We start from the raw sequence: 113,462 nt of genomic DNA, 5'->3' as shown, positions 1-113,462 counted from the left end.
CGATCCAGAGTGTACTGGCGAGCGGTATGCCAGCAGAACTCAGCAGCACCCAGCGCACCCCAGGAGATGCCATAGCGTGCGGAGTTGAGGCAGGTGAACGGACCTTTCAGACCGCGCACATCCGGGAAAATGTTTTCTTCAGGGACAAACACGTTGTCCATGACGATCTCGCCGGTGATGGATGCACGCAAGCCGACCTTGCCGTGAATCGCCGGAGCGCTCAGGCCTTTCCAGCCCTTCTCCAGAACGAAGCCACGAATGTCACCCGCATCGTCCTTGCCCCATACGACGAACACATCGGCGATCGGGCTGTTGGTGATCCACATCTTGCTGCCGGTCAGGCTGTAGCCGCCTTCCACTTTGCGTGCACGAGTAATCATCGCACCTGGGTCGGAGCCGTGGTCAGGTTCGGTCAGACCAAAGCAACCGATCCATTCACCCGAGGCCAGTTTCGGCAGGTATTTCTGTTTCTGGGCTTCGGTGCCGAATTCATTGATCGGCACCATGACCAGCGAGGACTGCACACTCATCATCGAGCGATAGCCGGAGTCGACGCGCTCGACTTCACGGGCGATCAGGCCGTAGCTGACGTAGTTCAGACCGCTTCCACCATACTGCTCAGGGATAGTCGCGCCCAACAGACCTATTTCGCCCATCTCGCGAAAGATCGCCGGGTCGGTCTTTTCATGGCGGAAAGCTTCGAGAACACGCGGCGCGAGCTTCTGCTGAGCGAATTGCTTAGCGGTGTCGCGGATCATGCGTTCTTCTTCGGTGAGCTGTTGATCCAGCAGCAGGGGATCGATCCAGTTGAAGCTAGCTTTACCGCCCATGAGTGTGTCCTCTCGAATCGGGTCAAATAACGTGGGCTGATCCTAGGCCGGGTTCGGCGTTACGGCAAACGAGGATTCTGCATACTGTTGTGCTAATTTCTCACTCCGAAACATCGCAAAATAGCTTTTATGCGATGTATTAGTGAGGTTGACGTACATGCGCAGGAAAATCCCCAGCACAACGGCCCTGATCAGCTTTGAAGCGGCCGCTCGCCACGAAAGTTTTACCAAGGCCGCTCAGGAGCTTTCGCTCACTCAAGGCGCCATTTGCCGACAGATCGCCAGCCTTGAGGAGTTCCTCAGCGTAGAACTGTTCCGACGCTCGCGGCGCGGAGTCAAGCTGACGGAGGCCGGTCTTTCCTACAGCCGCCGGGTTGCCACCCAACTCGATGCCGTTGAACGGGACACCTTGTCAGTGATGGGCCAGCAAGGTGCCAACGTGATCGAGCTGGCGGTAGTTCCAACCTTCGGCACTCAATGGCTGTTGCCACGACTCAAGGATTTCCAGCAAAAACACCCGGAAGTGACGGTCAACCTCACCAACCGAACGCGGCCCTTCCTGTTTGCCGATACCGACTTCGATGCCGCGATCTATTTTGGCGACGCGGACTGGTCGGGTACCGAATCCCACAGGCTGATGGGCGAAAATCCGATGCCGGTGTGCAGCCCCAATCTCATGGGGAAAAAGACAACCCTGTCTCCCGGCGAAATCGCCGAATTGCCCCTGTTGCAGCAGACCACTCGCCCTTATGCCTGGCGCCAGTGGTTCAACTCTCAAAACCTAAATGTCCCGCGAGACATGACAGGGCCGCGCTACGAGCTATTCTCCATGCTTGCCCAAGCGGCCATGCACGATATGGGAATAGCGCTGATTCCGCCGTTCCTGATTCAACGCGAACTGGCCGAGAAGCGGCTGGTCATTGCCAACGCCCAAGCGTTATCAAGCATCAAGGCGTATTACTTGATGATTCCCGAGCGAAAGGTCGAATCGGCCTCTTTAAGGGCATTTCGCGATTGGCTGGTCAATCAGGCACAGAGCTACAGCCTAGAAGGATAAAGGCTTTGCGCTATTAGCTGACCACGTAGTCAACAATATCAAGGCACTACAGATATAAGTATTTGTCGCATATTCGAAGACTGTAACGACAAGCAGTACAAACGTCCCACAAGAGCCTGAAAACGTGGCCTTGAGCCTCTATTGCGGAGCAATAACGACTCATTCACCTGACCGATGCGTAAATTCTTCAATTTTTACAAGAATCCTTACAAGGCACGGCGTGCAAGGGATTGAACCGGTCAGTTGCGACATTCGGTCACGGGGTGACTTGTAGTTAATTTTCCGTCACCCGTCATAAACCCTTGAAGGGCACTAAGTTCGCCTGCAAAATGCCGCGCCCCGCCCTGATTTGGCGGGATCGTGCTGATCGGCCGCCCCCAGCCGCACCATCCGAAGTGCCTGGGTTTACTCAATAAGATCACGCAGGAGATTTGACGTGCACATTGGTGTTCCTCTCGAAACCCAGACCGGTGAAACACGGGTTGCTGCAACCCCGGAAACCATCAAGAAGCTGATCGGCCAGGGTCATAAGGTCACTGTGCAAAGCGGCGCCGGCATTAACGCCAGCGTTGTTGACAGTGCCTATGAAGCGGCAGGCGCAATTATTGGCAGCGCCAACGATGCGTTTGGTGCCGAGCTGATTCTCAAGGTGGTCGCCCCCAGCGACAGCGAACTGACGCTGATTAAAAGCGGCACCGTTGTGGTGGGCATGCTCAACCCGTTCAGCAATGAAACCATTGCCAAGCTGGCTGAGTGCGGCATTACCGCTTTCGCACTGGAGGCCGCGCCGCGCACCTCCCGCGCTCAGAGCCTGGATGTGCTGTCCTCTCAAGCCAACATCGCCGGGTATAAAGCCGTGTTGCTGGCCGCTCACCACTATCCACGCTTCATGCCGATGCTGATGACTGCTGCGGGTACCGTGAAAGCGGCGCGCGTGCTGATTCTCGGTGCTGGCGTGGCTGGTTTGCAGGCGATCGCTACGGCGAAACGTCTGGGTGCAGTGATCGAAGCGTCTGACGTACGTCCTGCGGTAAAAGAGCAGATCGAATCCCTCGGCGCCAAGTTCGTCGACGTGCCTTATGAGACCGATGAAGAGCGCGAATGCGCCGTTGGTGTCGGCGGTTACGCACGACCAATGCCCGCCAGCTGGATGCAACGTCAGGCCCTGGCCGTGCACGAACGCGCCAAGCAGGCTGACATCATCATCACCACCGCACTGATCCCGGGCCGCAAGGCACCGACGCTGTTGAGCGCGGAAACCGTGGCACAGATGAAGCCAGGCTCGGTGGTCATCGACCTCGCTGCAGCCCAGGGCGGTAACTGCCCGCTGACCGTGGCCGATCAGGTCGTCGTCGAGAATGGCGTGATCATTTGCGGCCCGACCAATCTGGCCGGCGCAGTCGCAGCAGACGCTTCGGCATTGTATGCGCGCAACCTGCTGGACTTCCTGAAGCTGGTCTTCAACAAAGAAGGCCAGTTCGAGATCAACCTCGAAGACGACATCGTCGCCGCGTGCCTGATGTGCCGCGACGGCCAAGTCATCCGCAAAAACGCCTAAGCAGGGATTCAGACGATGGAAGAGCTTATCTCCCCCGGTATCTACAACCTGATCATCTTCGTGCTGGCGATTTATGTCGGTTATCACGTGGTCTGGAACGTTACACCTGCACTGCACACGCCTTTGATGGCGGTGACCAACGCGATCTCGGCGATCGTGATCGTCGGTGCCATGCTGGCCGCGGCGTTGACCGTCACACCTCTGGGCAAAACCATGGGCACCCTGGCCGTAGCCCTGGCGGCGGTCAACGTGTTTGGTGGCTTCCTGGTTACCCGCAGGATGCTTGAGATGTTCAAGAAAAAAGCCCCGAAAGCAGTAAAAGAAGAGGCGCCTAAGTAATGAGCATGAATCTTGTAACGGCGCTCTACTTGATCGCGTCGATCTGTTTCATCCAGGCCCTGAAAGGCCTGTCGCACCCGACCACGTCGCGGCGCGGCAATGTGTACGGCATGCTCGGCATGGCATTGGCGATCCTCACCACCGTGGGCCTCGTCTATAAGCTGGGGGCTGAGCTCGCGACTGCCGGCATCGGCTACGTCATCGTAGGTCTGTTGGTCGGCGGTACCGCCGGGTCGATCATGGCCAAGCGCGTTGAAATGACAAAAATGCCGGAACTGGTCGCCTTCATGCACAGCATGATCGGTATGGCCGCGGTGTTCATTGCCATCGCTGCTGTCGTTGAACCGCAATCGCTGGGCATCGTCAAGCAACTGGGTGATGCGATTCCTGCTGGTAACCGTCTGGAGCTGTTCCTCGGCGCGGCCATCGGTGCAATCACCTTCTCCGGTTCGGTGATCGCGTTCGGCAAGCTGTCGGGCAAGTACAAGTTCCGCCTGTTCCAGGGCGCACCCGTACAGTTCGGCGGTCAGCACAAGCTGAACCTGCTGCTGGGCCTGGCCACGCTCGGCCTGGGCATCACCTTCATGATGACTGGCAACCTCGGTGCTTTCGCCCTCATGCTGGCCCTAGCCTTCGTGATGGGTGTGCTGATCATCATCCCGATCGGCGGCGCCGATATGCCGGTGGTGGTTTCGATGCTCAACAGCTACTCCGGTTGGGCAGCGGCAGGTATCGGCTTCTCGCTGAACAACTCGATGCTGATCATTGCCGGCTCCCTGGTGGGTTCATCCGGTGCGATCCTCTCGTACATCATGTGCAAGGCGATGAACCGTTCGTTCTTCAACGTATTGCTCGGCGGTTTCGGCAACACGGCAGAGGCAGCTGGCCCGGCAGGTTCGAAAGAGGCCCGTCCGGTGAAATCCGGTTCGGCTGACGATGCGACCTTCCTGCTGACCAACGCCGACACCGTGATCATCGTTCCGGGTTATGGCCTGGCGGTGGCACGCGCCCAACACTCACTGATGGAATTGGCGGAGAAGCTGACTCACCGGGGAGTCACCGTGAAGTTTGCGATCCACCCGGTGGCTGGTCGGATGCCAGGGCACATGAACGTCCTGCTGGCCGAGGCCGAAGTGCCATACGAGCAAGTGTTCGAGATGGATGACATTAACTCCGAGTTCGGTCAGACCGACGTGGTGCTGGTGCTCGGCGCCAACGACGTGGTCAACCCGGCCGCGAAGAACGATCCGAAATCGCCAATTGCCGGTATGCCGATTCTCGAGGCTTATAAAGCCAAGACCGTGATCGTCAACAAGCGCTCGATGGCCAGCGGCTATGCCGGTCTGGACAACGAGCTGTTCTACCTCGACAAAACCATGATGGTCTTCGGCGACGCCAAGAAAGTCATCGAAGACATGGTCAAAGCCGTCGAGTAAAACCTGCTCCAGCGCAATACCCAAAACCTCAGCCTTTAGTAGGCTGGGGTTTTTTATTGCCCGCTAAAAACCGACCAAAGGCTCTAAATCAGGGCTCTGCATTCGACCATGGTAGCGGGAGGAATTTTTTTGAAATCACTAAACTGCACACCTTGCTTTCGTTGCCCGAGATAACAATCCATGTACCGTGATCGTATTCGCTTGCCTTCGTTGTTGGATAAGGTGATGAGCGCCGCTGACGCTGCCGCTCTGATTGAGGACGGCATGACCGTCGGCATGAGTGGTTTCACTCGCGCCGGCGAAGCCAAGGCCGTGCCCCACGCATTGGCCGAACGCGCCAAAATCACCCCGCTGAAAATCACGCTGATGACCGGCGCCAGCCTGGGCAACGACCTCGATAAACAGCTCACCGAAGCCGGCGTATTGTCACGACGCATGCCCTTCCAGGTCGACAGCACCCTGCGCAAAGCCATTAACGCCGGCGAAGTGATGTTCATTGACCAGCATCTGTCGGAAACCGTGGAGTCGCTGCGCAATCAGCAACTCAAGCTGCCGGACATCGCGGTGATTGAGGCCGTAGCGATCACCGAGCAGGGCCATATCGTGCCAACCACGTCGGTGGGTAACTCGGCCAGCTTCGCGATTTTCGCCAAACAGGTGATCGTCGAGATCAACCTGGCGCACAACCCGAATCTCGAAGGCCTGCACGACATCTATATCCCGACCTATCGGCCGACCCGCACGCCGATCCCGCTGGTAAAGGTCGACGATCGCATTGGCAGCACTGCCATCCCGATCCCACCGGAAAAGATCGTCGCAATCGTGATCACCAATCAGTCCGACTCACCGTCCACCGTACTGCCGCCGGACGTTGATACCCAGGCCATTGCCGACCACCTGATCGACTTCTTCAAGCAGGAAGTGGCTGCCGGGCGCATGACCAACAAGCTCGGCCCGCTGCAAGCCGGGATTGGCAACATCGCCAACTCGGTGATGTGCGGCCTGATCGACTCGCCGTTTGAAGACCTGACGATGTATTCCGAAGTGCTTCAGGACTCGACCTTCGACCTGATCGATGCCGGCAAGCTGAGCTTTGCTTCGGGCAGTTCGATCACCTTGTCGAGCCGTCGCAATACCGATGTTTTCGGCAACCTTGAGCGCTACAAGGACAAACTGGTCCTGCGCCCGCAAGAAATCTCCAACCACCCGGAAGTGGTGCGCCGGCTCGGCATCATCGGCATCAACACGGCGCTTGAGTTCGACTTGTACGGCAACGTCAACTCCACCCACATCTGCGGCACGCGGATGATGAACGGCATCGGCGGCTCGGGCGACTTTGCGCGCAATGCGCATTTGGCGATCTTCGTAACCAAATCGATCGCCAAGGGCGGCGCGATCTCCAGCGTGGTGCCGATGGTCAGCCACGTTGATCACACTGAGCATGACGTCGACATCCTTGTCACCGAGATCGGTCTGGCGGACTTGCGGGGCCTGGCGCCGCGAGAGCGTGCTCGGGTCATCATCGATAACTGCGTGCACCCGGACTATCGCCAAGCCCTGGATGACTACTTCACAGCCGCGTGCGCACTCGGCGGGCACACGCCTCATATCCTGCGCGATGCCCTGAGCTGGCACATCAACCTGGAAGAAACCGGGCGAATGCTCACGGTGTAATTGGTACAGATAGCAGCTGACGCAAACACAGTTTCGTCAGCTTGCTGTTGCCAGACCAAATCCTGAATAAAACTGTACTGCTGTACTGGTCTTTTCCTACCGTAATTGCCTACCTTTCCAAGCCAATCAAGCAAAAACGCACTATATCAGTGCGGACAAGTACAGTTGCCTCAATTTAGACCAGTACACCACCCTTTAACAGTTAACTGGTCCCTCACAATACAGGTGAACTGTATCTAGAGAGACTGGCCAAACGAGAGGATCATTGGCATCAGTTAAACCACTACCTAATCCCGCCATAAGCGGAAGGATGTCAACCATGGAACGTACACTCAGTTCCGAGCTGTTTTTCGAAGACAACGCTGTAAAAACCCAGGCTTCCACGCCTCTTCGCGTTCTCGCCAACCTGATGCTGTGGCAGCGCCGCATCTCCAGCCGCCATCAACTGGCTCGTCTGGATTCGCGTCTGCTGGCTGACGCAGGGATTAGCGAAGCACAACGCTACGAAGAGCTGAGCAAGCCGTTCTGGCGCTAAGTTAGCGTCGCTGGCTCTGACCCACCGGGTCCACCGCCAGCACTCCAAATTGAAAAAACAAAGCCCGTCGTGGGAAACCACGACGGGCTTTGTCGTTTTGGACCCTCAACATGGGTCATACAGTAGAGCTATCGCTTAACATGTACAGTTTTACTATTTGCACAACTGAACCAGTACAATTTCAGTGCAGTGTGTCTGTTGCGGAAGAGAGGACGGGATCACCATGAAATCCCGAACTGCCAGCAAAAGGACCGCGCCATGAATCACTTACTGGATGTTTCCGCTTCCACACCTCAATCAACGCCTCGCTCCCACTGGGTTCGTAGATTGCTGAGGGGTCTCGCCAACAACCTGGAAAGGGCTCGAACCCGGCGTTTATTGGGCCAACTCAATGACCGGCAGCTCTCAGACCTGAACATCAGCCACGCGGATCGTCTCAACGAATTGGACAAACCGTTCTGGCGCTAGCTTCCTACTTGAACAGACGGGACTGTGCGAACCGATACTCATAGGCCTAATATCCAGATTGAAAGTGGCGAACGCCGCATGATTGGCGTCTGATTCAACAGACACTGCGCCACCTCTCAATCGGTTTTCCAAAGGAGTTTCACCATGTCCCGTCTTCGTCTGCTCAGCGCTGCAGCCCTGCTTGCCGTGGCTGCCAATTCCCACGCCACCAGCTTTATCGTGACCACCGATACCGTCGTCAATGCGCTCAAGGCCACGTCCGATGCGACCTCCGATGTCACTTCTTCCTTTCGCGATGACAAAATCGTGCGCGCCGCCCGTGACGACGCCGCCAGCTTCGTGGCCAGCGAAGGCGCCATTCGTGGCGTGAAACTGGAAAGCGCACTCGACCATATTCGCCACCAGGCACCTCAATTGAGCGCGACCGATGCACAACTGGCGCAAGCCATACTGACGATCTAAGCGACATCACTGACGTGGGACACGCCCGCCGTGTCCCAATGTTTCCGCGCTGGCTCTAGACCGGGCGTTGCGCTAGCCTTGCGACTCGCCTTCAGCTTTCGAGTCTCATGCGTTTCCTTTCAAATCTGTTAATCACTCCGGTTTTCGCCATTGCCTGCTGGGTGGGTTCGGCCCATGCCTTTGACGCCTTCAACCTGTCTACACAAGGCATCGTGGCTACCGGCTACGCCACAAGCATGGTGACCTCCGCCCCCTTCGACCGTAAGCTGCTAGTCGCGGCACAGGATGACGCTGCGGCGTTCATCGCCAGTGACGGCCAACTGCGAGGAGCACAACTGGAGTCCGCCCTTATTTATCTGCGCCGGACCCAGCCAAAACTTCATGTCAGCGACCTTGAACTGGCGCAGGCAATTCTCGTCCAATAGTTATCCTTGTTCTTACGGAGTCGTTCCATGCGTAGCCCCCTGATTGTTGCCGCCCTTGGCCTGCTGTTATTGGCCGATGTGACTCAGGCGCACACCCTGGTTGCCACCAGTAACATCCTCATCAACGCCACCCGGCGCACCCTTGATTTCACTTCCGATACCACGACGTCCATCCGTGACTCGAAGATCGTTCGTGAAGCCCACGACGATGCGGCCAGTTTCGTCGCCAGCGATGGCGAAATTCGTGGCGCGCACCTGGAAGCGGCCTTCAACACGCTGCGCACCCGCGTACCGGAAGCCCGCGACGCCAGTGATCAGGTTCTCGCCGAAGCCATCCTCGCACTGTGAGGTCGCCAGGCGCCTGGCTGTTGGCCGGGGTCATGTTGCTGCTCGGCAACACGGCCCAGGCTGACTTGCAATTAAGGCTTAAAACCGAAGGCCTCAGCCCCGCTCAACAACAGGCCAGCCAAGCGTTGCTCGATGAAGCCATGCAGGCGCTGCCGCCGCGGTTCATCGAGCAGCTCGACCGACGCATCGACGTTGGCTGGACCGCTGACATGCCGAGCAACGCTTACGGCCAGGCGTCGCTGGTGTCCGAGCTCGATCTCAACCGCAACCTGCTAGCCAGCCTCACTGATGGCAGCGCCGCGACCAAAAAGACTTATCGTCCCCATGGCACCGTGCGCCGCGAAATGCTTGCCACGGTGTTGCACGAACTCACCCACATCTATGATCGCTCGCGCCTGTGGCCAGACGCGGAGCGCACGCTGATTCAGCGTTGCACCCGGCGCAACAGCAGCTCAGGGCTGATTGGCATTCCCGATCAATGCCGCGGCCAGTCCGACCGACGCTTTACGCTCAGCGACGACCCGCATCTGCTCGACCTTGCCGGCTGGCCACAGTATGTCGGCCGTCGTGGCGAGCGCGAACAGCACAACCGGCAAATTGCCCGCAGCCCCGACATTTACGAGACGAGCAGCCCCAAGGAGTTCGTCGCGGTCAACATGGAGTATTTCCTTCTCGACCCGGCCTACGCCTGTCGCCGTCCTGCGCTGTACCGCTACTACAAAGAACATTTCGGTTGGTCGCCCGCCGCTAAAGACACCTGCGGCAAATCCTTCTCCTTCCTCAATGCCGGCAATGATTTCGCCAAAACGCCACTGGGCCAGGTTGATCCGGAACGGGTCTACGCCGTCGACTATTTGCTGGCAGAAGCCAACCAGAACTGGGTCAGCCGCTGGGGTCACAGCATGTTGCGGTTGGTGATCTGTGCACCCGGCCGCCCCCGTGGGCCGGATTGTCGGCTGGATCTGGATCAGCATCTGGTGCTGTCCTACCGCGCCTTCGTCGGTGACGTGCAGCTGTCGAGTTGGGACGGATTGGTGGGCAAATACCCGTCGCGCCTGTTTGTCCTGCCGCTGGCGCAGGTGATCGACGAATACACCAAGACCGAACTGCGCAGCCTGGCCTCGGTGCCGCTGAACCTGTCGCGCAACGAGATCGAAGACGTGGTGGAACACGCCGCCGAAATGCACTGGAGTTACGACGGCAACTACTTCTTCCTGTCCAACAACTGCGCTGTAGAGGGCCTGAAGCTACTACGTAGCAGCACCAACAATACAAAACTGGTCGGGTTGGACAGCATCATGCCCAACGGTTTGCTGGAAGTGCTCAAGGGTCGCGGACTGGCGGACACCAGCGTGCTGGATGATCCCCGCGAAGCGCTGCGCCTGGGCTACCGATTCGACTCCTTCCGCGATCGTTATCAAGCGATGTTCGAAGTGCTGAAGAAGCACTTGCCGATCAAGCAGGAAAAGGTTGAAGACTGGCTTGCATTGAAAGCTGAAGAGCGCCGGCAATGGATCGACCAAGCCGATTTGCGCACCAGCGCAGCCTTGCTGTTATTGGAGCAGGCAGCCTTCCGCCAACAATTGGTGCTGGCCCAGGACGAAGTAAAGCAGCGCTATCTGGGCGCTCGGGAATTGAAGAACGGCGGCATGGACAAGGCCAACGCAACTTTGCAGCAAATCCTTGCCAACAGCGGCTTCCTCAGCCGCCCGGCGGAGTTGCTTGGCACCGGTGGTTATGGATTGCCGCAGCCGAGTGAGTGGCAGCGTCTGGAATCGGAAAGCAGCCTGCGGCAGAAACAACTTCAGGCGCTGACAGGCGATCTGGACAAGGAAGTGAGAGCGCTGCTCGAACCGAGCCGTGCAGCCGAAATGGCCGCCAATGAAGCCAACCTGAAGCAAGTTGGCGAGCATCTGAGGAAGTTGCACAAGGCTGCGGGCGGCTTGGAGTTGCCGTAAACAACAGGCTTCGCGGCTAATCCGCGAAGCCTTCAACACCTACCTGCTATTCAAAGCACCCCTTCGAGAATTTCATAAACGATCCCGGTTCCTATGGCGATCAGCACAATGTCGCCACCCGCACGGCGCCATTCGTACCCTGGGTAATATGGCAGCCGGCCCAAGGCACGGTTATCCAGGCGTTCGCCGTAATAGCCGTGAGGCAGCGGTCGGCCACGCACCAGATGAATACCTGGAGGTGGCGGAGCACCGCGTACGAAATAGCCATGGTTATCGTGGATAGTCTGGCGCACCGGGCCGAAGTCCCGTGGCGGAGGGCCGCCGCGATGATTGTCCTGCGGGCCACGGTGATCGTCGCCATGATTGTCACCGCGGTTATCGTAATGGCCTTGCTGCGGGCCGCCGCGGTCGTGATCGTCGCGCTGATCAGCACTCGCATTCAGCAACGGGGTGGCACTGAGCATCAGCACACCCAGGCTGGCAATCAGACGTTTCGGCATTTTCATCGGGTCTTTCCTCACTGCACATACAGCAAAAAGGGCTTCAGAACGTAGTCCTGAAGCCCTCGGTCTTGCTGTTTAGTCTGTGCCGCGAGGCTCTAATTCCTCTGTATCAGGAACTTTACCTTCAGCTGACGCGGGCTTTACGCACGCCTTCGGCCAACGCCGAGCAAAGGCTCAACACGCCATCAACTGCCTGATCCGGTGTTGACGCATTGGCGATGTGATCGATCAACGCCGAACCCACCACCACACCATCAGCCAGACGCGCAATGGACGCCGCTTGCTCCGGTGTACGAATACCGAAACCGATGCTGATCGGCAGATCGGTATGGCGACGCAGACGCGCAACCGCTTCTTCAACATGCTCCAGCGTCGCAGCGCCCGCACCGGTCACACCGGCGACAGACACGTAATAGACGAAACCTGAGCTGCCGTTCAGGACAGTCGGCAGGCGCACATCATCGGTCGTCGGGGTGGTCAGACGGATGAAGTCCAGACCGGCAGCCTGGGCCGGATCGCACAGTTCGCCGTTATGCTCCGGCGGCAAGTCGACCACGATCAGACCGTCAACGCCGGCCTCTTTGGCGTCGGCAATGAAACGCGGCACGCCATACATGTGAATCGGGTTGAAGTAACCCATCAGCACCAGCGGCGTCTCGGTATTGCCTTCACGGAACTCGCGAACCATTTGCAGGGTTTTCGCCAGGTTCTGCTTGGCGCCGAGGGCGCGGATATTGGCCAACTGGATTGCCGGGCCATCGGCCATTGGATCGGTGAAGGGCATACCCAACTCGATCACGTCGGCACCAGCGCCTGGCAAGCCTTTGAGGATCGCCAGCGAGGTGTCATAGCTCGGGTCGCCAGCGGTCACGAAGGTCACCAGGGCGGCACGATTCTGTTCCTTGAGTTCGGCAAAACGCGTTTGCAGGCGGCTCATCAGTGTTTCTCCTGCTTGGATTGTTCCATGTGGTGCATCACGGTCTGCATGTCTTTGTCCCCGCGGCCGGACAGGTTGACCACCATCAGGTGATCTTTCGGCAGGGTCGGTGCGCGCTTGAACACTTCGGCCAGGGCATGGGCGCTTTCCAGTGCAGGAATAATCCCTTCCAGACGGCAGCATTTGTGGAACGCGTCGAGGGCTTCGTCGTCGGTTACCGAGGTGTATTGGACGCGGCCGATGTCATGCAACCATGCGTGTTCCGGGCCGATGCCTGGATAGTCGAGGCCGGCAGAGATCGAGTGAGCGTCGATGATCTGGCCATCGTCGTCCTGCAGCAGGAAGGTACGGTTGCCGTGCAGCACACCCGGTACGCCACCGTTCAGGCTGGCTGCGTGCTTGCCGGTTTCGATGCCGTAGCCGGCAGCTTCAACGCCGATGATCTCGACGCTTTTGTCGTCGAGGAACGGGTGAAACAGGCCCATGGCGTTGGAGCCGCCACCGATGCACGCCACCAGGCTGTCCGGCAGACGACCTTCCTGGTCTTGCAGTTGAGTACGGGTTTCTTTGCCGATAACGGCCTGGAAGTCGCGAACCATCGCAGGATAAGGGTGCGGACCGGCCACCGTGCCGATCAGGTAGAAGGTGCTGTCGACGTTGGTCACCCAGTCACGCAGGGCTTCGTTCATCGCGTCTTTCAGGGTGCCAGTACCGGCCACGACCGGGATCACTTCGGCGCCCAGCAGCTTCATGCGAAATACGTTGGCCTGCTGACGTTCGATGTCAGTGGTGCCCATGTAGATCACGCAATCGAGGCCAAAACGTGCAGCCACGGTGGCGGTCGCCACGCCGTGCATGCCAGCGCCGGTCTCGGCGATGATGCGTTTCTTGCCCATGCGCCGCGCCAGCAGGATCTGGCCGATGCAGTTGTTGATCTTGTGCGCGCCGGTGTGGTTCAGCTCTTCGCGCTTGAGGTAAATCTTCGCGCCGCCGCAGAACTCTGTCAGACGTTCGGCAAAGTACAGTGGGCTTGGACGACCCACGTAGTCGCGCTGGAAGTAGGCCAATTCTTCTTTGAATGCAGGATCATCCTTGGCCAATTCGTATTCACGGGCCAGATCGAGGATCAACGGCATCAGGGTTTCGGCGACGTAACGGCCGCCGAACGCGCCAAACAGGCCGTTGGCATCGGGGCCGTTGCGCAGATTAGTCTGGGTCATGGGTCGCTCCAGTTGAATGCGTGGGATGATGCTTTTGAAGAGAGAGTGGGCTAACTCTACCCCTGACGCCTTGAGCTGAAAACCGATAAGATCGCTGCATCCTGTCAGGAAAACTCACAGATACCATGAGCCATGACCTTCCTCCGCTGAACGCCCTTCGGGCCTTCGAAGCGACTGCCCGCCTGAATAGCGTCAGCAAGGCCGCCGAACAGCTGCACGTCACCCATGGTGCGGTCAGCCGGCAACTCAAGGTGCTTGAAGAACACCTGGGCGTGAGCCTGTTCATCAAGGATGGTCGCGGCCTTAAACTCACAGATGCGGGCATTCGTTTGCGCGATGCCAGCGGTGAGGCGTTCGAGCGTTTACGGACTGTTTGTGCAGAACTGACCCAAAGCACCGTCGATGCACCATTCGTACTGGGTTGCTCGGGCAGCTTGTTGGCACGCTGGTTTATTCCCAGGTTGGGACGGCTGAATACCGACCTGCCGGACCTGCGCCTGCACCTGTCGGCTGGCGAGGGGGATCTCGATCCACGCCGCCCGGGACTGGACGCCTTGCTGGTGTTTGCCGAGCCACCGTGGCCAGCGGACATGCAAGTCTATGAGTTGGCGAGCGAACGGATCGGCCCGGTCATGAGCCCGCGATTCGCCGGCTTCGAACGACTGCAAGACGCGCCGCCCGCAGCGCTGCTGAGCGAGCCATTGCTGCACACCACCTCACGCCCTCAGGCCTGGCCAAGCTGGGCACAGCAAAGCGACCTCGACGCCAAAGCGTTGAAGTACGGACAAGGTTTCGAGCATTTGTATTACTTGTTGGAGGCCGCAGTGGCCGGCCTGGGTGTGGCGATTGCGCCCGAGCCGCTGGTCGCTGAGGACTTGAAGGCCGGACGCCTGGTTGCGCCATGGGGCTTCAGTGAAACCCCGGCACAACTGGCGTTGTGGCTACCCAAGCGCGCCGCGGACGGGCGCGCTCGGCAACTGGCGCAGTGGCTCAAAAACGAGCTGCGCCAGACGGATTAATCACCGCGTTTGAACAGAAGATAAGCCGCGAGCAGCCCCAATGCACCGACAGCCACACCCGCTGTCGTCCAAGGGTGTTCCTGGGCGTAATCCCGCGTGGCAATCCCGGTTTCACGGGTTTTGACTTTGACGTCTTCGTACGCATCGCTGAGCAGATGGCGCGAATGCTTCAGCGCGTTCTCGGCGTTGCTTTTCAAGACTTTAAGGGTTTTACGCGACTCGTCCGAGGCGTCGTCCTTCAGGTTTTCCAAAGACTTCAGCAGACTCTCGATCTCGGCTTCCATGCTTTGCAATGAGGCTTTACGTAAAGAGGTGTTGGCCATGGTGGCTCTCCTGCATTGATTGAGTTGCGTGTGTTGGTTGGGACTTCAGGGGTTCGAGAAAGTGCAGTAAATCTGAACTTCCACTTCGGATTGGCCGACAGAAGTAATACGAAAAATCACTGCTAGGCTGTATTTCACACCCTGAGGAGAACGCCATGACTGACCATCACACCTACAAGAAAGTCGAACTCGTCGGTTCGTCCACCAGCAGCATCGAAGACGCCATCAACAACGCACTGGCCGAGGCCAGCAAAAGCCTCAAATATATGGAATGGTTTGAAGTGACCGAAACCCGCGGGCACATCAAGGACGGTAAGGCAGCGCACTTTCAGGTGACGCTCAAAGTCGGGTTCCGGATTGCCAGTAGCTGAGTTTGAGCTAATCTTCTGAGCCTGCGCGCTGGCCGAGCGCCATAGGGAATGGCAAAGCGCTACATATTTACATCCGGCTGATTGCTGGGTGACCCTATTGACCCGACCAGGGAATGCGACCCGATGAAGAATTTTATTTTAGCGGTAGGTTTGTTGATTTTTGCGGGAACAGCCCTTGCCCAGGGCAAGTCGTGCGAAGAGCTAAAAGCTGAAATCGCCGCGAAACTGGATGCCAAGGGCATTTCTAATTATTCACTGGAAATCGTCGATAAAGGCACTGCTGCCGGTGGGAAAGTCGTCGGCACCTGTGAAAAAGGCTCCAAGCAAATCGTCTACAAGCAGGGCTGACCTCCCTCGAAATTGAAAAAGCCGACGCAATGACGTCGGCTTTTTTGTGCCCCGCTATTTGAGCGTCAGCCCTTCATGACCTGGGCCAGCAGCTCATAGGAGTGCACGCGATCGGCATGTTCGTACAGGTCGCAGGTAAAAATCAGCTCGTCCGCCTGGGTCTGCTCGATCAGCACTTCCAGTTTGGCGCGGATTTTCTGCGGACTGCCAACCATTGCCAGGCCAAGGAAATCGCCGACCGCCTCTTTCTCATGAGGCAGCCACAGGCCGTCCATGGTTTTTACCGGAGGACGTTGCACCAGGCTCTGGCCACGCATCAACGCCAGGATGCGCTGATAGACCGAAGTCGCCAGATAATCGGCCTGCTCGTCGGTGTCGGCAGCCACCAAGGGCACACCGAGCATTACGTAAGGCTTATCCAATATTGCTGAAGGCTTGAAGTGATTGCGATAGACGCGAATGGCCTCATGCATGAAGCGCGGTGCGAAATGTGAAGCGAAGGCGTAGGGCAAACCGCGCTCACCCGCTAGTTGCGCACTGAACAAGCTGGAGCCCAGCAGCCAGACCGGGACGTTGGTGCCGGTGCCTGGCATTGCGATGATCCGCTGGTCCGGGGTGCGCGGTCCGAGGTAGCGCATCAGCTCCGCCACGTCTTCCGGGAAATCGTCGGCGCTGCCGGAGCGTTCACGACGCAAGGCGCGGGCAGTCATCTGGTCGGAACCGGGCGCACGGCCCAGGCCCAGGTCGATCCGGCCCGGGTACAGACTTTCGAGCGTGCCGAACTGCTCGGCGATCACCAGCGGCGCGTGGTTTGGCAGCATCACACCGCCCGAGCCAACACGAATGGTCGAGGTGCCGCCAGCCAGGTAGCCAAGCAGTACCGAAGTCGCCGAACTCGCAATGCCATCCATGTTGTGGTGTTCGGCAACCCAAAAGCGGTTGTAGCCGAATTTTTCGACGTGCTGAGCCAGGTCCAAGGAATTGCGCAGCGACTGGGCCGCGCTGCCGTTCTCCCGCACGGGCACCAGATCGAGGGTCGAGAACTTGATATCGGACAGTCGTTTCATAAGCCTGCTTCTCCAATTGAGGGCGCAGGTTTTTTCTTACAAACGAAAACCTGCCGAATCTATAAGCGTGATTCATGCAATGAGGGCATATACCCGAGTTTCAATAGCCAAGGCATAAATTCCTACGAAAACGGTAGGACTAATGAGATCAGGTGAACTTTGCACCACGGTCTATCCTCAGAACCCTAGCAACCGAAAACCACAAAGGCGCGACGCTTCGTGCCGGATCTTGAGGAGGCAGACATGGCTATTACGAAGAAAGCATCGGCTCATTGGGCAGGTGATCTGAAAACCGGCATCGGCTCGATTTCCACGGAAACCGGTGTCCTCAGAGAAGCGCCCTACGGCTTCAAGGCCCGTTTCGAGGGCGGCAAGGGCACCAATCCGGAAGAGTTGATCGGTGCAGCGCACGCGGGCTGCTTCTCCATGGCGTTTTCGATGATTCTCGGCGATGCCGGTCTCAAGGCTGACAGCATTGATACCAATGCCGAAGTCACCCTGGACCAGGTGGACGGCGGATTCGCGATCACGGCAGTGAAATTGATCCTCAAAGCGAAGATTCCCGGGGCAACTCAGGCTCAATTTGAGGAATTGAGCAATAAAGCCAAAGAAGGCTGCCCGGTTTCCAAAGTGTTGAATGCGAAAATCAGCCTGGATGCAACATTGGTCAGCTGATAGAGGGTTGTCGCGCTCCCCGATAAAAGATCGCAGCCTCGGCAGGCTGCGTTCTTTTTTTGCGCTGAAACAAAACCTGGCTGGCGAGATTGTGGTCGAATAAATGACAGCAGCTAAAACGCATCATCGTGCGCGCTGCCTCAAAGGAGCTTCAACCATGAAACGTTTTGCCTTGGCGGTTATCTGTTGCGCGCTGGCCACATCGGCCCTGGCGGCAGCGAAATCCTGTGAAGAACTCAAGGCCGAGATTGAAGCCAAGATCCAGGCCAATAACGTCTCGTCCTACACGCTGGAAATCGTCACCAACGACGAAGTACACGATCAGAATATGGTCGTTGGCTCGTGCGAAGGCGGCACGAAGAAAATCATCTACCAGAAGAACGACCGCTGATTCACCTCACATGAGGCAATAGGACTCTCGGTCTTCAGCGACGATTTCACGCTTGGCGTTGTACAGCCGGGCACCGGGAGTAAACGCTATCGACTGGCCTACCAGCACATAACGTTGGCCGGCTTCGAAATGATCATAGTTGATGGTCAGATAGCACAGCCGTTCCGAGGGACCGTCCATCACACCTAAGCCACCACCACCGGGCACTTCGAAGTCGAATCGAACGATCAGCTCATGGCTGCCGGGGGTGACCTGGAAAAAACGCCCGTCGCGCAACCGCTGCTTGTCCAGTCGTTCGGCCATCAGCAATTTATCGTTGGGGAATGGCGTAGAAAACTCGACCCAGGCCATCTGCGGATTAACCGCTGGCAACGGGCTCTGACAGCCAGCAACGATGCTTGCAGCAAGTAACAGCATTAACCTGCGCATGATGATTTTCTCAAGGACTAGACCTTAAGAATAACGCCGATCAGGTGCGTTGGCAGCCTGCCGGTACACCCTGGCCAATCACTTTTCGCTGTTGATCGTAGAGTTTTGCCCACGGCCGAAAGCCGATATTTCCTGCTTTGAGCTGATACCGCTCGCCGGCATTGAAGTCCTTGAATTTCACGTTCAACTGGCAATCACGCCATAGCGGCTCGGCGTCGGGGCCGATGTTGCTTGGCGCGACCGGGAATTGGTAACGAACCGTCAGCTCATGGCTACCCGGCTGGACCTCAAAATAGCGCTTGTCGGTAGCGGCCTTGTCATCGACTTCCAGCGCCTGCAGCGCGGTGTCTTCCTGCTTCGACTCCAGGTCGATCCACGCTTGAGCCGGATCATGGCGGGGTAATCCGAATCCAGCACAACCGGCCAGCAACAGCAGGCTTCCTGTCAGCATCAACGTGCGCATAGCGGAGCTCCAGTCAGGCGGGATAGTCTTGCGGGCAGACTCTCCAGGGATGATTCATTTTGATCAGGCCGCTTCCAAGCCTTGGGTTACTTGATCGCGTTTTACGCATTTTGTTTCCGGGTGTGTTGTTTTTGTTTCTCAACGGTTGCGCCGGCATCAGCTATTACGGCCAATTGGCCAGTGGTCAGCTGCAATTGCTGCGGGCACGCGAGCCGGTTTCCACAGTGATTGCCGATCCCGGTCGCGATCAGCTATTGCGTGCGCACCTGACTCAATCGCAAAAGGCCCGGACCTTCGCCAGCCAACAGCTGCATCTGCCGGATAACCAGAGTTACCGTTTGTACTCCGACATTGGCCGGCCGTTCGTAGTCTGGAACGTGTTTGCCACGCCGGAATTTTCCCTGTCACCACAGAACCATTGCTTTCCTATCGCCGGTTGCGTCGCCTATCGCGGTTATTACAGTCAGAGCGCGGCCCGCGGTGAAGCTGCGTTGCAACGATTGCAAGGTATGGACGTGTCGATCGGCGGCGTCGAGGCTTATTCGACGCTCGGCTGGTTCAACGATCCGATTATCAGTTCGATGATGGCCTGGGGTGACGAACGATTGGCCACGCTGATCTTCCATGAACTGGCGCATCAACGTGTTTATGTGAAGGACGACACCGAGTTCAATGAGTCTTTCGCCACCTTCGTCGAACAGGAAGGCACCCGCCAATGGCGTGCATTCCGCGGCCTGGCGCCAGACAGCGGCGCACAGGTGCAGCAACGGGACCAGTTCATTCAGTTGGTTCTGGATACCCGCACGCGACTCGAACGGCTGTACACCCTGCCCCTGCCCGCCGACCGGATGCGCCAGCGCAAAGCCGACGAGTTCGAACGATTGCGGGGTGAATACCGGCAGCTGCGCGACAGCCAATGGGCTGGGGACAAACGCTATGACGCGTGGATCAATGCGCCGATGAACAATGCCCGGCTGATGCCATTTGGGCTGTACGACCAATGGGTGCCGGCGTTTGCGGCGTTGTTCAGACAGGTGGGCGGGGATTGGGTGAAGTTTTATGCATCGGTCGAGAAGCTCGGCGCGTTGCCGGTTGCAGAACGTAAGGCGGCTTTGAAGGCATTGGCTGGAGCATAAAACTTCAGAGGCGGAGCGGGCCTCTTCGCGAGCAGGCTCGCTCCCACAACGGACTTGTATTCGCAGATCTAATGTGGGAGCGAGCCTGCTCGCGAAGGCGATTGAACTATCGCTGCAAAAACGCCTGATGCATCTCTTCCAGCGTCTCGAAGTGATAAGTCGGCGCTTCAGCGCTCAACTCTTCCCGACTGCCAAACCCGTAACCCACCGCCGCCGCATCCAGCCCATTGCTGCGCGCACCGATCAAATCGTGCTTACGGTCGCCGATCATCAGGGTGTTGGCCGGGTCCAGGCCTTCTTCGGCCATCAAGTGGGCGATCAGCTCGACTTTGTTGGTCCGGGTTCCATCCAGTTCGCTGCCATAGATCACTTTGAAGTGCTTGGCGAAGTCGAAGTGCCGGGCAATTTCCCGGGCGAAAATCCACGGTTTGGACGTCGCGATGCACAGCTGTCGCCCTTGCCCGCCGAGGGTTTCCAACAGAGGTGTGACGCCATCGAACACGCGATTCTCGTACAGGCCGGTGACCTTGAAGCGTTCGCGATAGAAGTTCACCGCTTCCCACGCCTTGGGCTCGTCGAAATCGTAGAACTGCATGAACGCCTGCAACAACGGCGGGCCGATGAAGTGTTCAAGTTTGGTCAGGTCGGGCTCATCGATGCCCAGTTTGCTCAAGGCGAACTGGATCGAACGGGTGATGCCCTCGCGTGGATCGGTCAGGGTGCCATCGAGGTCGAACAATACGGTTTGGTAATGCATGTTGAATCCTGAATAAGGGCGCAGGGTCAGAGCTGGTCGTAGCCTTCGGCCAGATGCAAATTCTTGAGCTTCACGTAGTTCGCCGCGCTGTAGGTGAAAAAGGCTTTTTCTTTGTCAGTCAGTGGCCGAATCTGCTTCACCGGGCTGCCCACATAAAGGAAGCCGCTTTCAAGGCGTTTGCCCGGCGGCACCAGGCTGCCAGCACCGATAATCACGTCGTCCTCGACCACCGCACCGTCCATGACGATGCTGCCCATGCCGATCAGAATCCGATTGCCCACGGCGCAGCCGTGGAGCATGACTTTATGCGCGATGGTCACATCATCGCCAATCAGCAACGGAAAGCCATCGGGATTGAACGGCCCGGCATGGGTGATGTGCAGCACACAGCCGTCCTGCACGCTGGTGCGCGCGCCGATACGGATGCGGTGCATGTCGCCACGAATCACCGTCAGCGGCCAGACCGAGCTGTCTTCGCCGATTTCGACGTCGCCGATCACCACCGCCGAACCGTCGACAAAGGCGCCTTTGCCCAGTAGCGGCGTGTGGTTCTGATACTTGCGAAGGGTCACGATAGGCTCTCTCTCTTTTGCTGATAGCTGCGGTGAGCGTCGATTGTAATTAAGATGGCGCAATGTTTCTTCCAGCCAAGGTGCCAAACGTGAGCGTGAACAACCCTCTTTTGCAGTCCTACGACCTGCCGCCGTTCTCGGCGATCCGGGCCGAACACGTGCAACCGGCCATTGAACAGATCCTGGCTGACAACCGCGCCGCCATTATCGAGATCCTCAAAGTCCAGGGCAAACAACCGACCTGGGCCGGCCTGGTGCTGGCGATGGACGAGCTGAATGATCGACTGGGCGCCGCCTGGAGCCCGGTCAGCCACCTGAATGCCGTGTGCAACAGCGCCGAATTGCGCGAAGCCTACGAATCCTGCCTGCCGGCCTTGAGCGCCTACTCCACCGAATTGGGCCAAAACCGCGAGTTGTTCGAGGCGTTCGAAGCGCTGGCTAACAGTCCCGAAGCTGCCGGTTTCGAGGTGGCGCAGAAAACTATCCTGGAACACTCCCTGCGTGACTTCCGTCTGTCGGGTATCGACCTGCCGGAAGCCGAACAAAAGCGTTACGCCGAAGTGCAGAGCAAATTGTCGGAGCTGGGCAGCCGCTTCTCCAACCAACTGCTCGATGCCACTCAGGCCTGGACCAAACACGTCACTGACGAAGCTACCCTCGCTGGCCTGACCAATTCGGCCAAGGCGCAAATGGCCGCGGCTGCACAGGCCAAAGGCCTGGAAGGCTTCTTGATCACCCTGGAATTCCCGAGCTACTACGCGGTGATGACCTACGCCCAAGACCGCTCCCTGCGCGAAGAAGTCTACGCCGCCTACTGCACCCGTGCGTCGGACCAAGGCCCGAATGCCGGTCAGAACGATAACGGCCCGGTCATGGAAGAAATCCTCGACCTGCGTCAGGAGCTTGCAAAACTCTTGGGCTTCGCCAGCTTCTCGGAGCTGAGCCTGGCCACCAAAATGGCCGAATCGAGCGATCAGGTACTGAGTTTCCTGCGCGATCTGGCCAAGCGCAGTAAACCGTTCGCCGCCCAGGATCTGGAACAGCTCAAGGCGTACGCCTCCGAACAAGGCTGCCCGGACCTGCAAAGCTGGGACAGCGGTTTCTACGGTGAAAAGCTTCGCGAGCAGCGCTACAGCGTTGCCCAGGAAGCCCTTCGCGCTTACTTCCCGATCGACAAAGTGCTGGGCGGTCTGTTCGCTATCGTTCAGCGCCTGTACGGCATTGAAATCGCCGAACTGAAAGGCTTCGACACCTGGCACCCGGATGTTCGCCTGTTCGAAATCAAGGAAAACGGCCAGCACGTCGGCCGCTTCTTCTTCGACCTCTACGCTCGCGCCAACAAGCGTGGCGGTGCCTGGATGGACGGCGCCCGTGACCGTCGCCGCACGATCAGCGGCGTATTGCAAAGTCCGGTGGCGAACCTGGTGTGCAACTTCACCCCGGCCGACAGCGGCAAACCGGCCCTGCTGACCCACGATGAAGTGACCACCCTGTTCCACGAATTCGGTCACGGCCTGCATCACCTGTTGACCCGCGTTGAACACGCCGGCGTATCCGGCATCAACGGCGTGGCCTGGGATGCGGTCGAGCTGCCAAGCCAGTTCATGGAGAACTGGTGCTGGGAGCCGGAAGGTCTGGCGCTGATTTCCGGTCACTACGAAACCGGCGAACCGCTGCCTCAGGACCTGCTGGAGAAAATGCTCGCCGCGAAGAACTTCCAGTCCGGCCTGATGATGGTCCGTCAGCTGGAGTTCTCGCTGTTCGACTTCGACCTGCACGCCACCCACGGTGACGGCCGCAGCGTGGCGCAGGTACTTGAAGGTGTGCGCGACGAGGTCTCGGTCATGCGCCCACCCGCCTACAACCGTTTCCCGAACAGCTTTGCGCACATCTTCGCCGGCGGTTATGCGGCGGGCTACTACAGCTACAAGTGGGCTGAAGTGCTGTCGGCGGATGCCTTCTCGAAATTCGAAGAAGACGGCGTACTCAACGCCGAGACCGGCCGTGCATTCCGCGAAGCGATCCTGGCGCGCGGTGGTTCCCAGGAGCCAATGGTGCTGTTCGTCGACTTCCGCGGACGTCCGCCGTCGATTGACGCACTCTTGCGCCACAGCGGCCTGAGTGAGGTCGCGGCAGCATGAGCGAGGGTCATGTGATCACGAAAAAGCGCTTTATCGCCGGGGCTGTCTGCCCGGCCTGCAGCGAGCCGGACAAGTTGATGATGTGGAACGAAGACGAAGTTCCGCACCGCGAGTGCGTGGCCTGCGGTTATTCCGACACGTTGAATGAACAAGGCCTGTCGGTACCCAAGGAATTGGGCACGCGGGTCAACACCTCGGCGCTGAAGGTGCCGGACGCCAAGGTTCAGGCCGTGCAGTTTTTCCCGAACCCGAAGCTGAAGAAAAAGCCTGACGAGCAACACTGAGTCAACTCCACCTTCCACTCCTGAACGGATTGGAAGGTGGTATCTATCTACCACCTTTCCCCTGCGCTTCCTTTATAGGCTGACCACATTCAGCCTCTACTCAAGGAAGACGCCATGCCCGATACCCATCCGCTTTTGCAGGCCCAGAGGCCATTGCCCGCGGAGGTAACGGTTTACTCGACGTGGGCCGATTTGAACCAGCTCTTCATCGAACAACTGGCGAACGGGCTCGTGCTGCAATCGCCGTTGGCCAGCGCGGTGCGGAGCTTGTCGACATCAGCCTGCATCATGTAACGGACGCCGTCCTTGAAATGAGTGCTGTCACCAAAGCCGCCCTGGGTCATTTCGTTCAGGGCGTCTTCCTTGCTCCAACCCTGCACCACGACCCGGTACATGGCCGCCATCAGGCCCGTGCGGTCCGAACCATGCTTGCAGTGCATCAGCACCGGTCCCTTGGCTTCGGCAGTCTGGATCGCGCGAAGGGCCTTGAGTACATCCGCATCATCCACATGGTTGGTGCGATAGGGCAGCTGTACCTGTGCGATCCCTGGTGTCGACAACCAGCTGGAGTCCGACTCGGGCAGGAAAGTGATAACGGTCCCGACCTTGAGTTTTTCCAGTAACGGCACGGCGCCGCTGTCGGGCAATGCACTGCGATAGAGCGTCGGGGACATTTTGAAGAGGTTGTATTGCACCTCGACCGATTGAGCCCACTCCGCAGGTCGGGGCAACGCACTGTCGTCGGCAAGGGCCGGCGTCAGGTTCAACAGTGCGGCCAGCGACAGGCAGATCGCTGGGATAAAACGCGATAGAGACATGCTCGGGGTGACCGTTCAGGAGAATTGGGAAGATGACGGCCCAGCTTCCCCCCCGAGCAGTCAAAGGCCTGTGAGCCGTCTGTCAAAGAATCGTGAATCGGCCGATCGCTTTCGTCGCAAAACCGAGGTTTTTCAGCTGAATCGGTTCATCTTTATGCTTAGCCTGCTACCATTTGTTTCTCCATATTACCGATGCGCCCTATTGCTCCCCGCTTGCTGGCGATCTTCATCGGTGCCAAAACGAAAAGTCGTCCTGCGAGACGGCTGAAAAACCGCTATGCCTGATGAGGTGCCACCCTATGTCCGATCAAGATCGAGACAACCCGCGGCGTGAGTTTTTGCGCAAATCCCTGACCTTGATCCCGGTGGTCACCGTTGCCAGCACCGGTCTGGGCAGCACGGTCCTGATGGCCGCGCCCGAAGCAGCCCCGGCCAGCTCCGGCAAAGCGCCGGTCAGCACCAGCACCTATGAACCCGGCTACTTCACCGCCGAAGAATGGACGTTCATCCAGGCGGCTGTCGCGCAGCTGATTCCGAGCGATGCCCAAGGGCCAGGCGCCCTGGAAGCCGGTGTCCCCGAATACATCGACCGCCAGATGAACACGCCTTACGCGGCCGGCGCGCTGTGGTTCATGCAGGGACCGTTCAACGCAGACGCGGCTCCGGAAATGGGCTGGCAGAGCAAACTGGTGCCCAAAGAGATTTATCGCCTGGGCATCGCCGCCACGGATGCTTGGTCGAAAGCGTTCAACGGTAAAGTATTTGCCGAGCAAGACAGCGCTACCCGAGACGATTTGCTCAAGCAACTCGAGGTCGGAAAACCTCAGTTCGACAGTGTTCCAGCGAAGATTTTCTTCAACCTGCTGCTGCAAAACACCAAAGAAGGGTTCTTCTGCGACCCGATTCACGGCGGCAATAAAGGCATGGTCGGCTGGACCATGATCGGCTTCCCCGGCGCCCGCGCCGATTTCATGGATTGGGTGGAACGCAACGAGCAATACCCCTTCCCGGCAGTTTCGATTCGCGGCGAGAGGGCGTAAGCATGGCAACGGTAATGAAGAAGGTCGACGCAGTGATCGTCGGTTTTGGCTGGACGGGCGCGATCATGGCCAAGGAGCTGACAGAAGCCGGCCTGAATGTGCTGGCGCTGGAGCGCGGGCCGATGCAGGACACTTACCCCGACGGCAACTATCCACAGGTGATCGACGAACTCACCTACAGCGTGCGGAAAAAACTCTTCCAGGACATTTCCAAAGAGACCGTGACCATTCGCCATAGCGTGAATGACATCGCGCTGCCGAACCGCCAACTCGGCGCCTTCCTGCCCGGCAACGGTGTCGGCGGTGCCGGTTTGCACTGGTCCGGCGTGCACTTTCGGGTCGACCCGATCGAGTTGCGCATGCGCAGCCACTATGAAGAACGCTACGGCAAAAGCTTCATCCCCAAGGACATGACCATCCAGGACTTCGGCGTCAGCTATGAGGAGTTGGAACCGTTTTTCGATTACGCCGAGAAGGTTTTCGGCACATCGGGTCAGGCCTGGACGGTGAAGGGTCAGTTGGTCGGTGAAGGCAAGGGCGGCAACCCGTACGCGCCGGATCGTTCGAATCATTTCCCGCTGGAGTCGCAGAAGAACACTGTTTCCGCACAGCTGTTTCAGAAAGCGGCCACCGCAGTAGGTTACAAACCCTACAACTTGCCCTCGGCCAATACGTCAGGCCCCTACACCAACCCCTATGGCGCACAGATGGGCCCGTGCAACTTCTGCGGTTTTTGCAGCGGCTATGTCTGCTACATGTATTCCAAGGCATCGCCGAACGTAAACATTCTGCCGGCGCTCAAACCGCTGCCCAATTTCGAGCTGCGGCCCAACTCCCACGTACTGCGGGTCAATCTCGACAGCACCAAGAGCAAGGCGACAGGCGTGACCTACATCGATGGCCAGGGCCGGGAAATCGAGCAGCCGGCAGATCTGGTGATCCTCGGTGCCTTCCAGTTCCACAATGTGCGGCTGATGTTGCTTTCGGGTATCGGCAAACCGTATGACCCGATCAGTGGCGAAGGCGTGGTCGGCAAGAACTTCGCCTACCAGAACATGGCCACCATCAAGGCCTACTTCGACAAAGACACCCACACCAATAACTTTATTGGTGCCGGCGGTAACGGCGTGGCGGTGGACGACTTCAACGCCGACAACTTCGATCACGGCCCCCATGGTTTCGTCGGCGGCTCGCCGATGTGGGTCAACCAGGCCGGCAGCCGACCAATCGCAGGCACATCCAACCCGCCAGGCACCCCGGCCTGGGGCAGTGCCTGGAAACGTGCCACCGCCGATTACTACACCCATCAAGTGTCGATGGATGCCCACGGCGCGCATCAGTCCTACCGCGGCAACTACCTCGATCTGGACCCGGTGTACCGCGATGCCTACGGCTTGCCGCTGTTGCGGATGACCTTCGACTGGCAGGAAAACGACATCAAGATGAACCGCTTCATGGTCGAGAAAATGGGCAAGATCGCCGAAGCGATGAGCCCCAAGGCCATCGCCGTACTGGGCAAGAAAGTTGGTGATCACTTCAACACCGCGTCTTACCAGACCACCCACCTCAACGGTGGCGCGATCATGGGCACCCATCCGAAAACCAGCGCCCTGAACCGTTACTTGCAGAGCTGGGATGTGCATAACGTTTTCGTCCCTGGTGCATCAGCTTTCCCACAAGGTCTGGGCTACAACCCTACCGGTCTGGTGGCAGCGTTGACCTACTGGTCGGCCCGGGCGATCCGCGAGCAGTACCTGAAAAACCCCGGCCCGCTGGTTCAGGCTTAAGGAGCGATGACCATGAAAGCACTTGTTATCGCGACCCTGGCGCTGCTCGGTTGTGGCTCGATCAACGCCGCAGAAATCGATCAAAACCTGATCAAACAAGGCGAGTACCTCGCCCGCGCGGGTGACTGCGTGGCTTGCCATACCGCCAAGGACGGCAAGCCGTTCGCCGGCGGCCTGCCGATGGAAACGCCGATCGGGACGATCTACTCCACCAATATCACGCCGGATAAAACCGGCCTGGGCAACTACAGCTTTGAGGATTTCGACAAGGCCGTGCGCCATGGCGTCGCCAAAAACGGTAGTACGTTGTACCCGGCGATGCCCTATCCGTCCTACGCCAGCGTCAACGAACCCGACATACAAGCCTTGTACGCCTACTTCATGCATGGCGTGGCGCCTGTCGCTCAGGAGAACAAGGCCAGCGACATTCCCTGGCCTTTGAGCATGCGCTGGCCGCTTGCGGGCTGGCGCTGGATGTTTGCCCCGGCTGTGGCGGACTACAAAGCGGCACCCGGCGAAGATGCCGTGGTCAGTCGTGGGGCTTATCTGGTCGAGGGCCTCGGACATTGCGGTGCGTGCCATACGCCGCGTGCCCTGACCATGCAGGAAAAAGCCCTGAATGCAGGCGAAGGCAGCGCATTTCTGTCAGGCAGTGCACCGCTTGAAGGCTGGATCGCGAAAAGTCTGCGCGGCGATCACAAAGACGGCCTCGGGAGCTGGAGCGAAGAGCAACTGGTGCAGTTCCTCAAGACCGGTCGCAGTGATCGCAGCGCAGTGTTTGGTGGCATGAGTGATGTGGTGACGCACAGCATGCAGTTCATGACCGACAACGATCTGACCGCGATTGCCCGTTACCTCAAATCCTTGCCGGCGAATGATCCCGACGATCAGCCGCACCAGTACGACAAACAGGTAGCACAGGCGCTGTGGAACGGGGACGACAGCAAGCCTGGCGCTTCGGTGTACATCGACAACTGCGCGGCCTGTCACCGTACCGATGGCCATGGCTACACCAAAGTGTTCCCGGCGCTGGCGGGCAACCCGGTGTTGCAGTCGGAGGATCCGACGTCACTGATTCACATCGTGCTCAAGGGCGGTACCCTGCCGGCGACTCACACGGCACCTTCGACCTTTACCATGCCGGGATTCGCCTGGCGCTTGTCGGATCAGGAAGTGGCGGATGTGGTGAGTTTCATCCGCGGCAGCTGGGGCAACGGCGGCTTGCCGGTCAAGGCGAGCGAGGTAGCAGACCTGCGCACGGATGATATGAAGACCACGTCGGCCGACGATCTGGGGCAAGTCACCCGGAAGAACTGACTGCCCAGCGGCACTAGCCAGATGAATAACGCCTCTATACTGTATATAAAAACAGTACAGAGGCGTTTTCATGTCCACCCCTCTTCCCCCTCGCGGTCGCGGCACCGCCACCAACCCGCACAACCGTTTCGCGCCGAATCGCTCGGTGGCCGAGGATGACGGCTGGTATCAGGAAGCGCCGATCACCCAAGGCACCGAGGTGCGCATCGAAACGGCGAAAACCATCATCACTCGCAACAACTCGCCGGACTTGCCCTTCGATCGTTCGATCAATCCCTATCGCGGCTGCGAGCATGGCTGCATCTATTGCTACGCGCGGCCCAGCCACGCTTATTGGGACATGTCGCCAGGGCTGGATTTCGAAACCAAACTGATCGCCAAGACCAACGCCGCCGATGTGCTGGAAGAACAACTGTCCAAGCGCGGCTATCAATGTGCGCCGATCAATCTGGGCTCCAATACGGATCCTTATCAGCCGATCGAGCGCGAACACAAAATCACCCGCAAAACCCTCGAAGTGCTGCTGCGCTATCGCCATCCCGTGACCATCATTACCAAGGGCTCGCTGATTCTTCGGGATCTGGACCTGCTGGTCGAACTCGCCGAGCAAAGGCTGGTGGCGGTGATGATCAGCCTCACCACCCTGGACGACGAGCTCAAACGCATCCTCGAACCGCGTGCCGCTGCACCCAAGGCTCGGTTGCGGGCGATCCGCGTGATGCGTGAAGCGGGAATTCCGGTGGGCGTTCTGTGCTCGCCGATGATTCCGATGATCAACGACAGCGAACTCGAAAGCCTGCTCACCGAGGCTCATGCCGCAGGGGCGCAAAGTGCGGCCTACATGATGCTGCGCCTGCCACTGGAAGTTGCCCCGCTGTTCGAAGAATGGCTGGCGGCCCACTATCCTCAGCGTGCCGCTCATGTGTTGAGCCTGATTCGTCAGAGCCGTGGTGGCGAGCTCTACGACAGTCGCTTCGGTGCCAGGATGCGTGGCGAAGGGCCGTTTGCCGATCTGCTGGCGCAACGCTTTGCCAAAACCATCAAACGCCTGGGGCTCAATCGTCGGGAAGGTTTCAATCTGGACTGCGAAGCCTTCTGTCCGCCGGGTCGCCAAATGTCGTTGATTTGAGGACAATTGGCCTATGGTTGAGTAGGGTGAAATGCACTTTGCCACTACGCCGGTCACGTTTTTTGTGACCTGGAACACACGTTCTAGAGCGTTTTATTCAGTTTGAGTTAAGTTTCAGCCGCTACCTTGTTCATCGAGTGACTGATGGGTCGAGATGCTCGGCCTGGATGTTTTTAAACAGCCACTGGCTTCACACCGGACAAAACGGGAAAATTCCCTGACTCCGCCAAAGAGGATGAATCATGAGTGACAAGGATAAACAGCCGTTGGCTGCGTCGGCTTCAGCCCAACCCGAGGCGGAAACCGCCGATGCAGCGCTGCAGCATATCGTTGACGGCTTTTTGCATTTTCATCACGAGGTTTTTCCACAGCAGGAAGAACTCTTCAAAAAACTCGCCACGGCCCAGAGCCCCAGGGCGATGTTCATCGCCTGCGCCGATTCGCGCATCGTTCCTGAGCTGATCACCCAAAGCTCCCCCGGCGACTTGTTCGTCACCCGTAACGTCGGCAACGTTGTGCCGCCTTATGGGCAAATGAACGGCGGTGTTTCCACGGCGATCGAATACGCCGTTCTGGCCCTCGGCGTGCAACACATCATCATCTGCGGGCACTCGGACTGTGGCGCGATGCGCGCAGTGCTCAACCCGCAAAGCCTGGAAAAAATGCCAACGGTCAAAGCCTGGTTGCGTCATGCCGAAGTGGCAAAAACCATGGTCCAGGAAAACTGCCATTGCGCTGACGAAAACGAAAGCATGCACGTCCTCACCGAGGAGAATGTGATCGCCCAGCTGCAGCATTTGCGCACGCACCCGTCGGTTGCCTCGCGCATGGCCAATGGTCAGCTGTTTATCCATGGTTGGATCTACAACATCGAAACCAGCGAAATCAGAGCTTACGACGCGGACAAGGGGTGTTTCCTGCCGCTCGATGGCAGCCATCCGATTCCGGTGGCGACGCCCAAAGCGCGCTTCTAAATCTTCCTAAATTACTGTGTGGTTTAGCCGAGGCTGCTGATCAAGCAGCCCGGCTTCGCCACGCCTGAAGAAAACTTCGGGAGAGTCACCATGCGTGCTGCTCAACTTAAAGCTGTTCTGCCACGGGAGCTGCTGGCGTCCGTGGTTGTGTTTCTCGTCGCCCTGCCCTTGTGCATGGGCATCGCCATCGCCTCGGGGCTGCCGCCGTCCAAAGGCTTGATCACCGGGATCATCGGTGGCCTGGTGGTGGGCTGGATTGCCGGTTCGCCACTGCAAGTCAGTGGCCCGGCGGCCGGTTTGGCGGTTCTGGTGTTCGAACTGGTACGCCAGCACGGCATCGACATGCTCGGGCCAATCCTGTTGCTGGCCGGTTTTCTGCAGCTGGTGGCTGGGCGTTTGAAGCTGGGCTGCTGGTTTCGGGTGACGGCACCGGCCGTGGTCTACGGCATGCTCGCCGGGATTGGTGTACTGATCGTGTTGTCACAGGTGCATGTGATGCTCGACGCCGTGCCCAAGCCCTCAGGGCTGGATAATCTGGCAGCCTTCCCGGCTGCCGTCGCCCAGGCCTTGCCGTCCTTGGGTTGGCAAGCCGGTTTGCTCGGGCTATCGACGATTGCGGTGATGTGGCTGTGGGAGAAATTTCGCCCCCATTCCCTGCGCTTCATTCCCGGCGCACTGCTGGGTGTAGGCCTGGCGACTGTCGCCAGCCTGGTGCTCGCCTTGCAGGTCAAACGAGTGGAGGTCCCGGCCAACCTGGCGGAAGCCATCGACTGGCTGAAACCCGCAGATTTACTCAACCTCGCTGACCCGACGCTGCTCATTGCCGCATTTGCCGTGGCGTTTATCGCCAGCGCCGAAACCCTGCTTTCGGCCGCCGCGGTGGACCGCATGCACAGCGGCCAGCGCTCGGACTTCGACCGGGAATTGTCAGCTCAAGGCGTCGGCAACATGCTCTGTGGTCTGCTCGGCGCGCTACCGATGACCGGCGTGATCGTGCGCAGTTCGGCCAACGTCCAGGCCGGCGCCACCACGCGACTGTCGACGATCTTCCACGGCCTGTGGTTGCTGGCTTTCGTGTTGCTGCTGTCCAGCGTACTGCAAAGCATCCCGGTAGCGAGTCTGGCGGGTGTTCTGGTTTACACCGGCTTCAAACTGGTCGACCTCAAGGCCTTCCGTGGTCTGGGCCGTTATGGGCGGATGCCGATGTTCACCTACGCGGCAACAGCCCTGGCGATCATCTTCACCGACCTGCTGACCGGCGTGCTGATCGGCTTCGGCCTGACCTTGGCCAAACTGGCCTGGAAGGCTTCGCGGCTGAAAATCAGCCTGATCGATTTGCCCAAGGACGGCGAAATGGAGCTGCGATTGATAGGTGCAGCGACCTTCCTCAAAGTGCCGGCGCTGACTCAGGTTCTGGGGACCATTCCGGCAGGCGCGACGGTGCATGTGCCGCTGAATAACCTGAGTTACATCGATCACTCGTGTCTGGAGTTGCTGGAGGAATGGGGTCGGGCCAATGCGGCCAAGGGATCAAAACTGTTGATTGAAGCGCGGGGGTTGAAGCGCAGGTTGGAAGGGCGGTTACGTACCACCACCGGAGTAGGTTCGGCTGCATAGAAAACAATGTGGGAGCGAGCTTGCTCGCGATGGCGATTGGTCATTCAACATTCATGTCGACTGACACACCGCAATCGCGAGCAAGCTCGCTCCCACAGGGGGATTGTGTTGATCAATGGATCAAGCCGCTGGCTGATCCAGTTCCAGGCCCACGCCTAACCGGCGCGACATGCACGGCCAGCGCTTCCACGCAGCGCCAGTGTCCGGGCTGCTTAGCTTTCCACGGTAGGCTTCCACCGACTCCAGCGCGAAGCTTTCGTCGTCGAGCATCTCGTCCACGGCGTGATGTACAGCCTCATCCAGTTGGTTGGCGAACTCCTCACCGATCAGTTGGTGGGCAATCAGGTTGGCGACAGTCATGTCCAAGGGGATCAGTGGCTGGCCAAAATGCTTGATGTACAGGTCATTGACCTCTTCGACAAAACGGTGCGCCAGATAGGCTTCGTCCAGCAGGCTGTCGAGCCCGATGTGCCCAGCCATTATCGTCGGCGGCTGGAGGAAGTACTGTTCGGCAATTTTCAGCACCGGTTTGATCTGTGACTCGATACCCGCTTCCCTGGCAACTTCATTGGCTGCATCCAGCAGATCAGGAACTTCATCGATGTAGGCGGCGACAAAACGCGTCAGCACACCATTGGCGTCCGCTTCCGGCAATTGGATGGATGGGTGTAGATGAGGCAGTTTGCTTTCCAGCTGACGAGTCAGCAGGCCGGTTTCAGCTTCGTGTTGTTGGGCTTTTTGGATCTGCTCGCGCAATGCGGCGGTGTTCATGAAAACTCCAGGAAACAAAGGCAATGAAATAGGGAAGACATAACTTAGCTGGCATACGAAAAATGCTAAGACGCATTTGTCATAATTATTTCATCCTTGAGACATCAAAGTTATATCGGTTTGCCACCACTCGTCTGCATCCTTCTCCATTCGTGCCCTGGAACGCAAGTCCCACCTGTTTCAGATGATTTACGCCCTCACATTGCGAGGTGGCAGTCGCTGTCTATACTCGGGTGGGAATGGAGTTAGCTGATGACGCCCGACTGCACACGCAGCAAGGCTCGGCGATTCAAGTTCGTAGTCTGAAAAAGCCGCTCCCTTGCCGCAGGTGAAAGCCGGCGGGATAACAAGAACGATAAGGGGAACCCGCAATGATGCGACATCCACACGTCTGGATGGGCCTCCTGTTGTGGTCGATTTTCAGTCAGGCACAAGCGGCCTGGACTGTGAATATGGCGCCGGGAGCGACTGAAATCAGTCACGCAGTATTTGACCTGCACATGACCATTTTCTGGATCTGTGTAGTGATCGGCATCATCGTCTTCGGCGCCATGTTCTGGTCGATGATTCTCCACCGCCGCTCGACCGGGCAGGTGGCCGCAAAATTTCATGAAAGCACCACCGTTGAAATCCTCTGGACCATCGTGCCCTTCCTGATCCTGGTGGCCATGGCGGTTCCCGCGACCGCAACCCTGATCAAGATGTACGACGCCAGTGAGCCGGATATCGATATCCAGGTCACCGGCTATCAGTGGAAGTGGCACTACAAATACCTGGGCCAGGACGTTGAGTTCTTCAGCAACCTGACCACGCCCGCCGATCAGATCCACAACAAGGAAGCCAAGAGCGAGCACTACTTGCTTGAGGTCGATAAGCCTTTGGTGCTGCCGATCGGCGCCAAGGTGCGCTTCCTGGTGACTTCCGCCGACGTCATCCACTCCTGGTGGGTGCCGGCTTTTGCGGTCAAGCGCGATGCGATTCCGGGGTTCGTCAACGAAGCCTGGACCCGCGTCGACAAGCCCGGCATCTACCGCGGTCAATGCGCCGAATTGTGCGGCAAGGACCACGGCTTCATGCCGATCGTGGTCGAGGTCAAGGAAAAGGCCGATTACGAAAAATGGCTGGGCGAGCGCAAGGCTGAAGCCCTGCAGCTCAAAGAGTTGACCAGCAAGGAATGGACCCTCGACGAGCTTAAAGAGCGCGGCGACAAGATCTACCACACCACCTGCGTCGCCTGTCACCAGGCCGAAGGTCAGGGCCTGCCGCCGATGTTCCCGGCACTTAAGGGCTCGAAAATCGCCACCGGACCGAAAGAAGGACACCTGAGCCTTGTCTTCCACGGCAAGCCCGGCACCGCCATGGCGGCGTTCGGCAAGCAGCTTTCGGAAGTCGATATCGCAGCGGTCGTGACCTACGAACGTAACGCCTGGGGCAACAACAAGGGCGACATGGTCACCCCTAAAGAAGTGCTGGAGCTGAAACAGGCGGAAAGCAAATGACCCGGTCTATTGCGCACGTAAGGAACCAGTCGGGGCATCGCGCCCCGGCCTGCCCAGCCCATCTGTTTGCAGGAGACAGGACATGACTGCTGTCGTCGATGACCATGTTCATACCGGCACCGCCCACGCCCACGGCCCCGCCAAAGGCCTGATGCGCTGGGTACTGACCACCAACCACAAGGATATCGGCACGCTGTACCTGTGGTTCGCGTTCTCCATGTTTTTGCTCGGCGGCTCGTTCGCGATGGTGATTCGTGCCGAGTTGTTCCAACCGGGACTGCAAATCGTCGAACCGGCGTTCTTCAACCAGATGACCACCATGCACGGCCTGGTGATGGTCTTCGGTGCGGTGATGCCGGCCTTCGTCGGCCTCGCCAACTGGATGATCCCGTTGATGATCGGCGCGCCGGACATGGCCCTGCCACGGATGAACAACTTCAGCTTCTGGCTATTGCCGGCGGCGTTCATCCTGTTGATATCGACCCTGTTCACCCCCGGCGGTGGCCCGAACTTCGGCTGGACGTTCTACGCCCCGCTGTCGACGACCTACGCACCGGAAAGCGTGACGTTCTTCATCTTCGCCATCCACTTGATGGGGATCAGTTCGATCATGGGCGCGATCAACGTGATCGCCACCATCCTCAACCTGCGCGCCCCCGGCATGACGTTGATGAAAATGCCGCTGTTCGTCTGGACCTGGCTGATTACCGCGTTCCTGCTGATCGCGGTGATGCCGGTACTGGCCGGCTGCGTGACGATGATGCTGATGGACATCCACTTCGGCACCAGCTTCTTCAGTGCCGCCGGTGGCGGTGACCCGGTGTTGTTCCAGCACGTGTTCTGGTTCTTCGGTCACCCCGAGGTGTACATCATGATCCTGCCGGCCTTCGGTGCCGTCAGTTCGATCATTCCGGCCTTCTCGCGCAAGCCGCTGTTTGGCTACACCTCGATGGTCTATGCGACGGCGAGTATCGCGTTCCTGTCGTTCATCGTTTGGGCGCACCACATGTTCGTGGTCGGCATTCCGTTGGTGGGCGAGTTGTTCTTCATGTACGCCACGCTGCTGATCGCGGTGCCGACTGGCGTGAAGGTGTTCAACTGGGCCAGCACCATGTGGCAAGGCTCGCTGACCTTCGAAACACCGATGCTGTTTGCGGTGGCGTTCGTGATCCTGTTCTCCATTGGCGGGTTCTCCGGGCTGATGCTGGCCATCGCCCCGGCGGACTTTCAGTACCAGGACACCTACTTTGTGGTCGCGCACTTCCATTACGTACTGGTGCCTGGAGCCATCTTCGGGATCTTCGCCTCGGCCTACTACTGGATGCCGAAATGGACCGGCCATATGTACGACGAAACCCTCGGCAAGCTGCACTTCTGGCTGTCGTTCATCGGCATGAACATGGCGTTCTTCCCGATGCACTTCGTGGGGCTGGCGGGCATGCCGCGGCGGATTCCCGACTACAACCTGCAATTCGCCGACTTCAACATGGTGTCGTCGATCGGCGCGTTCATGTTCGGCGCCACGCAGATCTTCTTCCTGTTCATCGTGATCAAGACCATCCGTGGCGGCCCGCCAGCACCGGCCAAACCGTGGGATGGGGCTGAAGGTCTGGAATGGAGCGTCCCGTCACCGGCGCCGTATCACACCTTCACCACGCCGCCGGAAGTGAAATGAACAGCTTTGCCTTTGTGGGAGCGAGCCTGCTCGCGAAGAACGATGACGCGGTCTGTCTGTTAAACCGCGGCGTCTGCTTCGCGAGCAGGCTCACTCCCACAGGGTTCTCGGCGGAGGTTGGAAATCATGGCTGACTCGATATCACTGAAGAAACTGGTCACGCGCCTGCTGTTGGTGGTGGTGGCGATGTTTGTCTTCGGGTTTGCCCTGGTGCCGATCTACGACGTGATGTGCAAGGCGTTCGGCATCAACGGCAAGACCGGCGGGCAGTACGAGGGCGAGCAAACGGTCGACACCTCGCGGCAGGTCCGCGTGCAGTTTCTGTCGACCAATGCCGCCGACATGTCCTGGGACTTCTATCCCAAGGGCGATGAACTGGTGGCGAATCCAGGAGCGGTGAACGAGATGATTTTCATCGCCCATAACCCGACCGATCGCCCGATGAGCGCCCAGGCGGTTCCGAGCATCGCGCCCAGCGCCGCGGCGGCGTACTTCCACAAGACCGAGTGTTTCTGCTTTACCCAGCAAGTGCTGCAGCCCGGTCAACGGATCGAGATGCCGGTACGTTTCATCGTTGACCGTGACATGCCCAAGGATGTGAAGCACCTGACGCTGTCTTACACGCTGTTCGATATCACCGCCCGACATCCACCGGTGGCTGTAAATACTGGCGGCTGAGCGTGCCCGATAAGGAGAACAATAAATGGCAACTCATGAACATTATTACGTACCGGCCCAGAGCAAATGGCCGATCATTGCCACCGCCGGCATGTTCACCACCGTGTTCGGCCTGGCCACCTGGTTCAACGACCTGAAGGCGGCGCGGCCGGAGTCCCACGGCCCGCTGATCTTTTTCGTCGGAGGCCTGCTGGTGGCCTACATGCTGTTCGGCTGGTTCGGTACGGTGATCAAGGAAAGCCGCCAGGGGTTGTACAGCGCCCAGATGGATCGCTCGTTCCGCTGGGGCATGAGCTGGTTCATCTTCTCGGAGGTGATGTTCTTCATCGCCTTCTTCGGCGCGCTGTTTTATGTGAGAAACATTTCCGGCCCGGCACTCGGTGGTGAAGGGGCCAAAGGCATCGCTCATATGCTTTGGCCAAATTTCCAGTTTGCGTGGCCATTGCTGCACACCCCTGACCCGAAACTCTTTCCGCCACCCAAGGAAGTCATCAGTCCCTGGGGCCTGCCGCTGCTCAATACCATTTTGCTGGTGAGCTCCAGCGTCACCGTGACCATCGCCCACCACGCCTTGAAGAAAGGTCATCGCGGCGCGCTGAAAATCTGGCTGGCGCTCACCGTGTTACTGGGCTGCGCGTTCCTTGGTTTTCAGGCCGAAGAATACATGCATGCCTACCACGAACTGGGCCTGACCCTGGGTTCGGGCATCTACGGCGCGACCTTCTTCATGCTCACCGGCTTCCACGGTGCCCACGTGACCATCGGCACCATCATCTTGTTTGTGATGTTGATGCGGATCATGCGCGGGCACTTCGACGCCGAGCACCAGTTCGCGTTTGAAGCGGCGAGTTGGTACTGGCACTTCGTGGACGTGGTGTGGATCGGGCTTTTCGTTTTCGTCTACGTGCTCTGAGGCTTACCAAGGTGCGTGCGACACCAACTGGCCGCTGAAAAAACCCCAGGCAATCAAGCCGACGGTAATGGCGGCCAGCGCAACACGAACACTCAAGGCAATGACGAGGCGGTTCGAGCTGCTGTCGTCCTTGACCAGAAAAAACAGGCCGCTGAACAGGCTGACAACCGTGGCAATCAGCATCAGGACGATGGCTGCTTTGAGCATGGTGAGACTCCGGGGGAAAGGCGATGCACTTGAGTATAGCTATCGCGACTACCGACTTTCTGGCGACGCCATGAAGCGTTTCCGGCCGGGCATCGTGCCGACCCTGGTGGTCGCGGTGTTGTTGCCCATGCTGGTGTCACTCGGGTTCTGGCAATTGAGCCGGGGCGCAGAGAAAAGCGCGCTGCTGCAAAGTTACACCGAGCGCCGTGCCGCTGAACCGATGGCCAGCACCGAGCTGCAACCCACCGCAGATCCAGCCTTTCGCCGCGTTCACCTGCACGGCCAGTTCGATGCCGCCCACAGTTTGTTGCTGGATAACCGTCAGCGCGACGGCAAGGTTGGCGTCGAACTGCTGCAACCGTTTCAGGATCAGGCGACCGGGCTCTGGCTGCTGGTCAATCGCGGCTGGCTGCCGTGGCCGGATCGCCGCACCCCACCGCAATTCACCACACCGACTCAGGCCCTGAGTCTCGTTGCCTGGGTCTACGTCTCCCCCGGCGCCACCTTCCAATTGCACGCCGACCCGAACACCACGACCTGGCCACAACTGGTTACCGCAGTTGAACCAGCCAAGCTCTGGACGGCGCTGGATCGCGAAGGTTTTGCCTACGAATTACGCGCAGAAAGCGGTCCCGCGACTTACCAGGCTGACTGGCCGGTAGTCGCCATGGGACCGGAAAAACACCTGGCTTATGCCGTGCAGTGGTTCGCCATGTCGATCGCCCTGTTCGGCCTCTATCTCTATCTCGGCTGGCACAACGCAAAGGAGAAACACCATGGGAGCGGCCATGAATCCACCCAGCATGTCTGAGGCGAAATCGCCGGCGAGTCGGCGCAAAGGTCGCTTGCAGTTACTGCTGATCCTGCTTGGGGTGATCGGTCCGATGATCCTCGCCACCGGCATGTACAAATTGCAGTTCTGGGTGCCGGAAGGTCGCAGCTATCACGGCGAACTGATCGGCAACGGCCAGACCCGCGCCGACCTCGGCGTCCAGGCGCAGGAGGATCGTTGGCAGATACTGGTGACCGCGCCCAAGGATTGCTCGGTGGACTGCCAGCAACTGGTGTACCTGGCGCGGCAGATCCAGATCGGCCTCGGCCGTGATGCCGGGCGCGCCAGTCATGCCTTGGCTGCGGCACAACCGCTGAGCAGTGAATACGACGCCAAGCTGACGCGCGAGTATCCTCAATTACAGCGTTATCCACTGAATTTGACCGACTTCCATAAGACCGCCGGCGACCAGTCAGTGCCGCAGCTGTGGATCATCGATCCGCATGGCAATCTGGTGCTGCGCTACGACCCGACGGTGAAGGGTAAGGATCTGCTCAACGACCTGCGCCATTTGCTGAAACTGTCGAACATCGGATAAGGGCATCGTCATGGCCAAACCTGGATTTCGCCTCGCGCTGTTTGCCACCTTGCTGGCACTGATTGTGGTGTTGCTCGGCGCCTACACCCGCCTGACCCACGCCGGCCTCGGCTGTCCGGACTGGCCGGGTTGCTATGGCTTTATCAGCGTACCGAAAAGCGAAGTTCAATTGGCCCATGCCGAACTGCATTTTCCCGACGCTCCCGTCGAAGCCCATAAGGGCTGGAACGAGATGGTTCACCGCTATTTCGCCGGCACGCTGGGGCTGTTGATCTCGGTATTGGCCGGTCGCGCCTGGGTTCATCGTCGTCATCCGGGGCAGCCGGTGAAGTTGCCGTTGTTTCTGCTGGCGGTGGTGTTCGCCCAGGCAGCGTTCGGCATGTGGACGGTGACGCTCAAGCTCTGGCCGCAAGTGGTCACCGGGCATTTGCTCGGCGGCTTTGCGACGTTGAGTCTGTTGTTTTTGCTGACGTTGCGATTGTCCGGCGTGTTGCCGGCGCTGACCGTACCACGTCGTTTGCAGTACTGGGCGACCGCCGGGTTGCTGCTGGTGATTCTGCAAATTGCCTTGGGTGGATGGGTCAGTTCCAACTACGCGGCGGTGGCCTGTATCGACTTCCCGACCTGTCATGGGCAGTGGTTGCCGCCGGCGGACTTCGCCAACGGTTTTCACCTGACTCAACACATCGGCCCCAATTACCTCGGCGGGCAACTGGACAGCGATGCCCGCACCGCGATTCATCTGACTCACCGCATCGGCGCTTTGCTGGTGACCCTGGTTTTGCTGGGGCTGGCCTGGCAGCTGAAGGTGGTCGGCATGACGCGGCTGGCCGGGTTGGTGCTGATCGCACTCGCCGCACAAATCACCCTCGGCATCAGCAATGTGCTGTTTCACCTGCCGCTGCCAGTGGCCGTCGCGCACAACGCGGGCGGCGCGGCACTGTTGCTGACGATGGTGCTGGTCAATTATCACGCGCGAACCAGTCTGGTTCGGGTCAAGCAGCAACCCCCTGCACGCTGGCGGTTCAGCCCGCGTAAACACTCAGCCGGGCCCATAACAATAAAAGGAGAGATGCCATGGCGACTCTGATCGGCGCACGTCACAGTCAGGCGATCTGGCGTGACTACCTGGAACTGACCAAACCGAAAGTGGTGGTGCTGATGCTCATCACCTCGCTGGTCGGCATGTTCCTCGCGACCCGCGCCGGGGTGCCGTGGACGGTGCTGGTGTTCGGCAATCTGGGGATCGCCTTGTGTGCCGGTGGTGCGGCAGCTGTCAATCATGTGGTGGACCGACGCATCGATGCGGTCATGGCCCGCACGCACAAACGTCCCCTGGCCGAAGGTCGAGTGTCACCGGCGGCCGCGCTGACGTTTGCCTTGGTATTGGCGGTGCTTGGGCAAGCCGTACTGCTGGCCTTCACCAATCCACTGACGGCGTGGCTGACCCTGGCCTCGCTACTCGGCTATGCGGTGGTCTACACCGGTTTCCTGAAACGCGCGACGCCGCAAAACATCGTCATCGGCGGACTGGCCGGCGCCGCCCCGCCACTGCTCGGCTGGACCGCCGCCACCGGCCACGTCAGCGCCGAACCCCTGCTGTTGGTGTTGATCATCTTCGCCTGGACCCCGCCGCACTTCTGGGCGCTGGCCATTCACCGTAAAGAGGAATACGCCAAGGCCGACATTCCGATGCTGCCGGTGACCCATGGCGAGCACTACACCAAGGTCCACATCCTGCTTTATACCTTTGCGCTGCTGGCCGTCAGCCTGATGCCGTACGTGATCCACATGAGCGGCGTGCTCTACCTGATTTGCGCGCTGGGACTGGGCGCGAGGTTTCTGCAATGGGCCATCGTGCTGTACCGTGGCACTCGGCCGCACGCGGCGATCAACACGTTCAAGTACTCTATTTACTACTTGTTCCTGCTGTTTATCGCGCTGCTCGTAGACCACTACTTACTGTTGAACCTATGACTCGAACCCAGAAAACCGTCTTCATCCTCGTTGCCCTGATCGCGCTGGTCCTGGGCCTGACCATCAACAAAGTGCTGTCTGGAAAAGGCCAGGGCGACCCGACGGCTCTGATCGATGCCGGGATCATTCTGCTACCGCAAAGCCGCAACCTGCCGAACGTGACGATGACCGACCAGAACGGCAAACCGGTGGCGGTCAATGAGCTGAAAGACAAATGGTCGCTGCTGTTCTTCGGCTACACCTTCTGCCCCGACATTTGCCCGACCACCCTCGCCCAGTTGCGTCAGATCAAGAGCGAACTGCCGCCGGAAGCGGTGGATAAGTTGCAGATCATTCTGGTCAGCGTCGACCCGAATCGCGACACGCCCCAGCAGCTCAAGCAGTACCTGGGCTATTTCGATCCGCAATTCCAAGGGCTGACGGCTTCGTCGGTTGAAGACATTCAGAAACTGGCCAACGCGGTGAGTATTCCGTTCATTCCGGCGGACACCAGCAAGCCGAACTACACCGTTGACCACAGCGGCAACCTGGCGGTGATCGGGCCGGACGGGACGCAGCGAGGGTTCATTCGGGCGCCGTTGAACAACGTGAAATTGGTGGCGCAGTTGCCGGTGATGCTTAACCGCAAATAATTAACACCGCATACCCCTGTAGGAGTGAGCCTGCTCGCGATTGCAGTCTGACATTCAACATCAATGTTGGCAGTGATGGCGCTATCGCGAGCAGGCTCGCTCCTACAGGGGATGGTGTTTCAGGCATAAAAAATGGGGCGCATTCAATGCGCCCCATTTTTCGTTAAAGCTTCAGATCAGAACGCCGGCACGACCGCGCCTTTGTACTTCTCGAGGATGAAGGCTTTCACTTCCGGGCTGTGAAGGGCAGCAATCAGCTTCTTCATCGCTTCGCTGTCCTTGTCGTCTGGACGGGCAACGAGGATGTTCACGTAAGGCGAGTCGCTGCCTTCGATGACCAGCGCGTCCTTGGACGGATCAAGCTTGGCTTCCAGCGCGTAGTTGGTGTTGATCAGCGCCAGGTCGACCTGGGTCAGCACGCGCGGGATGGTCGCGGCTTCCAGTTCACGAAATTTCAGGTCCTTGGTGTTCTCGGTGATGTCCTTGACGGTCGCGAGGATGTTGTTCGAATCCTTCAACTTGATCAGGCCAGCCTTCGCCAGCAGCAACAGCGCACGGCCGCCGTTGGTGGCGTCGTTCGGGATAACCACGTTGGCGCCGCCTGGCAGTTCGGTCAGCGCTTTGTACTTGCTGGAGTAAGCGCCCAGCGGTTCCAGGTGCACACCGGCAACGGCCACCAGGTTGGTGCCCTTGGCCTTGTTGAATTCATCGAGGTACGGCTGGTGCTGGAAGAAGTTGGCGTCCAGACGTTTTTCGGCCACCTGCACGTTCGGCTGAATGTAGTCGGTGAAGACTTTGACCTTCAGGTCCACGCCTTCTTTGGCCAGGGCCGGTTTCACGAATTCGAGGATTTCTGCGTGCGGAACCGGGGTGGCCGCGACGGTCAGGGTTTCATTGGCCTGGGCAGAGAACGCCGCAACGGCTGCGAGCGCTACGAGTAGTTTTTTCATTCAGCTAACTCCTTGTGCGGCGCCGGTCTTCGACGCCTGCCAGCGAATGGCCGGCTCAATTGTCATTTACGGGACTCTTTATTTCCTGGAGAAGTGCACAACCAACTTATCGCCAACGGTTTGCAGCACCTGGACCAGCACCAACAGCAACAGCACCGTCACGACCATCACATCGGGCTGGAAACGCTGGTAACCGAAACGGATCGCCAGGTCACCCAAACCACCCGCGCCGACCACACCTGCCATCGCCGTGTAGGACACCAGTGTAATGGCTGTCACCGTAATCGCCGCGAAGATGCCCGGGCGGGCTTCCGGCAGCAAGGCATTGGTGATGATTTGCCGGGTCGTCGCGCCCATGGCCTGGGTCGCCTCGATGATGCCGCGATCCACTTCACGCAGGGCGGTTTCCACCAGCCGCGCAAAGAATGGCGTAGCGCCCACCACCAGCGGCGGAATCGCACCGGCGACACCGAGGGACGTACCGGTGATCAACACCGTGAACGGAATCATCACAATCAGCAGAATAATGAACGGCAGCGAACGCAGGATGTTCACCATCAGCGACAACATTGCGTAGACGCCTTTGGCTTCCAGCAACTGACGCGGGCTGCAGAGGAACAACAGCACGCCCAGGGGCAGACCGAGCAAAACGGTGAACAACAGCGAACCGAAGAGCATCAGAAAGGTATCGCCGGTGGCCAGCCAGATTTCGAACCAGTCGATATTGACGAAGAAACTTGCCAGGACTTCCATCAGCGCAGCACCTCCATGTGGACGTCAGCTGCGGTGAAGTGGGCGAACGCCGCTTCCATGTCGCCACCGGTAACGGCCAGGGTCAACTGCCCGTAGGGCACGTCTTTAATGCGGTCGATACGACCGGCCAGGATGCTGTAGTCCACACCCGTTTCACGAGCGACGGTACCCAGTAGCGGTGCGTAGGTCGCTTCGCCCTGGAAGGTCAGACGCACGATACGGCCCGGCACGTGAGCGAAGTCGTCGCGCTGTTCGCTTTCGTCGATCTGCTCGTCTTCTTGCACGAAGCGTTTGGTGGTCGGGTGCTTCGGATGCAGGAACACCTCGGCCACCGAACCTTGCTCGACGATCACGCCAGCGTCCATCACCGCGACCTGGTCGCAGACCCGGCGGATCACGTCCATCTCGTGGGTGATCAACACGATGGTCAGCTTCAGCTCGCGATTGATCTCGGCCAGCAATTGCAGGACCGACGCGGTGGTCTGCGGGTCCAGTGCGCTGGTGGCTTCGTCGCACAGCAGGATTTTCGGCTTGGTTGCCAGGGCGCGGGCAATGCCGACGCGCTGCTTCTGGCCACCGGACAACTGCGCCGGGTACTTCTTGGCGTGGTCGGACAGGCCGACCCGCTTCAGCAATTCGGCCACACGACGGTCGATCTCGCTGCGCGACAGTTCACCGGCCAGGGTCAGTGGCAGCGCGACGTTGTCGGCCACGGTCTTGGACGCCAGCAAGTTGAAGTGCTGGAAAATCATCCCGACTTGCTGACGGAAGCGTCGCAGGCTGTTGGCGTCGAGCGCGGTGACTTCTTCGCCGTCGACAAATATCTTGCCGCCACTGGACTCTTCCAGGCGATTGATCAGACGCAGCAGGGTACTTTTTCCCGCACCGGAATGGCCGATCAGACCGAAGACCTGACCGTTCTCAATCGTCAGACTGGTCGGATGCAGGGCGGGAATATCCTTACCGGCGACGCGGTAGGTTTTGTGGACGTTTTGAAACTCGATCACGTAGCGAACCTTGTGGGGCGCGTTGGAAAAGGATCAGCGGTTAGCCGGGCGCGCATTTTAGCCTGTCCGTATAGAGGTTATTAGCATTTATTCCGCATTCAACCTTCCATTTGGCAATAACGCGATCAAAGGTTAGAAAAAAGGAACGGCGCAAATCGTCATCAGTCACTAATTAGGCAACTCGAAAACGCCCTTGGTCCGTGCCTGGGGTATTGCTCAAGAGTCCTGGCTACGGCGGGAATCGCAACGAGGAGTTTTGTCTGATGAGTACTAAAAAGCCTGCCGCAACCAAAAGCGCACTGGCCGGGACCGATACGCCGGACCGCGGGAACACCAATGCCAAGCTCGACAGCCTGGAGCCATTTCGCTCCGACGCCACTGAACAGGCCCTGCGTACCAACCAGGGCGTGAAAGTCTCGGACAACCAGAACACGTTGAAGGCCGGCGCCCGCGGGCCATCGTTGCTGGAAGATTTCATCATGCGTGAAAAGATCACGCACTTTGACCATGAACGCATTCCCGAGCGCATCGTCCACGCCCGCGGCACCGGTGCTCACGGCTATTTCCAGTGCTATGAAACCCATTCCGTGTTGACCAAGGCCGGGTTCCTACAAGACCCAAGCCAAAAAACCCCGGTCTTCGTCCGCTTCTCCACGGTGCAGGGCCCTCGCGGGTCGGGCGATACCGTGCGGGACGTACGAGGTTTCGCGGTGAAGTTTTTCACCGACGAAGGAAACTTCGACTTGGTGGGCAATAACATGCCGGTGTTTTTCATTCAGGATGCGATCAAGTTTCCTGACTTCGTACACGCGGTGAAACCCGAGCCGCACAATGAAATACCCACCGGCGGCTCAGCTCACGATACCTTTTGGGATTTTGTCTCGCTGGTACCGGAATCGGCGCACATGGTGATCTGGACCATGTCCGACCGTGCGATCCCGAAAAGCCTGCGCAGCATGCAAGGCTTCGGCGTGCACACCTTCCGCCTGATCAACGCCGAAGGTAAATCGCGCTTCGTCAAATTCCACTGGCGCCCCACGGCCGGGACCTGTTCGCTGGTGTGGGATGAAGCACAGAAACTCGCCGGTAAAGACACGGATTACCACCGTCGCGATCTCTGGGAGTCGATCGAGATGGGCGACTACCCGCAATGGGAGCTGGGCGTACAGATCATCGAGGAGGAGAACGAACATAAATTCGACTTCGACATCCTCGACCCGACCAAGCTGATCCCGGAAGAACTGGTGCCGATCACCCCACTGGGCAAAATGACCCTCAACCGTAACCCCGACAACTTCTTCGCCGAAACCGAACAGGTCGCCTTCTGCCCTGGGCATATCGTGCCGGGGATCGACTTTTCCAACGATCCATTGCTGCAAGGTCGACTGTTTTCCTACACCGATACGCAAATCAGCCGACTTGGCGGGCCGAACTTTCACGAGATCCCGATCAACCGCCCGGTGGCACCGTTCCACAATGGTCAACGGGATGCGCTGCATCGCACCACCATCGACAAGGGTCGCGCGTCCTACGAGCCGAACTCCATTGATAGCGGCTGGCCGAAAGAAACGCCGCCGGCAGCACAAGATGGTGGCTTTGAAAGTTACCCAGAGCGCATCGACGCCAACAAGATCCGTCAGCGCAGCGAATCCTTCAGCGACCACTTCTCCCAGGCACGGCTGTTTTTCCACAGCATGAGCAAGCACGAGCAGGAGCACATCATCTCGGCTTACAGCTTCGAGCTGGGCAAGGTTGAGCGGGCGTTCATCCGCGCGCGCCAGGTGAATGAGATTCTGGCCAACATCGATCTGGATCTGGCCAAGCGCGTGGCGCAGAACCTGGGGTTGCCAGCGCCCAAAGCCGGGACGGTCGAAGTACGCAAAACCTCACCGGATCGCTCGCCAGCCCTGAGTCAGGCCAACTTGCTGCCGGCAGATATAAAAACCCGCAAAGTGGCAATCCTGGCAGCCAATGGCGTCGATGGTGCAGCGATTGATGCCATGAAGAAAGCGCTGAAGGCCGAAGGTGCGCACGCCAAACTGCTCGGCCCGACGTCTGCCCCTGTGACCACCGCCGATGGCAAGACGCTGCCGGTCGATGCGTCGATGGAGGGCTTGCCTTCGGTGGCGTTCGATGCGGTGTTTGTGCCCGGCGGCGCGGCGTCGATCAAGGCGTTGAGCACCGACGGTGTGGCGCTGCATTACCTGTTGGAGGCGTACAAGCATTTGAAGGCGATTGCGCTGCAAGGCGAGGCCAAACAGTTGCTGGATGTGTTGAAGCTGGAGGCTGATGCGGGGTTTATCGTGGAGGCGGATGCGAAGTTGATCAAACCGTTTTTTGCCGCGATCGGGCAGCATCGGGTGTGGGACAGGGAGCCGAAAGCCAAGGCGATTCCGGCTTAAGGTTTGTATCGATAGGGAGGACGCTATCGCGAGCAAGCTCGCTCCCACAGTTGACCGGGTTGTTCAATAGAACGCGGTCTAATGTGGGAGCGAGCTTGCTCGCGATGCTTTTAGGGCTTGCGAGGACTCAGAACCATCTGCGCCGGAATGTTGCGCAAAATCTGCTTCTCGAGGTTCAGATCAAAATCCGCATCGAGTTTCTTCACGCGCTTGGTCAGCAACGTAGTCAACCAAGGGAAGTCCTGGGTGCGTGGCGCCTGAATGCTCACGTCGCACTGGTAATTCACCACATCGGCGGCGATCGCATCCAGTTGACGACGAAGCTTGGTCATATCCGTCAGGTTCAACGCAACCGTGGTGCTTTCAGCCGTCGGATCAATGACCTTGGCCTGTGGCTTGGCTTCGGCAGCCATGAGCGCAGCTTCGGCTCTATCCAGTTCAGCTTTGCGGGCATCAACGATGGCATTGTTGACCCCGCCAGTCAGCGCCGGAGCCTTGGGCATCAACGACCGGGCGCGGCTCAGCGCCGTGGCAGCCGCATTCACATCGCCCTTTTGCAGCACGATCTGACTGCGGCGCAGATAGGCTTCGGCCAGTTGCCGCTGGTATTGCTCAAGCGATTGATCATTGGGCGACTCGGCCTGCAAGGCAGCCAGTTGATCTTCGGCAGTCGCCAGCTCACTGCTGGCGAGGCTTTGTTCCAGCTGTGCGATGGCCGTGGCCCGTGCACCGGTAGCCTCGGTGGCCGCCGGTGGCGTGCTTTGACAAGCGCCCAGTAGCAGCGAAAATACGACAAGGAGCAGATAACGGGAGGCGAACGGCTTCATTCCTGCGACTCTCTATTTGCGCAAAAAACGAGCAAGTCTACACCCCTCGACGGGGCAGGACAAAACTCAGCAGAAACAGTGCGGCGGCCGTCACAACAATCGATGGGCCCGCCGGGGTGTCCTTGAACCACGACAGCGCCAGCCCGCCACAGACCGCGAGCATGCCCAGCAGGCTCGCGCCCAGTGCCATCTGCTCCGGTGACCGGGCGTGACGTTGTGCCGCAGCCGCCGGGATGATCAGCAAGGACGTAATCAGCAACACACCGACGATTTTCATCGCCACCGCGATCACCACAGCGATCAGCAACATCAGGGTCAAGCGCAACGCCGCCACCGGCAGACCTTCAACCCTGGCCAATTCTTCGTGCACCGTGATTGCCAGCAATGGCCGCCACAACGTCACCAGCAAGGCCAGAACGGCCGCGCTGCCGCCGAGTATCCAGGCCAGATCGGTCGGGCTGATCGCCAGCAAGTCGCCGAACAGATAAGCCATCAGGTCGATCCGCACTTCGTGCATGAAGCTTAGTACGACCAAACCCAAAGAGAGCGTGCTCGGTGCGAGAATTCCCAAAAGCGTGTCGGACGCCAGCGGTTGACGCTGCTGCAAGGTCACCAGCAACACCGCCAACAGCAGGCAGCCTACGGTGACCGCAACGGTCGGGCTGACATCCAGCAGAAAACCCAGCGCCACGCCGAGCAGCGCGGCATGCGAAAGGGTGTCGCCGAAATAGGCCATGCGCCGCCAGACCACGAACGAACCTAGCGGGCCCGCGACCAACGCCAGGGCCAGACCTGCAAGCAGGGCGTAGAGCAGAAAATCAGCCATGCTTGCAGCTATCTCCGTGAACGTGGGTAGGGGCCGACGGGGCAGCGTTGACTACCGAGCCATGCAAGTCATGGGCGTGGTCGTGATGGTGGTGATAAATCGCCAGGCTTTGTGCGTTCTTTCCGAACAGCTCGACGAAAGCCGGATCACCGCTGACCTGCTCAGGGTGCCCGGAGCAGCAGACGTGACGGTTGAGGCAGACCACCTGATCGGTGGTGCTCATCACCAGGTGCAAATCGTGGGACACCATCAACACGCCGCAGCCGTGGCGGTCGCGCAATCGTGTGATCAGGCTGTAGAGCTCGGCCTGACCGGCCACATCGACGCCTTGCACCGGTTCGTCGAGCACCAGCAGTTCCGGCTCACGCAGCAATGCCCGGGCCAGCAGCACCCGCTGCATTTCGCCTCCGGAAACACTTTGCACCGGGCTGTCGATCACCTGTTCGGCGCCGACTTCCTTGAGTGCCGACAAGGCCATGGCGCGGTCCACGCCCGGCACCAGGCGCAAGAAGCGCAGCACCGACAGCGGCAGTGTCGGATCGACGTGAAGTTTTTGCGGCATGTAACCGACCCGCAGTTTCGGCTTGCGCCACACGCTGCCGCTGTCCGGCTTCAACAGACCGAGTACCGCGCGCACCAGCGTGGTCTTGCCGGCGCCGTTAGGGCCGATCAGGGTGACGATCTGCCCCGGCTCGACACTCAGCTCGATGTTATCCAGCACGTTTTGTCCGGCAAAGGTGACAGCAACCTGCTCGAGGCGGATCAGCGCATTGCTCATTAAACCCCCTGGCAACCTGAGCACAGGCCGACCACTTCAACGGTCTGGCCCTCGACGACAAAACCGACATCCTTGGCGCTACTGATGATCGCGTCACTGATGGATTTCTGTTCGAGTTCGATGGCGGCGTGGCATTCGCGGCAAATCAGGAACTGGCCCTGGTGGGCGTGTTCCGGGTGATTGCAGCCAACGAAGGCGTTCAACGAGGAGATACGGTGTACGAGGCCGTTTTCCAGCAGGAAATCCAGCGCACGGTACACAGTCGGCGGCGCCGCACGGCGGCCGTCCTGCTCGCTGAGTACCGCGAGAATGTCGTAGGCACCCAACGGTTTGTGGCTTTGCCAGACCAGTTCCAGCACCCGCCGACGCAAGGCGGTCAGGCGCAGGCCTTGACGTGCGCACAGAGCATCGGCCTCAGACAATGCGCTATGGACGCAATGAGAGTGGTCGTGGGGACGGCTGGCAATCGGTGTTTTAGGCATGAGCGGCGACGAGTTTTGTGAGAGACGTTATTATGTTACCCGTTCTCGCCTCTTCGAGTGGTCATCGTGTCCCGACTTTTTTCTATCTTTGTCGCATTTGTCGCCAGTTTTCTGCTGATGGGTTCAGCTCACGCCGAAGTCAAAGTTCTCACCAGTATCAAGCCTCTACAGCTGATCGCGGCGGCGGTGCAGGACGGCGTGGCGATTCCGGAAGTCTTGCTGCCGCCCGGCGCCTCGCCTCATAACTATGCCTTGCGCCCATCCGACGTACGGAAGGTGCAATCGGTGGATCTGGTGTACTGGATCGGTCCGAGCATGGAAGGTTTCCTGCCCCGCGTGCTGAACGGTCGTACGCTGCCCAGCGTCGCCGTGCAGGATTTGCCGGGGCTGAAACTGCGACGTTTCGCCGAAGATAGCCACTCCCATGCTGAAGAAGCCGATGAACACGATCACGATCACCGTCCCGGCAGTCTGGACGCGCACTTGTGGCTTTCGCCGGTCAACGCCCGTGTTATCGCCACAAAAATGGCCGCAGACCTGAGCGCAGCCGATCCGGCCAATGCCGCGCGTTATCAGAGCAACCTCAAGGCGTTCGATGAGCGTCTGGATGCAATGGATCTTCGCTTGAAGGCGCGCCTGGCCGGCATCGCGGGCAAACCTTACTTCGTATTCCACGAGGCCTTCGACTACTTTGAAGACGCCTACGGCCTCAAGCACGCCGGCGTATTCAGCGTCGCCGCCGAGGTTCAGCCCGGCGCCCAGCACGTCGCGGCGATGCGCACTCGATTGCAGGAAGTCGGCAAAACCTGCGTGTTCAGCGAACCGCCTCTGCGTCCGCGCCTGGCGGAAACCCTGGTGGCGGGATTGCCGGTGAAGCTGGCGGAACTAGACGCGTTGGGAGGCTACACGCCGGCAACCGCTCAGGGGTATGAGCAGGTGCTGGAGAAGTTAGGGAATGATTTGGCTGGGTGCCTGGAGTCGTTGTAACTCAGACATTTGTGTCGCTCCATTCGCGAGCAGGCTCGCTCCCACATTGATCGATGTGAACACAGATTTTGTGTCCACTAAAGATCCCCGGTGGGAGCGAGCCTGCTCGCGAAGCTTTTAGAGCGCGAACGGCAGCGGCGTGCTGACTTTCTGCCGCTGCGCCAGACGCTGCTGAAACTCCATCGGATCGTGAATCAGCACGTCCTGCCCGGCAAACGACTCGGCGGCGATCAACCGCGACAACCAGAACCGCACACATGCCACCCGCAGCAGGGTCGGCCACAACTCCGCCTCGGCCGCCGTGAACGGTCGCAGCGCGGCATAAGCGCCGAGCAACGCCCTCGCCCGCGGCCCGTCGATCAATCCACTCTCGTCCGAACACCAGTCGTTCAAGGCGATCGCCACGTCGTAGAGCATCGGCCCCGAACACGCGTTGTAGAAGTCGATCAACCCGGTCAGGTGGGTGCCTTCGAACATCGCGTTATCGCGGAACAGGTCGGCGTGGATGTTGGCTCGTGGCAGCGCAAGAATTTTCGTCTTCTGCTGTGTGATTTCGTCCAGCGCCCGTTGCAGCAGATCGCTTTGCTCGGGATTGAGGTGCGACAGCAACTGCGCGCCCTCTTCCAGCATCCAGTCCAGGCCGCGATCGGTCTTGCGCTTGATCATGTTGGCCTGGGTCGCAAGGTGCAGATGGCCGAGCAACTCGCCCACCTGAGCGCAATGCTGCGCATTGGCTTCCTTGATGTGCTTGCCAGCCAGACGCGGCTGCAACAGCGCAGGTTTGCCGGCCAGTTCGCGCAAGGCGACGCCGTCAGTGGTGCGCAAGGCATAAGGCACTGGCAGGTCGGCGTCATGCAGCACGTCGAGCAGCTCTATGAAGAACGGCATTTCCTGAACCGGACCACGCTCAACCAGGGTCAGGACAAATTCGCCCTGCTCCAGGCTGATGAAGAAATTGGTGTTTTCGCTACCAGCGGCAATCCCCTGGAAATCAAGCAGGCGGCCGAGCCCGTAAGGGGCGAGAAAGGTTTCCAGCTCGGGCCGAGCCAGCGGGGTGAACACAGACATGTTTGAACTGCCAGTACGGGCGCCGCTGCTTGAGCCAGCGCCGATTGAAATTAAGAAACTACTTCCACTCAAAGATCTTCCACGACGGAATCAGCATATCCGGCTGATCCGAGCGGATGAAGTTTGCATCTGTCCCGTCCGCACGCACCAGAAAATACGGCGGTGCGCCCTTCGGTGTGACCTTGATTGCATACAGGAAACCGTTTTGACGGTACTCCTGGATGGTTTTATCCCCTTCCGTGCGGATAGTGACTTCCGGCTCCGGTGTCGGCGCATCGTTCGCCGCCATGACGGCCAACGGAACGGATGCAAACAACCCAGCCAGCAACAGGCGATTTAGTGTGCGCATGATAACCTTGTCCCTTTGTCGTCAACGGTCCCGCTATTCTAGCGCCGGACCCGCCGAAAAGGTTGATCCTGCTCATGAGCCAAGCCCCCCTCGTCCTGGTGGACGGTTCTTCTTACCTGTACCGCGCCTTTCACGCCCTCCCACCGCTGACCACCTCCAAAGGTCTGCCGACCGGTGCGGTCAAGGGCGTATTGAACATGCTCAAGAGTCTGCGCAAGCAGTATCCGGAAAGTCCGTTCGCCGTGGTGTTCGACGCCAAGGGTGGGACATTTCGCGATGACATGTACGCCGAATACAAGGCCAACCGCCCAAGCATGCCCGACGACATGCGTGTTCAGATCGAGCCGCTGCACCAGAGCGTGATCGCCCTGGGCTTCCCGCTCCTGTGCGTCGAAGGCGTTGAAGCCGATGACGTGATCGGCACCCTGGCCCGCAGCAGCGCGGCAGCCGACCGCCCGGTGGTGATCTCCACCGGCGACAAGGACATGGCGCAGCTGGTCGACGGCCACATTACCTTGGTCAATACCATGACCGGTAGCGCGCTGGACGTGGAGGGCGTGAAGGAGAAATTCGGCGTCGCTCCCGAGCAGATCATCGATTACCTGGCACTCATGGGCGATTCTTCCGACAACATTCCGGGCGTTCCGGGTATTGGCCCGAAGACCGCTTCCGGCCTGTTGGTCGGTGTGAACGGCGGCCTGACCGAGCTCTATGCGCAGCTCGACATCGTCCCGACCCTGCCGATTCGCGGGGCCAAAACCCTGCCGGCCAAGCTCGAAGAGCACAAGGAGATGGCGTTTCTCTCCTACCAATTGGCAACCATCAAGATCGACGTGCCGCTGGATATCGGCCTCGACGACCTGCAAATGGGCAAGCCGGATCACGACAAGCTCGCCGAGCTCTATACCCTGCTGGAGTTCAAGAGCTGGTTCGAAGATAACCAGCGCGACGCCAAGCGTTCCGGTCAGGAAGTCGTCGCTCCGGTGGCTGAAGAAGCGGCCGTCGATACCGAACTCAAGTACACCACTATCCTCACCCAGGCTGATTTCGACCTGTGGCTGAAGAAGCTCAACGACGCCAAGCTGATTGCCTTCGATACCGAAACCACTGGCATCGATGCGCAGCAGGCGCAACTGGTGGGCCTGTCTTTCGCTGTACAAGCCAACGAAGCGGCCTACATCCCGCTGACCCATTCCTACATGGGCGTGCCGGATCAGCTCGATCGCGACACCGTGCTGCGCGCGCTGAAGCCAATTTTGGAAGACCCAAGCAAACTCAAGGTTGGCCAGCACGCCAAGTTCGACATGAACATCCTGGCCAACTGCGCCATCGGTGGCGATCAGAGCTGCGGCATCACCGTACAAGGCGTCGCTTTCGATACGATGCTCGAATCCTACGTGCTGGACTCCACCGCGACCCGCCACGACATGGACAGCCTGGCGCTCAAGTACCTGAATCACACCACCACCAGTTTTCAGGACATCGCCGGCAAGGGTGCCAAACAGCTGACATTTGACCAGATCTCCCTGGAACTGGCCGGACCTTACGCCGCCGAAGACGCCGACGTGACGCTGCGCCTGCATCAAACCCTGCAGGAAAAGCTCAATGCCATCCCGAGCCTGAGCAAGGTCCTGAGCGAAATCGAAATGCCGTTGGTGCCGGTGCTGGCACGGATTGAACGCCAAGGCGCACTGGTCGATGCCAACCTGCTGGGCATTCAGAGCGTTGAGCTGGGCGAGAAAATGGTCGCCCTCGAGCGCGAGGCGTTCGCCATTGCCGGGGAAGAATTCAACCTCGGCTCGCCAAAGCAATTGGGCGTGATCCTGTACGAAAAACTCGGCCTGCCGATCATCAGCAAAACCGCCAAGGGCCAGGCGTCCACCGCCGAAGCCGTGCTGGCGGAACTGGCCGAACAGGATTTCCCGCTGCCCAAAGTACTGATGCAGTACCGCTCGATGAGCAAGCTGAAAAGCACCTACACCGATCGCCTGCCAGAGCAGATCAACCCGCGCACCGGGCGAATTCATACCTCTTATCATCAGGCCGTCGCGGCGACCGGGCGTTTGTCGTCCAGCGACCCGAACCTGCAGAACATTCCGATCCGCACCGCCGAAGGGCGTCGGATTCGTCAGGCGTTCGTCGCGCCAAAAGGCTACAAGCTACTGGCAGCGGACTACTCGCAAATCGAACTGCGAATCATGGCTCACCTGGCCAAGGACGAAGGTTTGCTGCACGCGTTCCGCAATGATCTGGACGTGCACAAAGCCACCGCAGCGGAAGTCTTCGGGGTTGAACTGGCAGAGGTCACCACCGACCAACGGCGCAGTGCCAAGGCGATCAACTTCGGTTTGATCTACGGCATGAGCGCGTTTGGCCTGGCCAAGCAGATTGGTGTTGATCGCAAGCAATCCCAGGCCTACATCGACCGATACTTCGCCCGCTACCCAGGCGTGCTGGAATACATGGAACGCACCCGCGCCCAGGCCGCCGAACAAGGTTTCGTCGAAACCATCTTCGGTCGTCGTCTGTACCTGCCGGAAATCAACGCAAAAAACCCGGCCCTGCGCAAAGGTGCCGAACGCACGGCGATCAACGCCCCGATGCAAGGCACTGCGGCGGACATCATCAAGAAAGCCATGATTGCCGTGGATAGCTGGCTGACAGCGTCAGGCCTTGACGCCAAAGTCATCCTGCAGGTGCACGATGAATTGGTTCTGGAAGTGCGTGAAGATTTGGTCGACCAGGTCCGCGATGAAATTCGCGTGCACATGAGCGACGCAGCGAAGCTTGATGTGCCGCTGTTGGTAGAGGTTGGTGTAGGAAATAACTGGGATGAGGCTCACTGAGCCGTCTGAAAAGGTGTTTTCCGCTGCGGCATAGTGCCGCGGCAGAAGGACCGAAGGGCGCTTAGTTCGGAAAATTCGATGGCCTATTCCAAAGGCTTTTTAAAAAAATCTGAACTAATCGCCTGAATCGCCACTCAGAGTTACTGAATGGGTGGTGAAGCCCTTCGATGCTCCTAATGTTGTGTTAAGTGTTGGCAGATATCTGGACCCCGCCCTAGCGGTCCGGAACTTGAACCCCGGAACTTCCCCCTCCCCATAAGAAGTCCGGGGTTTTTTTTGCCCGCGGTTTTTGTAAATGAGCTTACTCCGCGAGCTCGGCGCCCTTGTCCGCCAGCTCCATCCAACCCGCCAGTACAGTGTAGGCGTCTTCCAGGCCCATGCGTTTTGGCGCCGAGAACAGCTGGATGCTGATCGCATCTCCCCAACCCTTGCGAATGTCTGCCTGAACCTTGAGCAGGACGTTTTTCGCCGCGCCGTAGGTCAACTTGTCGGCTTTGGTCAGCAAAATGTGCATCGGCATGCCACTGGCGACAGCCCAGTCGAGCATCAGCAGGTCGAAGTCGGTCATTGGATGACGGATGTCCATCATCAAAATCAGACCCTTCAAACTCTCCCGACCACCCAGATAGGCTTCCAGGTGACGCTGCCAGTGCAGCTTCAACGGGATAGGCACTTTCGCGTAACCGTACCCCGGCAGGTCGACCAGACGACGATCATCGTCTAGCTTGAAGAAGTTCAAGAGCTGCGTGCGACCCGGAGTTTTCGAGGTCCGCGCAAGGCTGGCGTGCGTCAAGGTGTTCAGCGCACTGGACTTGCCGGCGTTGGAACGCCCGGCGAAGGCCACTTCAAAGCCTTCGTCGTCGGGACATTGATCGACTTTGGCAGCGCTGAGCATGAAGGTGGACTGTTGGCACAGGCCGAGGATGGGGTTCTTGAGTTGCATGGGATTTCCGATGTGGGCGGCGCCGGGAATGGACGCGGCGAGCAGTGTCGTTTCCGTTTCAGTGACGCCAGTATATAATGCCGCAGATTTTGTGTGCGCTTTGTCCCAGCGTAGGATGAAGTTCACGAGAGCGATTGACCTTGATTGCGCACTAGAACGCAGAACGCTCTCAACCCTGAAAAGGTCGTTTTATGACGAAATGGCTGCTAGCTGCCGGTGTCTTGATGCCGCTTTACAGCGCTCAGGCTACACAGGATCCGGAAGCTGTGTACAACCGTGTTTGTGGTGCCTGTCATTCCGGCCAACTACCCATGGCGCCCAAAAAGGGCGATCAGGAAGCTTGGACGCCGAGGTTGGCGAAAGGTATGGAGACGCTGGTGCAACACGTGACCCAGGGTTTCAAGGCGATGCCGCCGCGTGGTTTGTGCATGGACTGCAGTGCCGAGGATTACCAAGCAATCATCCAGTGGATGAGCGAGTGATCCCGGTCCATAACTCTTTAACCCTTAGCCGTAGTTGGATTAGCTGATGAACAAATTGATCGTGAGTCTGCTGTTGACCGTGGGGATCTCCGGCATTGCCCATGCTGCAGGTGATGCGACTGCTGGTCAGGCGAAAGCCGCAGTATGTGGCGCCTGTCATGGCCCGGATGGCAACAGTATGGCGCCTAACTTTCCGAAACTGGCAGGCCAGGGCGAGCGTTATCTGAACAAGCAGCTACACGACATCAAGTCCGGCAAACGCACGGTACTGGAAATGACCGGCCTGCTGACCAACCTGAGTGATCAGGATCTGGCCGATATCGCCGCCTACTTCGCCAGTCAAAAAGGCAGCGTCGGCGCCGCCGACCCGAAAGTCGTTTCTCGCGGTGAAGCACTGTTCCGCGGCGGCGATCTGGCCAAGGGCCTGCCAGCCTGCACCGGTTGCCACTCGCCAAATGGTGCGGGCAACGCAGCTGCCGGCTTCCCGCACCTGGGCGGCCAGCACGCTCAGTATGTAGCCAAGCAACTGACCGACTTCCGCAAGGAAGAAGCCGGCCGCACCAACGATGGCGACACCAAGCCGATGCAGAGCATCTCCAAAAAGCTGAGCGACGAAGATATCGCAGCGGTGTCCAGCTACATTCAAGGTCTGCACTAAGACCGACGAATCGGGCGTTGCGCGAGACTTACATCTCCTGCAACGTTAACGCTCTATTAATCCGTCGCAGCAAGTATAAAAAGGGTGGCTTAGGCCGCCCTTTTTTGTGGCCGCTGCCGTTACACTACAGAACTCAAGCCCGCCAGGACCTGTCTGAAAACAGGTCGCGCGAGGCGACCAAAATTGTCCAGGAGTAAAGCATGCGTAATCTGATCATCAGCGCCGCACTCGTCGCTGCCAGCCTGTTCGGCATGACCGCCCAAGCTGCTGAAGCACCCGCAGCGCCATATGTCGAACTGACCAATCCCGTCCCGGTAGCTGTGCCTGGCAAGATCGAAGTGGTGGAGCTGTTCTGGTACGGCTGCCCGCACTGCTACGCTTTCGAGCCTGTAATCAATCCATGGGTTGAGAAACTGCCTTCCGACGTGAACTTCGTCCGCATTCCGGCCATGTTCGGCGGCCCGTGGAACGCACACGGCCAGATGTTCCTGACCCTTGAAGCCATGGGCGTTGAAAACAAGGTTCACGCTGCGGTGTTCAACGCAATTCAGAAAGAACACAAGAAGCTGGTCGACAAGAATGAAATGGCAGATTTCCTGGCCACTCAGGGCGTAGACAAGGACAAGTTCCTGGCCACCTTCGACTCCTTTGCCATCAAGGGCCAGATCGTCAAGGCCACTGACCTGGCCAAAAAGTATGAAATCTCCGGCGTTCCAACCATGATCGTCAACGGCAAGTATCGCTTCGACGTGGGCTCTGCCGGCGGTGCCGAGCAAGCATTGCAACTGGCCGACAAGCTGATCGACAAAGAGCGAGCGGCTAACAAGGCTGCTGCCAACTAAGCGCGGCGACTGCCATGCGCCGCTGGGGCACTGAACGCGTCGTTGGCCTGCATGATCCGCGGGTCAACGAACATCATCTGGAATCGACGGGCCTACCCGCAGACAGTCGTCTGCGCTTGCTCAGCTTCAATATCCAGGTCGGCATCAGTACCGAGCGCTACCACCATTACCTGACCCGGGGCTGGCAGCATCTGTTGCCGCACACCGGGCGTGCCGACAATCTGCAGAAGATCGGCAATCTACTGGGCGACTTCGATCTGGTCGCCTTGCAGGAAGCCGATGGCGGCAGCTTGCGATCAGGCTACGTCAACCAGGTCGAACACCTGGCCCAGCTCGGCGCATTCCCCTACTGGTATCAACAACTCAATCGCAATCTCGGACGCCTCGGCCAGCACAGCAATGGTGTGCTCAGCCGCCTGCGCCCGTGGGCGATTGAAGATCATCCGCTACCGGGGCCCAAGGGTCGTGGGGCGATTCTGGTGCGCTTTGGCGAAGGTCCTGAGGCACTGGTGGTGGTCATGATGCACCTGGCACTGGGCGCCCGCGCCCGCAGCTTGCAACTGGCTTACATCCGCGAGTTGATTGGCGGCTATAAACACCAGGTGCTGATGGGCGACATGAATACCCATGCCAGTGACTTGCTGCAAAACTCCCCGTTGCGTGACCTCGGCCTGCTCGCGCCGCAACTGGAAGCGACGTTCCCTAGCTGGCGCCCGCAGCGCTGCCTGGACCATATTCTACTGAGCCCCACCCTGACCCTTGAAAAGGTCGAGGTGCTGGCACAACCCATTTCCGATCACCTGCCGGTCGCGGTAGAGATTCGTCTGCCGGGTTCGCTCACGGCCGATGCATTACCCGCGTTGAGTCCTGCCCCTCGCGGATCCCATGAATGAGCGACGAAGCACAGCGCTGGAAAGAGAAGTACCTCAAGAGCATCGAACAACAGGAAAAGCTCGAACGTCGATGGGACGCCCGGCTCGACCTGCTGCGTCGCGGCCTGGTACGCAGCACGCTGGCCGCCGAGGGCACCGACCGCGTCGTTGACCAATGCATGAAGGAAATGCGTGAAGTCGTGCGCACCGACGACATGGACGCCGGCCTGGCCGCCCTGCTTCCGCGGCTGGAAAAAGCCGTGCTCGACTCCGAACAACGCCGGGAAACCCGGGTCAATCAGACCAGCGCCGCATTGACCGCGCTGGTCTCGCAGCTGCAAACATTACCGCTGCCCCGCGAAGTAAGCCGGCCGCTGAAAAACTTCGCCAAACAACTGGATGCAAGAGTCGGGCAGGCGCGCGAGATTCCGTTGCTGCTCAGCGAACTGAGCGGTCTGCAAGGCAAAGCGCTGAATCAGCTTGAAAACCCGGCAGAACCCGGCCGCCCTGGTTTGCTGCAGCGGCTTTTTGGTAGCCGTGAAGCGGATGAAGCGGCATTACAGGTTGTCCCCGGCACTGTTCCGACGCCCACCCTGCAGCATGCCGAAGCGGTTGCCGTGCCTCATGCAGAGACATCACAGGTAACCGTCGATCTCGCACCAAAAATCGATAAGCCGCAAGTGGCGGTTACACAAATTGCCGCGCCCGCGACTGCATCCGAGCCTCCGACAATCGAGGCTCCGCCCGCAGCAGCGCCTTCTCCTGCAGTTGTAGCGTTTGTCCCGCCGGTGCTCGAGCCGGAGCGAGCACACGCCCAGACTCCAGAGACGCAACCACAACCGGACATAGACCATCCAGAAGAACCCGCGCCATCAATCATCGAGCCAGAAATACAGACTCAACCGGCAATCAATCCCGACGAACTGACCCCGGTGGTCTATCTCGACAGCCTGCCGTTGCCCCCGGCCATGGCCGAGGTGTTGGCCGCCGTAGACGCTGAACAATCCGAGCCGGATGTTCTCTACGCCCTGCCGGACTCTCCCGAGCCGTCCTACAGCTCGGTGGCCAAGCACATCGAAGACACGTTACTGGGCCTGCTCGACGACCTGACGCTGCCCGAGCGTCATCGTCCGCAAGCCGAAGCGATGCGTGATCGTCTGCAAAACGGTTTGAATTGGTACGAACTTCTGCCGATCCTCGACGATCTGGCAACCTTGATGCTGGCAATCACCGACAGTGGCCAGCATGAATTCGAAGCTTACTTGCAACAGCTAAACGAACGCCTCGAGTCGTTCCAAAGCAACTTGCAAGCCGCCAGCGAAGGCCATGCCGACAACCGTTCCGCCGCACGCGAGATGGACACGCAGATCCGCGAGCAGGTCGACGGCTTGCAGAGCAGCATGCAGGAAGCCGCCGACCTGGACGATCTCAAGCACGTTCTGGAAAACCATCTGGAAGGCCTGCTCGGCACCATGGACCAGCACCAGAAGCAGCGTAACGAGCGCGAGCAGGAAGTCGCGGCCCGCCTCCATGGTCTGGCCGAACGCGTTGCGCACATGGAGCAGGAAGCCCTGGGCTACCGCGAGCATCTTGAAGAGCAGCGTCAGAAAGCCTTGATCGACCCGCTTACCGGCCTGCCTAACCGGGCAGCCTGGAGCGAACGGCTGGATCACGAAATCAACCAGTGGCAGCAACACGGCAACACCCTGTTGCTGGCAATGCTCGACCTCGACCATTTCAAACGCATTAACGATAACTATGGTCACTTGGCGGGCGACAAAGTACTGAAAATCATCGCCAGCGTGCTACGCAAGCGCCTGCGCGGGACGGATTTCATTGCCCGGTTCGGCGGTGAGGAGTTTGTCCTTTTGATGCCAGACACAGCCCCATCTGCTGGCGCGAAACTGCTGGAAAAGCTGCGCGCCTCGATCGAAGCCTGCCCTTTCCACTTCAAGGGTGAACCAGTAACCATCACCATTTCCATGGGCCTGACTGCATTCAAACCCGGCGAACATAGCGATCTGGTCCTTAAAAGAGCCGATCAGGCCCTATATCGCGCGAAACATGCCGGCCGCAACCAAGTGGCACTGGGCTGACAGTCAATTGTTCCATTTTGTTTAAAACTTCGCGTTGGCCGTCTGCACGCAAGGCAGTACGTTACACTGTTGCATTACTGTCTTGCGTGTATTGCCTTCTGCCATGAAATATCTATCTCTTATCGTATCGCTGATTCTGTTGGCCGGTTGTGCCAGCGGCCCCCGGTTCGACACCCGTCACCCTTCAGCCAATTACGACAGCCGCATTCAGTTCGTGGTGGTGCACTACACCTCCGCGTCACTGGAGCGCTCGCTGCAACTGCTGACCCACGGCGAGGTCAGCAGCCACTATCTGATTGGCGACGACAAGGGCGCCACCATCTACAAGCTAATGGATGAAAACCTCCGAGCCTGGCACGCCGGGGAAAGCGAATGGCAAGGCCGGACCTGGTTGAACTCCAGTTCCATCGGTATCGAAATCGTCAATCCAGGCTTTAAAGACACCCCGACCGGGCGCCTTTGGTACCCCTACAGTGAAGACCAGGTCCAGTCCCTGATCGTCCTGCTCAAGGACATCAGCAAGCGTTACGCCATCAACCCCCGCAGCATCATCGGCCACAGCGACATCGCCCCGCTGCGCAAGCTTGATCCGGGGCCGCTGTTCCCCTGGAAGCGCCTGGCTGCCGAAGGCCTGGGAGTCTGGCCGAATGAGCAGGCGGTAACGCGTCAGCAAGCACAGTTCGAAGTACAACTGCCAACCATCAGCTGGTTTCAGGCACAGCTGGCTCGCGCGGGTTATCCCACGCCGCAAACCGGCGAACTGGATGTTGCGACACGCCATGTGATTGCGGCCTTCCAGATGCATTTCCGACCGTCACGTTTCGATGGCACGCCAGATGCGCAAACCGCGGCGCTTCTACAAGTCTTGAATCAGACAAAATAATGACGCCCGCCCGACGGTCAGGGCTTTTTTCCAATCAGCAGCTATAACTCATTGGTAATTCTTCGGATATTCCCTATGCCTGCTGCTCGAGAGACACTACGTAGTTGGTTCTTTCGCCCTTGGTTTTTGGCGATACTAGCTGCTGCCTTGAGCGCGACACTCCTGATGGCCGGCAGCCTGTTCGTGGCCATGCATCAAGTCGAGCAGAGCGAAAGTGAAGAAATGAATGCCCAGGGCGAGCGCTTCCTTGCTCGCCTGGAGCAACTATTCGGGCAGCTGCGTGAAAGCCTCGACGACCTGGAAGCCCAGCCGTTACGCGGCTGCGATGACGAAATGATCGCGACCTTGCAACAAGTCAGCTTCAATTACCGTTTCGTTTACGAAGCCGCCTATATGGACGCCTCGCGGATCTGTTCCAACCGCCCCCGCCAGGAAGGGCTGTCGATGATAAGGCCGCCAGACATCATGGGGCCGACCTACAGCTACTGGCTGAACACCACCACCGAACCCGATGAAAACCGTGCCGCGCTGATGCTCGGACGCGGCAATTTTCGTGTCGCGACGTCTCGCGGGCATTTGACCGACATGGTCGACTTGCCGCCGGGAAGCAGCCTGCTGGTGGTGCTCGACCACGGTACGCGCGCGATTCCGGTACTGGGTATCTCGCAGGCCTGGCCACCCACAGAACCCTGGCCCCCGAAAAGCCTCGACGCGCTACAAGTGACGCATTCCCGCTTGATTTACCGCATGCCAACCAACAATCCCGAATACCAATTGGTGCTGATCAGCCCGCGCACCGGTATGCATGTGCCCGCAGTCTGGTGGTGGTTGCTGCCGGCCAGCCTGGCACTCGCCTTATGCGTGGGTTTTCTGGTGCTTCTGCTGGTGCGCCAGCGACAGTCGCTGGACGCCGAACTGAGTGGCGCCATACGGCGAGGCGAATTGCAGGTGCTGTATCAGCCGATCTTCGACCTCGACAGCCGCAACTGTGTCGGGGCAGAAGCCTTGCTGCGCTGGCGAAGGCCGGACGGCACCCTGACCAGCCCCGACCTGTTTATTCCGATGGCGGAGAACACCGGCCAGATCCGCCAGATGACCGACTTCGTCCTGCAACGCCTGCTTGAGCAGCTGGGTCAATTGTTGCGGGCCAATCCGCAACTGTACATCTCGGTCAACCTGGCGGCCTGCGACGTCATGGTGCCGCGTATCGGCCAAGTCATGGCGCGCCTGCTGACCTTGCACCGCGTCGCGGCAAAGCAAATTGCCTTTGAGGTCACCGAGCGGGGATTGATCGATGTCGTGGTAGCCCGGGAAAACCTGCAAGCCTTGCGGGATGTCGGGCATCAAGTGCTGATTGATGACTTTGGCACCGGCTATTGCAGCCTCGCCTATCTGCAAACCCTGCCAGTCGATTGCCTGAAAATCGACAAAGCGTTTATCGATGCGCTGGGTCATGACGCTGCAAGTAGCGGTGTCGCCCCACACATCATTCACATGGCCCAGGCCCTGCAACTCAAGGTGATTGCCGAGGGCATCGAACTTGAATCCCAGGCGGCGCTTCTAAGCAGTGAAGGCGTGAAATTCGGTCAGGGTTGGCTATTCGCCCATGCGTTGAGTGCGGTGCAGTTCATCGAGCTGATTACCCGTGGTCGCCGATTGGCTGCCCGACGTCTCGATGACGAAGCCTGAGGCGGCTGCGGCTTAAACCGACAACGCCATATAGAACTGAGTACCCTGCCCTGGCCGCGAATAAACCCCCATCCGACCGCCGTGCAACTGCACGATTTCCTTGCACAGCGCCAGACCGAGTCCGGCTCCGCCCTTCTTGCGACCGACCTGTACAAAAGGTTCGAAAATCCGCCCCTGCTGACCATAGGCAATGCCTTCGCCGTTGTCCTCGACGCTGATAATCACTCGTTCCCCATGGCGTCGAGCCTGCAAACGTATTTGCCCGCCGGAAGCGGTGTGGCGCAACGCGTTGTCGATCAGGTTATCGAGCACCCGGTCCAGCTGCGGCTGATCGGCCTGTAATCGCGGTAATGGCCCCTGCACTTCCACTAGCAGGTCGATGCCCTGCTCTTCTGCCGGGCCGGCAAAACGTGCCCGGGCCTGCTCCAGCAAATCCTCGATGGAGCACGGCGCCAACGTGAGTTTCTGCAATCCGTTCTGGTAGCGGGAGAAGTTCAACAGGTCATTGATCAACTGCATCAAGCGCTGCATCTCTTCATTCACGGTGTCCAGCAGATCAGCTTCACGCGAGTCCTTGGCAAAGTGCGCGCGCTCGCGAAACAGGCCGAACGCCATGTGCATCCCGGTAACCGGTGTTCGCAATTCATGTGAGGCGCGCAACACGAACTCGCTGCGCACCCGCTCAAACGCCCGCTGTTCGGTGACGTCATGCAGCACCATCACGGCACCGAGAATATGTCCCTGTGTATGGCTGACCGGCGTCAGACTGAAGGTCAGCAACCGCGACTCACCGTCGACCTCGATGCTCAGGTCCTCAGGCGCCCGCTCCAGGGTGCCGCCGCGCAGCACCAGTTGCAGCTGATCATCGAGTTCGGGACGCTCAAGCGCCGTACCCAGACCTTGACCGAGACGATCGCTGTCCCAACCCAACTGACGCTGCGCCACTGGATTGAGGTGCTCCAAATGACCATCGCGGTCAATCATCAAAAGCCCATCGTCGATGCTATCGAGCACGGCCTGCAAACGCTGCTGGCCGGCGAGCAGTTCATCGACATTGGTGGCCTGATGCTCGCGCAAGGCCTCGGCCATGATCCCGAAGCGCTTGGTCAGCAGGTTCATTTCCACGGCCGAGGAAATCGGCAGCGTCACTTCGAAATTGCCTTGGCCAATGTTATCCGCCGCCTGGGCCAGGGCCTCGATCGGTGCACCAAAACGTTGAGCAATAGCGTGGGCAGTGACGAAACCGATGATCAGCACCGCCAACCCCACCAACCCGAGCAGGCCGGCAATCAGCAGCGCCCTCTCCCGAGCCTGGCGCTCGGTGGCATTGATGTTATCCAGCGCACGCTGTTGCTCGACGAGCAAACCAGTGCGCAGCGCATTGAATTTTTCGGTGAGTTCTTTGTTGCCACTCAACACCTGCGTCGAGTCACGTGACAGGTCGTACGCCTGCAGAAAGCTCAGGTAGTCAGTCTTGGCCTGCTCGAAACCGAACTGGCGCTCATCGCCAGCCTGGGAATGGGCAATGCCGTCGTCAAGCAACTGGAAATAATGCTGCTTGGACGCCTCAAACGCTGCAGGATCCGGCTTCTCGCTGAGCATGATCATCAGCTGATCGCCCAAGGTCTGACGCATTTTCAGCCCCAGGTCGAGCGTGACGAAATTATTGCGATTCAGCGCTTCCTGGGAACTCGCCATCTGCATAACGCTGACCAGCCCGAGCAACAGCCCAAGCAGCGCCACGGTGATCAGTGCGGAAATACTCAGAAACAGCCGCGTGCGCAACTTCATCGCCAGTCTCATCGGAGACAGCTCACAAGTTGTACTGCTTGCGTTTTCGGTACAACGTCGAGGCATCGATACCCAGGGTCTTGGCGGCCTGGTCCAGCGTATCTGCAGTGGCGAGCACCGCTCCGATGTGGGCTTTTTCCAATTCATCCAGACTCAGCGCAGCGCCGATGCGAGGTGCGTTGTTGACCGGGGTTTCAGCCATGCCCAAGTGACTGATCTCGACCCGTTCCTGTGGACAAATGATGCTTGCCCGCTCCACAACGTTGCGCAGTTCGCGAATGTTCCCCGGCCAGCGGTAGCCGAGCAGCGCTTCACGGGCTTCGTCGCTGAAGCCCCGAGCCGGACGCGCGTACTCCTTGACGAAACGGGCCAGAAAGCGATCGGCCAGGTTCAGAATATCTTCCCTGCGTTCGCGCAGTGGCGGCAGGTGCAGGGTGATCACGTTCAGGCGGTAGAGCAGGTCTTCGCGGAAACGGCCATCGCGGACCATGTCTTCGAGGTTCTGGTTGGTGGCCGCGAGGATGCGCACATCGGCGCGGCGGGTGACCGGGTCGCCCACCCGTTCGTATTCTTTATCCTGGATGAAACGCAGCAGTTTAGGTTGCAAAACCAACGGAAAATCGCCGATCTCGTCAAGAAACAGCGTCCCACCGTCGGCCTGATTGACACGACCCAGAGTACTTTCGCTGGCCCCGGTGAACGCGCCACGGCTGTGGCCGAAGAGCTCGCTTTCCATGAGTTCGGCGGTCAGGGACGGGCAGTTGATCGTGATGCAGGATTTCTTCGCGCGCTTGCTCCAACCGTGAATGGCCTGGGACAGCTCGCCTTTACCGGTGCCGGACTCGCCGAGAATCAAAATATTGGCATCGGTGTTGGCCACCTGGCGGGCGGTTTCGAGCACGACTTTCATCGCCGGGCTGTGAGAGTCCAGGCCATCCTTGGGTTTGCGCACTTCGCCTTCAAGGGCTTCCAGACGTGCCGACAGTTGCCGCACTTCCAGCTGCTTGGCGGTGGCCAGGCGCAACTGGTCGGGGCTGCAAGGCTTGACCAGATAGTCGGCGGCACCGGCCTGAATGGCATCCACGGCAGTATCCACGGCCGAATGAGCGGTGACGATCACCACCCTCATCCACGGCGCCTGAATGCGCATTTGGGCCAGCACATCGAGGCCATTGTCTTCACCCAGACGCAGGTCGAGGAAGCACAGGTCGAAGACTTGGCGCTGAAGCAGTGCATCAGCCTGAGCGGCGCTGTTGGCGGTAGCGACGCTGTAGCCTTCATCTTCGAGGCAATAACGGAAAGTACGCAGGATGGCGGACTCATCGTCCACCAGCAGAATGCGGCCTTGATGCTCAGTGGCTGATTCCATTTTCCTACGCTCCTTAAAGAATGATCTTGGTTAGTCCCGGAATAATCGGGCAAGTTGCATGGTTGATTCTGGTCGATTCCAGCCACAGCAGCGTAGCTCTCTCCTCACCCTACGGCTAATCGCCTGATTTTGTTGTTTTTTTATCAGATAGCCGGTTCGCGGGCGATTCCCGCTGTCCCCTTGTGACATCCACGCCCTCCTCGCAATTCAAAAATATTGAAATTTCTTACAAGTCCATCGTGCATTACGCACGACTTCAAAAGGACCATCGTGCAGGATGCGTCCGACCCGCTTCCTACATCATTAATAACCAACTGATTTTATTGACTTTTATTATCATGAAAAGCTGGCATGCAGGCTGCAATGGTCTGATTAATCGGGGCATTTAAAAGTCGCCCCTAACAAGATCACCACAGTGTGGGAGGAGCTTCAGGATGAGTCGCCAACGTGCCGCCCAGTTGCGTATCTCGCCACTGCATATCCAGCAAGGCCTGTTTGCTGTTCTGGCGCTATTGATCACCTTGATCGCCGGCCAGCAGTTTCAGCGTTGGGAGCAGAACCAGCAGCCAGAAGCGCCACGCTTGTCGATTCAGCACCCGACCCAAACCCATTTCAGCGCGGCCAGCAGTAACCAGGCTGACAGCCCCCCAATGCGAATGATGGACGTCGACCAGGCTCAGCCTGCGGATGAGATGCCTCGTCAGGAACGTTGGGTGTTCTAGACACATGAACTTGGCGCGTTCGAGGCGCCGGGAAAAGCACCACAGGCAACATCTCTAAATAGAAGCGTAAGGAGAATCACCATGTTGAGCTGGGCAATCACATTCTTGATCATTGCCATCATCGCTGCGGTACTGGGCTTCGGTGGTATCGCGGGCACCGCCACGGGTATCGCCAAGATTCTCTTTGTCGTGTTCCTGGTGATGTTCATTGCTTCCTTCTTCTTTGGCCGTCGCGGTCGAGGGTGAACATGAGCGTTTTGTTAAAGACACTGGCAGCCGCCCTGCTTCTGGGCGGCAGTGCCATGGAAGAAAGATCCACACGGGTACTGAATTCGTAACATGAAAGAAGCAGCATGGCTTCTTTCCACTGCGCTACCCGAGGACGGTAGACGCATGATCAAGGGGCCGGGACGTTCTGCCTGTTTCAGGGGCGGAGTGACCTACGGGTACAGGGAGTGCCTGCGCAAGGGCCGGGTCAGGCAGAAGCTGCGACGCAAGTTCGTCGGTCACTCATGGATCGACGGACTTGCGAAGAGCTCCTCAGCGCAAAGTATTGTCCTAGAGCGTTCTGCTCGCCTCCTCCGTCAATCCCTCGCAAAACCATTTCGCGGTGTTTCTTTGGTGACCGTATATCGAGAAAACTGCGCCTCAAAGACCGAGAATTTTCGCGCTTAAACGTAGGCTTTTTCCCAAGTTTTAGTCCTCATTCCCTTGTTCAAAAAACAACCAACCTCCTCTGCGATGGCCGGTTCACGGCACTTATGCCTGCCGAAATGTCGTATTCGAACCGGTTGGGACGCGAGTTTCAGTAAAAAAAGCTCATGCCGATTCGGCATAGGGTAGGCGTTTACGGCATTAGACGTCGCTTCCTTGCATCTGAATAGTTGCGCCTTTTTTCGCCTGCCAGAGAGCCGATAACAAGCGCTCCGGGGCACCTTATACGGGGGCAGATGCACAAGACTTTTTCGCCACAAGCGTTCCAGTTCTTGCATCTGTCTGAGTCAAACGCAAGTAAGGGTAAAGATATGAAGAAGGCAAAGCTTAGCCTCGCCTGGCAGATCCTCATCGGTCTGGTATTGGGGATTGCAATCGGTGCGCTGCTCAACCATTTCAGTGCCGAAAAAGCCTGGTGGGTCAGCAACGTCCTGCAACCAGCAGGCGATATCTTTATCCGTCTGATCAAGATGATTGTGATCCCGATCGTGATCTCTTCGCTGATCGTCGGTATTGCAGGCGTCGGCGACGCGAAGAAGCTCGGGCGTATCGGCCTCAAGACCATCCTCTACTTCGAGATCGTCACCACCATCGCCATCGTGGTCGGTCTGGTGTTGGCCAACGTGTTCCATCCGGGCACCGGCATCGACATGAGCACCCTGGGTACTGTGGATATTTCCAAGTACCAGGCCACTGCCGCCGAGGTTCAGCATGAACATGCGTTCATCGAAACCATCCTCAACCTGATCCCGTCGAACATCTTCGCGGCCATGGCCCGCGGCGAGATGTTGCCGATCATCTTCTTCTCCGTATTGTTCGGTCTCGGTCTGTCGAGCCTGCAATCGGACCTGCGCGAGCCGCTGGTGAAGATGTTCCAGGGCGTGTCGGAAAGCATGTTCAAAGTCACCCACATGATCATGAACTACGCCCCGATCGGCGTTTTCGCACTGATCGCGGTGACCGTGGCCAACTTCGGCTTCGCCTCTCTGATACCGCTGGCCAAACTGGTGATCCTGGTTTACGTCGCCATCGCCTTCTTCGCCTTTGTGGTGCTGGGCCTGATCGCTCGCCTGTTCGGCTTCTCGGTGATCAAGCTGATCCGCATCTTCAAGGATGAGCTGGTGCTGGCCTACTCCACCGCCAGTTCCGAAACCGTGCTGCCGCGCGTGATCGAGAAAATGGAAGCCTACGGCGCGCCGAAAGCCATTTGCAGCTTCGTGGTCCCGACCGGTTACTCGTTCAACCTCGACGGTTCGACCCTGTACCAGAGCATCGCGGCCATCTTCATTGCCCAGCTCTACGGCATCGACCTGTCGATCAGCCAGCAATTGCTGCTGGTGCTGACCCTGATGGTCACCTCCAAAGGCATCGCCGGCGTACCGGGTGTGTCCTTCGTGGTGCTGCTGGCCACCTTGGGCAGCGTGGGTATTCCGCTCGAAGGCCTGGCGTTCATCGCCGGTGTCGACCGCATCATGGACATGGCCCGTACCGCACTGAACGTGATCGGCAATGCCTTGGCCGTGCTGGTCATCTCCCGCTGGGAAGGCATGTACGACGACGCCAAGGGCGAGCGCTACTGGAACTCGCTGCCGCACTGGCGCAGCAAGGAAAAATTGCCAGCTGGCGAGATTTCCAGCAACTGATAGCTGAACCCTGGCCTGGCTTTTATGTGGGAGCCAGCCTGCTGGCGATAGCGGTGTATCAAACAACAGAGATGTTGAATGTGCCGGCCTCATCGCCAGCAGGCTGGCTCCCACAGTGACCCGAGCAAGCCACACAAACAAACCCCGGAGAAATCCGGGGTTTGTCGTTTCTGGCTACCCCGCTATCATTCGCCGCATTCTTCGGGGGATTTGACTGATGCTTAATGGCCTGTGGCTTGGCTTCTTCATCGTGGCTGCCGTTTCGGCACTGGCGCAATGGCTGATCGGCGGTAACGCCGGGATCTTCGCGGCGATGGTGGAAAGCATTTTCGCCATGGCCAAGTTGTCGGTCGAAGTCATGGTCCTGTTGTTCGGCACCCTGACGCTCTGGCTGGGCTTTCTGCGGATTGCCGAGAAAGCCGGGATCGTCGAGTGGCTGGCCAAAGCGCTGGGCCCGTTGTTCCTGCGGCTGATGCCGGGAGTGCCGGCCGGGCACCCAGCCATCGGCCTGATCACGCTGAACTTCGCCGCCAACGGCCTGGGCCTGGACAACGCCGCCACGCCAATCGGCCTTAAAGCCATGAAGGCACTGCAAGAGCTCAACCCCAGCGACACCATCGCCAGCAACGCGCAGATCCTGTTTCTGGTGCTCAACGCCTCTTCCCTGACCCTGCTGCCGGTGACGATCTTCATGTACCGCGCCCAGCAAGGTGCGCCCGATCCTACCCTGGTGTTCCTGCCAATCCTGCTCGCCACCAGTTGCTCGACATTGGTCGGCCTGCTGTCGGTGGCGTTCATGCAGCGTCTGCGCCTGTGGGACCCGGTGGTGCTCGCATACCTGATTCCCGGTGCCTTGGCCCTCGGTGCCTTCATGGCGCTGCTGGCGACGCTCTCAGCGACCGCTCTGGCCAGCCTGTCATCGATCCTCGGCAACGTGACGCTGTTCGGGCTGATCATGTTGTTTCTGGTGATCGGCGCGCTGCGTAAGGTGAAGGTGTACGAAGCGTTCGTCGAAGGCGCCAAAGAAGGCTTCGACGTGGCCAAGAACCTGCTGCCGTATCTGGTGGCGATGCTGTGTGCCGTCGGCGTGCTGCGGGCATCCGGAGCGCTGGACTTTGGCCTGGACGGGATTCGGCATCTGGTGGAATGGGCCGGCTGGGACACGCGCTTCGTCGATGCGCTGCCGACCGCCATGGTCAAGCCGTTCTCCGGCAGTGCCGCCCGGGCGATGCTGATCGAAACCATGAAAACGTCTGGCGTGGACAGCTTCCCGGCGCTGGTGGCGGCGACGATTCAGGGCAGTACCGAAACGACCTTCTACGTATTGGCGGTGTACTTCGGCGCGGTGGGAATCCAGCGGGCGCGGCATGCGGTGGGGTGTGCGTTGCTGGCGGAGCTTGCCGGGGTGTTGGGCGCGATCGGCGTCTGCTACTGGTTCTTCGGATAAACCAAAAACCCTGTGGGAGCGAGCCTGCTCGCGATGAGGTCGGCACATTCAACAATTCTGTTGGCTGTTAAACCGCCATCGCGAGCAGGCTCGCTCCCACATTGGGATATGTGTAGGTCTTCAAGGCCTTGGCGGCGGGGCGACTTTCTGTCCTTGCTCAACCGCCCAAGCCACCACCTGCGCTGTCAACTGGTCACTGGCCAGGCCAAACCCCGCCACCACCGCCGGCACCTTCGCATCGCTCAACGGCTGACGCACCTCAAAGCGTCGGCTGGCGAGGATTCGCTGGTCATAACCGCGCACCAGCAATGCATCCAGACGCACTACAACGCTCGCGTTCGTTCCTTGGTACTCAGTCTGGAACGCCTGCAGGCTACCGCCCAGTTCAAGATCCGCCTGGAAGTTGCTGTCATCGGTACTGAGCAATGTCACCCGACCATCACGCTGGAAACCGTCCAACAGACGATTGCGCAGCAACACCGGTGCCGGGTCGCTCCAACGCGAAGCCTTGTAGCTGCTGATCAAATCACCTTGAGGGATCACGGCGATCTTCGGGCTGTTCAAGGCTTCGCTGGCCTGCGGCTTGGTCAGGCGCAGCGACCAGCGTTGCGGCGTCCCGTGACTGGCCGATGCGCTGCTCTGGGCCGAAGGCAACCGATAGACATCGGACGGCTCGGCCTTGGGCAGGATCGAGCAGGCGCTGAGCACAATGAAGCTGGCGAGGAGGGCGAGGTGAGGCCGCTTCATGGCGTGAACTCCTTGTTCTTGTCATTGCCCAGCAAATAACCGGCGGGGTTGGCTTCCAGACGCTGGGAAATAGCCCGCAATGACGTCAGGGTGTCGCGCAGTTCACGCACTGCTGGAGCCAAGCCATTGAGGCCTTGCATGCCGCTGTTGAGCGAATCCTGATTGGTCGTGAGCAACGTGTTGATGGTCGCGCTGCTCTGTTCCAGCGACTTCATCGCCTGCTCGGCACTGCCGAACATCTGCTTGCCTTGATCGTTGAGCATGCCATTGGCATTGCGCATCAGCGCCGACGTCTGCTCCAGCATGGCGCCGGCCTGTTTGCCGACCGAGGCCAGTTGCTGCATCGCCTGGCGAATATCGCCGCGCTGGTCGGCGATGGTGCCGGTGGTTTGTTCCAGATTCTCAAGGGTATTGCTGATGCGCTCGACGTTGTCCGAGGAAAACATCTGGTTGGCGTTATGCATCAGCATGTTCACGCCAGCCATCAGGTCGCCGCTGTCGTTCAACAAGCGAGCGATAGGCGAGGGCGATGCAATAATTGTCGGTAACTCACCGTCCTTGCCCTTGAGCTTCGGACTCTGCGGCGTACCGCCACTGAGCTGAATGATCGAGGTGCCGGTGATCCCGGTCAGCGCCAATATGGCCCGGGTGTCTTCCTTGATCGGCGTATCACCGCCCAGGCGAATCCGCGCCAACACCCTGCGCGGGTCTTTCGGGTCCAGGCGCAGGGCCACCACGTCGCCGACCTTGATCCCGCTGTACTGCACGGCGCTGCCCTTGGACAAGCCGCTGACCGCCTCGTTGAAGACGATCTCATAATCCTTGAACTCGGTGTCGACGCTGGACTTGGCCAGCCATAAGCCGAAGAGCAGGGCGCCCGCCACCACAATCACGGTGAACAGGCCGATCAATACGTGATGGGCTCGGGTTTCCATGTCAGACCTCCTTAAGCTGTTGAGCGGCGGTCAGCGCCGCGCGGCCGCGAGGGCCATGGAAGTATTCGTGAATCCACGGATCGGCGGTTTCCGACACCTTGTCGATGGCATCCGCCACCAGCACTTTTTTCTGCGCCAGCACCGCCACCCGGTCGGTGATGGTGTAGAGCGTGTCGAGGTCGTGGGTGACCAGAAACACACTCAGACCCAACGCATCGCGCAGGGTCAGGATCAATTGATCGAACGCCGCCGCGCCAATCGGATCGAGGCCGGCGGTGGGTTCGTCGAGAAACAGGATGTCCGGGTCCAGCGCCAGCGCGCGGGCCAGTGCCGCACGCTTGATCATGCCGCCGGACAGCGAAGCGGGGTACTTGTCGGCCGCCGACAGCGGCAACCCGGCCAAGGCCATTTTCACTGCCGCCAGGTGTTCGGCGTCCTCTCGGCTCAAACCGGCATGCTCGATCAGGGGCAGGGCGACGTTCTCGGTCACGGTCAGCGAAGAGAACAGGGCGCCTTTCTGGAACAGCACGCCGAAGCGCCGTTCGACCATCGAGCGTTCGTGTTCGGACAGCGTCGGCAGGTTTTTGCCAAAGACCTTCACCACCCCTTCGCTGGGCTGACGCAAGCCGACGATGCTGCGCAACAACACCGATTTACCGCTGCCGGAACCGCCGACCACGGCCAGGATTTCGCCCTTGTACAAATCCAGATCGAGGTTCTCATGCACGCTCTGGCGACCGAAGCGATTGCACAGCCCGCGGACTTCGATCACCGCCTCGGAGGGCGCTCGGGGTAGACGATTCACCAGCCCATCTCCATGAAAAACAGCGCGGCCACGGCGTCGAGCACGATCACCACGAAAATCGACTGCACCACGCTCGACGTGGTGTGAGCACCGACGGATTCGGCGCTGCCGCTGACCTTGAAGCCCTCTAGGCAGCCGATCGCGGCGATCAGAAACGCGAAAATCGGCGCTTTGACGATCCCCACCACAAAATGCTGAACGCCAATATCCGATTGCAGCAGCGACAGGAACATCGCTGGCGAGATATCCAGCGCCACCGCGCAAACCACACCGCCGCCGACGATCCCCGAAAGCATCGCCAGAAAGGTCAGCATCGGCAGCGCGACCAGCAGGGCCAACACGCGCGGCACCACCAGCAGCTCCATCGGGTCGAGGCCCAAGGTGCGGATGGCGTCGATTTCTTCGTTGGCTTTCATCGAGCCGATCTGCGCAGTGAACGCGCTGGCGGTGCGGCCGGCCATCAGGATCGCGGTCAGCAACACACCGAATTCGCGCAGGAAGGAGAACGCCACCAGGTCCACGGTGAAAATACTCGCGCCGAAACTCGCCAGCACCGTCGCCCCGAGAAACGCCACCACGGCGCCCACCAGAAAGGTCAGCAGGGCAACGATGGGCGCGGCGTCGAGGCCGGTCTGTTCGATGTGCGCCACCATCGGCGTGATGCGCCAGCGTTTCGGGCGAAACAGACCGCGAGCGATGGTTTCCAGAATCAGGCCGACGAAACCCAGCAGCTGCAGGGTGTCCTGCCAGACGGCGTCGACCGCACGGCCGATGCGGGTCAGCAGTTGAATGCCGACGCTGATTTCCGGTTCCTTGATCGGCACGCAGAAGTCGGTCAGCGAGCAATAGACGGTCTGCAACAAGGCACGGTCGGCCGAGGACAGTGTGCAATCGGGGTGTTCGGCGGATCGGCCCAAACGCTCGGACCCGAGCAACTCCACCAGCAGCGACGCGCCAGCGGTGTCGAGCGCGCCGAGGCCGTTGAGGTCGATGTGAGTGCTGTCGTCGTATTGGCCGCGGAGCTTTTCGCTCAGGTGCTTGAGATCGGCGTAATGGGCAAGCGTCCAGTCACCCGTGACCCGCAACTGAGCAGGGGAGTGAGAGGTGTCCAGTCGGACACTGCCGGGCATTGTGCTGCTGGTCATAAGCTCCGTGCTTTATCGGCTATTACGCAGCTCTACGTAATAGCACGAACGGGTTACTTTGCGGCAGTCGCCGGCTTGTTGTCCTTTACCACGAAGCGCAACACACCGATCACCTGGCCATCTTCGGTCAGCACCCGAACCTGCCATTTACCCGCAGGGTTGCCGGGGAAATTCTGCTTGTGGGTCCAGGCCCGATAGCCTTCCTTGCGGCCGCCGTGGATATCCAGCGGGATACGGTCGACCTCTTTGCCGTTGAACTGCCACACGTGATAGATCCGCTCATCCAGACCGCGCGGGGCGTTGATCGCGGTATAGGCATACAGCCCGTCACCACGAATCTGGTCGGCGCTGACTTCTTCCAGACTCTTGCCAGGTGTGCGGTCCTGCATTTGCGTGCTGATCGCCACGTCGGTCATCCACAGGGTCGCCGGCGGCACCCAGGATCGCAGCACCCAACCGAGCGCGCCGATGCCCAGCGTGATACTAAGAATCGCCAGCGCGTTGCGCACGGTACGAATCGGGAAGATCGACGCCAGGCTCGGGAACGACAGCACGACGGCGGTGCCCAGGGCCAGTTTGAAACTCTGAGCGGTGGTCAGGTGCAGGATGACGGGCAGGGCGGTCAGCAGTGCAGCGAACAGCGTCAGTGTGTGCAGTGCCAGGAACGCCCAGCGCCGGGGGGCCAGCCATTTGTAGTAGAGCGGGTCGGTGATGGAAATCAGCGCGGCGATGCCCAGCAGCCCGGTGAAGAACAGCTGGCCGCTGTTCCAGGTGGTGGTGATAAAAAAGAACGGCAGGACGAAGAACAGGCTTTCCTGGTGGATCATCTGCGTGGCGTAGCGCAGCAGAGGTTGGGGGATTTCGCGTTTGAAGATTCTGGCGAACAGCTTGGTGAGGCTGTTTTCCAGCATCAGCCAGATCCAGCTGACCAGCATGATGGTGGTGATCCAGGTCGCCAGACCTTGCTGGCGATCCACCAGAATGAAGCTGCCGACCCCGGAAATGAAACCGCCGAGCGCAATGACCCCTGGGTAGCGCTTCATCAATTCCAGGATGCGCTGTACGTATAGGGTCAGAGTAGGCATTCGGCGGTTCGCAATAGTCGTGGGAAAAATCCTCGACAGGGTAACCGCCGGAGGTCAGCGTGGCGAGGGGCTGCGATCCGATCACAAAACCCCGTAGCAGCTGGCGTAGCCTGCGTTCGGCTGCGCAGCAGTCGCCAATCCGTTATGTCAGATAAACCTGACGGACCGCGTTGAATGATTTTACGACTGCTGCGCAGCCGAACGCAGGCTACGCCAGCTGCTACGGGGTTCGCGGTGCTCTTCGATGCAAGCGCCAACCCATCAGTATCAATACGATGAGCCCCAGCACCCCGGCAATCGCCCACATAAACTGATCATCACTGATCAACGGCTTTTCGATCCGCAGGTAGCCCGGCTGCATGAGCAATTCACGCATGGCCTTGTTTGCTTCCTCCAGCGTCACTCCTTGCAGTTCCTTGGCAGGGTTGGCGAAACGGCCGTCCTCGTAGTCCCCAAGGGCACTCCAATAATAATCGGCCAACGCGCTGTTGCCTTGCACGGCCCAGGCCTGGCGGGCGATGGCGGCCTGCTTGAGGCGGTTGAAGGTGTTGGCATTGAGACCGTCCCTGAGCAACCCGGCCTTCAGATCCTCCAGCACCTGTTCGGCCTCGGGCACGTCGTCGCGCTCAAGGTCTGCGTTCAGGCTCATGAAGCCCACGCCGCCAAACACCTCGCGCTCGGCCGAGGGGCCGTAGGACAAGCCATGGGCCAAGCGCAATTTGCGGTAGAGCGCCCAGTCCAGATACTCCTTGAGCAAGTCGAAGGTTTCATCGTGCTGATCCTCCAGCACCGGCTCTGGCACCAGCCAATGCAACTTGGCACTGCCGCCGACAAAACCGTGACTCAGGGTGCGCTCATGGGCAGCACTGGCCTGGATCGCCGGCAGGGGCGGGTGATCAGTCGGGTCGACCGCTTCAAGCGCGCCATAAGACCGTTCCAGATAGGCCGGCAGCAACCGCTCGAGGTCGCCGACCACGATCAGGGTCATGTTGTTGGGCGCGTACCAGGCCTTGCGTACCTTTTCCAACTGATCGCGGGTCAGGTGATCGACCTCAGGCCGCTCGGGGCATTTGAGGCCCAGTTCCACCGCCAGCTGATTACTCGCCGTGTGGCCAAGGTCCTGGCGATCCAGCCAGCGTTGCAGGTGCGAGTAATGGCCGCCGTCTTCGCGCTCGACCACTTGTTTGGCGGCGTTGATGGCGTTGTCGTCGATTCGGGTCTGGGTCAGCAGCGCCAGCAGCAGGTCAAGGACCTTGCGCTGGTTTTTCGCCGGGGCTTCGATGACAAACGTCGTGTCGGCATTACTGGTGTAGGCGTTCCACTCGCCACCCAAGGCCTGCATGCGCTCTTCCAGCCCGCCTTCGCCCGTGGCGTCGATGCCGCTGAACAGCAAGTGCTCAAGCAGGTGCGGCAGCTCCTTGTCGGCGCAGCTGAAATCATCGATGCCGACGCCGACCACCAAACGAATCGCCACATGCCCGTGCTCGGTGCCGGGTTTGAGCATTAATTGCAGGCCGTTGGGCAGCGTATAGCCCTCGACCTGAAAGCGATCCAGGGCAAATGAAGGGAATGAGCCAAGCAACAGACAGGCGAACAACAAACAACGCATAACGGGTTTCCATACGGCCAGCGTAAGTTCAACAGACTTCAGGCAACTGTGGACGTTCAGGGTGAATGCGTAATGTCAGCGAATTCGTCGACCGCCAGAGCACCGGTGTCGGAAGTTTCCAGCACCACATAGGCGCTGCTGCAAAACAGCGAATTCAGACGCTTCATATCGGCAATCAACTCCAGGTGCAACGAGCTGGTTTCGATACTCTGCACGATCTTACGTTGCAATCGGCTGACGTGAGCATGGGCCAGGCGCCGTTCCTGTGCGCGAAAGCGACGTTTCTCACGCAGTAACTGGCGGGCACTTTCCTTGTCGGCACTGAGGAACACCGACAACCCCAGGCGCAGGTTGGATATCAACTGAGTGTGCAACCCCGCCAACTCTTCCAGGCCGACCTCGGAAAAAGACCGGCGCTGAGAGGTTTTCTGCTGCTGAACCTTGCGCAGCATACGTTCGATGAGGTCGCTGGCGAGCTTGAGGTTGATCGCCAGCTCGATGATTTCCGCCCAGCGCCGACTGTCCTGCTCGCTGAGGTCTTCACGAGGCATTTGCGCCAGATACAACTTGATGGCGCCGTAGAGCGATTCCACATCATCAGTCAGGCGCCGCATTTCCTGGGTAATGGCGGTTTGCTTGCCGTTCAGCACGTCGAGCATGGCCTCGAGCATGTTGTCGATCAGGTCGCCGATACGCAGGGTTTCCCGGGCGGCATTGGCCAGCGCCAGGCTGGGCGTGACCAACGCCGTCGGATCAAGATGCCGCGGTTTGGCAGTGCCGTTGACTTGCGGGCGCTCCGGCAGCACCCACGCACAGAACCTGGCCATCGGCCCGACACTCGGCAGCAAGAGCAGGCAGCGCGCGGTGTTGTAGAGCAGGTGAAAGCCGATGACCATTTCCTGAGGGCTGAAGTCCAGGCTGTCGATCCAGTGCACCAACGGGTCGAGCACCGGAATGATCAGCAACAGACCAATCAACTTGTACAGCAAGCTGCCCAACGCCACCTGGCGGCCGGCGGCGTTCTGCATGCTGGTGCTGAGGAAGGCGAGGATGCCGCTGCCGATGTTGGCGCCGATCACCAGGCCGATGGCCACGGGCAGGCTGATCACTGCGGCACCGGCCAGGGTCGCGGTCAGCAGGACGGCGGCCAGGCTGGAGTAGGAAACCATTGCGAACAACGCGCCGACCAGGGCATCCAGCAAGATGTCGCCGGTCAGCGAGGCGAAAATCACCTTCACGCCTTGGGCCTGGGTGATCGGCGCGGCGGATTCGACGATCAGTTGCAGCGCCAGGATGATCAGCCCCAGGCCGATACCGACCCGACCCATCTGTCCAACCCGGGTCTGTTTGCGCGACAGGAAGAAAATCACCCCAAGAAAGATCAGCAGCGGCGATAGCCACGACAGGTCGAAGGTCAGCACTCGCGCCATCAGCGCAGTACCGACGTCGGCCCCGAGCATGGTCGCCAGGGCCGGGGTCAGCGCCATCAGGCCCTGACCGACAAAGGAGGTGACGAGCATGGCGGTGGCGTTGCTGCTCTGGACCATCGCCGTCACGATGATCCCCGAGATGAACGCCAGCCAGCGCTTGGACATGTTCCGGCCAATCACATGGCGCAGGTTGGAACCGTAGACCCGCAGGATGCCGGTTCGGACGATGTGCGTGCCCCAAATCAACAAGGCCACGGCAGATAACAAATTGAGCAGGGTGAGCATGCAGGCCCCCTGTGGTGGTAGCGCCCCATTGGGGCAAATTTGACGGTGCCGCGCGTTCTTCTACGTTCTGTACTTAAGCTGTAGTTGGCTAACGGTCTGGGCGCCAGCATCGCACAGCTAAAGTAGCGATTGAAACAAAACTGTCATGAAAACAGGTTCATGCAGGTATGAAAAAGGGGCCCATAGATCTCAGCACCTCAGTTGAAAGGTTACGCGAACATAACCTGCGGTCTGTGCGTCAACCTTTGGAAAGAACTGTCGGCTAATTCTTCAACTGCGTTGATGTGATTCACGCGCTCTGCAACACATGTTTAATGACACCCAGAGTTACTTCTCGGAGGCTACAACGCCTTGCGCCGTTGCCTACGGTTACGCCAGAATCCGCCGGCTTGTGCGCCTTGGCCCTGGCCTCTATCGTTTCCCTGCCACTACCTATCAGTGGTCGGGTTTAGTAGCCTGAGGTGTTATCAGTACGGTGCAGAAGCGCTGTCAGTCAGATTTTTTGTCTGAACTTGATGGTGGCTGTGCGCAGGGCGCTTCGGCGCGCCGGCAATGCTGATTCTCCCCGGTCTACTAACCTGCGCACGGCCGCCACCCTTCTTTTAGTAGAGAACGGTAAGCGGCCCCATTCAGGAGTAAATCAGCTTATGTTCAAGGTAACGCCCAACCCACCGGATACCGATCCGGTCCCCCACGACTTCCCGCCGCGCAAACCCAGCAGCATTTTCTTCATAGACCCCAAGGTCGATAACGAAACCTTGCTCGGGCACGCCTGCGAATCGTTGGCGTCAGCCAGCGTAATGGCCAGTGATTTCGCAGGGTTTCTGGATGGCCCACAGCGCAGCACCCTGCTGGGGATTCAGCAAAGCATCATGTTGGGGGAATTGGCGGTGAATCGAGTGCTGGATAACCTCGATCCGCCAGGGTAATCACAGAGCAAAAAAAATGTGGGAGCGAGCCTGCTCGCGATGGGGCCGTCACATTCAACATCGATGTTGACTGACAGGCCGCTATCGCGAGCAGGCTCGCTCCCACAAGTTTTGTGCACTGGCTGACACCAGCCAGTGCACAGGCTCGGGTTATTGACCCGGAATGTCCTTGCGCAGTTTCACCGGGTCCTGCTGTTTGCGCTTTTTCGCCATCGCGGTGCGCATCTTGATGTTGATCGCCTCCACCGCCAGCGAGAACGCCATGGCGAAGTAGACGTAGCCTTTTGGCACGTGAACGTCGAGGGATTCAGCAATCAGCACAGTACCGACGATCAACAGGAACGACAGCGCCAGCATCTTCAGCGACGGGTGCTTGTCGATGAACTCGCTGATGGTGCCCGAAGCCCACATCATCACCAGCACGGCAACGACGATCGCCGCGACCATGACCGGTACGTGGGACACCATGCCCACGGCGGTGATGACCGAGTCCAGTGAGAACACGATGTCGATAATTGCGATCTGAATGATGGTGTAGAGGAAGTTGCCGCCCTTGCCGCTCGGCTCCTCATTGGTTTCGTCTTCACCTTCCAGCGCGTGGTACATCTCTTGCGAGCTTTTCCACAGCAGGAACAGACCACCGAAGAACAGGATCAGGTCACGTCCGGAAATGCCTTGGCCGAACACTTCGAACAGGTCCGCGGTGAGGCGCATGACCCAGGTGATCGACAGCAGCAACAGGATCCGCGTGACCATGGCCAGTGCCAGACCGAAAATCCGCGTGCGTGCCTGCATGTGCTTGGGCATGCGGCTGACCAGGATCGAAATCATGATGATGTTATCGATACCCAGAACGATTTCCAGGGCGGTCAGGGTGAAGAAGGCAACCCAGATTTCAGGGTTGGTCAGCCATTCCATGTGTATTCCTTTGTGCGTGTGTTAAACCACGAAGGGCCCAGGCTTCAAACAACAAAGCCTGGACCCGTCATGGTGAGTCTTGGGCTTATAGAGTGCTGAACAGCGGAAAAATCCCCATCAGCAAAGCGGCGATCAGTATGCACATGCAAACCAGCACTGCCCACTTCAGGGTGAAACGCTGGTGATCACCGAAGTCGATACCGGCCAGGGCCACCAACAGGTAGGTCGATGGTACCAACGGGCTCAACAGGTGGACGGGCTGACCGACGATCGAGGCACGTGCCATTTCAACCGCGGTTATACCGTAATGACTGGCGGCTTCCGCAAGTACCGGTAACACGCCGTAATAAAATGCATCGTTCGACATGAAGAACGTGAACGGCATGCTCACCAGTGCAGTGATCACCGCCAGGTACGGGCCGAGGAAGTCCGGGATGACCGCCAACAGGCTTTTCGACATCGCATCGACCATGCCGGTGCCCGTCAGGATACCGGTGAAGATACCGGCCGCGAAGATCAAGCCGACCACCGCCAACACGCTACCGGCGTGGGCCGCGACGCGGTCCTTCTGCTGTTGCAGGCACGGGTAGTTGACGATCATCGCGATGCTGAACGCCACCATGAACAGCACCGGCAGCGGCAACAGACCAGCGACCAGGGTGCCCATCAGGGCCAGGGTCAGGGCGCCGTTGAACCAGATCAACTTCGGACGACGGGCATCCGGGAATTGCGAAACGCTGATTTCACTGTGGTCGATTTCATCGCCCACCAGGTGCAGCTCACCCAGACGCGCACGCTCACGCTTGCCGTAGAAGTAGGCAATCATGAGGATGGCCAGCACCCCGAAAGCCATCGCCGGAATCATCGGTACGAAGATGTCGGACGGATCCACATGCAGCGCACTGGCGGCACGAGCGGTCGGGCCGCCCCATGGCGTCATGTTCATCACGCCACCGGCGAGGATGATCAGGCCGGCCATGATCCGCGGGCTCATGCCGATACGGGCGTAGAGCGGCAGCATGGCGGCCACACAGATCATATAAGTGGTGGCGCCATCACCGTCCATGGACACGATCAGCGCCAGTACGGCGGTGCCGACCGAAACTTTCAACGGGTCGCCCTTGACCAGTTTGAGGATCTTGCGCACGGCCGGGTCGAACAGACCTGAGTCGATCATCAGGGCGAAGTACAGAATGGCGAACATCAGCATCACACCGGTCGGTGCGAGCTTGGTGATGCCTTCGAGCATCATCGGGCCGATCTTCGGCGCAAAACCACCGAACAGCGCGAACAGGATCGGGATAATGATCAGAGCGATCAGCGCGGAAAGGCGCTTGGTCATGATCAGGAACATGAACGTGATGACCATGGCAAAGCCAAGGAAAGTCAGCATGGGAATACTCCAGGCATAGCGCGTCTAGGGAATGGGCGAACCGGGTGGGTCAGCGCAGAACGGGAAGCACGAGGCGTATGGGCGGAGTGACAGCGAAGCGGCGGGTAGAAGAGGACATCAGGATCACCATTGTTGTTGTTAAATGGACCGTGCAAGCAATCAAACACTCACGTTGGCCAACCGGTCTGTTGCCGGTAGTGGGGGCGATCCTAATCGGGGAAGCTTTCAGCCAGCTTTCGCGGATGAAAGCATTGACCAGATGTGCAACCGGTCGTCGGACGGGTTTCAAGTCCCTGAACACAGGGCAGGAGGACAAAACATGGCCGAAATTCATACGGGCGGCTGCCACTGCGGACATCTGCGCTATCAATTCAGTGGGCCTTTGCACGACATCGCCCACTGTCATTGTTCGATTTGCCGACGGGTCAGCGGCGGGATCGTGACCACCTGGATCACCGTGCCCGCATCAGCCTTTGAATGGGTGAAAGGGATACCCGCGCAGTACGACTCATCAACAACCTGCGTGCGGTATTTCTGCGGCAACTGTGGGGCGCAGCTGGCGCTGGTCTCGCACCTGAGCCCGGACAGCATCGATGTAACCATCGCCACCCTCGATCATCCCGAGCAGGCACCCGCCGAAAAACATATCTGGACTGACAACCGACTGCCTTGGCTGCATCTGGATGAACATTTGCCCGGCGAAGCCGAGGAACAGTTGTAAACTGATCAAAAAATAGACAGATCCAGTGGCCGAATCGCGCCCATCCAGATGGCGTGCTCGGTGTGGTCGAGCAGATCGTCGCCGGTGTCCGGGTGCAGGAACACCACCAAACCCTTGCGGTTGAGCGCAAGCCAGGGCAACACGTCGCCGATGTATTGCGGCTCGAAAGCCAACTGACAGCTCCAGTCCGGATGCGGGCCCACCGGGCGTTCATGGACGCGACCCATCCTCACTGGAAACAGTTGCGCCGCCTGCTCACACAAGGCTCGCGCCTGAGGAAGGGTGCTGGCGTCGAAGTAGACATGGGCGTGGTAGCCCTTGATCCGCTGCATTTGAAACCCTCTGTACCGAGTCGAACCGGCGTTGTTTCCCACAGGTCACACGCCATAGAGATAGGAAGAACGGAGCACGGCCATGAAAAATGCCGAAACCCCGGTGGTGAAAGTGGTGCTTTATGGTGCCATGAGTAGCCTGGGCAGTGCGCTGATGGCTGAAATGCTACGGCGCCAACATGAAGTGATCGCGATTCTCGATGACCTGACGGCCCTCGCGCCGCTCCCGGGATTGCGGACCAAGACCGGCGATTTGTTCGACGCCAAGCGGGTCAAGCAGAGCGTCGCCGGGTGTTCGGCGGTGATCTGTCTGCTGGATGCACCCGGATTGCCGATGAACAGCGAGCACGTGGAAAAATCCATCGTGCCCGGCCCGGTCGAGCAAGTGCTGGCGGTGGATGCGCTGATCGATGGCATGCAGGCCTCGGGGATTTCCCGGCTGTTTCTGGTGGGCGATTTCGAGGTATTGGACGACCCGGAGATAGAAGATCGACTACAACGCCACGCCGCCGAAGAAATCCGCGAGGCCCTGCAAAGCAGCACCTTGCACTGGACGCTGGTGAATGCGCCGCGCGGGGTGGCCGGGCTGACCATCGAGCATTTCAGCCACGTCAGCAGTAGCCTGGAGCCGGGTCTCGCCGAACCGCTTGAACGGTTGAGCCGGGTGGCGACAGGGATTGCCGATGAGTTGCGGTTGAACCTGCATGTCGGCGAACACGTGACCTTTGTCGCGACCGAGGCTATACAGCGATAGACGGCAGCGGCAGGCCATTCAACGATTGCGCACTGCTGGCCTGCTCAGCCATCAGCCAGTCCACAAACTGTTGAATCAGCGCGCCACGCCGTTTCCGCTGGGGCAGGACCACGTAATAGCCGAGCCTGGAAATCACCGTTTCCGCAATCGGTCGGCACAACAAACCTTGCGCCAGCAAGTTATCCACAAGGTGCCGCCACCCGATGGCCACGCCTTGGCCGCCAATCGCCGCCTGGATCAGCAACGTGTAATTGTCGAAGCGCAATTGCCCAGGCGCAGGTGCCGAAGCGATCCCCAACTCCCGAAACACGCCGCTCCAGTCGAACCAGTTGCTGCTGTTTTCGCCTCGAAGGTGCAGTAGCGGGAACTCGAGCAATGACTGGGCCGGTAAGGGCAGGGGACGATCCTTCAACAGAAGCGGGCTGCACACCGGAAAGACTTCCTCGCTGAACAGCCAATGGCTTTCGCCCTGTTTGAATCTGCCATCCCCAAACAACACCGCCACATCAATATCGGTGCGCAGCATGTTGAGGCTGCGTTCGCTGGTGACCAGGCTGACGTCCACTTGAGGATTGGCGGCATGGAAGCGGTGCAGGCGCGGCATCAGCCAATACGCGGCGAAGGCGAAATCGGTGGCGACCTGCAACACTTCATGCTGGTGCTGTGCGCTGATCGCGCTCAATCCTGCGTCGATATTCTGCAATCCGAGCTGAACCTGCTCAAACAGGATCGTCCCGGCCTCAGTCAGTTCGATGCCGCGATAGATGCGGTCGAACAGCCGCGTCCCGAGTTGTTCTTCCAACCGTTTGATCTGCTGGCTGATGGCCGGTTGCGTGGTGCCGAGCTCCACCGCGGCCGCCGTGAAGCTGCGTTGACGGGCCGCTGCTTCAAAGGCGCGAAGCAAATCCAGAGACAAATCACCAAGGGCGTCATACATAAGCTGTGCTTATCCTAGTCATTGCCGCGCGTGGGCTTTACCACAAACTGCGTGGGCTACATGCTCGATCGCAGCACTCTCGCATAAATATTCACTATGGAATGCCGCGATCACATGAAGCGCAAGAATATTCTTTTCATCATGGCCGATCAGATGGCCGCGCCAATGTTGCCGTTCTACGGCCCTTCGCCCATCAAACTGCCGAATCTCAGCCGCCTCGCCGCCGAAGGCGTGGTGTTCGACGCCGCGTATTGCAACAGCCCACTGTGCGCGCCATCGCGTTTTACCCTGGTCAGCGGTCAGTTGCCGAGCAAGATCGGCGCCTACGACAACGCGGCCGATTTCCCCGCCGATGTACCGACTTACGCCCACTACCTGCGTCGACTCGGCTACCGCACCGCGCTGTCGGGCAAGATGCATTTCTGCGGCCCGGATCAGTTGCATGGCTATGAAGAACGCCTGACCAGCGACATCTACCCGGCCGATTACGGCTGGTCGGTGAACTGGGACGAGCCAGACGTGCGTCCAACCTGGTTTCACAATATGTCTTCGGTGCTGCAGGCCGGGCCGTGCGTACGCACCAATCAGCTGGATTTCGACGAAGAGGTGGTGTTCAAGGCCCAACAGTATTTGTTCGATCACATCCGGGAAGATGGCGATCAACCGTTCTGCCTGACTGTTTCGATGACTCACCCACACGACCCGTACACCATTCCCAAGGCCTTCTGGGATATGTACGACGACGCCGACATCCCGTTGCCCGAAACCCCGGCACAGACCGAACTTGATCCGCACTCCCAGCGCTTGCTCAAGGTTTACGACCTGTGGGACAAACCGCTGCCTGTGGATAAGATTCGCGATGCGCGCCGCGCGTACTTCGGTGCGTGCAGCTATATAGACAGTAACGTCGGCAAACTCCTGCAAACACTCGAGGAAGCCGGTCTTATCGATGACACCATCATTGTGTTTTCCGGCGACCACGGCGACATGCTCGGCGAGCGTGGGCTCTGGTACAAAATGCACTGGTACGAAATGGCCGCCCGCGTACCGCTGTTGATCAGTGCGCCGGGGCAATTCGGGGCTGGCCGGGTCAGCGCGGCGGTCTCCACCGCCGATCTGTTGCCAACCTTCGTCGAACTGGCCGGCGGCTCGCTGGAGCCGGGGCTGCCGCTGGATGGCCGCTCGCTGGTCTCGCACCTGCAAGGGCAGGGCGGTCATGACGAGGTCTTCGGCGAATACATGGCTGAAGGCACCATCAGCCCGCTGATGATGATTCGTCGCGGCGCCTACAAATTCATCTACAGCGAAGACGATCCTTGCCTGCTCTTCGACGTACACAACGACCCGCGCGAACAGGAAGAACTCAGCCAATCGCCGCAACATCGGCCGCTTTTCGATGAATTTCTCGCTGAAGCCCGGGCCAAATGGGATATCCCGGCGATTCATCAACAAGTGCTCGCCAGCCAGCGACGCCGACGATTTGTCGCCGAGGCATTAACCATCGGCAAGCTGAAGAGTTGGGATCACCAGCCGCTGGTGGACGCCAGTCAGCAGTACATGCGCAACCACATCGACCTCGACGATCTGGAGCGTAAAGCACGTTATCCACAACCCTGCCAAAACCAATAATGTTAAGGGGAATGCCATGCGTAGGTTATCCACAGCAATGACGGTCGGGCTTCTGGCTCTGGGCAGTGCGTCGGCGTATGCCGATCAGAGTTGCGAGACGGTGAAAATGGCCGACCCTGGCTGGAGCGACATTGCCGCGACCAACGCCATCACCGGGTTTCTGCTGGACGGCATGGGTTACAAGGCCAAAGTCGACACGCTGGCGGTGCCGATCACCTTTGGCGGCTTGAAAGATGGCCAGGTCGACGTGTTTCTCGGTAACTGGATGCCGGCACAACAGGGCTTCTACGACAAGTTCGTGGCCACCGGCGATGTCACGCAACTGGCGAAGAACCTCGACGGCACCGAATTCACCCTCGCCGTCCCGGATTACGTCTGGGACGCGGGTGTGCATAACTTTTCCGACCTGAACAAATACGCCGACAAGTTCGACAAGAAGATCTACGGCATCGGCTCCGGCGCTCCCGCCAACATCTCCTTGCAGGACATCATCAAGAAGAACGACTTCGACATGGGTCAGTGGAAACTGGTCGAGTCCAGCGAGCAGGCAATGCTGGCGGAAGTGTCTCGCGCGGTGAAGAAACAGAAGTTCGTGACCTTCCTCGGCTGGACACCGCACCCGATGAACGTGCAACTGAAAATGCATTACCTCAAGGGCGGCGAGAAGTACTTCGGCGACACCGGCAGCGTCCACACCCTGACCCGCAAAGGTTATGCACAGGCCTGCCCGAACGTCGGCAAACTGCTCACCAACCTGAGTTTCACCCAGGACATGGAGAACAGCATCATGGCCGAGGTGGTGAACAAGAAGGTCAGCAATGCTGATGCGGCCAAGGCGTGGATCAAGGCTAATCCGGCGGTACTGGATAAGTGGCTGGACGGGGTGAAGACAGTGGATGGAAAGGATGCGTTGGGGGCGGTGAAGGCGAAGCTTTGATCGGGTGATCGTGGATTCTGTGTCGGGCTCAGGATCGACCCCTCACCCCAGCCCTCTCCCCACGGGGGAGAGGGGAAAGGGGGCCGATCTCCATGCTTTTCAAATCCTGCGTTCACCTCGATATTTCAGGTCGATGTAGCTTGAGAAAACAACTCGGTCAGTCCCCTCTACCCTCTGGGGAGAGGGTTAGGGTGAGGGGTGGATTCATCTGACACTCCTCACACCCTGCTACCCTTGCGCAAACCCCTACCCGAGAGGACCCATGGCCTTCCCAAGCCGCCATTCGCTCTTCCCTTTCCTCAGCTGGTTGCCTCGGCAAACCCGCGCCAGCGTCGGTCGCGATCTGATCGTCGGCCTCAGCGGCGCGATTCTCGCGTTGCCGCAATCCATTGCCTACGCGCTGATCGCCGGTCTCCCACCTGAATACGGTCTGTACGCGGCGATTATCCCGGTGCTGATCGCCTGTCTCTGGGGTTCTTCGTGGCACTTGATCTGCGGTCCTACGGCGGCGATTTCTATTGTCTTGTACGCCAGCGTCAGTCCTCTGGCCGTTCCTGCGTCAGAGGACTACGTCACCCTGATCCTGTTGCTGACACTGCTTGCCGGCATTTTCCAGTGGCTGCTCGGTTTGCTGCGCTTCGGCGCCTTGGTGAATTTCGTCTCGCACTCGGTGGTGCTGGGTTTCACCCTCGGCGCGGCGGTGGTGATTGCCATCGGCCAACTGCCGAATCTGTTGGGGCTGGAATTGCCCAACCAGGCAACAGCGCTGAACAGTTTGATGATGCTCTTCAGTCACCTCGGCGAAGTGGATAAACCGTCGCTAATGCTGGGCCTGGCGACGGTCGTGGTGGGCGTGGTGTTGAAACTGCTGTTGCCGCGCTGGCCGACGCTGTTGATCACCCTGGCGCTGAGCGGATTGCTGGTCTGGCTCTGGCCATCGATGTTTGGCAATGTGAAGTTGGTCAGCGCGTTTGTCGGGCGGCTGCCGCCTTTCAGCCCGCTGCCGCTGGATCTGGACCTGATTCTGCGTTTGTTACCCAGCGCGGTGGCGGTGGGCATGCTCGGGCTGGTCACCAGTCTGTCGATTGCCCGCTCCTTGTCGGCCCGCTCACAACAGTTGCTCGACGCCAACCAAGAGGTCCGCGCCCAGGGTTTATCGAACATGGTCGGTGCGTTTTTTTCCGGATCGCTGTCAGCCGGTTCCTTCACCCGCTCGGGCCTGAGCTACGAAGCGGGCGCCTGCTCGCCGATGGCCGGCGTTTTTTCGGCTATGTGGGTGGCGCTGTTCGCCATTTTCGGCGCGAATTTGATCGCGCACATTCCAATCCCGGCCATGGCCGGCAGCATTCTGTTGATCGCCTGGGGGCTGGTGGATCATCGCGGCATTCGCGCGTTGTTGCGGGTCAGCCGCGCCGAGTTCCTGGTCATGGCGCTGACCTGTGTCGCCACGCTGCTGCTGGAATTGCAGACCGCGATCTACGCCGGGGTGCTGGCTTCGCTGTTCTTCTACCTCAAACGCACCTCGCAACCGCGAGTTCAACATTGGCGTGATGGGGATGAAGACATTCTGCGGGTTGGCGGTTCGATTTTTTTCGGCGCCAGCCATTACCTGCAAGTACGCCTGCAACGGATGCACGGCGTGCGCGTGGTGATCGAAGCGCAGCAGATCAACTTCATCGACTATTCAGGCGTGGAGATGCTGCATCAGGAAGCGCGACGACTGCTCCGGCAGGATCGCAGCCTGACCCTGCGGCGCGCACGGCCGCAGGTGGTGGAAGAATTGAGGAAGCTGGAAGGGGCGGAAAAATGCCCGATCCGGTTTGAGGATTAAAGCGCGAGTTGCCGACGCAACTCGGCGAGCACCGGCGCCGTATCCGGACGTACGCCGCGCCACAGGAAGAAAGCTTCTGCCGCTTGTTCGGCGAGCATCCCCAAGCCATCCATCGACACCGACGCGCCATGTTCACTGGCCCAACGGCAGAACGAGGTCGGCTCCTTGCCGTACATCATGTCGTAGCACACCGTCTTGCCCGGCTCGATCAAACTGCTGGCAATCGGCGGTACATCCCCTGACAGACTGGCGGACGTCGCGTTGATGATCAGATCGACCGACTCCTTCAACCAATCAAAACCACTGGCCGACACCGGCCCCAGGTCCGCGAACAATTCCGCCAACAGTTCGGCTTTTTCCACCGTGCGGTTGGCGATAATGACCGAAGCGGGTTGCTCGGCCAGCAACGGCTCCAGCGCACCGCGCACTGCGCCGCCAGCACCAAGCAGCAGGATGCGTTTGCCCTTGAGGCTGAAACCGGCGTTGACCGTCAGGTCCCGCACCAGCCCGGCGCCATCGGTGTTGTCGCCCAGCAGGCTGCCATCAGCGAGTTTGCTCAGGGTGTTCACCGCACCGGCGCGCTGCGCCCGCGCCGTCAGACTGTTCGCCAGACGATAGGCCTCTTCCTTGAACGGCACCGTCACATTCGCCCCGCGACCTTCGAGGAAAAACGTCCGGGCGCAGGTGGAAAAATCGTCGAGGGGCGCCAGCAACGTGTTGTAGTCCAGTTTCTGAGCGGTCTGCTCGGCGAACAGACGGTGGATCAGCGGCGATTTGCTGTGGCCAATCGGGTTACCGAATACGACGTAACGGTCCATCAGGATTCCTCGTTCAGGCCTTGGCCAACCAATCGCGGTCTTGCAGGAAGTACTCGGTCAGCCGGGCTTCTTCGCTGCCCGGCTCGGCTTTCCAGTCGTAACTCCAGCGTACTTGCGGCGGCAGGGACATCAGGATCGACTCGGTACGCCCGCCCGATTGCAGACCGAACAGCGTGCCGCGGTCGTAGACCAGGTTGAATTCAACGTAGCGCCCACGGCGGAATTCCTGGAATTCACGCTGTTTGGCGGTAAACGCATCATTTTTGCGGCGCTGCACGATCGGCAGATAGGCGTCGATGAACGCGTCACCGATGGCGCGCATGAAAGCGAAGCTGGTGTCGAAGTCCCACTCGTTCAAGTCATCGAAGAACAGGCCGCCGATACCGCGCGGCTCGTGGCGATGCTTGATGTGGAAATAGCTGTCGCACCAGGCCTTGTAGCGCGAGTACACATCCGGACCGAACGGCGCGCAGGCCTGTTCGGCGACGCGGTGCCAATGCACGCAGTCTTCTTCATTGCCGTAATAAGGGGTCAGGTCGAAGCCGCCACCAAACCACCAGACCGGTTCTTCGCCTTCTTTTTCAGCGATGAAAAAGCGCACGTTGGCGTGGGACGTCGGCACATACGGGTTGTGTGGGTGAATGACCAGCGACACGCCGAGGGCTTCGAAGCCACGGCCGGCCAGTTCTGGTCGATGGGCGCTGGCGGACGGTGGGAGACCGCTGCCGAAGACGTGGGAAAAGTTGACGCCGCCCTTTTCGATGACCGCGCCGTTTTCGATCACCCGGGTGCGGCCGCCGCCACCGGCATTCCGGGTCCAGGCGTCTTCGACGAACTGCGTGCCGCCGTCTTCAGCTTCGAGGGCCGCGCAAATGCGGTCTTGCAGGTCGAGCAGGTAGGCTTTTACGGCCTCGGTGCGGGTCGTCATGTCATCACCTTGAATCGGGCAAAGCTACGCGGCGCTCCATGGGAGCGGGGGCCGGCGCAAATGGGCGCGTAGCATAACATCGCAGATGGGCCTGCCGCAGTTGACGAAGATCAAGCATGGGAGTTCGATAGGGAGCTTCGCGCTACAACTCCAGTAGCCAAGACCTAAGGAGAGTTCTGATGGCTAAGCGTATCCAGTTCCGCGCCCATGGCGGCCCCGAAGTACTCGAATATGTCGATTACCAACCCGCCGAGCCCGGCCCGCAGCAGGTTCGCGTGACCAACAAGGCCATCGGCCTGAATTTCATCGACACCTATTACCGCAGTGGTCTCTATGCGCCGCCAGCCCTGCCATCGGGCCTGGGCTCGGAAGGCGCGGGCGTGGTCGAGGCGGTGGGCAGTGAAGTCACCCGGTTCAAGGTCGGTGATCGCGTGGCGTATGGCAGCGGTCCATTGGGCGCCTACAGCGACGTTCATGTGTTGCCGGAGGCCAACCTGGTGCATCTGCCGGACGCGATCAGCTTCGAACAGGCCGCGGGCGTAATGCTCAAGGGTCTGACCGTGCAGTACCTGCTGCGTCAGACCTATGAACTCAAGGGCGGCGAAACCATCCTGTTTCACGCGGCCGCGGGTGGCGTCGGCTCCCTGGCCTGCCAATGGGCCAAGGCCTTGGGCGTGAAGTTGATCGGCACGGTCAGCTCACCGGAGAAAGCCGCACTGGCCAAGGCCAACGGCGCTTGGGCGACCATCGACTACAGCCATGAAAACGTCGCACAGCGCGTACTGGAATTGACTGACGGGAAAAAAGTCCCGGTGGTGTACGACGGCGTGGGCAAGGACACTTGGCTGACTTCGCTTGATAGCGCGGCGCCTCGCGGTCTGGTGGTGAGCTTCGGCAATGCGTCGGGCGCGGTAGATGGGGTGAACCTGGGAATTCTGTCGGCGAAGGGTTCGCTGTACGTGACCCGGCCTACGCTTGCGACTTACGCTAACAATGCTGAAAACCTGCAGCGTATGGCGGATGAGCTGTTTGAGATGATCATCAGCGGGAAGTTGAAGGTGGACATCAGCCAGAAGTATCCATTGGCTGAAGCGGCGAAGGCACAGACCGAGTTGTCGGCGCGGCGTACGACTGGCTCGACTGTTTTGTTGCCTTGAAGACGCCTTCGCGAGCAAGCCCGCTCCCACAGGGTTTTTGTGATCGACACATAACCATTGTGGGAGCGAGCTTGCTCGCGATTGGCAGCGCCGCGGTTTTAATCGGGGCGCACAACGTGGCCAGTCGCCAGATCGCGGATAACGCTCGGATTCTTGCGCCCACCCAGATTCCCACCCAACACGTAATCCACCTGCCCACGGAAATACTGCTCGACGCGAATCCGCGTCCGCGCCGCCGGTTGGCCCTGCGGGTTGGCCGACGTTGAAACCAACGGCCCGACCACCGCGCACAAATCCCGCACCAACGGGTGATCGCTGACCCGCAGCGCCACCGTTTCATGCACGCCGGTAATCCACTGCGGCAACATATTCTGATGCGGCACCAGCCAGGTGTTCGGCCCTGGCCAGGTGCTGGCCATGCGATCCATCCACAATTCAGGAAAGTCTTCGAAGAGGAAGTCGAACTGGCGAATGTTGTCGGCCACCAGAATCAACCCTTTTTCCACCGACCGACCCTTGATCGCCAGCAGACGATAGACCGCCTCTTCGTCCCACGGGTCGCAACCCAGGCCCCAGACCGCTTCGGTTGGGTAGGCAATCACCGCGCCTGCGCGAATGGCTCGTGCGGCTTGTTGCACACGCCAACTGTTGACCATGAAAAACTCTCCGGAATAAGGCTCTGCGCAGTTTACCGATCTTCCTTATAAAACCTAGCTCACCCGCGCAAACCAGCGCCCGCTTTCGCAGACCGCACGGCCGTCCATTTCCAGCTCCGTCAGCGCTGCCAGCACTTTTGGCAGGGCCCAGCCGCTGGTGACGGACAACGCCTCACTGGTGTGCGGTGCGGCATGCAGCAGCATGAGCAACGGATGTGTCACCGCGGGTGTCGCTGTGGATAACGGCAACCGTTGCCAGCCACGCAAGGCTTCGAGGATGTGCTCGATGGTTTCCACCAGCACCGCGCCGTCGCGGATCAGCTGATGACAACCCTTTGCGCCCGGGTGATGAATCGACCCGGGAATCGCATACACCTCGCGCCCTTGTTCCGCCGCCAGCCTCGCAGTGATCAACGAACCGCTGGCGACACTCGCCTCGACCACCAGCACACCCAGGGATAAACCGCTGATGATCCGATTGCGCCGAGGGAAGTTACTGGCGGTCGGTCCGGCGTCCAGCGGGAACTCCGAAAGCACCGCGCTGCCCGAGGCCATCATGGCGTCTGCCAGCCGTCGATTGCGCTGTGGATAAAACTTTTCAAGTCCCGTGCCAAGTACACCGACCGTTCGCCCCCCCACGTCCAAAGCGGCTTGATGGGCCGCGGCATCAATGCCCAGCGCCAGACCGCTGGTAATGACAAAACCGGCGCCGGCCAGACTGCGGGAAAATGCGGCGGCGGTGTCCATGCCCGGCCGCGAAGCGCGACGGCTGCCGACCATCGCCAACTGCGGTTTTTCCAGAATGCCGGGATCGCCCGCCACGAATAACAGCGGCGGCGCATCACTGATTTCCGCCAACAGTGCCGGATAGTCAGGTTGGTCCCACATCAGTAAATGCTGGCCCGGACGCTCTAACCAGGCCAATGCATGGCTTGCGCCATCACGGATTTCACTGGAGCGCCTGGCCTCCGCGCAAGCGAGGGGCAAACCCAACGAACGCCAAGCACTGGCCGGCGCGCTGATAGCCTTGGACGCCGAGCCGAAGGCTTCAAGCAATTTCTTGAATCGCGCAGGACCGAGCTCCGGCAGGCGATGCAAACGTAAACGAGCTTCCAGTTCCGCAGGGGAAACCGGTGCAAAAGCAGACAGCGACATGGATCATCCTTGATCGTTATGAGTCCCGTTCAAACGGGAATAAGCTGTGGATAACTCTGTTGGTAACTTGTGGAGCCTGTTAAGGATTTCGCACCTTGTCCAGCACCGCCAGGGAGCGTGATGCATAGAGCACCAGCCCGTAACTGAGCTTGTCGTAGGTGCGGAAAACCATCAGCAAACCGGCGCGCTCATCCGGGATTTTCAGTGGCTGACCGGTGATCCGGTCACGCACGGTTTCGCCGGTTTTCATCACCACCAACACGTTGCCTTCGACCAGGCCATCGCGCTGGCCCTTGTTCAGCGTGACCACATCCAGCGCGCCAATTTGGGTAACCCCGCGCGGCACATCGATGATCAACCCGTTGATCTCGGTTTTTGGCGCACTGGGCATGAAGGTCGAGTTGATCGAGCGCTCTTCACCGCTGAACAAGCGGTCGCCGAGGCGGACTTCCTGAGTGGTGCGTTGCAGCGCCAGGGTGGCGACGTCGCCTTCAGTGGCCACAATCTCGCCGCCGCCGATGTCGTCGGCATTGATCCCCAAAAATTCTTTACTGACAGGATCGGTGTACACCTTGCCCTGACGGAAGATGCCGTAAACCGGCTGAGCCGGGTCGAAGTGACCGCGAGCGAAGATTCGGTCACCGGTGCCACTGAGCACGCGTTCGGCATCGCCGGCGACGATATAAGGCGCCTTGTTGAAGTCCTCGACCGTGTCGACGATGCGGTTGCTCAGCAGAAAGCTGTTGATCGATTGCAGCGGAATGCTCGGTATAGCGTCGGCTACCGGGCTGCTGCGGATGCGTGGCGACAGCTTGATGGTGCCCCGGGAAGCGCCGCGGTTGAGGGTCAGGCGTGGCTGCCCGTTGACGTAGACCAGCGACAGCGAGTCGCCAGGGTAAATCAGATTAGGGTTTTCGATCTGTGGATTGGCCTGCCAGAGTTCCGGCCATTTCCACGGTTCACGAAGGAATTTCCCCGATATGTCCCAGAGTGTGTCACCGGATACCACGGTGTATTGCTGTGGAAAACCTTCCTTGAGTTGCACTTGCCCGTGCGCCAAACCGGCCGAGGCCAGAAGGAGCAAGGCGAGTAGTGATTTCCTCATGCGGTGAATCCCTTTATTATGTGCATTCGCGTAGAACGCCAGAGCCCTCGTGGCTCGCTCCCGACTCTTTACCAAAAAGAGCAGGAAGCTACGTTTTACAACGGTAGCCTGCATCTTCGGACCCGCCAGGCCATCGACCCGACATTACCTCAAACGTGCAGCAATTAAGCTTATGGCCATTTTAGACATCCTCGAATTCCCCGATTCGCGCCTGCGCACTATCGCCAAACCTGTGGCCGTAGTGGACGACGAAGTGCGTCAGTTGGTCGATGACATGTTTGAAACAATGTATGAAGCGCCAGGCATCGGCCTCGCCGCGACCCAGGTCAACGTGCACAAACGTATCGTCGTGATGGACCTCTCCGAAGACCGCAGCGAACCACGGGTGTTCATCAACCCCGAGTTCGAAACCCTGACCGACGAGATGGAGCAATATCAAGAAGGCTGCCTCTCGGTGCCGGGCTTCTACGAAAACGTCGATCGCCCACAGAAGGTTAAAGTCAAGGCCCTGGACCGCGACGGCCAGCCTTACGAACTGATCGCCGAAGGCCTGCTCGCCGTGTGCATCCAGCATGAATGCGACCACCTGAACGGCAAATTGTTCGTTGACTACCTGTCCAATCTCAAACGCGACCGAATCAAGAAGAAACTGGAAAAGCTCCATCGCCAGAACGCTTGATGCCCTCCTTTCAAAGGCTTGCTGCGGCAAGCCTTTTTCTTTTGCGAGACCTTTTGAATGACTGAGCCACTGCGCATCGTCTTTGCCGGCACCCCGGAATTCGCCGCCGAACACCTCAAGGCCCTGCTCGACAGCCCTTACGAGATCGTCGCGGTCTACACCCAACCGGACCGTCCGGCGGGCCGTGGGCAAAAGTTGATGCCAAGTCCGGTCAAGCAGTTGGCTCTGGAAAACAACATTCCTGTGTTGCAACCGCCAACCCTGCGCAACGAAGACGCTCAGGCTGAACTGGCCGCGCTCAAGCCGGACTTGCTGGTGGTGGTCGCCTACGGCCTGATCCTGCCGCAAGTGGTGCTGGATATTCCACGTCTGGGCTGCATCAACAGCCACGCCTCCTTGCTGCCACGCTGGCGCGGTGCGGCGCCGATCCAGCGTGCCGTCGAAGCGGGCGACAGCGAAAGCGGCGTGACCGTGATGCGCATGGAGCTGGGACTCGACACCGGGCCGATGCTGCTGAAAGTCACCACCCCGATCACCGGTGAAGACACCGGCGGCAGCCTCCACGACCGTCTGGCGGAAATGGGCCCACCCGCCGTGATTCAAGCAATCGCCGGCCTCGCCGCCGGGACGCTGGAAGGCGACGTGCAGGACGACAGCCTCGCCACTTATGCTCACAAATTGAACAAAGATGAAGCGCGCATCGACTGGAGCCGTCCGGCGGTTGAGCTGGAACGTCTGGTCCGCGCCTTCAATCCATGGCCGATCTGTCACAGCACGCTGAATGGCGAAGCGCTGAAAGTCCTGGCCGCGAGCCTCGCCGAAGGGCAGGGCGCTCCAGGTGAAATCCTCAGCGCCAGCAAGGATGGTTTGATCGTCGCCTGCGGTGAGCAAGCCCTGTGTCTGACTCGTCTGCAATTGCCCGGCGGCAAGGCGCTGAACTTCAGCGACTTGTTCAACAGCCGTCGTGAGAAATTCGCCGTTGGCACCGTCCTCGGTCAAGCGGCGGACGCTCAATGAATCCACGTCTGGCCGCCGCCAAGGCACTTGCTGCTGTTCTTAACGGAAAAGCCTCACTCAACAGTTCCCTGCCGACGCAGATGGACAAGGTCGAAGACCGTGATCGCGGCTTCACCCAAGACCTGGCATTCGGCACCGCGCGCTGGCAGCCACGTTTGTCGGCGCTGGCGGCCAAGTTGCTACAGAAGCCGTTCAAGGCAGCTGACGCCGATGTCGAAGCACTGTTGCTGGTCGGTCTCTACCAGTTGCTCTACACCCGGGTTCCGGCCCATGCCGCCATCGGTGAAACCGTGGGTTGCGCCGACAAGCTGAAAAAGCCCTGGGCCAAGGCCTTGCTCAACGCCGTGCTGCGCCGCGCCCAGCGTGAAAGCGAAGCGCTGCTGGCCGAGCTGGAACACGATCCGGTGGTGCGCACCGCTCACCCGCGCTGGCTGCAAAAATCCCTGAAGGCTTTCTGGCCTGAGCAGTGGGAAGCCATTTGTGCGGCGAACAACGCGCATCCGCCGATGATCCTGCGGGTCAACCGTCGTCATCAAAGCCGCGACGCTTACCTCGGGTTGCTGACTGACGCCGGCATCGCCGCCACGCCGTGTGTTTACAGTCAGGACGGCATCATTCTCGACGCCGCTGCCGACGTGCGCAGCTTGCCGGGTTTCGCCGAAGGCTGGATCAGCGTGCAGGACGAGGCGGCGCAACTGGCCGCCGATCTGCTCGACCTGGCACCGGGCCAACGGGTGCTGGACGCCTGCTGTGCACCGGGCGGCAAGACCTGCCACATCCTTGAAGCCGAGCCGGCCCTCGCCGGCGTGGTGGCGGTGGACCTGGAAGCCAAGCGTCTGGTGCGAGTGCGGGAAAACCTTGCACGCCTGGGCCTGAGCGCTGAACTGATCGCCGCCGACGGCCGCGACACCGCGACCTGGTGGGATGGCAAGCCGTTCCAGCGCATTCTGCTGGACGCGCCGTGCTCGGCCACCGGAGTGATCCGTCGTCACCCGGACATCAAGCTGACTCGCCAACCCGACGACATCGCCGCACTGGCGGTGCTTCAGGGCGAGTTGCTCGATGCCATGTGGATAACTTTGGAGGTCGGCGGCATCCTGCTTTACGCCACCTGCTCCACGCTGCCGACCGAGAACACCGAAGTCATCGAAGCCTTCCTCGCTCGCACGCCGGGCGCCCGTGAGCTGGACCTCGCCACTCAAGCCGGTATCAAGCAACCTCACGGTCGTCAATTGCTGGCCCAGGACGGCGGCCACGACGGGTTCTACTACGCCAAGCTGATCAAGATCGCTGCCGCGCGCGGTTAATGGGTTTTAAGGGAGTGACTGGATGAAAATCATCATCCTCGGCGCAGGGCAGGTCGGCGGTTCGCTGGCAGAACACTTGGCCAGCGAGGCCAATGACATCACCGTGGTCGACACCGACGGCGAACGCCTGCGCGACCTCGGCGATCGGCTGGACATCCGCACCGTGCAAGGCCGCGGCTCGCTGCCGACGGTGCTGCGTCAGGCCGGCGCGGACGACGCTGACATGCTGGTGGCAGTGACCAACAGCGACGAAACCAACATGATTGCCTGTCAGGTGGCCCACTCCCTGTTTCACACGCCGACCAAGATTGCCCGGGTTCGCGAAGCCGCCTACCTGACTCGCTCCGAGCTGTTCGACAACGAAGCGATTCCGGTGGACGTGCTGATCAGCCCGGAGCAAGTGGTCACCAATTACATCAAGCGCCTGATCCAGCATCCGGGCGCCTTGCAGGTGATCGACTTCGCCGAAGGCAAGGCGCAGCTGGTGGCGGTGAAGGCCTATTACGGCGGCCCGCTGGTGGGTCAGCAACTGCGCCAGTTGCGCGAACACATGCCGAATGTCGAAACCCGTGTCGCGGCGATTTTCCGTCGTGATCGGCCGATCCTGCCGCAGGGCGATACGGTGATCGAGGCGGACGACGAAGTCTTTTTCATCGCCGCCAAGGCGAATATTCGCGCGGTGATGAGCGAAATGCGCCGCCTCGATGAGAGCTACAAGCGCATCGTCATCGCCGGCGGCGGGCAGATCGGTGAGCGTTTGGCCGAGGCCATCGAAAGCCGATACCAAGTGAAGATCATCGAGATGAACCCGGCGCGCTGCCGTCATCTCTCGGACACGCTCGACAGCACTGTGGTGTTGCAGGGCAGTGCCTCCGACCGCGACTTGCTGATGGAAGAGAACATCGCCGACGCCGACCTTTTCCTGGCGCTGACCAACGACGACGAAGCCAACATCATGTCGTCGCTGCTGGCCAAGCGCCTGGGCGCGAAGAAGGTGATGACCATCATCAACAACCCGGCCTACGTCGACCTGATCCAGGGCGGCGACATCGACATCGCCATCAGCCCGCAATTGGCGACCATCGGCACATTGCTGGCCCACGTGCGTCGCGGCGATATCGTCAGCGTGCACTCATTGCGCCGGGGCGCGGCGGAAGCCATCGAGGCGATTGCCCATGGTGATGAGAAGTCGAGTAAGGTCATCGGCAAGTCCATTGAGAACATTGGCTTGCCGCCAGGCACCACTATTGGCGCAATCATCCGTGACGAAGAGGTGATCATTGCTCACGACGACACAGTGATCGCGGCCGGTGACCATGTGATTCTGTTCCTTGTGGATAAAAAGCATATTAGGGATGTGGAAAAGCTGTTCCATGTGGGACTCAGCTTCTTCTGATCCATAAACTGCGGTGGCCGGTCTGGCCTCATCGCGAGCAGGCTCGCTCCCACAGGGGATCACTGTCGAACACAAAATCTGCGTTCACTGAAAATCTACTGTGGGAGCGAGCCTGCTCGCGATGGCTGCCTTGAAGCTGACCAACCTCTAAAAGGAATCCACCCAATGCTCGAATCCCTGGAAAAAATGCTCGCAAAGGGTGTGGATAACTCATTGCTGCGCTTCGGGCTGGGCAAGGGTTATCTGGATCTTGGAGAAAACGCCAAGGCCGCTGAGCATTTCCAGCGTTGCGTCGAATTCGATCCGAAATATTCGGCAGCCTGGAAGCTATTGGGCAAGGCCCATCTGGGGCTGAAGGATTTCGCGTCCGCACGTCAGGCGTGGGAACAGGGCCTGGAAGCCGCTCGCGCCCATGGCGACAAGCAGGCCGAAAAGGAAATGACGGTGTTTCTGAAGAAGCTTGAGCGTCAGGCTCACTGATCAGAGGTACCGCAGGCCAATGCCCTCGGCATCCACCAGCACCACTTCCATGCGCACTCGCGGCGCGCCTGTGGGTAAGCCCTGCACCTGACCGTACACCACCGCGCCCTTGGGCAAGGTCGACAGGCCCGGATGCTTGACGTAGACACCTGTCGTCGACAGGTTACGCGTCTGGCCCAGGCATTCACCGAAGCTGTGGTGACTGATCTTGATGCGAAACGATTTGCGGTGTTCGGACATCTTCTGCGCCCTTTATTGAACAGTTGTGGATAACCCTGGCCCCAAGGTTATCCACAGATCATGCCAATCGACTCAATACCAGCGTTCTTCACCCGGCGGACGCTTCTTGAAGCGCTTCATGCTCCACATGTACTGGCTCGGATACGCCCGCACATAGCGCTCGACCACCTGGCTCATGGCTGCGCAGGACGTTTCGGTATCAGTGCTGTACATGGCCTCTGGCGCGGCTTCGAGGATCACTTTGTAACCCGAACCGTCGGGCAGACGTAGCGCATGCAGGAACACGCCGACCGCTTTGCCGCCGGCGAGCATGTTCGGTACGAATTTGCTGGTCAGGGCCTGAGTGGCGAAGAACGGCACGAAAATCCCGGCGGATTCGGACGGTTCCGGGTCAGCGGGAATGCCCACTGCACCACCTTTGCGCACTTCCTTGATAACACTGAGGATGCCTTCCTTGGTAGAAGCCGCAACTCGGTTACCCAATTGCACCCGCTGCTTGCGCAGCAAATCATCCACCGCCTTCAACTTTGGCGGGCGATAGAAAATGATCGGTTTGCACTGGCTGCAATAGAAGTGGTTCAACACTTCCCAGTTGCCCAAGTGGCTGGTGATACCGACGACACCTTTGCCGGAGGCGAGGGCGTCCTTTAATACGTCGAGACCTTCGACTTCACGCACCAGGTCGATGGAGCGCTGGGCCGGCCAGATCCAGGCGCAGGCGCTTTCGGTCAGGGACTTGCCGATGTCTTTCAAGCTCTGGCCTACCAGACGCTCACGCTCGGCCGGGTCCATATCCGGAAAACACTTGGCGAGATTGATCCGCACGACATCGCGGGAACGGTTAGGGGTTTTCCACATGACCCAGCCGATGACCGAGCCCACTGCCTGCACTGCCCGCCACGGAAGCAGGGCAAACAGCCGCAGAGCGCCTACCAGCAAGGCGCCTTTAAACTTATCCACAGGTCACTCCTGATCTTGTGCTGTGCGCGAGGCGGCTATTCTAACCGCCGATCGCCAGCGCCGCGTAGCGATCGCAATCCTGGGTGTGGTCCATGACCATGCCCGAGGCCTGCATCAGCGCGTAACAAATAGTCGGGCCGACGAACGTGAAGCCGGCCTTTTTCAGGCCTTTGCTCATCTCCACGGCGGTCGGCGTCACGGCCGGCACTTCACTGCGATCCTTGAAATGGTTGATCACAGGCTTGCCGTCGACGAAGGACCAGAGAAACTCCACCGGATCCTCCAGCGCCAGCCAGGCCTGGGCATTGCGCCGGGCCGCATTGAGTTTGAGGCGATTGCGAATGATGCCCGGATCGAGCATCAATTCATCGATTTCGGCGTCGCTCATCTGCGCCACGCGTTGTACGTCGAAGCCGAACATTACCTGACGATAGTGCTCACGTTTACGCAGCACGGTGATCCAGGAAAGGCCGGCCTGGAACCCTTCGAGCAAAAGCAACTCGAACAATCCCTGCGCATCGCGTAGCGGCGTGCCCCACTCCTGATCGTGATAAGCCATGTACAGCGGATCTTCGGAACACCAAAAGCAGCGTGGCATAAGGCTCCAGGGGGCGTGCGCAGGACCGAATCGGGTATACTCCCGCTCTTTAAATCGCAGCCCAAGAAACAGGTGAATTTCGTGAGCCAGCCTACGCCAGCCGTGCGTACCTTCCAAGACTTGATCCTCGCCCTCCAGCAATACTGGGCCGAGCAAGGTTGTGTGGTACTTCAGCCCTACGATATGGAAGTAGGCGCCGGGACTTTCCACACTGCCACGTTTCTGCGCGCCATTGGCCCGGAAACCTGGAACGCCGCTTATGTGCAGCCCAGTCGTCGCCCGACTGACGGCCGCTACGGCGAAAACCCGAACCGTCTGCAGCACTACTACCAGTTCCAGGTCGTGCTGAAGCCGAACCCGGACAACTTCCAGGAACTGTACCTGGGCTCCCTCAAGCATGTCGGCCTGGACCCGCTGGTCCACGACATTCGCTTCGTTGAAGACAATTGGGAATCGCCAACACTGGGCGCCTGGGGTCTGGGCTGGGAAGTCTGGCTCAACGGCATGGAAGTGACGCAGTTCACTTACTTCCAGCAAGCGGGCGGCATCGAGTGCTACCCGGTGACCGGCGAAATCACTTACGGTCTTGAGCGTCTGGCCATGTACCTGCAAGGCGTAGACTCGGTCTACGACCTGGTCTGGGCTGACGGTCCGTTCGGCAAAGTGACCTACGGCGACGTGTTCCACCAGAACGAAGTCGAGCAATCGACCTACAACTTCGAACACGCCAACGTCGAGAAGCTGTTCGAACTGTTCGATTTCTACGAAAGCGAAGCCAAGCGCCTGATCGAACTCGACCAGCCGCTGCCGTTGCCAAGCTACGAAATGGTGTTGAAGGCCTCCCACACCTTCAACCTGCTGGATGCTCGCCGGGCGATCTCGGTGACTGCGCGTCAGCAATACATTCTGCGTGTCCGCACTCTGGCGCGTTCCGTTGCGCAAGCTTACCTGCTGGCTCGCGCCAAGTTGGGCTTCCCAATGGCGACCCCGGACCTGCGTGACGAAGTACTGGCCAAGCTGGAGGCAGCACAATGAGTGCTCTAGATTTTCTGGTTGAACTGGGCACCGAAGAACTGCCACCCAAAGCCCTGAACACCCTGGCCGACGCGTTCCTGGCCGGTATCGACAAGGGCCTGCAAGCCGCTGGCCTGAACTACGAGACCAAAACCGTCTACGCCGCGCCACGTCGTCTGGCTGTGCTGATCACCGATCTGGCGACTCAGCAGCCGGACCGCAGCATCAACCTCGATGGCCCGCCACGTCAGGCCGCGTTCGATGCCGAAGGCAACCCGACTCAAGCAGCTCTGGGCTTCGCCAAGAAGTGCGGCGTCGACCTGAGCGAAATCGATCAGAGCGGCCCGAAACTGCGTTACAGCCAAAGCATCGCCGGCAAACCGACCGCGAGCCTGCTGCCGACCATCGTCGAAGATTCCCTGAACGACCTGCCAATTCCCAAGCGCATGCGCTGGGGTGCTCGCAAGGAAGAATTCGTTCGTCCGACCCAGTGGCTGGTGATGCTGCTCGGTGACCAGGTCATCGATTGCACGATCCTCGCCCAGAAGGCGGGTCGCGATTCCCGTGGTCACCGCTTCCATCACCCGGAAAGCGTGCGCATCACCTCGCCGGCCAACTATTTGACCGACCTGCGTGCCGCTTACGTATTGGCCGATGCCAATGAGCGTCGCGAGTTGATCAGCAAGCGCGTCGAAGAGCTGGCGACGATGCAGGAAGGGACGGCGATTGTGCCCCCAGCGCTGCTCGACGAAGTGACCGCGCTGGTTGAATGGCCGGTGCCGCTGGTGTGCTCGTTCGAAGAGCGTTTCCTCGACGTGCCGCAAGAAGCCCTGATCACCACCATGCAGGACAACCAGAAGTACTTCTGCCTGCTGGATGCCGACGGCAAGTTGCTGCCACGTTTCATTACCGTGGCCAACATCGAAAGCAAAGACCCGCAGCAGATCATCGCCGGTAACGAGAAAGTGGTTCGCCCACGCCTGACCGACGCCGAGTTCTTCTTCAAGCAAGACAAGAAGCAGAAACTCGAAGACTTCAACCTGCGTCTGCAGAACGTGGTGTTCCAGGAAAAACTCGGCAGCGTCTACGACAAGGCCGAGCGCGTTTCCAAACTTGCTGCGTTCATCGCCCAACGCATTGGCGGCAACGCCGCGTGGGCTTCCCGTGCAGGCTTGCTGTCCAAGTGCGACCTGGCGACCGAGATGGTCGGTGAGTTCCCGGAGATGCAAGGTGTCGCCGGTTACTACTACGCCCTCAACGACGGCGAGCCGGAAGAAGTCGCTCTGGCGCTGAACGAGCAGTACATGCCGCGCGGTGCCGGCGCTGAACTGCCGACCACCCTGACCGGTGCGGCCGTGGCCATCGCTGACAAGCTCGACACGCTGGTGGGGATTTTCGGCATCGGCATGCTGCCAACCGGTAGCAAAGACCCGTACGCCTTGCGCCGTGCTGCACTCGGCGTGTTGCGCATCCTGATCGACAAGAAGCTCGACCTCGACCTGAACGACGCCGTGGCTTTCGCCGTGAATGCGTTCGGTACCAAGGTCAAGGCTGCCGGCCTCAACGATTCGGTGCTGGAGTTCATCTTCGACCGTCTGCGTGCCCGTTACGAAGACGAAGGCGTGGATGTCGGGACTTACCTGTCGGTGCGTGCCCTGAAACCGGGTTCGGCGCTGGACTTCGATCAGCGCGTACAAGCGGTAGAGGCGTTCCGCAAATTACCGGAAGCCGCTGCCCTGGCCGCAGTGAACAAGCGCGTTTCGAACTTGCTGAGCAAGGTCGAAGGCTCTGTTCCTTCGGTCGTGGAAGCCAAGTACTTCGACAACGCCAACGAGTTCTCCCTGTACTCGGCGATCCAGCAGGCTGACCAGGCTGTCCAGCCGATGGCGGCGGCGCGTCAGTACAGCGAATCGCTGGCACGTCTGGCTGCCTTGCGCGAGCCAGTGGATGCGTTCTTCGAAGCCGTGATGGTCAACGCGGAAGATGCCAAGGTCCGCGCCAACCGTTATGCGCTGCTGTTGCGCCTGCGTGGGCTGTTCCTCGGCGTCGCCGACATTTCGCTGCTGGGTTGAGGGGCTGCTGTTGAAACTGCTGATTCTCGATCGGGACGGGGTGATCAATTACGACTCCGACGCTTACATCAAGTCGGTGGATGAGTGGATTCCGCTCCCGGGTTCGATCGAAGCCATCGCGCAGTTGAGCAAGGCCGGCTGGACGGTAGCAGTGGCTACCAACCAGTCGGGCATCGCTCGCGGCTATTACGACATCGCCACCCTGGACGCCATGCACGAGCGCTTGCGCGAGCGGGTGGCGGAGCAGGGCGGTGAAGTCGGGCTGATCGTCTATTGCCCGCACGGGCCGGACGATGGCTGCGATTGCCGCAAACCAAAACCCGGGATGTTGAAAACCATCGCCGCGCATTACAACGTATCGCTGACCAATCTTTGGTTCGTCGGCGATACCCTAGGTGACCTGGAGGCCGCCAAAGCCGTCGATTCTCAGCCAGTTTTGGTAAAGACCGGGAAAGGCGAAAAGACTTTGGGCAAGACCCTACCGGCAGGCACCTTGATTTTTGACGATCTGGCGGCGATTGCCGCAGAACTTATCCACAATTAGAGTGCTTCGATTGTTCCTGACCAAGGATTGATCGGGAGTGCGCTTGAATAGGCGGGCAGTGCCCGCAACGGTAAACGTCGCCATGTCGATACTGCAGGCCATCAGAACCTTCCTCTTTTATCTGTTGCTGGGCACCAGCTCTTTGCTCTGGTGCAGCCTGAGCTTTTTTATCGCGCCTTTTCTGCCGTTCAAGGCGCGCTATCGCTTCATCAATGTGTACTGGTGCCGCTGCGCCTTGTGGCTGAGCAAAGTCTTTCTGGGCATCAGCTACGAAGTGAAGGGCGCTGAGAACGTGCCTGACCAGCCCTGCGTGATTCAGTCGAACCACCAGAGCACGTGGGAGACGTTCTTCCTATCCGCCTACTTTGAGCCATTGAGCCAGGTACTTAAGCGCGAACTGCTCTTCGTTCCGTTTTTCGGCTGGGCCATGGCCATGCTGCGACCGATCGCCATCGACCGCGACAACCCGAAAGCGGCGCTCAAGCATGTGGCGAAGAAAGGCGATGAACTGCTGAAGGATGGTGTCTGGGTCCTGATATTCCCAGAGGGAACGCGCGTTCCTTACGGCACCATCGGAAAATTCTCTCGCGGTGGTACCGCTTTAGCCGTCAACGCCGCACTTCCCGTGCTGCCGATTGCGCACAATGCTGGCAAGTTCTGGCCGAAAGCCGGTTGGGCGAAGAAGCACGGCGTCATTACCGTGATCATCGGCGCACCCATGTATGCCGAGGGTAGCGGGCCGCGAGCGATTGCCGAGCTGAATGATCGGGTCCAGGCCTGGAACGAGCAGATGCAACGTGAAATGGGTTCGCTGCCACCCGCCCCGCAAGCCCCGGCTGCTACTGACCAAGTGGCTGTCTGAGATTTTGTGGATAACCTGTGTACCGTTTGGTTGAAATGCGTCGAATTTAGTTCGTAGGTTTATGATTTATATACATATTTTATAAACCCATAAAAAACCGAAAAAGGTGCATAAGTTTTTTTTGGACGTAAAAAAACCGGCTGATATAGCCGGTTTTTTTATGCCCGCAATGGCCGTGTTTCAATCGTTGCACATCATCAAGAGTGGATTGTTACCAGAGCCATTTACGGACAATAAAAAAGGCCAACGCTTGAGCGTTGGCCTTTTTCGTTTGGCAGGTTCGCTGAATCAGAAGTCCAGGTTGGAAACCGCCAGGGCGTTGCTTTCGATGAAGTCACGACGAGGCTCGACCGCATCACCCATCAGGGTGTTGAAGATCTGGTCCGCGCCAATGGCGTCTTCGATGGTCACTTTGAGCATCCGGCGCTGGCTTGGGTCCATGGTGGTTTCCCACAGCTGATCCGGGTTCATTTCGCCCAGACCTTTGTATCGCTGGATGGTGTGACGCTTGGTGCTTTCGGCCATCAGCCATTCAAGGGCTTCCTTGAACTCGGTGACCGGCTTCTTGCGCTCGCCACGCTGGATATACGCGCCATCGTCCAGCAAGGTGCTCAGTTGAGCGCCCAGAGAAACAACAGTCTTGTAATCGTTGCTGCCGAAGAAGTCGCGGTTGAAGGTGACGTAGTTCGACAAGCCGTGGGAGATCAGTTCGACCTCAGGCAGCCAGACGTTACGTTCACGGTCTTCACGCAGGCTGGCTTTGTAGACCAGGCCGGACTTCTCGACGGTGCGCAGGCGAACTTCGTACTGGGCCATCCAATCCTGCATCGCAGCGTGATCGGACAATTGCTCCAGGCTAACGGCAGGCAGGTAGATGAAGTGCTCGGTCAGCTCCTGTGGGTACAGGCGCGACAGACGCTTGAGTGTCTTCATTACCAGACGGAAGTCATTCACCAGACGCTCGAGGGCGGGACCGGAAATACCCGGGGCTTCCTCGTTCAGGTGCAGGCTCGCATCTTCCAGGGCCGACTGCGTCATGTACTCTTCCATGGCGTCGTCGTCTTTGATGTATTGCTCTTGCTTGCCTTTCTTGACCTTGTACAGCGGTGGCTGGGCGATGTAGATGTAGCCGCGCTCGATCAGCTCCGGCAACTGACGGAAGAAGAAGGTCAGCAGCAGGGTACGGATGTGCGAACCGTCGACGTCAGCATCGGTCATGATGATGATGTTGTGGTAACGCAGCTTCGCGATGTTGTACTCATCGCGGCCAATGCCACAGCCCAGCGCGGTGATCAAGGTGCCCACTTCTTGCGAAGAGATCATCTTGTCGAAGCGCGCCTTCTCGACGTTCAGGATCTTGCCCTTGAGAGGCAGGATGGCTTGGGTGCGACGGTTGCGTCCCTGCTTGGCGGAGCCGCCAGCAGAGTCACCTTCCACGAGGTACAGTTCGGAAAGGGCAGGGTCTTTTTCCTGGCAGTCAGCCAGTTTGCCCGGCAGGCCGGCGATATCCAGCGCGCCTTTACGACGGGTCATCTCACGGGCTTTACGCGCCGCTTCACGAGCGCGAGCCGCATCGATCATCTTGCCGACGACCAGTTTGGCTTCGTTCGGGTTTTCCAGTAGGAAGTCGGAGAAGTACTTGCCCATTTCCTGTTCGACCGCGGTCTTCACTTCGGAAGAAACCAGCTTGTCTTTGGTCTGGGAGCTGAACTTCGGATCCGGCACTTTTACCGAGATGATCGCGGTCAGGCCTTCACGGGCATCGTCACCGGTGGTCGCGACTTTGTGCTTCTTCGCCAGACCTTCTGCTTCGATGTAGGTGTTCAGGTTACGCGTCAGTGCGGAACGGAAACCCACCAGGTGAGTACCGCCATCGCGCTGTGGAATGTTGTTGGTGAAGCACAACAGGTTCTCGTTGAAGCTGTCGTTCCACTGCAAGGCGATTTCCACGCCGATGCCGTCTTCGCGCTGGATGTTGAAGTGGAACACCTGGTTGACCGGGGTCTTGTTGGTGTTCAGGTATTCAACGAACGCACGCAGGCCACCCTCGTACTTGAACAGCTCTTCCTTGCCGCTGCGCTCATCCTTGAGGACGATGCCGACACCGGAGTTAAGGAAGGACAGTTCACGAATCCGCTTGGCCAGGATGTCCCAGCTGAAGTGGATGTTCTTGAACGTCAGGTCGGACGGTTTGAAGTGGATCTGAGTGCCGGTGCTTTCACTCTCACCGACGATTTTCATCGGTTCTTTTGGAACACCGTGAATGTAGGTCTGTTCCCAGATTTTGCCGCTGCGGCGAACGGTCAAGACCAGCTCTTCGGACAGGGCGTTCACAACCGACACACCTACACCGTGCAGACCGCCGGATACTTTGTAGGAGTTGTCATCGAACTTACCGCCGGCGTGCAGCACGGTCATGATGACCTCGGCTGCCGAGACGCCTTCTTCTTTGTGCACGTCTACCGGGATACCACGACCGTTGTCGCGAACGGTGATGGATTCGTCCGGGTGGATGATGATGCTGATGTCGTCGCAGTGGCCAGCGAGCGCTTCATCGATGGAGTTGTCGACTACCTCGAAGACCATGTGGTGCAGACCGCTACCATCGTCGGTGTCACCAATGTACATACCGGGACGTTTGCGTACGGCATCCAGGCCTTTCAGCACTTTAATGCTCGTTGAGTCGTAGGTATTCGTATTTTCTTCGCTCAATGCCTTCACTCCCGATGGTCGTGGGTCTGGGTGATACGGCCCTGTTCCACGTGGAACAGAGCGACTGGCGTTTCCGTCTGCCAGCCTTCCCTCAATAATTCGTGATCTACACAGGTGATAAACACCTGGCAGCGTAAGTCTTCCAGCAAGCGGCAAAGCGCGCGGCGGTGGTGCTCGTCCAGTTCGGACGGCAGGTCATCCACCAGATAAATACACTGGCCGCGTCGGGCCTGGCTGACCAAGTGCCCTTGAGCAATCCGCAATGCACAGACCACCAGCTTCTGCTGACCGCGAGACAAGATGTCCGCGGCGTTATGCGCGCCCAATCTAAGACGCAAATCAGCACGCTGCGGTCCGGCTTGGGTGTGACCCATTTGCTGATCCCGCTGAAGGGACCCGGCGAGTACTGCACTCAGCTCGCGGTCTTTGTCCCAACCTCGGTAATAGCTGAGCGTTAAGCCCTCGAGCTCAACCAGTTCGCTCAAGGTCTGTTCAAAGACTGGTTTCAAGGCTTTGATATAAGCGCGGCGGTATTCATCAATTTCAGCGCTGGCCTGGCACAGTTCCCTGTCCCAAACCGCTTGCGAAACGGCGTCAAGTGTACCATGCCGCAGCCAAGAGTTTCTCTGGCGCAGGGCCTTCTGCAAGCGCTGCCAGGTGGACATGAATCGTGGTTCCACGTGGAACACGCCCCAGTCGAGAAACTGCCGGCGAATCTTCGGTGCGCCTTCCAGCAAGCGGAAGCTATCAGGGTTGATCAGCTGCAGCGGCAGGATTTCCGCCAGTTGCGCCGCGCTGCGAGCGTTCTGCCCGTCGATGCGAATCTGAAACTCCCCTTGACGGTCTCGGGAGATCCCCAAGGCGCTGTGCCCACCCTCGGCCATCTCCACCTGACCAAACACCGTACAGGCGAGCTGCTCGTACTGGATGACCGGTAACAGGCGGGTGCTACGAAACGAACGGGCAAGCCCCAGCAGATGAATGGCTTCCAGAACACTGGTTTTGCCGCTGCCGTTGGCGCCGTAAAGAATGTTGATTCGGGGGGAGGGGGAGAAGGTCACCGGGTGCAGATTGCGCACCGCGGTGACCGAGACGCGACTTAAGGACATCTAGCTTCTGCTGAGCATGATTACAGACGCATCGGCATGACAACGTAGGCCGAGTCGTCGTTGTCGGACTCTTGCACCAGCGCACTGCTGTTGGAGTCGGACAGAATCAGACGAACCTGCTCAGTCGTCATCACGCCCAACACGTCCAGCAGGTAGCTCACGTTGAAGCCGATTTCCAGATTGCCGCCGTTGTACTCGACGCCCACTTCTTCTTCCGCTTCTTCCTGTTCGGGGTTGTTCGCCTGGATCTTCAGCTGACCGTTGGCCAGTTGCAGACGAATGCCGCGGTACTTCTCGTTGGACAGAATCGCGGTACGGCTGAACGCTTCACGCAGGGCCTGACGATCGCCGAGAACCAGTTTGTCGCCGCCCTTAGGCAGAACGCGCTCGTAGTCAGGGAATTTGCCGTCGACCAGTTTCGAGGTAAAGGTGAATTCGCCAGTGGTGGCGCGGATGTGATGTTGACCCAGAACGATGCTGACGATGCCGTCCGGTTCAGTCAGCAGACGCGCCAGCTCAAGGATACCCTTGCGCGGCACGATCACCTGGTGACGATCCGGCTGACCGATATCGGCCTTCATCGAGCACATGGCCAGACGGTGACCGTCGGTGGCCACGGCGCGGATGATGCCTTCGGAAACTTCCAGCAGCATGCCGTTGAGGTAGTAACGCACGTCCTGCTGGGCCATGGCGAAGCTGGTGCGTTCGATCAAACGGCGCAGTTTGCTTTGCTCAAGGCTGCACGTCAGCGAGCCGGGACCTTCTTCCACAGTCGGGAAGTCATTGGCCGGCAGGGTCGACAGGGTGAAGCGGCTACGGCCGGCCTTCACCACGAGCTTCTGCTCGTCGACCTTGATGTCGATCAGCGCATCGTTCGGCAAGCTTTTGCAGATATCCATCAGCTTGCGCGCAGGCACAGTGATGGAACCTGGATCGGCAGGCTCTTCGAGTTGTACACGACCGACCAGCTCGACTTCCAGGTCGGTACCGGTCAGCGACAATTGCTGGCCTTCGACAACCAGCAGCACGTTGGAGAGCACCGGCAAGGTCTGTCGGCGCTCGACGACGCCTGCGACCAGTTGCAGGGGTTTCAACAGGGCTTCGCGTTGAATGGTGAAATGCATGGTCTAGTCCCTTGCCTTAATAAGCTGCGCTGGTGTTCATCAAGTGGTCAGTGTACGCAGCAGGTTCTTGTAGTCCTCGCGGATGTCCGCGTCGGATTCCTTAAGTTCGTTGATCTTGCGGCAGGCGTGCAAAACAGTCGTGTGGTCCCGGCCGCCAAACACATCGCCGATTTCCGGCAGGCTGTGGTTAGTCAACTCTTTGGACAATGCCATTGCAACCTGACGCGGACGTGCGACCGAGCGTGAACGACGCTTGGACAGCAGGTCGGAGATCTTGATCTTGTAGTACTCGGCGACCGTGCGCTGAATGTTATCCACAGAGACCAGTTTGTCTTGCAGCGCCAACAAGTCTTTCAGGGATTCGCGAATCAGCTCGATGGTGATGTCGCGGCCCATGAAGTGCGAGTGGGCAATCACGCGTTTCAGCGCGCCTTCCAACTCACGGACGTTGGAGCGAATACGCTGGGCAATGAAGAACGCCGCGTCATGGGGCAGATCGACTTTGGCCTGATCGGCCTTTTTCATCAGGATCGCCACGCGGGTTTCCAGCTCCGGCGGCTCGACGGCTACCGTCAGGCCCCAGCCGAAGCGGGATTTGAGGCGCTCTTCAAGGCCTTCGATTTCTTTCGGGTAGCGGTCACTGGTGAGAATGACCTGCTGGCCACCTTCAAGCAGGGCGTTGAAGGTGTGGAAAAACTCTTCCTGGGAACGTTCTTTGCGGGCGAAGAATTGAATGTCATCGATCAACAACGCATCCACTGAACGGTAGAAGCGCTTGAACTCGTTGATGGCGTTCAGCTGCAGGGCCTTGACCATATCGGCCACGAACCGCTCGGAATGCAGGTACACAACCTTGGCATTCGGATTCTTCTTTAATAGGTGGTTACCCACCGCGTGCATCAAGTGGGTTTTACCCAAGCCGACGCCACCATAAAGGAAGAGCGGGTTGTAACCGTGCTTGGGATTGTCCGCCACTTGCCAGGCCGCAGCCCGGGCCAGTTGGTTGGACTTGCCCTCGACGAAGTTTTCGAAGGTGAAGGTGCGGTTCAGGTAGCTGGTGTGCTTGAGCGCGCCTTCGACCTGCACCGTACGCTGTTCGGCGCGAATCGGTGCCTGTTGCGAACTGGCACCGGCCATTGGATCGAAGCTGTCGCGCGATGGCTCTTCATTAACTTCGGCAACTTTTTGCGTCGCACGCTTGGTCGGAGCGGCTACCGGGGCTGGCGCCGTAGCGCTGACAGGTGCCTGAGCCTGTGAAGCAGCAGCGGCCAACGGAGCATTTGGGGCGGCACGCGGTGCCGAACTGCGTTTGCTGCCTATTAATAAGGACAGCGCCGGCGCCATGCCATTGCCATGCTCATCCAGCAGTTCAAGGACGCGGCCCAAGTACTTTTCGTTGACCCAGTCGAGAACAAAGCGATTCGGTGCGTAGACACGCAACTCGTCGCCTTCGGCTTCGACCTGTAGTGGACGGATCCAAGTGTTGAATTGTTGGGCAGGCAGCTCATCGCGCAAAAGCTCCACGCACTGCTGCCAAAGTTCCACTGACAC

112 protein-coding genes (1 of these 112 running past the window's edge) are annotated in these 113,462 nt (G+C 59.2%); 64 read left to right on the top strand and 48 right to left on the bottom strand.

All coding sequences use genetic code 11. The features are described from left to right. Positions 1–830, bottom strand: partial view of an acyl-CoA dehydrogenase gene (locus tag AC3IUE_RS00560; protein ID WP_056738363.1) — the 5' portion only. The gene continues 352 nt to the left of window position 1, outside the view; the window shows 830 of its 1,182 coding nt (coding positions 1–830); the start codon lies at positions 828–830; its stop codon lies beyond the left edge, outside the window. A gap of 157 nt (positions 831–987) precedes the next feature. Between AC3IUE_RS00560 and AC3IUE_RS00555 the strand changes: the two genes are divergently transcribed. The 11 genes from AC3IUE_RS00555 (at position 988) to AC3IUE_RS00505 (ending at position 11,090) form a co-directional block, all read left to right on the top strand. Beyond that, positions 988–1,887 (top strand): LysR family transcriptional regulator, encoded by a 900-nt coding sequence (locus tag AC3IUE_RS00555; protein WP_462000377.1) that lies wholly within the window; start codon positions 988–990, stop codon positions 1,885–1,887. Between the two features lie 436 nt (positions 1,888–2,323). Beyond that, the gene (locus AC3IUE_RS00550) at positions 2,324–3,445 is read left to right on the top strand and encodes a Re/Si-specific NAD(P)(+) transhydrogenase subunit alpha (protein ID WP_415758449.1); all 1,122 of its coding nucleotides are present in this window, start codon (positions 2,324–2,326) and stop codon (positions 3,443–3,445) included. Positions 3,446–3,460: 15 nt separating this feature from the next. Beyond that, positions 3,461–3,784, top strand: coding sequence for an NAD(P) transhydrogenase subunit alpha part 2 (locus AC3IUE_RS00545; protein WP_003187010.1), 324 nt, complete (start codon positions 3,461–3,463; stop codon positions 3,782–3,784). After that, positions 3,784–5,220, top strand: a complete 1,437-nt coding sequence (locus AC3IUE_RS00540; RefSeq protein WP_489264931.1) for an NAD(P)(+) transhydrogenase (Re/Si-specific) subunit beta — start codon at positions 3,784–3,786, stop codon at positions 5,218–5,220. The genes AC3IUE_RS00545 and AC3IUE_RS00540 overlap by 1 nt, the downstream gene beginning before the upstream one ends. 180 nt (positions 5,221–5,400) lie before the next feature. Further along, the gene (gene scpC, locus AC3IUE_RS00535) at positions 5,401–6,894 is read left to right on the top strand and encodes a succinyl-CoA:acetate CoA-transferase ScpC (protein WP_462000375.1); all 1,494 of its coding nucleotides are present in this window, start codon (positions 5,401–5,403) and stop codon (positions 6,892–6,894) included. 319 nt (positions 6,895–7,213) lie between these two features. Continuing rightward, entirely contained in the window at positions 7,214–7,429 is a 216-nt protein-coding gene (locus AC3IUE_RS00530) for a DUF1127 domain-containing protein (protein WP_008154465.1), read from the top strand. A 258-nt stretch (positions 7,430–7,687) separates the two neighbouring features. Beyond that, the gene (locus AC3IUE_RS00525; protein ID WP_046044837.1) at positions 7,688–7,897 is read left to right on the top strand and encodes a DUF1127 domain-containing protein; all 210 of its coding nucleotides are present in this window, start codon (positions 7,688–7,690) and stop codon (positions 7,895–7,897) included. Positions 7,898–8,041: 144 nt separating this feature from the next. Beyond that, positions 8,042–8,359, top strand: coding sequence for a DUF2388 domain-containing protein (locus AC3IUE_RS00520; protein ID WP_056738372.1), 318 nt, complete (start codon positions 8,042–8,044; stop codon positions 8,357–8,359). Between the two features lie 107 nt (positions 8,360–8,466). Next, positions 8,467–8,784: a DUF2388 domain-containing protein gene (locus AC3IUE_RS00515; protein ID WP_462000374.1), complete on the top strand. Its 318-nt coding sequence runs from the start codon at positions 8,467–8,469 to the stop codon at positions 8,782–8,784. A gap of 27 nt (positions 8,785–8,811) precedes the next feature. Then, entirely contained in the window at positions 8,812–9,132 is a 321-nt protein-coding gene (locus AC3IUE_RS00510; RefSeq protein ID WP_046044839.1) for a DUF2388 domain-containing protein, read from the top strand. After that, positions 9,129–11,090, top strand: a complete 1,962-nt coding sequence (locus AC3IUE_RS00505; RefSeq protein ID WP_489264927.1) for a DUF7844 domain-containing protein — start codon at positions 9,129–9,131, stop codon at positions 11,088–11,090. The genes AC3IUE_RS00510 and AC3IUE_RS00505 overlap by 4 nt, the downstream gene beginning before the upstream one ends. A 50-nt stretch (positions 11,091–11,140) precedes the next feature. Here AC3IUE_RS00505 and AC3IUE_RS00500 read toward each other — a convergent pair whose 3' ends face one another. The 3 genes from AC3IUE_RS00500 to trpB form a co-directional block, all read right to left on the bottom strand. Continuing rightward, entirely contained in the window at positions 11,141–11,596 is a 456-nt protein-coding gene (locus AC3IUE_RS00500; RefSeq protein WP_489264925.1) for an anti-virulence regulator CigR family protein, read from the bottom strand. 121 nt (positions 11,597–11,717) lie between these two features. After that, a complete protein-coding gene (gene trpA, locus AC3IUE_RS00495; RefSeq protein ID WP_046044842.1) occupies positions 11,718–12,530 on the bottom strand; it encodes a tryptophan synthase subunit alpha in 813 nt (270 codons plus the stop codon). After that, positions 12,530–13,750, bottom strand: a complete 1,221-nt coding sequence (trpB, locus tag AC3IUE_RS00490; RefSeq protein ID WP_008152527.1) for a tryptophan synthase subunit beta — start codon at positions 13,748–13,750, stop codon at positions 12,530–12,532. Before trpB ends, trpA begins: the two co-directional genes overlap by 1 nt. Before the next feature lie 125 nt (positions 13,751–13,875). Between trpB and AC3IUE_RS00485 the strand changes: the two genes are divergently transcribed. Beyond that, positions 13,876–14,769: a LysR family transcriptional regulator gene (locus tag AC3IUE_RS00485; RefSeq protein ID WP_489264923.1), complete on the top strand. Its 894-nt coding sequence runs from the start codon at positions 13,876–13,878 to the stop codon at positions 14,767–14,769. On the opposite strand, the gene AC3IUE_RS00480 is transcribed toward AC3IUE_RS00485, so the two are convergent. After that, positions 14,766–15,092: an ElaB/YgaM/YqjD family protein gene (locus AC3IUE_RS00480; protein ID WP_046044844.1), complete on the bottom strand. Its 327-nt coding sequence runs from the start codon at positions 15,090–15,092 to the stop codon at positions 14,766–14,768. The two genes, AC3IUE_RS00485 and AC3IUE_RS00480, sit on opposite strands and share 4 nt — an antisense overlap. Before the next feature lie 155 nt (positions 15,093–15,247). Here AC3IUE_RS00480 and AC3IUE_RS00475 point away from each other — a divergent pair, with 155 nt between their 5' ends. After that, complete coding sequence (locus tag AC3IUE_RS00475; protein ID WP_008027736.1) at positions 15,248–15,463, top strand: dodecin; 216 nt, start codon at positions 15,248–15,250, stop codon at positions 15,461–15,463. A 123-nt stretch (positions 15,464–15,586) separates the two neighbouring features. Then, complete coding sequence (locus AC3IUE_RS00470) at positions 15,587–15,811, top strand: DUF1161 domain-containing protein (RefSeq protein ID WP_489264920.1); 225 nt, start codon at positions 15,587–15,589, stop codon at positions 15,809–15,811. 65 nt (positions 15,812–15,876) lie between these two features. Here AC3IUE_RS00470 and AC3IUE_RS00465 read toward each other — a convergent pair whose 3' ends face one another. Then, positions 15,877–16,878, bottom strand: a complete 1,002-nt coding sequence (locus AC3IUE_RS00465; RefSeq protein WP_046044846.1) for an LLM class flavin-dependent oxidoreductase — start codon at positions 16,876–16,878, stop codon at positions 15,877–15,879. Positions 16,879–17,121: 243 nt separating this feature from the next. On the opposite strand from AC3IUE_RS00465, the gene AC3IUE_RS00460 reads away from it, so the two are divergent. Together AC3IUE_RS00460 and AC3IUE_RS00455 are read left to right on the top strand one after the other, a co-directional pair. Next, on the top strand, positions 17,122–17,553 hold the full coding sequence (locus AC3IUE_RS00460; protein ID WP_056738382.1) for an OsmC family protein: 432 nt from the start codon (positions 17,122–17,124) through the stop codon (positions 17,551–17,553). 157 nt (positions 17,554–17,710) lie between these two features. After that, positions 17,711–17,944 (top strand): DUF1161 domain-containing protein, encoded by a 234-nt coding sequence (locus tag AC3IUE_RS00455; protein ID WP_046044848.1) that lies wholly within the window; start codon positions 17,711–17,713, stop codon positions 17,942–17,944. A 6-nt stretch (positions 17,945–17,950) separates the two neighbouring features. Here AC3IUE_RS00455 and AC3IUE_RS00450 read toward each other — a convergent pair whose 3' ends face one another. Together AC3IUE_RS00450 and AC3IUE_RS00445 are read right to left on the bottom strand one after the other, a co-directional pair. Then, complete coding sequence (locus AC3IUE_RS00450) at positions 17,951–18,373, bottom strand: PA0061/PA0062 family lipoprotein (protein WP_056738384.1); 423 nt, start codon at positions 18,371–18,373, stop codon at positions 17,951–17,953. Positions 18,374–18,413: 40 nt separating this feature from the next. Then, a complete protein-coding gene (locus tag AC3IUE_RS00445; RefSeq protein WP_046044850.1) occupies positions 18,414–18,836 on the bottom strand; it encodes a PA0061/PA0062 family lipoprotein in 423 nt (140 codons plus the stop codon). Between the two features lie 59 nt (positions 18,837–18,895). Here AC3IUE_RS00445 and AC3IUE_RS00440 point away from each other — a divergent pair, with 59 nt between their 5' ends. Beyond that, positions 18,896–19,972 carry an aminopeptidase gene (locus AC3IUE_RS00440; protein WP_489264916.1) on the top strand — a complete coding sequence of 359 codons (1,077 nt, stop codon included), beginning with the start codon at positions 18,896–18,898 and terminating at the stop codon, positions 19,970–19,972. 106 nt (positions 19,973–20,078) lie between these two features. On the opposite strand, the gene AC3IUE_RS00435 is transcribed toward AC3IUE_RS00440, so the two are convergent. Continuing rightward, on the bottom strand, positions 20,079–20,729 hold the full coding sequence (locus AC3IUE_RS00435; RefSeq protein ID WP_489264914.1) for an HAD family hydrolase: 651 nt from the start codon (positions 20,727–20,729) through the stop codon (positions 20,079–20,081). Positions 20,730–20,755: 26 nt separating this feature from the next. Next, complete coding sequence (locus AC3IUE_RS00430; protein WP_462000363.1) at positions 20,756–21,301, bottom strand: gamma carbonic anhydrase family protein; 546 nt, start codon at positions 21,299–21,301, stop codon at positions 20,756–20,758. A gap of 62 nt (positions 21,302–21,363) precedes the next feature. On the opposite strand from AC3IUE_RS00430, the gene prlC reads away from it, so the two are divergent. Together prlC and AC3IUE_RS00420 are read left to right on the top strand one after the other, a co-directional pair. After that, a complete protein-coding gene (gene prlC, locus AC3IUE_RS00425; protein WP_489264911.1) occupies positions 21,364–23,442 on the top strand; it encodes an oligopeptidase A in 2,079 nt (692 codons plus the stop codon). Further along, entirely contained in the window at positions 23,439–23,726 is a 288-nt protein-coding gene (locus tag AC3IUE_RS00420) for a YheV family putative zinc ribbon protein (RefSeq protein WP_489264909.1), read from the top strand. Before prlC ends, AC3IUE_RS00420 begins: the two co-directional genes overlap by 4 nt. A 173-nt stretch (positions 23,727–23,899) precedes the next feature. On the opposite strand, the gene AC3IUE_RS00415 is transcribed toward AC3IUE_RS00420, so the two are convergent. Beyond that, positions 23,900–24,544 (bottom strand): phosphatase domain-containing protein, encoded by a 645-nt coding sequence (locus AC3IUE_RS00415; protein ID WP_056738397.1) that lies wholly within the window; start codon positions 24,542–24,544, stop codon positions 23,900–23,902. A gap of 299 nt (positions 24,545–24,843) precedes the next feature. Here AC3IUE_RS00415 and AC3IUE_RS00410 point away from each other — a divergent pair, with 299 nt between their 5' ends. From AC3IUE_RS00410 to AC3IUE_RS00385, 6 genes are all read left to right on the top strand, one after another. Continuing rightward, entirely contained in the window at positions 24,844–25,584 is a 741-nt protein-coding gene (locus AC3IUE_RS00410) for a gluconate 2-dehydrogenase subunit 3 family protein (protein ID WP_489264907.1), read from the top strand. Between the two features lie 2 nt (positions 25,585–25,586). Next, positions 25,587–27,371 (top strand): GMC family oxidoreductase, encoded by a 1,785-nt coding sequence (locus tag AC3IUE_RS00405; protein ID WP_056738399.1) that lies wholly within the window; start codon positions 25,587–25,589, stop codon positions 27,369–27,371. 12 nt (positions 27,372–27,383) lie between these two features. Continuing rightward, positions 27,384–28,688 carry a c-type cytochrome gene (locus AC3IUE_RS00400; RefSeq protein WP_056738401.1) on the top strand — a complete coding sequence of 435 codons (1,305 nt, stop codon included), beginning with the start codon at positions 27,384–27,386 and terminating at the stop codon, positions 28,686–28,688. A gap of 70 nt (positions 28,689–28,758) precedes the next feature. After that, positions 28,759–29,817, top strand: coding sequence for a PA0069 family radical SAM protein (locus AC3IUE_RS00395; RefSeq protein ID WP_201184450.1), 1,059 nt, complete (start codon positions 28,759–28,761; stop codon positions 29,815–29,817). A 242-nt stretch (positions 29,818–30,059) separates the two neighbouring features. Then, positions 30,060–30,791, top strand: a complete 732-nt coding sequence (locus tag AC3IUE_RS00390) for a carbonic anhydrase (RefSeq protein ID WP_056738405.1) — start codon at positions 30,060–30,062, stop codon at positions 30,789–30,791. A 90-nt stretch (positions 30,792–30,881) separates the two neighbouring features. Continuing rightward, the gene (locus tag AC3IUE_RS00385) at positions 30,882–32,408 is read left to right on the top strand and encodes a SulP family inorganic anion transporter (protein ID WP_056738406.1); all 1,527 of its coding nucleotides are present in this window, start codon (positions 30,882–30,884) and stop codon (positions 32,406–32,408) included. 120 nt (positions 32,409–32,528) lie between these two features. On the opposite strand, the gene AC3IUE_RS00380 is transcribed toward AC3IUE_RS00385, so the two are convergent. After that, positions 32,529–33,179: a hypothetical protein gene (locus AC3IUE_RS00380; RefSeq protein ID WP_046044861.1), complete on the bottom strand. Its 651-nt coding sequence runs from the start codon at positions 33,177–33,179 to the stop codon at positions 32,529–32,531. Positions 33,180–33,550: 371 nt separating this feature from the next. On the opposite strand from AC3IUE_RS00380, the gene coxB reads away from it, so the two are divergent. The 4 genes from coxB (at position 33,551) to AC3IUE_RS00360 (ending at position 37,944) form a co-directional block, all read left to right on the top strand. Next, positions 33,551–34,678: a cytochrome c oxidase subunit II gene (gene coxB / locus AC3IUE_RS00375; protein WP_046044862.1), complete on the top strand. Its 1,128-nt coding sequence runs from the start codon at positions 33,551–33,553 to the stop codon at positions 34,676–34,678. Positions 34,679–34,760: 82 nt separating this feature from the next. Next, a complete protein-coding gene (gene ctaD / locus AC3IUE_RS00370; RefSeq protein WP_056738410.1) occupies positions 34,761–36,353 on the top strand; it encodes a cytochrome c oxidase subunit I in 1,593 nt (530 codons plus the stop codon). A 126-nt stretch (positions 36,354–36,479) separates the two neighbouring features. After that, positions 36,480–37,031, top strand: a complete 552-nt coding sequence (locus tag AC3IUE_RS00365; RefSeq protein ID WP_489264902.1) for a cytochrome c oxidase assembly protein — start codon at positions 36,480–36,482, stop codon at positions 37,029–37,031. A 25-nt stretch (positions 37,032–37,056) separates the two neighbouring features. After that, complete coding sequence (locus AC3IUE_RS00360) at positions 37,057–37,944, top strand: cytochrome c oxidase subunit 3 (RefSeq protein WP_489264900.1); 888 nt, start codon at positions 37,057–37,059, stop codon at positions 37,942–37,944. 3 nt (positions 37,945–37,947) lie between these two features. Here the strand turns inward: AC3IUE_RS00360 and AC3IUE_RS00355 are convergent, their stop codons facing one another. Further along, a complete protein-coding gene (locus AC3IUE_RS00355) occupies positions 37,948–38,151 on the bottom strand; it encodes a twin transmembrane helix small protein (protein ID WP_008064738.1) in 204 nt (67 codons plus the stop codon). A gap of 70 nt (positions 38,152–38,221) precedes the next feature. Here AC3IUE_RS00355 and AC3IUE_RS00350 point away from each other — a divergent pair, with 70 nt between their 5' ends. From AC3IUE_RS00350 to AC3IUE_RS00330, 5 genes are read left to right on the top strand one after another with little or no spacing between them, the layout of a single operon-like run. Then, positions 38,222–38,962 (top strand): SURF1 family protein, encoded by a 741-nt coding sequence (locus AC3IUE_RS00350; RefSeq protein ID WP_489264898.1) that lies wholly within the window; start codon positions 38,222–38,224, stop codon positions 38,960–38,962. Beyond that, complete coding sequence (locus tag AC3IUE_RS00345) at positions 38,928–39,521, top strand: hypothetical protein (protein WP_489264896.1); 594 nt, start codon at positions 38,928–38,930, stop codon at positions 39,519–39,521. The genes AC3IUE_RS00350 and AC3IUE_RS00345 overlap by 35 nt, the downstream gene beginning before the upstream one ends. 10 nt (positions 39,522–39,531) lie before the next feature. Further along, positions 39,532–40,611 (top strand): COX15/CtaA family protein, encoded by a 1,080-nt coding sequence (locus AC3IUE_RS00340; RefSeq protein WP_056738415.1) that lies wholly within the window; start codon positions 39,532–39,534, stop codon positions 40,609–40,611. Next, positions 40,599–41,498, top strand: coding sequence for a heme o synthase (cyoE, locus tag AC3IUE_RS00335; protein ID WP_056738417.1), 900 nt, complete (start codon positions 40,599–40,601; stop codon positions 41,496–41,498). The genes AC3IUE_RS00340 and cyoE overlap by 13 nt, the downstream gene beginning before the upstream one ends. After that, positions 41,495–42,130, top strand: a complete 636-nt coding sequence (locus AC3IUE_RS00330) for an SCO family protein (RefSeq protein WP_046044869.1) — start codon at positions 41,495–41,497, stop codon at positions 42,128–42,130. The genes cyoE and AC3IUE_RS00330 overlap by 4 nt, the downstream gene beginning before the upstream one ends. Before the next feature lie 176 nt (positions 42,131–42,306). Here AC3IUE_RS00330 and AC3IUE_RS00325 read toward each other — a convergent pair whose 3' ends face one another. The 3 genes from AC3IUE_RS00325 to AC3IUE_RS00315 form a co-directional block, all read right to left on the bottom strand. Beyond that, entirely contained in the window at positions 42,307–43,080 is a 774-nt protein-coding gene (locus AC3IUE_RS00325; protein ID WP_489264893.1) for a MetQ/NlpA family ABC transporter substrate-binding protein, read from the bottom strand. Between the two features lie 78 nt (positions 43,081–43,158). After that, the gene (locus AC3IUE_RS00320; RefSeq protein ID WP_046044871.1) at positions 43,159–43,833 is read right to left on the bottom strand and encodes a methionine ABC transporter permease; all 675 of its coding nucleotides are present in this window, start codon (positions 43,831–43,833) and stop codon (positions 43,159–43,161) included. Then, positions 43,833–44,840, bottom strand: a complete 1,008-nt coding sequence (locus tag AC3IUE_RS00315) for a methionine ABC transporter ATP-binding protein (protein WP_056738424.1) — start codon at positions 44,838–44,840, stop codon at positions 43,833–43,835. Before AC3IUE_RS00315 ends, AC3IUE_RS00320 begins: the two co-directional genes overlap by 1 nt. A 263-nt stretch (positions 44,841–45,103) precedes the next feature. Between AC3IUE_RS00315 and katE the strand changes: the two genes are divergently transcribed. Further along, positions 45,104–47,242, top strand: coding sequence for a catalase HPII (gene katE, locus AC3IUE_RS00310; RefSeq protein ID WP_489264890.1), 2,139 nt, complete (start codon positions 45,104–45,106; stop codon positions 47,240–47,242). A gap of 110 nt (positions 47,243–47,352) precedes the next feature. Here the strand turns inward: katE and AC3IUE_RS00305 are convergent, their stop codons facing one another. The 4 genes from AC3IUE_RS00305 to zur are packed head-to-tail and all read right to left on the bottom strand — an operon-like array spanning position 47,353 to position 50,155. Further along, positions 47,353–48,069, bottom strand: a complete 717-nt coding sequence (locus AC3IUE_RS00305) for a PA5502 family lipoprotein (protein WP_489264888.1) — start codon at positions 48,067–48,069, stop codon at positions 47,353–47,355. A 37-nt stretch (positions 48,070–48,106) separates the two neighbouring features. Then, the gene (gene znuB / locus AC3IUE_RS00300) at positions 48,107–48,895 is read right to left on the bottom strand and encodes a zinc ABC transporter permease subunit ZnuB (protein WP_046044875.1); all 789 of its coding nucleotides are present in this window, start codon (positions 48,893–48,895) and stop codon (positions 48,107–48,109) included. Further along, on the bottom strand, positions 48,888–49,673 hold the full coding sequence (gene znuC, locus AC3IUE_RS00295; protein ID WP_111448129.1) for a zinc ABC transporter ATP-binding protein ZnuC: 786 nt from the start codon (positions 49,671–49,673) through the stop codon (positions 48,888–48,890). Before znuC ends, znuB begins: the two co-directional genes overlap by 8 nt. Next, the gene (gene zur, locus AC3IUE_RS00290) at positions 49,673–50,155 is read right to left on the bottom strand and encodes a zinc uptake transcriptional repressor Zur (protein WP_008155995.1); all 483 of its coding nucleotides are present in this window, start codon (positions 50,153–50,155) and stop codon (positions 49,673–49,675) included. Before zur ends, znuC begins: the two co-directional genes overlap by 1 nt. Positions 50,156–50,221: 66 nt before the next feature. Here zur and AC3IUE_RS00285 point away from each other — a divergent pair, with 66 nt between their 5' ends. Beyond that, positions 50,222–51,142 carry a zinc ABC transporter substrate-binding protein gene (locus AC3IUE_RS00285; RefSeq protein WP_489264885.1) on the top strand — a complete coding sequence of 307 codons (921 nt, stop codon included), beginning with the start codon at positions 50,222–50,224 and terminating at the stop codon, positions 51,140–51,142. 117 nt (positions 51,143–51,259) lie between these two features. Here the strand turns inward: AC3IUE_RS00285 and AC3IUE_RS00280 are convergent, their stop codons facing one another. Both AC3IUE_RS00280 and AC3IUE_RS00275 read right to left on the bottom strand, forming a co-directional pair. After that, positions 51,260–52,210, bottom strand: coding sequence for a homoserine kinase (locus AC3IUE_RS00280; RefSeq protein WP_489264883.1), 951 nt, complete (start codon positions 52,208–52,210; stop codon positions 51,260–51,262). A 58-nt stretch (positions 52,211–52,268) separates the two neighbouring features. Next, positions 52,269–52,559 carry a DUF2782 domain-containing protein gene (locus AC3IUE_RS00275; RefSeq protein ID WP_056738439.1) on the bottom strand — a complete coding sequence of 97 codons (291 nt, stop codon included), beginning with the start codon at positions 52,557–52,559 and terminating at the stop codon, positions 52,269–52,271. Between the two features lie 74 nt (positions 52,560–52,633). On the opposite strand from AC3IUE_RS00275, the gene polA reads away from it, so the two are divergent. Further along, on the top strand, positions 52,634–55,405 hold the full coding sequence (polA, locus tag AC3IUE_RS00270) for a DNA polymerase I (protein ID WP_489264881.1): 2,772 nt from the start codon (positions 52,634–52,636) through the stop codon (positions 55,403–55,405). 301 nt (positions 55,406–55,706) lie between these two features. On the opposite strand, the gene yihA is transcribed toward polA, so the two are convergent. Beyond that, positions 55,707–56,348, bottom strand: coding sequence for a ribosome biogenesis GTP-binding protein YihA/YsxC (yihA, locus tag AC3IUE_RS00265; RefSeq protein WP_046044882.1), 642 nt, complete (start codon positions 56,346–56,348; stop codon positions 55,707–55,709). 191 nt (positions 56,349–56,539) lie between these two features. Between yihA and AC3IUE_RS00260 the strand changes: the two genes are divergently transcribed. The 7 genes from AC3IUE_RS00260 (at position 56,540) to AC3IUE_RS00230 (ending at position 63,870) form a co-directional block, all read left to right on the top strand. Further along, complete coding sequence (locus tag AC3IUE_RS00260; RefSeq protein WP_008156007.1) at positions 56,540–56,830, top strand: c-type cytochrome; 291 nt, start codon at positions 56,540–56,542, stop codon at positions 56,828–56,830. Between the two features lie 46 nt (positions 56,831–56,876). Next, on the top strand, positions 56,877–57,488 hold the full coding sequence (locus AC3IUE_RS00255; protein ID WP_046044883.1) for a c-type cytochrome: 612 nt from the start codon (positions 56,877–56,879) through the stop codon (positions 57,486–57,488). Positions 57,489–57,688: 200 nt separating this feature from the next. Next, a complete protein-coding gene (locus AC3IUE_RS00250) occupies positions 57,689–58,330 on the top strand; it encodes a thiol:disulfide interchange protein DsbA/DsbL (RefSeq protein ID WP_008156010.1) in 642 nt (213 codons plus the stop codon). A 14-nt stretch (positions 58,331–58,344) separates the two neighbouring features. Then, on the top strand, positions 58,345–59,223 hold the full coding sequence (locus AC3IUE_RS00245; RefSeq protein WP_056738441.1) for an endonuclease/exonuclease/phosphatase family protein: 879 nt from the start codon (positions 58,345–58,347) through the stop codon (positions 59,221–59,223). Continuing rightward, the gene (locus AC3IUE_RS00240; RefSeq protein WP_489264877.1) at positions 59,220–61,298 is read left to right on the top strand and encodes a GGDEF domain-containing protein; all 2,079 of its coding nucleotides are present in this window, start codon (positions 59,220–59,222) and stop codon (positions 61,296–61,298) included. Before AC3IUE_RS00245 ends, AC3IUE_RS00240 begins: the two co-directional genes overlap by 4 nt. A gap of 103 nt (positions 61,299–61,401) precedes the next feature. Next, positions 61,402–62,181: an N-acetylmuramoyl-L-alanine amidase gene (locus AC3IUE_RS00235; protein ID WP_046044885.1), complete on the top strand. Its 780-nt coding sequence runs from the start codon at positions 61,402–61,404 to the stop codon at positions 62,179–62,181. Between the two features lie 75 nt (positions 62,182–62,256). Then, on the top strand, positions 62,257–63,870 hold the full coding sequence (locus tag AC3IUE_RS00230) for an EAL domain-containing protein (protein WP_489264874.1): 1,614 nt from the start codon (positions 62,257–62,259) through the stop codon (positions 63,868–63,870). Between the two features lie 12 nt (positions 63,871–63,882). Here the strand turns inward: AC3IUE_RS00230 and AC3IUE_RS00225 are convergent, their stop codons facing one another. Both AC3IUE_RS00225 and algB read right to left on the bottom strand, forming a co-directional pair. Beyond that, the gene (locus AC3IUE_RS00225) at positions 63,883–65,673 is read right to left on the bottom strand and encodes an ATP-binding protein (RefSeq protein WP_489264872.1); all 1,791 of its coding nucleotides are present in this window, start codon (positions 65,671–65,673) and stop codon (positions 63,883–63,885) included. A gap of 10 nt (positions 65,674–65,683) precedes the next feature. Next, a complete protein-coding gene (gene algB / locus AC3IUE_RS00220; protein ID WP_489264870.1) occupies positions 65,684–67,030 on the bottom strand; it encodes a sigma-54-dependent response regulator transcription factor AlgB in 1,347 nt (448 codons plus the stop codon). 434 nt (positions 67,031–67,464) lie between these two features. On the opposite strand from algB, the gene AC3IUE_RS00215 reads away from it, so the two are divergent. The 4 genes from AC3IUE_RS00215 (at position 67,465) to AC3IUE_RS00200 (ending at position 71,556) form a co-directional block, all read left to right on the top strand. After that, positions 67,465–67,752 (top strand): hypothetical protein, encoded by a 288-nt coding sequence (locus AC3IUE_RS00215; protein WP_489264868.1) that lies wholly within the window; start codon positions 67,465–67,467, stop codon positions 67,750–67,752. A gap of 81 nt (positions 67,753–67,833) precedes the next feature. Next, a complete protein-coding gene (locus tag AC3IUE_RS00210) occupies positions 67,834–67,998 on the top strand; it encodes a DUF1328 domain-containing protein (RefSeq protein WP_003177151.1) in 165 nt (54 codons plus the stop codon). A gap of 779 nt (positions 67,999–68,777) precedes the next feature. Further along, a complete protein-coding gene (gene gltP / locus AC3IUE_RS00205) occupies positions 68,778–70,109 on the top strand; it encodes a glutamate/aspartate:proton symporter GltP (RefSeq protein WP_462000335.1) in 1,332 nt (443 codons plus the stop codon). 217 nt (positions 70,110–70,326) lie between these two features. After that, complete coding sequence (locus AC3IUE_RS00200; RefSeq protein WP_046044891.1) at positions 70,327–71,556, top strand: nucleoside recognition domain-containing protein; 1,230 nt, start codon at positions 70,327–70,329, stop codon at positions 71,554–71,556. A 120-nt stretch (positions 71,557–71,676) separates the two neighbouring features. On the opposite strand, the gene AC3IUE_RS00195 is transcribed toward AC3IUE_RS00200, so the two are convergent. From AC3IUE_RS00195 to AC3IUE_RS00165, 7 genes are all read right to left on the bottom strand, one after another. Then, the gene (locus AC3IUE_RS00195) at positions 71,677–72,303 is read right to left on the bottom strand and encodes an ABC-type transport auxiliary lipoprotein family protein (protein WP_489264864.1); all 627 of its coding nucleotides are present in this window, start codon (positions 72,301–72,303) and stop codon (positions 71,677–71,679) included. Continuing rightward, complete coding sequence (locus AC3IUE_RS00190) at positions 72,300–73,238, bottom strand: MlaD family protein (protein WP_489264862.1); 939 nt, start codon at positions 73,236–73,238, stop codon at positions 72,300–72,302. The genes AC3IUE_RS00195 and AC3IUE_RS00190 overlap by 4 nt, the downstream gene beginning before the upstream one ends. A gap of 1 nt (position 73,239) precedes the next feature. Continuing rightward, complete coding sequence (locus tag AC3IUE_RS00185) at positions 73,240–74,043, bottom strand: ABC transporter ATP-binding protein (RefSeq protein ID WP_056738452.1); 804 nt, start codon at positions 74,041–74,043, stop codon at positions 73,240–73,242. Beyond that, positions 74,040–75,188, bottom strand: a complete 1,149-nt coding sequence (locus AC3IUE_RS00180; protein WP_489264860.1) for an ABC transporter permease — start codon at positions 75,186–75,188, stop codon at positions 74,040–74,042. The genes AC3IUE_RS00185 and AC3IUE_RS00180 overlap by 4 nt, the downstream gene beginning before the upstream one ends. Before the next feature lie 53 nt (positions 75,189–75,241). Continuing rightward, positions 75,242–76,273: a DUF5924 family protein gene (locus AC3IUE_RS00175; RefSeq protein ID WP_489264858.1), complete on the bottom strand. Its 1,032-nt coding sequence runs from the start codon at positions 76,271–76,273 to the stop codon at positions 75,242–75,244. Positions 76,274–76,493: 220 nt separating this feature from the next. Continuing rightward, positions 76,494–77,882 carry a M16 family metallopeptidase gene (locus AC3IUE_RS00170; protein WP_056738457.1) on the bottom strand — a complete coding sequence of 463 codons (1,389 nt, stop codon included), beginning with the start codon at positions 77,880–77,882 and terminating at the stop codon, positions 76,494–76,496. 56 nt (positions 77,883–77,938) lie between these two features. Beyond that, entirely contained in the window at positions 77,939–79,597 is a 1,659-nt protein-coding gene (locus AC3IUE_RS00165; protein ID WP_489264856.1) for a Na/Pi cotransporter family protein, read from the bottom strand. 647 nt (positions 79,598–80,244) lie between these two features. On the opposite strand from AC3IUE_RS00165, the gene AC3IUE_RS00160 reads away from it, so the two are divergent. After that, complete coding sequence (locus tag AC3IUE_RS00160; protein WP_046044899.1) at positions 80,245–80,526, top strand: DUF6124 family protein; 282 nt, start codon at positions 80,245–80,247, stop codon at positions 80,524–80,526. A gap of 150 nt (positions 80,527–80,676) precedes the next feature. On the opposite strand, the gene AC3IUE_RS00155 is transcribed toward AC3IUE_RS00160, so the two are convergent. Beyond that, entirely contained in the window at positions 80,677–81,444 is a 768-nt protein-coding gene (locus AC3IUE_RS00155) for a TerC family protein (protein WP_056738461.1), read from the bottom strand. An 85-nt stretch (positions 81,445–81,529) separates the two neighbouring features. Then, the gene (locus tag AC3IUE_RS00150) at positions 81,530–82,837 is read right to left on the bottom strand and encodes a CitMHS family transporter (RefSeq protein ID WP_056738463.1); all 1,308 of its coding nucleotides are present in this window, start codon (positions 82,835–82,837) and stop codon (positions 81,530–81,532) included. Between the two features lie 319 nt (positions 82,838–83,156). Between AC3IUE_RS00150 and AC3IUE_RS00145 the strand changes: the two genes are divergently transcribed. Then, positions 83,157–83,558 (top strand): GFA family protein, encoded by a 402-nt coding sequence (locus AC3IUE_RS00145; RefSeq protein WP_462000323.1) that lies wholly within the window; start codon positions 83,157–83,159, stop codon positions 83,556–83,558. Positions 83,559–83,563: 5 nt separating this feature from the next. On the opposite strand, the gene AC3IUE_RS00140 is transcribed toward AC3IUE_RS00145, so the two are convergent. Continuing rightward, positions 83,564–83,890 (bottom strand): DOPA 4,5-dioxygenase family protein, encoded by a 327-nt coding sequence (locus tag AC3IUE_RS00140; RefSeq protein WP_462000322.1) that lies wholly within the window; start codon positions 83,888–83,890, stop codon positions 83,564–83,566. An 82-nt stretch (positions 83,891–83,972) separates the two neighbouring features. On the opposite strand from AC3IUE_RS00140, the gene AC3IUE_RS00135 reads away from it, so the two are divergent. Beyond that, positions 83,973–84,644, top strand: a complete 672-nt coding sequence (locus AC3IUE_RS00135) for an NAD(P)-dependent oxidoreductase (protein WP_489264852.1) — start codon at positions 83,973–83,975, stop codon at positions 84,642–84,644. Here AC3IUE_RS00135 and AC3IUE_RS00130 read toward each other — a convergent pair. Beyond that, entirely contained in the window at positions 84,631–85,581 is a 951-nt protein-coding gene (locus tag AC3IUE_RS00130; protein ID WP_033059739.1) for a choline sulfate utilization transcriptional regulator, read from the bottom strand. The two genes, AC3IUE_RS00135 and AC3IUE_RS00130, sit on opposite strands and share 14 nt — an antisense overlap. Positions 85,582–85,695: 114 nt before the next feature. Here AC3IUE_RS00130 and betC point away from each other — a divergent pair, with 114 nt between their 5' ends. The 3 genes from betC to AC3IUE_RS00115 all read left to right on the top strand — a co-directional run bounded on the left by betC (position 85,696) and on the right by AC3IUE_RS00115 (position 89,978). Beyond that, positions 85,696–87,210 carry a choline-sulfatase gene (gene betC / locus AC3IUE_RS00125; RefSeq protein WP_489264850.1) on the top strand — a complete coding sequence of 505 codons (1,515 nt, stop codon included), beginning with the start codon at positions 85,696–85,698 and terminating at the stop codon, positions 87,208–87,210. 16 nt (positions 87,211–87,226) lie between these two features. Beyond that, positions 87,227–88,147, top strand: coding sequence for a choline ABC transporter substrate-binding protein (gene choX / locus AC3IUE_RS00120; RefSeq protein ID WP_046044907.1), 921 nt, complete (start codon positions 87,227–87,229; stop codon positions 88,145–88,147). A 262-nt stretch (positions 88,148–88,409) separates the two neighbouring features. After that, positions 88,410–89,978, top strand: a complete 1,569-nt coding sequence (locus AC3IUE_RS00115; protein ID WP_489264847.1) for a SulP family inorganic anion transporter — start codon at positions 88,410–88,412, stop codon at positions 89,976–89,978. On the opposite strand, the gene aroE is transcribed toward AC3IUE_RS00115, so the two are convergent. Both aroE and hemF read right to left on the bottom strand, forming a co-directional pair. Then, entirely contained in the window at positions 89,975–90,796 is an 822-nt protein-coding gene (aroE, locus tag AC3IUE_RS00110) for a shikimate dehydrogenase (RefSeq protein WP_489264845.1), read from the bottom strand. The two genes, AC3IUE_RS00115 and aroE, sit on opposite strands and share 4 nt — an antisense overlap. Positions 90,797–90,809: 13 nt before the next feature. After that, on the bottom strand, positions 90,810–91,724 hold the full coding sequence (gene hemF, locus AC3IUE_RS00105) for an oxygen-dependent coproporphyrinogen oxidase (protein WP_489264844.1): 915 nt from the start codon (positions 91,722–91,724) through the stop codon (positions 90,810–90,812). A 179-nt stretch (positions 91,725–91,903) separates the two neighbouring features. On the opposite strand from hemF, the gene AC3IUE_RS00100 reads away from it, so the two are divergent. Further along, on the top strand, positions 91,904–92,881 hold the full coding sequence (locus AC3IUE_RS00100) for an NADPH:quinone reductase (protein WP_111448163.1): 978 nt from the start codon (positions 91,904–91,906) through the stop codon (positions 92,879–92,881). A 98-nt stretch (positions 92,882–92,979) separates the two neighbouring features. Here AC3IUE_RS00100 and tsaC read toward each other — a convergent pair whose 3' ends face one another. From tsaC to AC3IUE_RS00085, 3 genes are all read right to left on the bottom strand, one after another. Further along, the gene (gene tsaC, locus AC3IUE_RS00095; protein ID WP_056738480.1) at positions 92,980–93,537 is read right to left on the bottom strand and encodes an L-threonylcarbamoyladenylate synthase type 1 TsaC; all 558 of its coding nucleotides are present in this window, start codon (positions 93,535–93,537) and stop codon (positions 92,980–92,982) included. Between the two features lie 54 nt (positions 93,538–93,591). Beyond that, positions 93,592–94,692, bottom strand: a complete 1,101-nt coding sequence (gene dprA, locus AC3IUE_RS00090) for a DNA-processing protein DprA (protein WP_489264842.1) — start codon at positions 94,690–94,692, stop codon at positions 93,592–93,594. A gap of 79 nt (positions 94,693–94,771) precedes the next feature. Continuing rightward, positions 94,772–95,797 (bottom strand): LysM peptidoglycan-binding domain-containing protein, encoded by a 1,026-nt coding sequence (locus AC3IUE_RS00085; RefSeq protein ID WP_489264840.1) that lies wholly within the window; start codon positions 95,795–95,797, stop codon positions 94,772–94,774. A 172-nt stretch (positions 95,798–95,969) separates the two neighbouring features. Between AC3IUE_RS00085 and def the strand changes: the two genes are divergently transcribed. The 5 genes from def to AC3IUE_RS00060 all read left to right on the top strand — a co-directional run bounded on the left by def (position 95,970) and on the right by AC3IUE_RS00060 (position 100,676). Continuing rightward, entirely contained in the window at positions 95,970–96,476 is a 507-nt protein-coding gene (gene def / locus AC3IUE_RS00080; RefSeq protein WP_008155676.1) for a peptide deformylase, read from the top strand. Between the two features lie 57 nt (positions 96,477–96,533). Further along, positions 96,534–97,493: a methionyl-tRNA formyltransferase gene (gene fmt, locus AC3IUE_RS00075; RefSeq protein ID WP_489264838.1), complete on the top strand. Its 960-nt coding sequence runs from the start codon at positions 96,534–96,536 to the stop codon at positions 97,491–97,493. Further along, positions 97,490–98,800 carry a 16S rRNA (cytosine(967)-C(5))-methyltransferase RsmB gene (gene rsmB / locus AC3IUE_RS00070; protein ID WP_489264836.1) on the top strand — a complete coding sequence of 437 codons (1,311 nt, stop codon included), beginning with the start codon at positions 97,490–97,492 and terminating at the stop codon, positions 98,798–98,800. Before fmt ends, rsmB begins: the two co-directional genes overlap by 4 nt. 22 nt (positions 98,801–98,822) lie before the next feature. Beyond that, a complete protein-coding gene (trkA, locus tag AC3IUE_RS00065; protein WP_056738489.1) occupies positions 98,823–100,196 on the top strand; it encodes a Trk system potassium transporter TrkA in 1,374 nt (457 codons plus the stop codon). A gap of 165 nt (positions 100,197–100,361) precedes the next feature. Beyond that, on the top strand, positions 100,362–100,676 hold the full coding sequence (locus AC3IUE_RS00060) for a tetratricopeptide repeat protein (RefSeq protein WP_223431361.1): 315 nt from the start codon (positions 100,362–100,364) through the stop codon (positions 100,674–100,676). Here the strand turns inward: AC3IUE_RS00060 and AC3IUE_RS00055 are convergent, their stop codons facing one another. The 3 genes from AC3IUE_RS00055 to tag form a co-directional block, all read right to left on the bottom strand. Beyond that, positions 100,677–100,916, bottom strand: coding sequence for a PilZ domain-containing protein (locus AC3IUE_RS00055; protein ID WP_489264833.1), 240 nt, complete (start codon positions 100,914–100,916; stop codon positions 100,677–100,679). A 72-nt stretch (positions 100,917–100,988) separates the two neighbouring features. Beyond that, positions 100,989–101,876: a lysophospholipid acyltransferase gene (locus AC3IUE_RS00050; RefSeq protein ID WP_462000308.1), complete on the bottom strand. Its 888-nt coding sequence runs from the start codon at positions 101,874–101,876 to the stop codon at positions 100,989–100,991. Positions 101,877–101,916: 40 nt separating this feature from the next. Beyond that, positions 101,917–102,474, bottom strand: coding sequence for a DNA-3-methyladenine glycosylase I (gene tag, locus AC3IUE_RS00045; RefSeq protein WP_150657777.1), 558 nt, complete (start codon positions 102,472–102,474; stop codon positions 101,917–101,919). A gap of 81 nt (positions 102,475–102,555) precedes the next feature. Here tag and glyQ point away from each other — a divergent pair, with 81 nt between their 5' ends. The 4 genes from glyQ (at position 102,556) to AC3IUE_RS00025 (ending at position 106,966) form a co-directional block, all read left to right on the top strand. After that, positions 102,556–103,509 (top strand): glycine--tRNA ligase subunit alpha, encoded by a 954-nt coding sequence (glyQ, locus tag AC3IUE_RS00040; RefSeq protein ID WP_003213601.1) that lies wholly within the window; start codon positions 102,556–102,558, stop codon positions 103,507–103,509. Continuing rightward, entirely contained in the window at positions 103,506–105,560 is a 2,055-nt protein-coding gene (glyS, locus tag AC3IUE_RS00035; protein ID WP_489264830.1) for a glycine--tRNA ligase subunit beta, read from the top strand. Before glyQ ends, glyS begins: the two co-directional genes overlap by 4 nt. Positions 105,561–105,564: 4 nt before the next feature. Next, positions 105,565–106,104 (top strand): D-glycero-beta-D-manno-heptose 1,7-bisphosphate 7-phosphatase, encoded by a 540-nt coding sequence (gene gmhB, locus AC3IUE_RS00030; protein WP_489269008.1) that lies wholly within the window; start codon positions 105,565–105,567, stop codon positions 106,102–106,104. An 82-nt stretch (positions 106,105–106,186) separates the two neighbouring features. Further along, positions 106,187–106,966: a lysophospholipid acyltransferase family protein gene (locus AC3IUE_RS00025; RefSeq protein WP_489264828.1), complete on the top strand. Its 780-nt coding sequence runs from the start codon at positions 106,187–106,189 to the stop codon at positions 106,964–106,966. 288 nt (positions 106,967–107,254) lie between these two features. Here AC3IUE_RS00025 and gyrB read toward each other — a convergent pair whose 3' ends face one another. From gyrB to dnaA, 4 genes are read right to left on the bottom strand one after another with little or no spacing between them, the layout of a single operon-like run. Beyond that, complete coding sequence (gyrB, locus tag AC3IUE_RS00020) at positions 107,255–109,678, bottom strand: DNA topoisomerase (ATP-hydrolyzing) subunit B (RefSeq protein ID WP_046045408.1); 2,424 nt, start codon at positions 109,676–109,678, stop codon at positions 107,255–107,257. A gap of 5 nt (positions 109,679–109,683) precedes the next feature. Further along, positions 109,684–110,787: a DNA replication/repair protein RecF gene (gene recF, locus AC3IUE_RS00015; protein ID WP_056738504.1), complete on the bottom strand. Its 1,104-nt coding sequence runs from the start codon at positions 110,785–110,787 to the stop codon at positions 109,684–109,686. Between the two features lie 20 nt (positions 110,788–110,807). Beyond that, positions 110,808–111,911 (bottom strand): DNA polymerase III subunit beta, encoded by a 1,104-nt coding sequence (gene dnaN / locus AC3IUE_RS00010; protein ID WP_008155702.1) that lies wholly within the window; start codon positions 111,909–111,911, stop codon positions 110,808–110,810. Between the two features lie 39 nt (positions 111,912–111,950). Then, positions 111,951–113,462, bottom strand: a complete 1,512-nt coding sequence (dnaA, locus tag AC3IUE_RS00005; RefSeq protein ID WP_462000305.1) for a chromosomal replication initiator protein DnaA — start codon at positions 113,460–113,462, stop codon at positions 111,951–111,953.

This window comes from Pseudomonas sp. GL_093 (assembly GCF_057837605.1).
Note: the sequence above shows the minus strand (reverse complement) of the source record. Positions and strands in the feature narration are given on the sequence as shown.

Coding starts and splice junctions, on each gene's coding strand:
- AC3IUE_RS00555 (WP_462000377.1), top strand. CDS start 988: ATGCGCAGGAAAATCCCCAGCACAACGGCCCTGATCAGCTTTGAAGCG.
- AC3IUE_RS00545 (WP_003187010.1), top strand. CDS start 3,461: ATGGAAGAGCTTATCTCCCCCGGTATCTACAACCTGATCATCTTCGTG.
- AC3IUE_RS00540 (WP_489264931.1), top strand. CDS start 3,784: ATGAGCATGAATCTTGTAACGGCGCTCTACTTGATCGCGTCGATCTGT.
- scpC (WP_462000375.1), top strand. CDS start 5,401: ATGTACCGTGATCGTATTCGCTTGCCTTCGTTGTTGGATAAGGTGATG.
- AC3IUE_RS00530 (WP_008154465.1), top strand. CDS start 7,214: ATGGAACGTACACTCAGTTCCGAGCTGTTTTTCGAAGACAACGCTGTA.
- AC3IUE_RS00525 (WP_046044837.1), top strand. CDS start 7,688: ATGAATCACTTACTGGATGTTTCCGCTTCCACACCTCAATCAACGCCT.
- AC3IUE_RS00520 (WP_056738372.1), top strand. CDS start 8,042: ATGTCCCGTCTTCGTCTGCTCAGCGCTGCAGCCCTGCTTGCCGTGGCT.
- AC3IUE_RS00515 (WP_462000374.1), top strand. CDS start 8,467: ATGCGTTTCCTTTCAAATCTGTTAATCACTCCGGTTTTCGCCATTGCC.
- AC3IUE_RS00510 (WP_046044839.1), top strand. CDS start 8,812: ATGCGTAGCCCCCTGATTGTTGCCGCCCTTGGCCTGCTGTTATTGGCC.
- AC3IUE_RS00500 (WP_489264925.1), bottom strand. CDS start 11,596: ATGAAAATGCCGAAACGTCTGATTGCCAGCCTGGGTGTGCTGATGCTC.
- trpA (WP_046044842.1), bottom strand. CDS start 12,530: ATGAGCCGCCTGCAAACGCGTTTTGCCGAACTCAAGGAACAGAATCGT.
- trpB (WP_008152527.1), bottom strand. CDS start 13,750: ATGACCCAGACTAATCTGCGCAACGGCCCCGATGCCAACGGCCTGTTT.
- AC3IUE_RS00485 (WP_489264923.1), top strand. CDS start 13,876: ATGAGCCATGACCTTCCTCCGCTGAACGCCCTTCGGGCCTTCGAAGCG.
- AC3IUE_RS00480 (WP_046044844.1), bottom strand. CDS start 15,092: ATGGCCAACACCTCTTTACGTAAAGCCTCATTGCAAAGCATGGAAGCC.
- AC3IUE_RS00475 (WP_008027736.1), top strand. CDS start 15,248: ATGACTGACCATCACACCTACAAGAAAGTCGAACTCGTCGGTTCGTCC.
- AC3IUE_RS00470 (WP_489264920.1), top strand. CDS start 15,587: ATGAAGAATTTTATTTTAGCGGTAGGTTTGTTGATTTTTGCGGGAACA.
- AC3IUE_RS00465 (WP_046044846.1), bottom strand. CDS start 16,878: ATGAAACGACTGTCCGATATCAAGTTCTCGACCCTCGATCTGGTGCCC.
- AC3IUE_RS00460 (WP_056738382.1), top strand. CDS start 17,122: ATGGCTATTACGAAGAAAGCATCGGCTCATTGGGCAGGTGATCTGAAA.
- AC3IUE_RS00455 (WP_046044848.1), top strand. CDS start 17,711: ATGAAACGTTTTGCCTTGGCGGTTATCTGTTGCGCGCTGGCCACATCG.
- AC3IUE_RS00450 (WP_056738384.1), bottom strand. CDS start 18,373: ATGCGCAGGTTAATGCTGTTACTTGCTGCAAGCATCGTTGCTGGCTGT.
- AC3IUE_RS00445 (WP_046044850.1), bottom strand. CDS start 18,836: ATGCGCACGTTGATGCTGACAGGAAGCCTGCTGTTGCTGGCCGGTTGT.
- AC3IUE_RS00435 (WP_489264914.1), bottom strand. CDS start 20,729: ATGCATTACCAAACCGTATTGTTCGACCTCGATGGCACCCTGACCGAT.
- prlC (WP_489264911.1), top strand. CDS start 21,364: ATGTTTCTTCCAGCCAAGGTGCCAAACGTGAGCGTGAACAACCCTCTT.
- AC3IUE_RS00420 (WP_489264909.1), top strand. CDS start 23,439: ATGAGCGAGGGTCATGTGATCACGAAAAAGCGCTTTATCGCCGGGGCT.
- AC3IUE_RS00415 (WP_056738397.1), bottom strand. CDS start 24,544: ATGTCTCTATCGCGTTTTATCCCAGCGATCTGCCTGTCGCTGGCCGCA.
- AC3IUE_RS00410 (WP_489264907.1), top strand. CDS start 24,844: ATGTCCGATCAAGATCGAGACAACCCGCGGCGTGAGTTTTTGCGCAAA.
- AC3IUE_RS00405 (WP_056738399.1), top strand. CDS start 25,587: ATGGCAACGGTAATGAAGAAGGTCGACGCAGTGATCGTCGGTTTTGGC.
- AC3IUE_RS00400 (WP_056738401.1), top strand. CDS start 27,384: ATGAAAGCACTTGTTATCGCGACCCTGGCGCTGCTCGGTTGTGGCTCG.
- AC3IUE_RS00395 (WP_201184450.1), top strand. CDS start 28,759: ATGTCCACCCCTCTTCCCCCTCGCGGTCGCGGCACCGCCACCAACCCG.
- AC3IUE_RS00390 (WP_056738405.1), top strand. CDS start 30,060: ATGAGTGACAAGGATAAACAGCCGTTGGCTGCGTCGGCTTCAGCCCAA.
- AC3IUE_RS00385 (WP_056738406.1), top strand. CDS start 30,882: ATGCGTGCTGCTCAACTTAAAGCTGTTCTGCCACGGGAGCTGCTGGCG.
- AC3IUE_RS00380 (WP_046044861.1), bottom strand. CDS start 33,179: ATGAACACCGCCGCATTGCGCGAGCAGATCCAAAAAGCCCAACAACAC.
- coxB (WP_046044862.1), top strand. CDS start 33,551: ATGATGCGACATCCACACGTCTGGATGGGCCTCCTGTTGTGGTCGATT.
- ctaD (WP_056738410.1), top strand. CDS start 34,761: ATGACTGCTGTCGTCGATGACCATGTTCATACCGGCACCGCCCACGCC.
- AC3IUE_RS00365 (WP_489264902.1), top strand. CDS start 36,480: ATGGCTGACTCGATATCACTGAAGAAACTGGTCACGCGCCTGCTGTTG.
- AC3IUE_RS00360 (WP_489264900.1), top strand. CDS start 37,057: ATGGCAACTCATGAACATTATTACGTACCGGCCCAGAGCAAATGGCCG.
- AC3IUE_RS00355 (WP_008064738.1), bottom strand. CDS start 38,151: ATGCTCAAAGCAGCCATCGTCCTGATGCTGATTGCCACGGTTGTCAGC.
- AC3IUE_RS00350 (WP_489264898.1), top strand. CDS start 38,222: ATGAAGCGTTTCCGGCCGGGCATCGTGCCGACCCTGGTGGTCGCGGTG.
- AC3IUE_RS00345 (WP_489264896.1), top strand. CDS start 38,928: ATGGGAGCGGCCATGAATCCACCCAGCATGTCTGAGGCGAAATCGCCG.
- AC3IUE_RS00340 (WP_056738415.1), top strand. CDS start 39,532: ATGGCCAAACCTGGATTTCGCCTCGCGCTGTTTGCCACCTTGCTGGCA.
- cyoE (WP_056738417.1), top strand. CDS start 40,599: ATGGCGACTCTGATCGGCGCACGTCACAGTCAGGCGATCTGGCGTGAC.
- AC3IUE_RS00330 (WP_046044869.1), top strand. CDS start 41,495: ATGACTCGAACCCAGAAAACCGTCTTCATCCTCGTTGCCCTGATCGCG.
- AC3IUE_RS00325 (WP_489264893.1), bottom strand. CDS start 43,080: ATGAAAAAACTACTCGTAGCGCTCGCAGCCGTTGCGGCGTTCTCTGCC.
- AC3IUE_RS00320 (WP_046044871.1), bottom strand. CDS start 43,833: ATGGAAGTCCTGGCAAGTTTCTTCGTCAATATCGACTGGTTCGAAATC.
- katE (WP_489264890.1), top strand. CDS start 45,104: ATGAGTACTAAAAAGCCTGCCGCAACCAAAAGCGCACTGGCCGGGACC.
- AC3IUE_RS00305 (WP_489264888.1), bottom strand. CDS start 48,069: ATGAAGCCGTTCGCCTCCCGTTATCTGCTCCTTGTCGTATTTTCGCTG.
- znuB (WP_046044875.1), bottom strand. CDS start 48,895: ATGGCTGATTTTCTGCTCTACGCCCTGCTTGCAGGTCTGGCCCTGGCG.
- znuC (WP_111448129.1), bottom strand. CDS start 49,673: ATGAGCAATGCGCTGATCCGCCTCGAGCAGGTTGCTGTCACCTTTGCC.
- zur (WP_008155995.1), bottom strand. CDS start 50,155: ATGCCTAAAACACCGATTGCCAGCCGTCCCCACGACCACTCTCATTGC.
- AC3IUE_RS00280 (WP_489264883.1), bottom strand. CDS start 52,210: ATGTCTGTGTTCACCCCGCTGGCTCGGCCCGAGCTGGAAACCTTTCTC.
- AC3IUE_RS00275 (WP_056738439.1), bottom strand. CDS start 52,559: ATGCGCACACTAAATCGCCTGTTGCTGGCTGGGTTGTTTGCATCCGTT.
- polA (WP_489264881.1), top strand. CDS start 52,634: ATGAGCCAAGCCCCCCTCGTCCTGGTGGACGGTTCTTCTTACCTGTAC.
- yihA (WP_046044882.1), bottom strand. CDS start 56,348: ATGCAACTCAAGAACCCCATCCTCGGCCTGTGCCAACAGTCCACCTTC.
- AC3IUE_RS00260 (WP_008156007.1), top strand. CDS start 56,540: ATGACGAAATGGCTGCTAGCTGCCGGTGTCTTGATGCCGCTTTACAGC.
- AC3IUE_RS00255 (WP_046044883.1), top strand. CDS start 56,877: ATGAACAAATTGATCGTGAGTCTGCTGTTGACCGTGGGGATCTCCGGC.
- AC3IUE_RS00250 (WP_008156010.1), top strand. CDS start 57,689: ATGCGTAATCTGATCATCAGCGCCGCACTCGTCGCTGCCAGCCTGTTC.
- AC3IUE_RS00245 (WP_056738441.1), top strand. CDS start 58,345: ATGCGCCGCTGGGGCACTGAACGCGTCGTTGGCCTGCATGATCCGCGG.
- AC3IUE_RS00240 (WP_489264877.1), top strand. CDS start 59,220: ATGAGCGACGAAGCACAGCGCTGGAAAGAGAAGTACCTCAAGAGCATC.
- AC3IUE_RS00235 (WP_046044885.1), top strand. CDS start 61,402: ATGAAATATCTATCTCTTATCGTATCGCTGATTCTGTTGGCCGGTTGT.
- AC3IUE_RS00230 (WP_489264874.1), top strand. CDS start 62,257: ATGCCTGCTGCTCGAGAGACACTACGTAGTTGGTTCTTTCGCCCTTGG.
- AC3IUE_RS00225 (WP_489264872.1), bottom strand. CDS start 65,673: ATGAGACTGGCGATGAAGTTGCGCACGCGGCTGTTTCTGAGTATTTCC.
- algB (WP_489264870.1), bottom strand. CDS start 67,030: ATGGAATCAGCCACTGAGCATCAAGGCCGCATTCTGCTGGTGGACGAT.
- AC3IUE_RS00215 (WP_489264868.1), top strand. CDS start 67,465: ATGAGTCGCCAACGTGCCGCCCAGTTGCGTATCTCGCCACTGCATATC.
- AC3IUE_RS00210 (WP_003177151.1), top strand. CDS start 67,834: ATGTTGAGCTGGGCAATCACATTCTTGATCATTGCCATCATCGCTGCG.
- gltP (WP_462000335.1), top strand. CDS start 68,778: ATGAAGAAGGCAAAGCTTAGCCTCGCCTGGCAGATCCTCATCGGTCTG.
- AC3IUE_RS00200 (WP_046044891.1), top strand. CDS start 70,327: ATGCTTAATGGCCTGTGGCTTGGCTTCTTCATCGTGGCTGCCGTTTCG.
- AC3IUE_RS00195 (WP_489264864.1), bottom strand. CDS start 72,303: ATGAAGCGGCCTCACCTCGCCCTCCTCGCCAGCTTCATTGTGCTCAGC.
- AC3IUE_RS00190 (WP_489264862.1), bottom strand. CDS start 73,238: ATGGAAACCCGAGCCCATCACGTATTGATCGGCCTGTTCACCGTGATT.
- AC3IUE_RS00180 (WP_489264860.1), bottom strand. CDS start 75,188: ATGACCAGCAGCACAATGCCCGGCAGTGTCCGACTGGACACCTCTCAC.
- AC3IUE_RS00175 (WP_489264858.1), bottom strand. CDS start 76,273: ATGCCTACTCTGACCCTATACGTACAGCGCATCCTGGAATTGATGAAG.
- AC3IUE_RS00170 (WP_056738457.1), bottom strand. CDS start 77,882: ATGCGTTGTTTGTTGTTCGCCTGTCTGTTGCTTGGCTCATTCCCTTCA.
- AC3IUE_RS00165 (WP_489264856.1), bottom strand. CDS start 79,597: ATGCTCACCCTGCTCAATTTGTTATCTGCCGTGGCCTTGTTGATTTGG.
- AC3IUE_RS00160 (WP_046044899.1), top strand. CDS start 80,245: ATGTTCAAGGTAACGCCCAACCCACCGGATACCGATCCGGTCCCCCAC.
- AC3IUE_RS00155 (WP_056738461.1), bottom strand. CDS start 81,444: ATGGAATGGCTGACCAACCCTGAAATCTGGGTTGCCTTCTTCACCCTG.
- AC3IUE_RS00150 (WP_056738463.1), bottom strand. CDS start 82,837: ATGCTGACTTTCCTTGGCTTTGCCATGGTCATCACGTTCATGTTCCTG.
- AC3IUE_RS00145 (WP_462000323.1), top strand. CDS start 83,157: ATGGCCGAAATTCATACGGGCGGCTGCCACTGCGGACATCTGCGCTAT.
- AC3IUE_RS00140 (WP_462000322.1), bottom strand. CDS start 83,890: ATGCAGCGGATCAAGGGCTACCACGCCCATGTCTACTTCGACGCCAGC.
- AC3IUE_RS00135 (WP_489264852.1), top strand. CDS start 83,973: ATGAAAAATGCCGAAACCCCGGTGGTGAAAGTGGTGCTTTATGGTGCC.
- AC3IUE_RS00130 (WP_033059739.1), bottom strand. CDS start 85,581: ATGTATGACGCCCTTGGTGATTTGTCTCTGGATTTGCTTCGCGCCTTT.
- betC (WP_489264850.1), top strand. CDS start 85,696: ATGAAGCGCAAGAATATTCTTTTCATCATGGCCGATCAGATGGCCGCG.
- choX (WP_046044907.1), top strand. CDS start 87,227: ATGCGTAGGTTATCCACAGCAATGACGGTCGGGCTTCTGGCTCTGGGC.
- AC3IUE_RS00115 (WP_489264847.1), top strand. CDS start 88,410: ATGGCCTTCCCAAGCCGCCATTCGCTCTTCCCTTTCCTCAGCTGGTTG.
- aroE (WP_489264845.1), bottom strand. CDS start 90,796: ATGGACCGTTACGTCGTATTCGGTAACCCGATTGGCCACAGCAAATCG.
- hemF (WP_489264844.1), bottom strand. CDS start 91,724: ATGACGACCCGCACCGAGGCCGTAAAAGCCTACCTGCTCGACCTGCAA.
- AC3IUE_RS00100 (WP_111448163.1), top strand. CDS start 91,904: ATGGCTAAGCGTATCCAGTTCCGCGCCCATGGCGGCCCCGAAGTACTC.
- tsaC (WP_056738480.1), bottom strand. CDS start 93,537: ATGGTCAACAGTTGGCGTGTGCAACAAGCCGCACGAGCCATTCGCGCA.
- dprA (WP_489264842.1), bottom strand. CDS start 94,692: ATGTCGCTGTCTGCTTTTGCACCGGTTTCCCCTGCGGAACTGGAAGCT.
- AC3IUE_RS00085 (WP_489264840.1), bottom strand. CDS start 95,797: ATGAGGAAATCACTACTCGCCTTGCTCCTTCTGGCCTCGGCCGGTTTG.
- def (WP_008155676.1), top strand. CDS start 95,970: ATGGCCATTTTAGACATCCTCGAATTCCCCGATTCGCGCCTGCGCACT.
- fmt (WP_489264838.1), top strand. CDS start 96,534: ATGACTGAGCCACTGCGCATCGTCTTTGCCGGCACCCCGGAATTCGCC.
- rsmB (WP_489264836.1), top strand. CDS start 97,490: ATGAATCCACGTCTGGCCGCCGCCAAGGCACTTGCTGCTGTTCTTAAC.
- trkA (WP_056738489.1), top strand. CDS start 98,823: ATGAAAATCATCATCCTCGGCGCAGGGCAGGTCGGCGGTTCGCTGGCA.
- AC3IUE_RS00060 (WP_223431361.1), top strand. CDS start 100,362: ATGCTCGAATCCCTGGAAAAAATGCTCGCAAAGGGTGTGGATAACTCA.
- AC3IUE_RS00055 (WP_489264833.1), bottom strand. CDS start 100,916: ATGTCCGAACACCGCAAATCGTTTCGCATCAAGATCAGTCACCACAGC.
- tag (WP_150657777.1), bottom strand. CDS start 102,474: ATGCCACGCTGCTTTTGGTGTTCCGAAGATCCGCTGTACATGGCTTAT.
- glyS (WP_489264830.1), top strand. CDS start 103,506: ATGAGTGCTCTAGATTTTCTGGTTGAACTGGGCACCGAAGAACTGCCA.
- AC3IUE_RS00025 (WP_489264828.1), top strand. CDS start 106,187: ATGTCGATACTGCAGGCCATCAGAACCTTCCTCTTTTATCTGTTGCTG.
- recF (WP_056738504.1), bottom strand. CDS start 110,787: ATGTCCTTAAGTCGCGTCTCGGTCACCGCGGTGCGCAATCTGCACCCG.
- dnaN (WP_008155702.1), bottom strand. CDS start 111,911: ATGCATTTCACCATTCAACGCGAAGCCCTGTTGAAACCCCTGCAACTG.